Annotated in this window: 145 protein-coding genes, 1 rRNA gene, 2 pseudogenes and 2 other annotated features (2 of these 150 running past the window's edge); of the genes and pseudogenes, 10 read left to right on the top strand and 138 right to left on the bottom strand. The window is 46.3% G+C overall.

Annotation, left to right across the window (positions count from 1 at the left end; translation table 11 throughout):
• From EL268_RS02040 to EL268_RS02020, 5 genes are all read right to left on the bottom strand, one after another.
• Positions 1-731, bottom strand: the 5' portion of a protein-coding gene (locus EL268_RS02040) for a ComF family protein (RefSeq protein ID WP_106656023.1). The gene continues 49 nt to the left of window position 1, outside the view; the window shows 731 of its 780 coding nt (coding positions 1-731); it begins with the start codon at positions 729-731; its stop codon lies beyond the left edge, outside the window.
• Entirely contained in the window at positions 728-1,750 is a 1,023-nt protein-coding gene (locus EL268_RS02035) for a helicase-related protein (RefSeq protein WP_244937566.1), read from the bottom strand. The genes EL268_RS02040 and EL268_RS02035 overlap by 4 nt, the downstream gene beginning before the upstream one ends.
• Positions 1,751-2,234: 484 nt before the next feature.
• Positions 2,235-2,483 carry a hypothetical protein gene (locus tag EL268_RS02030; RefSeq protein WP_106656024.1) on the bottom strand — a complete coding sequence of 83 codons (249 nt, stop codon included), beginning with the start codon at positions 2,481-2,483 and terminating at the stop codon, positions 2,235-2,237.
• A 72-nt stretch (positions 2,484-2,555) separates the two neighbouring features.
• On the bottom strand, positions 2,556-3,626 hold the full coding sequence (locus tag EL268_RS02025; RefSeq protein ID WP_106656025.1) for a hypothetical protein: 1,071 nt from the start codon (positions 3,624-3,626) through the stop codon (positions 2,556-2,558).
• An 82-nt stretch (positions 3,627-3,708) separates the two neighbouring features.
• Entirely contained in the window at positions 3,709-4,284 is a 576-nt protein-coding gene (locus tag EL268_RS02020) for a hypothetical protein (protein ID WP_106656026.1), read from the bottom strand.
• 386 nt (positions 4,285-4,670) lie between these two features.
• On the opposite strand from EL268_RS02020, the gene EL268_RS02015 reads away from it, so the two are divergent.
• From EL268_RS02015 to EL268_RS02010, 3 genes are all read left to right on the top strand, one after another.
• Positions 4,671-5,930: a helix-turn-helix domain-containing protein gene (locus tag EL268_RS02015; protein ID WP_106656027.1), complete on the top strand. Its 1,260-nt coding sequence runs from the start codon at positions 4,671-4,673 to the stop codon at positions 5,928-5,930.
• Positions 5,931-6,107: 177 nt separating this feature from the next.
• Entirely contained in the window at positions 6,108-6,230 is a 123-nt protein-coding gene (locus tag EL268_RS33625; protein WP_269149391.1) for a hypothetical protein, read from the top strand.
• Positions 6,231-6,259: 29 nt separating this feature from the next.
• The gene (locus EL268_RS02010; RefSeq protein ID WP_106656028.1) at positions 6,260-6,688 is read left to right on the top strand and encodes a hypothetical protein; all 429 of its coding nucleotides are present in this window, start codon (positions 6,260-6,262) and stop codon (positions 6,686-6,688) included.
• Between the two features lie 59 nt (positions 6,689-6,747).
• On the opposite strand, the pseudogene EL268_RS02005 reads toward EL268_RS02010, so the two are convergent.
• The 48 genes and pseudogenes from EL268_RS02005 to EL268_RS01770 form a co-directional block, all read right to left on the bottom strand.
• Positions 6,748-7,539: pseudogene (locus EL268_RS02005) on the bottom strand (ATP-dependent DNA ligase); the annotation flags it as partial.
• Between the two features lie 118 nt (positions 7,540-7,657).
• Entirely contained in the window at positions 7,658-8,062 is a 405-nt protein-coding gene (gene arsC / locus EL268_RS02000) for an arsenate reductase (thioredoxin) (protein WP_106656030.1), read from the bottom strand.
• A gap of 19 nt (positions 8,063-8,081) precedes the next feature.
• On the bottom strand, positions 8,082-9,125 hold the full coding sequence (arsB, locus tag EL268_RS01995) for an ACR3 family arsenite efflux transporter (RefSeq protein WP_106656031.1): 1,044 nt from the start codon (positions 9,123-9,125) through the stop codon (positions 8,082-8,084).
• 13 nt (positions 9,126-9,138) lie between these two features.
• Positions 9,139-9,576, bottom strand: a complete 438-nt coding sequence (locus EL268_RS01990; protein ID WP_106656032.1) for an ArsI/CadI family heavy metal resistance metalloenzyme — start codon at positions 9,574-9,576, stop codon at positions 9,139-9,141.
• A gap of 66 nt (positions 9,577-9,642) precedes the next feature.
• Entirely contained in the window at positions 9,643-9,957 is a 315-nt protein-coding gene (gene arsR, locus EL268_RS01985) for an arsenical resistance operon transcriptional regulator ArsR (RefSeq protein ID WP_106656033.1), read from the bottom strand.
• Positions 9,958-10,267: 310 nt separating this feature from the next.
• Positions 10,268-10,630, bottom strand: coding sequence for a YhjD family protein (locus EL268_RS01980; protein WP_106656034.1), 363 nt, complete (start codon positions 10,628-10,630; stop codon positions 10,268-10,270).
• A 3-nt stretch (positions 10,631-10,633) separates the two neighbouring features.
• Complete coding sequence (locus EL268_RS01975; protein ID WP_106656035.1) at positions 10,634-10,906, bottom strand: YolD-like family protein; 273 nt, start codon at positions 10,904-10,906, stop codon at positions 10,634-10,636.
• Positions 10,907-11,142: 236 nt separating this feature from the next.
• Positions 11,143-11,448, bottom strand: coding sequence for a hypothetical protein (locus EL268_RS01965; protein WP_106656037.1), 306 nt, complete (start codon positions 11,446-11,448; stop codon positions 11,143-11,145).
• Positions 11,449-11,569: 121 nt separating this feature from the next.
• On the bottom strand, positions 11,570-11,740 hold the full coding sequence (locus EL268_RS32615) for a hypothetical protein (RefSeq protein ID WP_164724420.1): 171 nt from the start codon (positions 11,738-11,740) through the stop codon (positions 11,570-11,572).
• 242 nt (positions 11,741-11,982) lie between these two features.
• Positions 11,983-12,546 carry a hypothetical protein gene (locus tag EL268_RS01960; protein WP_106656038.1) on the bottom strand — a complete coding sequence of 188 codons (564 nt, stop codon included), beginning with the start codon at positions 12,544-12,546 and terminating at the stop codon, positions 11,983-11,985.
• An 87-nt stretch (positions 12,547-12,633) separates the two neighbouring features.
• The gene (locus EL268_RS01955) at positions 12,634-13,497 is read right to left on the bottom strand and encodes an ATP-binding protein (protein WP_106656039.1); all 864 of its coding nucleotides are present in this window, start codon (positions 13,495-13,497) and stop codon (positions 12,634-12,636) included.
• Between the two features lie 94 nt (positions 13,498-13,591).
• Positions 13,592-13,897 carry a hypothetical protein gene (locus EL268_RS01950; RefSeq protein ID WP_106656040.1) on the bottom strand — a complete coding sequence of 102 codons (306 nt, stop codon included), beginning with the start codon at positions 13,895-13,897 and terminating at the stop codon, positions 13,592-13,594.
• Entirely contained in the window at positions 13,894-14,715 is an 822-nt protein-coding gene (locus EL268_RS01945) for an N-acetylmuramoyl-L-alanine amidase (RefSeq protein WP_106656041.1), read from the bottom strand. Before EL268_RS01945 ends, EL268_RS01950 begins: the two co-directional genes overlap by 4 nt.
• 2 nt (positions 14,716-14,717) lie before the next feature.
• The gene (locus EL268_RS01940; protein ID WP_106656042.1) at positions 14,718-15,176 is read right to left on the bottom strand and encodes a phage holin family protein; all 459 of its coding nucleotides are present in this window, start codon (positions 15,174-15,176) and stop codon (positions 14,718-14,720) included.
• Positions 15,177-15,260: 84 nt separating this feature from the next.
• Entirely contained in the window at positions 15,261-16,433 is a 1,173-nt protein-coding gene (locus EL268_RS01935; RefSeq protein ID WP_106656043.1) for a polysaccharide deacetylase family protein, read from the bottom strand.
• Positions 16,408-16,596: a hypothetical protein gene (locus tag EL268_RS01930; protein ID WP_106656044.1), complete on the bottom strand. Its 189-nt coding sequence runs from the start codon at positions 16,594-16,596 to the stop codon at positions 16,408-16,410. Before EL268_RS01930 ends, EL268_RS01935 begins: the two co-directional genes overlap by 26 nt.
• On the bottom strand, positions 16,593-18,263 hold the full coding sequence (locus EL268_RS01925) for an Ig-like domain-containing protein (protein ID WP_106656045.1): 1,671 nt from the start codon (positions 18,261-18,263) through the stop codon (positions 16,593-16,595). The genes EL268_RS01930 and EL268_RS01925 overlap by 4 nt, the downstream gene beginning before the upstream one ends.
• 16 nt (positions 18,264-18,279) lie before the next feature.
• Positions 18,280-18,834, bottom strand: a complete 555-nt coding sequence (locus EL268_RS01920) for a hypothetical protein (protein WP_106656046.1) — start codon at positions 18,832-18,834, stop codon at positions 18,280-18,282.
• A gap of 1 nt (position 18,835) precedes the next feature.
• A complete protein-coding gene (locus tag EL268_RS01915; protein ID WP_106656047.1) occupies positions 18,836-19,156 on the bottom strand; it encodes a hypothetical protein in 321 nt (106 codons plus the stop codon).
• A gap of 4 nt (positions 19,157-19,160) precedes the next feature.
• Positions 19,161-19,520 carry a hypothetical protein gene (locus tag EL268_RS01910; RefSeq protein WP_106656048.1) on the bottom strand — a complete coding sequence of 120 codons (360 nt, stop codon included), beginning with the start codon at positions 19,518-19,520 and terminating at the stop codon, positions 19,161-19,163.
• Positions 19,521-19,537: 17 nt separating this feature from the next.
• A complete protein-coding gene (locus EL268_RS01905) occupies positions 19,538-20,182 on the bottom strand; it encodes a phage tail protein I (RefSeq protein ID WP_164724419.1) in 645 nt (214 codons plus the stop codon).
• Positions 20,175-21,290, bottom strand: a complete 1,116-nt coding sequence (locus EL268_RS01900; RefSeq protein ID WP_106656050.1) for a baseplate assembly protein — start codon at positions 21,288-21,290, stop codon at positions 20,175-20,177. The genes EL268_RS01905 and EL268_RS01900 overlap by 8 nt, the downstream gene beginning before the upstream one ends.
• A complete protein-coding gene (locus EL268_RS01895; protein WP_106656051.1) occupies positions 21,283-21,594 on the bottom strand; it encodes a hypothetical protein in 312 nt (103 codons plus the stop codon). The genes EL268_RS01900 and EL268_RS01895 overlap by 8 nt, the downstream gene beginning before the upstream one ends.
• A complete protein-coding gene (locus tag EL268_RS01890; protein WP_106656052.1) occupies positions 21,594-22,004 on the bottom strand; it encodes a phage tail protein in 411 nt (136 codons plus the stop codon). The genes EL268_RS01895 and EL268_RS01890 overlap by 1 nt, the downstream gene beginning before the upstream one ends.
• A complete protein-coding gene (locus EL268_RS01885; RefSeq protein ID WP_197724038.1) occupies positions 21,974-22,417 on the bottom strand; it encodes a phage baseplate assembly protein V in 444 nt (147 codons plus the stop codon). The genes EL268_RS01890 and EL268_RS01885 overlap by 31 nt, the downstream gene beginning before the upstream one ends.
• A 5-nt stretch (positions 22,418-22,422) precedes the next feature.
• Positions 22,423-23,439 carry a phage late control D family protein gene (locus EL268_RS01880; protein WP_106657451.1) on the bottom strand — a complete coding sequence of 339 codons (1,017 nt, stop codon included), beginning with the start codon at positions 23,437-23,439 and terminating at the stop codon, positions 22,423-22,425.
• A gap of 6 nt (positions 23,440-23,445) precedes the next feature.
• Positions 23,446-23,661 (bottom strand): tail protein X, encoded by a 216-nt coding sequence (locus EL268_RS01875; protein ID WP_106657452.1) that lies wholly within the window; start codon positions 23,659-23,661, stop codon positions 23,446-23,448.
• Complete coding sequence (locus EL268_RS01870; RefSeq protein WP_106657453.1) at positions 23,661-25,643, bottom strand: hypothetical protein; 1,983 nt, start codon at positions 25,641-25,643, stop codon at positions 23,661-23,663. The genes EL268_RS01875 and EL268_RS01870 overlap by 1 nt, the downstream gene beginning before the upstream one ends.
• Before the next feature lie 135 nt (positions 25,644-25,778).
• On the bottom strand, positions 25,779-26,102 hold the full coding sequence (locus EL268_RS01865) for a phage tail assembly protein (protein WP_106657454.1): 324 nt from the start codon (positions 26,100-26,102) through the stop codon (positions 25,779-25,781).
• Positions 26,103-26,119: 17 nt separating this feature from the next.
• On the bottom strand, positions 26,120-26,644 hold the full coding sequence (locus tag EL268_RS01860) for a phage major tail tube protein (RefSeq protein WP_115984591.1): 525 nt from the start codon (positions 26,642-26,644) through the stop codon (positions 26,120-26,122).
• Between the two features lie 24 nt (positions 26,645-26,668).
• Positions 26,669-28,132: a phage tail sheath family protein gene (locus EL268_RS01855; protein WP_106657747.1), complete on the bottom strand. Its 1,464-nt coding sequence runs from the start codon at positions 28,130-28,132 to the stop codon at positions 26,669-26,671.
• Positions 28,132-28,416, bottom strand: a complete 285-nt coding sequence (locus tag EL268_RS01850) for a hypothetical protein (RefSeq protein ID WP_106657778.1) — start codon at positions 28,414-28,416, stop codon at positions 28,132-28,134. The genes EL268_RS01855 and EL268_RS01850 overlap by 1 nt, the downstream gene beginning before the upstream one ends.
• Entirely contained in the window at positions 28,413-28,907 is a 495-nt protein-coding gene (locus EL268_RS01845) for a hypothetical protein (RefSeq protein ID WP_106657777.1), read from the bottom strand. Before EL268_RS01845 ends, EL268_RS01850 begins: the two co-directional genes overlap by 4 nt.
• Positions 28,900-29,460, bottom strand: coding sequence for a phage tail protein (locus EL268_RS01840; protein ID WP_106657776.1), 561 nt, complete (start codon positions 29,458-29,460; stop codon positions 28,900-28,902). The genes EL268_RS01845 and EL268_RS01840 overlap by 8 nt, the downstream gene beginning before the upstream one ends.
• The gene (locus tag EL268_RS01835) at positions 29,457-29,789 is read right to left on the bottom strand and encodes a sugar transporter (RefSeq protein WP_106657775.1); all 333 of its coding nucleotides are present in this window, start codon (positions 29,787-29,789) and stop codon (positions 29,457-29,459) included. The genes EL268_RS01840 and EL268_RS01835 overlap by 4 nt, the downstream gene beginning before the upstream one ends.
• Positions 29,786-30,085 carry a hypothetical protein gene (locus tag EL268_RS01830; protein ID WP_115984571.1) on the bottom strand — a complete coding sequence of 100 codons (300 nt, stop codon included), beginning with the start codon at positions 30,083-30,085 and terminating at the stop codon, positions 29,786-29,788. Before EL268_RS01830 ends, EL268_RS01835 begins: the two co-directional genes overlap by 4 nt.
• A 12-nt stretch (positions 30,086-30,097) precedes the next feature.
• A complete protein-coding gene (locus EL268_RS01825; RefSeq protein WP_106657762.1) occupies positions 30,098-31,231 on the bottom strand; it encodes a major capsid protein in 1,134 nt (377 codons plus the stop codon).
• A 6-nt stretch (positions 31,232-31,237) separates the two neighbouring features.
• Positions 31,238-31,612, bottom strand: a complete 375-nt coding sequence (locus EL268_RS01820; protein ID WP_106657761.1) for a head decoration protein — start codon at positions 31,610-31,612, stop codon at positions 31,238-31,240.
• 12 nt (positions 31,613-31,624) lie between these two features.
• Entirely contained in the window at positions 31,625-32,698 is a 1,074-nt protein-coding gene (locus EL268_RS01815) for a head maturation protease, ClpP-related (protein ID WP_126435335.1), read from the bottom strand.
• Positions 32,682-34,334 (bottom strand): phage portal protein, encoded by a 1,653-nt coding sequence (locus EL268_RS01810; protein ID WP_106656602.1) that lies wholly within the window; start codon positions 34,332-34,334, stop codon positions 32,682-32,684. The genes EL268_RS01815 and EL268_RS01810 overlap by 17 nt, the downstream gene beginning before the upstream one ends.
• A 16-nt stretch (positions 34,335-34,350) precedes the next feature.
• Complete coding sequence (locus EL268_RS01805; RefSeq protein WP_106656603.1) at positions 34,351-34,626, bottom strand: DUF6148 family protein; 276 nt, start codon at positions 34,624-34,626, stop codon at positions 34,351-34,353.
• Between the two features lie 13 nt (positions 34,627-34,639).
• Positions 34,640-36,478, bottom strand: a complete 1,839-nt coding sequence (locus EL268_RS01800; protein ID WP_106656604.1) for a phage terminase large subunit family protein — start codon at positions 36,476-36,478, stop codon at positions 34,640-34,642.
• Positions 36,459-36,968, bottom strand: a complete 510-nt coding sequence (locus EL268_RS01795; RefSeq protein WP_106656605.1) for a hypothetical protein — start codon at positions 36,966-36,968, stop codon at positions 36,459-36,461. Before EL268_RS01795 ends, EL268_RS01800 begins: the two co-directional genes overlap by 20 nt.
• Positions 36,969-37,204: 236 nt before the next feature.
• On the bottom strand, positions 37,205-37,474 hold the full coding sequence (locus EL268_RS01790; RefSeq protein ID WP_106656606.1) for a hypothetical protein: 270 nt from the start codon (positions 37,472-37,474) through the stop codon (positions 37,205-37,207).
• A 132-nt stretch (positions 37,475-37,606) separates the two neighbouring features.
• Positions 37,607-38,818 carry a site-specific DNA-methyltransferase gene (locus EL268_RS01785; protein ID WP_106656607.1) on the bottom strand — a complete coding sequence of 404 codons (1,212 nt, stop codon included), beginning with the start codon at positions 38,816-38,818 and terminating at the stop codon, positions 37,607-37,609.
• 216 nt (positions 38,819-39,034) lie between these two features.
• Entirely contained in the window at positions 39,035-39,526 is a 492-nt protein-coding gene (locus EL268_RS01780; protein ID WP_232030215.1) for a hypothetical protein, read from the bottom strand.
• 48 nt (positions 39,527-39,574) lie between these two features.
• Positions 39,575-40,177 carry a hypothetical protein gene (locus EL268_RS01775; RefSeq protein ID WP_106656609.1) on the bottom strand — a complete coding sequence of 201 codons (603 nt, stop codon included), beginning with the start codon at positions 40,175-40,177 and terminating at the stop codon, positions 39,575-39,577.
• Positions 40,178-40,420: 243 nt separating this feature from the next.
• Entirely contained in the window at positions 40,421-40,804 is a 384-nt protein-coding gene (locus tag EL268_RS01770) for a hypothetical protein (protein ID WP_106656610.1), read from the bottom strand.
• A 339-nt stretch (positions 40,805-41,143) separates the two neighbouring features.
• Here EL268_RS01770 and EL268_RS01765 point away from each other — a divergent pair, with 339 nt between their 5' ends.
• Positions 41,144-41,863 (top strand): hypothetical protein, encoded by a 720-nt coding sequence (locus EL268_RS01765; protein WP_106656611.1) that lies wholly within the window; start codon positions 41,144-41,146, stop codon positions 41,861-41,863.
• 181 nt (positions 41,864-42,044) lie between these two features.
• Here EL268_RS01765 and EL268_RS01760 read toward each other — a convergent pair whose 3' ends face one another.
• Positions 42,045-42,689 (bottom strand): hypothetical protein, encoded by a 645-nt coding sequence (locus EL268_RS01760; protein WP_106656612.1) that lies wholly within the window; start codon positions 42,687-42,689, stop codon positions 42,045-42,047.
• Between the two features lie 776 nt (positions 42,690-43,465).
• On the opposite strand from EL268_RS01760, the gene EL268_RS33895 reads away from it, so the two are divergent.
• On the top strand, positions 43,466-43,921 hold the full coding sequence (locus EL268_RS33895) for a CBO0543 family protein (protein WP_106656615.1): 456 nt from the start codon (positions 43,466-43,468) through the stop codon (positions 43,919-43,921).
• Positions 43,922-43,996: 75 nt separating this feature from the next.
• On the opposite strand, the gene EL268_RS32610 is transcribed toward EL268_RS33895, so the two are convergent.
• From EL268_RS32610 to EL268_RS01705, 12 genes are all read right to left on the bottom strand, one after another.
• The gene (locus EL268_RS32610; RefSeq protein WP_164724418.1) at positions 43,997-44,161 is read right to left on the bottom strand and encodes a hypothetical protein; all 165 of its coding nucleotides are present in this window, start codon (positions 44,159-44,161) and stop codon (positions 43,997-43,999) included.
• A gap of 15 nt (positions 44,162-44,176) precedes the next feature.
• Positions 44,177-44,902: an ORF6C domain-containing protein gene (locus EL268_RS32605; RefSeq protein ID WP_106656616.1), complete on the bottom strand. Its 726-nt coding sequence runs from the start codon at positions 44,900-44,902 to the stop codon at positions 44,177-44,179.
• Positions 44,899-45,540, bottom strand: a complete 642-nt coding sequence (locus EL268_RS01750; RefSeq protein WP_106656617.1) for a hypothetical protein — start codon at positions 45,538-45,540, stop codon at positions 44,899-44,901. Before EL268_RS01750 ends, EL268_RS32605 begins: the two co-directional genes overlap by 4 nt.
• A 139-nt stretch (positions 45,541-45,679) precedes the next feature.
• Entirely contained in the window at positions 45,680-47,059 is a 1,380-nt protein-coding gene (dnaB, locus tag EL268_RS01745) for a replicative DNA helicase (protein WP_106656618.1), read from the bottom strand.
• Positions 47,052-47,702 carry an ATP-binding protein gene (locus EL268_RS01740; protein ID WP_232030213.1) on the bottom strand — a complete coding sequence of 217 codons (651 nt, stop codon included), beginning with the start codon at positions 47,700-47,702 and terminating at the stop codon, positions 47,052-47,054. The genes dnaB and EL268_RS01740 overlap by 8 nt, the downstream gene beginning before the upstream one ends.
• Positions 47,703-47,811: 109 nt before the next feature.
• Positions 47,812-48,567, bottom strand: a complete 756-nt coding sequence (locus tag EL268_RS01735; protein ID WP_197724046.1) for a conserved phage C-terminal domain-containing protein — start codon at positions 48,565-48,567, stop codon at positions 47,812-47,814.
• Between the two features lie 38 nt (positions 48,568-48,605).
• Positions 48,606-48,851 (bottom strand): hypothetical protein, encoded by a 246-nt coding sequence (locus EL268_RS01730; protein WP_106656555.1) that lies wholly within the window; start codon positions 48,849-48,851, stop codon positions 48,606-48,608.
• The gene (locus tag EL268_RS01725; protein WP_106656556.1) at positions 48,848-49,129 is read right to left on the bottom strand and encodes a hypothetical protein; all 282 of its coding nucleotides are present in this window, start codon (positions 49,127-49,129) and stop codon (positions 48,848-48,850) included. Before EL268_RS01725 ends, EL268_RS01730 begins: the two co-directional genes overlap by 4 nt.
• Positions 49,122-49,406, bottom strand: coding sequence for a hypothetical protein (locus EL268_RS01720; RefSeq protein WP_232030209.1), 285 nt, complete (start codon positions 49,404-49,406; stop codon positions 49,122-49,124). Before EL268_RS01720 ends, EL268_RS01725 begins: the two co-directional genes overlap by 8 nt.
• A 143-nt stretch (positions 49,407-49,549) precedes the next feature.
• A complete protein-coding gene (locus tag EL268_RS01715; RefSeq protein WP_106656558.1) occupies positions 49,550-49,801 on the bottom strand; it encodes a hypothetical protein in 252 nt (83 codons plus the stop codon).
• Between the two features lie 40 nt (positions 49,802-49,841).
• Positions 49,842-50,165: a DUF771 domain-containing protein gene (locus tag EL268_RS01710; RefSeq protein ID WP_106656559.1), complete on the bottom strand. Its 324-nt coding sequence runs from the start codon at positions 50,163-50,165 to the stop codon at positions 49,842-49,844.
• Between the two features lie 49 nt (positions 50,166-50,214).
• Positions 50,215-50,448, bottom strand: a complete 234-nt coding sequence (locus EL268_RS01705) for a helix-turn-helix domain-containing protein (RefSeq protein WP_232030208.1) — start codon at positions 50,446-50,448, stop codon at positions 50,215-50,217.
• Positions 50,449-50,624: 176 nt separating this feature from the next.
• Here EL268_RS01705 and EL268_RS01700 point away from each other — a divergent pair, with 176 nt between their 5' ends.
• The 3 genes from EL268_RS01700 (at position 50,625) to EL268_RS01690 (ending at position 52,672) form a co-directional block, all read left to right on the top strand.
• Complete coding sequence (locus tag EL268_RS01700; protein WP_106656560.1) at positions 50,625-50,957, top strand: helix-turn-helix domain-containing protein; 333 nt, start codon at positions 50,625-50,627, stop codon at positions 50,955-50,957.
• Positions 50,958-50,961: 4 nt separating this feature from the next.
• The gene (locus EL268_RS01695; RefSeq protein ID WP_106656561.1) at positions 50,962-51,423 is read left to right on the top strand and encodes an ImmA/IrrE family metallo-endopeptidase; all 462 of its coding nucleotides are present in this window, start codon (positions 50,962-50,964) and stop codon (positions 51,421-51,423) included.
• 97 nt (positions 51,424-51,520) lie between these two features.
• Entirely contained in the window at positions 51,521-52,672 is a 1,152-nt protein-coding gene (locus tag EL268_RS01690) for a site-specific integrase (RefSeq protein ID WP_106656562.1), read from the top strand.
• Positions 52,673-52,776: 104 nt separating this feature from the next.
• On the opposite strand, the gene rpsI is transcribed toward EL268_RS01690, so the two are convergent.
• From rpsI to rpsJ, 36 genes are all read right to left on the bottom strand, one after another.
• Positions 52,777-53,169, bottom strand: a complete 393-nt coding sequence (gene rpsI, locus EL268_RS01685; protein WP_005828788.1) for a 30S ribosomal protein S9 — start codon at positions 53,167-53,169, stop codon at positions 52,777-52,779.
• Positions 53,170-53,189: 20 nt separating this feature from the next.
• Complete coding sequence (gene rplM, locus EL268_RS01680; protein WP_012684005.1) at positions 53,190-53,627, bottom strand: 50S ribosomal protein L13; 438 nt, start codon at positions 53,625-53,627, stop codon at positions 53,190-53,192.
• Between the two features lie 254 nt (positions 53,628-53,881).
• Complete coding sequence (gene truA / locus EL268_RS01675) at positions 53,882-54,616, bottom strand: tRNA pseudouridine(38-40) synthase TruA (protein WP_106656563.1); 735 nt, start codon at positions 54,614-54,616, stop codon at positions 53,882-53,884.
• Complete coding sequence (locus tag EL268_RS01670) at positions 54,613-55,410, bottom strand: energy-coupling factor transporter transmembrane component T family protein (RefSeq protein WP_012684003.1); 798 nt, start codon at positions 55,408-55,410, stop codon at positions 54,613-54,615. Before EL268_RS01670 ends, truA begins: the two co-directional genes overlap by 4 nt.
• A 2-nt stretch (positions 55,411-55,412) precedes the next feature.
• Positions 55,413-56,285: an energy-coupling factor transporter ATPase gene (locus tag EL268_RS01665; protein WP_106656564.1), complete on the bottom strand. Its 873-nt coding sequence runs from the start codon at positions 56,283-56,285 to the stop codon at positions 55,413-55,415.
• Positions 56,261-57,112, bottom strand: coding sequence for an energy-coupling factor transporter ATPase (locus EL268_RS01660; protein WP_106656565.1), 852 nt, complete (start codon positions 57,110-57,112; stop codon positions 56,261-56,263). The genes EL268_RS01665 and EL268_RS01660 overlap by 25 nt, the downstream gene beginning before the upstream one ends.
• 168 nt (positions 57,113-57,280) lie before the next feature.
• Positions 57,281-57,640 (bottom strand): 50S ribosomal protein L17, encoded by a 360-nt coding sequence (gene rplQ, locus EL268_RS01655; RefSeq protein WP_012684000.1) that lies wholly within the window; start codon positions 57,638-57,640, stop codon positions 57,281-57,283.
• A 56-nt stretch (positions 57,641-57,696) separates the two neighbouring features.
• Entirely contained in the window at positions 57,697-58,641 is a 945-nt protein-coding gene (locus tag EL268_RS01650; RefSeq protein ID WP_005828801.1) for a DNA-directed RNA polymerase subunit alpha, read from the bottom strand.
• A gap of 156 nt (positions 58,642-58,797) precedes the next feature.
• Positions 58,798-59,199 carry a 30S ribosomal protein S11 gene (gene rpsK / locus EL268_RS01645; protein WP_005828803.1) on the bottom strand — a complete coding sequence of 134 codons (402 nt, stop codon included), beginning with the start codon at positions 59,197-59,199 and terminating at the stop codon, positions 58,798-58,800.
• A gap of 16 nt (positions 59,200-59,215) precedes the next feature.
• On the bottom strand, positions 59,216-59,584 hold the full coding sequence (gene rpsM, locus EL268_RS01640; RefSeq protein ID WP_012683999.1) for a 30S ribosomal protein S13: 369 nt from the start codon (positions 59,582-59,584) through the stop codon (positions 59,216-59,218).
• Between the two features lie 21 nt (positions 59,585-59,605).
• Positions 59,606-59,719 (bottom strand): 50S ribosomal protein L36, encoded by a 114-nt coding sequence (rpmJ, locus tag EL268_RS01635; protein WP_003333770.1) that lies wholly within the window; start codon positions 59,717-59,719, stop codon positions 59,606-59,608.
• Between the two features lie 34 nt (positions 59,720-59,753).
• Positions 59,754-59,972, bottom strand: coding sequence for a translation initiation factor IF-1 (gene infA, locus EL268_RS01630; RefSeq protein ID WP_003333772.1), 219 nt, complete (start codon positions 59,970-59,972; stop codon positions 59,754-59,756).
• A 118-nt stretch (positions 59,973-60,090) separates the two neighbouring features.
• Complete coding sequence (gene map / locus EL268_RS01625) at positions 60,091-60,837, bottom strand: type I methionyl aminopeptidase (RefSeq protein ID WP_047074690.1); 747 nt, start codon at positions 60,835-60,837, stop codon at positions 60,091-60,093.
• Positions 60,838-60,843: 6 nt separating this feature from the next.
• Positions 60,844-61,488: an adenylate kinase gene (locus tag EL268_RS01620; protein WP_048035662.1), complete on the bottom strand. Its 645-nt coding sequence runs from the start codon at positions 61,486-61,488 to the stop codon at positions 60,844-60,846.
• 60 nt (positions 61,489-61,548) lie between these two features.
• Complete coding sequence (gene secY / locus EL268_RS01615) at positions 61,549-62,844, bottom strand: preprotein translocase subunit SecY (RefSeq protein ID WP_106656566.1); 1,296 nt, start codon at positions 62,842-62,844, stop codon at positions 61,549-61,551.
• Positions 62,844-63,284, bottom strand: coding sequence for a 50S ribosomal protein L15 (gene rplO / locus EL268_RS01610; protein ID WP_007716272.1), 441 nt, complete (start codon positions 63,282-63,284; stop codon positions 62,844-62,846). The genes secY and rplO overlap by 1 nt, the downstream gene beginning before the upstream one ends.
• Positions 63,285-63,317: 33 nt before the next feature.
• On the bottom strand, positions 63,318-63,503 hold the full coding sequence (gene rpmD / locus EL268_RS01605) for a 50S ribosomal protein L30 (RefSeq protein ID WP_012683995.1): 186 nt from the start codon (positions 63,501-63,503) through the stop codon (positions 63,318-63,320).
• A 16-nt stretch (positions 63,504-63,519) separates the two neighbouring features.
• A complete protein-coding gene (gene rpsE / locus EL268_RS01600; RefSeq protein WP_047074695.1) occupies positions 63,520-64,017 on the bottom strand; it encodes a 30S ribosomal protein S5 in 498 nt (165 codons plus the stop codon).
• Between the two features lie 18 nt (positions 64,018-64,035).
• Positions 64,036-64,398, bottom strand: coding sequence for a 50S ribosomal protein L18 (rplR, locus tag EL268_RS01595; protein ID WP_047074697.1), 363 nt, complete (start codon positions 64,396-64,398; stop codon positions 64,036-64,038).
• 32 nt (positions 64,399-64,430) lie between these two features.
• On the bottom strand, positions 64,431-64,967 hold the full coding sequence (gene rplF / locus EL268_RS01590; protein WP_106656567.1) for a 50S ribosomal protein L6: 537 nt from the start codon (positions 64,965-64,967) through the stop codon (positions 64,431-64,433).
• A 35-nt stretch (positions 64,968-65,002) separates the two neighbouring features.
• Positions 65,003-65,401 carry a 30S ribosomal protein S8 gene (gene rpsH, locus EL268_RS01585; RefSeq protein ID WP_047074701.1) on the bottom strand — a complete coding sequence of 133 codons (399 nt, stop codon included), beginning with the start codon at positions 65,399-65,401 and terminating at the stop codon, positions 65,003-65,005.
• A gap of 27 nt (positions 65,402-65,428) precedes the next feature.
• On the bottom strand, positions 65,429-65,614 hold the full coding sequence (locus EL268_RS01580; RefSeq protein WP_005828830.1) for a type Z 30S ribosomal protein S14: 186 nt from the start codon (positions 65,612-65,614) through the stop codon (positions 65,429-65,431).
• Positions 65,615-65,638: 24 nt separating this feature from the next.
• Positions 65,639-66,181 (bottom strand): 50S ribosomal protein L5, encoded by a 543-nt coding sequence (gene rplE / locus EL268_RS01575; RefSeq protein WP_106656568.1) that lies wholly within the window; start codon positions 66,179-66,181, stop codon positions 65,639-65,641.
• 26 nt (positions 66,182-66,207) lie between these two features.
• Positions 66,208-66,522: a 50S ribosomal protein L24 gene (gene rplX / locus EL268_RS01570; RefSeq protein ID WP_007716253.1), complete on the bottom strand. Its 315-nt coding sequence runs from the start codon at positions 66,520-66,522 to the stop codon at positions 66,208-66,210.
• 49 nt (positions 66,523-66,571) lie between these two features.
• Positions 66,572-66,940, bottom strand: coding sequence for a 50S ribosomal protein L14 (rplN, locus tag EL268_RS01565; protein ID WP_012683990.1), 369 nt, complete (start codon positions 66,938-66,940; stop codon positions 66,572-66,574).
• Between the two features lie 41 nt (positions 66,941-66,981).
• Positions 66,982-67,248 (bottom strand): 30S ribosomal protein S17, encoded by a 267-nt coding sequence (gene rpsQ / locus EL268_RS01560; RefSeq protein ID WP_012683989.1) that lies wholly within the window; start codon positions 67,246-67,248, stop codon positions 66,982-66,984.
• 22 nt (positions 67,249-67,270) lie between these two features.
• On the bottom strand, positions 67,271-67,468 hold the full coding sequence (gene rpmC / locus EL268_RS01555; protein ID WP_012683988.1) for a 50S ribosomal protein L29: 198 nt from the start codon (positions 67,466-67,468) through the stop codon (positions 67,271-67,273).
• On the bottom strand, positions 67,458-67,892 hold the full coding sequence (gene rplP / locus EL268_RS01550; protein WP_007716249.1) for a 50S ribosomal protein L16: 435 nt from the start codon (positions 67,890-67,892) through the stop codon (positions 67,458-67,460). Before rplP ends, rpmC begins: the two co-directional genes overlap by 11 nt.
• A 2-nt stretch (positions 67,893-67,894) precedes the next feature.
• Entirely contained in the window at positions 67,895-68,557 is a 663-nt protein-coding gene (gene rpsC / locus EL268_RS01545) for a 30S ribosomal protein S3 (RefSeq protein ID WP_048035658.1), read from the bottom strand.
• A 13-nt stretch (positions 68,558-68,570) separates the two neighbouring features.
• Positions 68,571-68,903 carry a 50S ribosomal protein L22 gene (gene rplV / locus EL268_RS01540; protein ID WP_047074707.1) on the bottom strand — a complete coding sequence of 111 codons (333 nt, stop codon included), beginning with the start codon at positions 68,901-68,903 and terminating at the stop codon, positions 68,571-68,573.
• A gap of 29 nt (positions 68,904-68,932) precedes the next feature.
• Complete coding sequence (gene rpsS / locus EL268_RS01535; RefSeq protein WP_005828846.1) at positions 68,933-69,214, bottom strand: 30S ribosomal protein S19; 282 nt, start codon at positions 69,212-69,214, stop codon at positions 68,933-68,935.
• A gap of 49 nt (positions 69,215-69,263) precedes the next feature.
• Positions 69,264-70,094 (bottom strand): 50S ribosomal protein L2, encoded by an 831-nt coding sequence (rplB, locus tag EL268_RS01530; RefSeq protein WP_012683985.1) that lies wholly within the window; start codon positions 70,092-70,094, stop codon positions 69,264-69,266.
• 32 nt (positions 70,095-70,126) lie between these two features.
• On the bottom strand, positions 70,127-70,417 hold the full coding sequence (gene rplW, locus EL268_RS01525; protein ID WP_007716243.1) for a 50S ribosomal protein L23: 291 nt from the start codon (positions 70,415-70,417) through the stop codon (positions 70,127-70,129).
• Positions 70,417-71,040, bottom strand: coding sequence for a 50S ribosomal protein L4 (rplD, locus tag EL268_RS01520; RefSeq protein WP_106656569.1), 624 nt, complete (start codon positions 71,038-71,040; stop codon positions 70,417-70,419). The genes rplW and rplD overlap by 1 nt, the downstream gene beginning before the upstream one ends.
• A gap of 20 nt (positions 71,041-71,060) precedes the next feature.
• Positions 71,061-71,690, bottom strand: a complete 630-nt coding sequence (gene rplC, locus EL268_RS01515) for a 50S ribosomal protein L3 (protein WP_106656570.1) — start codon at positions 71,688-71,690, stop codon at positions 71,061-71,063.
• A gap of 149 nt (positions 71,691-71,839) precedes the next feature.
• The gene (gene rpsJ, locus EL268_RS01510; RefSeq protein WP_005828858.1) at positions 71,840-72,148 is read right to left on the bottom strand and encodes a 30S ribosomal protein S10; all 309 of its coding nucleotides are present in this window, start codon (positions 72,146-72,148) and stop codon (positions 71,840-71,842) included.
• Positions 72,149-72,502: 354 nt separating this feature from the next.
• Here rpsJ and EL268_RS01500 point away from each other — a divergent pair, with 354 nt between their 5' ends.
• Positions 72,503-72,889, top strand: a complete 387-nt coding sequence (locus EL268_RS01500; protein WP_106656571.1) for a globin domain-containing protein — start codon at positions 72,503-72,505, stop codon at positions 72,887-72,889.
• Between the two features lie 25 nt (positions 72,890-72,914).
• On the opposite strand, the gene EL268_RS01495 is transcribed toward EL268_RS01500, so the two are convergent.
• The 26 genes and pseudogenes from EL268_RS01495 to EL268_RS01370 form a co-directional block, all read right to left on the bottom strand.
• Positions 72,915-73,856 (bottom strand): DMT family transporter, encoded by a 942-nt coding sequence (locus EL268_RS01495; protein ID WP_106656572.1) that lies wholly within the window; start codon positions 73,854-73,856, stop codon positions 72,915-72,917.
• 153 nt (positions 73,857-74,009) lie between these two features.
• A complete protein-coding gene (tuf, locus tag EL268_RS01490; protein WP_106656573.1) occupies positions 74,010-75,200 on the bottom strand; it encodes an elongation factor Tu in 1,191 nt (396 codons plus the stop codon).
• Positions 75,201-75,320: 120 nt separating this feature from the next.
• The gene (fusA, locus tag EL268_RS01485) at positions 75,321-77,399 is read right to left on the bottom strand and encodes an elongation factor G (RefSeq protein WP_106656574.1); all 2,079 of its coding nucleotides are present in this window, start codon (positions 77,397-77,399) and stop codon (positions 75,321-75,323) included.
• 69 nt (positions 77,400-77,468) lie between these two features.
• Positions 77,469-77,939, bottom strand: a complete 471-nt coding sequence (gene rpsG, locus EL268_RS01480; protein ID WP_007716226.1) for a 30S ribosomal protein S7 — start codon at positions 77,937-77,939, stop codon at positions 77,469-77,471.
• Between the two features lie 57 nt (positions 77,940-77,996).
• Entirely contained in the window at positions 77,997-78,431 is a 435-nt protein-coding gene (rpsL, locus tag EL268_RS01475) for a 30S ribosomal protein S12 (protein WP_012683978.1), read from the bottom strand.
• A gap of 122 nt (positions 78,432-78,553) precedes the next feature.
• Complete coding sequence (locus EL268_RS01470; RefSeq protein ID WP_017247041.1) at positions 78,554-78,808, bottom strand: 50S ribosomal protein L7ae-like protein; 255 nt, start codon at positions 78,806-78,808, stop codon at positions 78,554-78,556.
• A 235-nt stretch (positions 78,809-79,043) separates the two neighbouring features.
• Positions 79,044-82,670, bottom strand: a complete 3,627-nt coding sequence (gene rpoC, locus EL268_RS01465; RefSeq protein WP_106656575.1) for a DNA-directed RNA polymerase subunit beta' — start codon at positions 82,668-82,670, stop codon at positions 79,044-79,046.
• Positions 82,671-82,699: 29 nt separating this feature from the next.
• Entirely contained in the window at positions 82,700-86,239 is a 3,540-nt protein-coding gene (gene rpoB / locus EL268_RS01460) for a DNA-directed RNA polymerase subunit beta (protein ID WP_106656576.1), read from the bottom strand.
• 309 nt (positions 86,240-86,548) lie between these two features.
• A pseudogene (locus EL268_RS01455) lies at positions 86,549-87,144 on the bottom strand (class I SAM-dependent methyltransferase).
• A 102-nt stretch (positions 87,145-87,246) separates the two neighbouring features.
• Complete coding sequence (gene rplL, locus EL268_RS01450; RefSeq protein WP_047074728.1) at positions 87,247-87,609, bottom strand: 50S ribosomal protein L7/L12; 363 nt, start codon at positions 87,607-87,609, stop codon at positions 87,247-87,249.
• Between the two features lie 55 nt (positions 87,610-87,664).
• Entirely contained in the window at positions 87,665-88,180 is a 516-nt protein-coding gene (rplJ, locus tag EL268_RS01445; protein ID WP_012683973.1) for a 50S ribosomal protein L10, read from the bottom strand.
• A 24-nt stretch (positions 88,181-88,204) separates the two neighbouring features.
• Positions 88,205-88,368 (bottom strand) — a sequence feature (ribosomal protein L10 leader region).
• A 42-nt stretch (positions 88,369-88,410) separates the two neighbouring features.
• Positions 88,411-89,094 (bottom strand): 50S ribosomal protein L1, encoded by a 684-nt coding sequence (gene rplA / locus EL268_RS01440; RefSeq protein WP_106656577.1) that lies wholly within the window; start codon positions 89,092-89,094, stop codon positions 88,411-88,413.
• A gap of 90 nt (positions 89,095-89,184) precedes the next feature.
• Positions 89,185-89,610 (bottom strand): 50S ribosomal protein L11, encoded by a 426-nt coding sequence (gene rplK / locus EL268_RS01435; protein ID WP_005828886.1) that lies wholly within the window; start codon positions 89,608-89,610, stop codon positions 89,185-89,187.
• A gap of 186 nt (positions 89,611-89,796) precedes the next feature.
• Positions 89,797-90,333: a transcription termination/antitermination protein NusG gene (gene nusG, locus EL268_RS01430; RefSeq protein ID WP_048035648.1), complete on the bottom strand. Its 537-nt coding sequence runs from the start codon at positions 90,331-90,333 to the stop codon at positions 89,797-89,799.
• Positions 90,334-90,378: 45 nt separating this feature from the next.
• Entirely contained in the window at positions 90,379-90,627 is a 249-nt protein-coding gene (gene secE / locus EL268_RS01425) for a preprotein translocase subunit SecE (protein WP_012683970.1), read from the bottom strand.
• On the bottom strand, positions 90,627-90,776 hold the full coding sequence (rpmG, locus tag EL268_RS01420; RefSeq protein WP_003392018.1) for a 50S ribosomal protein L33: 150 nt from the start codon (positions 90,774-90,776) through the stop codon (positions 90,627-90,629). The genes secE and rpmG overlap by 1 nt, the downstream gene beginning before the upstream one ends.
• A gap of 237 nt (positions 90,777-91,013) precedes the next feature.
• Positions 91,014-91,664, bottom strand: a complete 651-nt coding sequence (gene sigH / locus EL268_RS01415; protein ID WP_005828894.1) for an RNA polymerase sporulation sigma factor SigH — start codon at positions 91,662-91,664, stop codon at positions 91,014-91,016.
• An 83-nt stretch (positions 91,665-91,747) separates the two neighbouring features.
• Positions 91,748-92,272 carry an NYN domain-containing protein gene (locus EL268_RS01410; RefSeq protein WP_106656578.1) on the bottom strand — a complete coding sequence of 175 codons (525 nt, stop codon included), beginning with the start codon at positions 92,270-92,272 and terminating at the stop codon, positions 91,748-91,750.
• A 1-nt stretch (position 92,273) separates the two neighbouring features.
• Positions 92,274-93,029 carry a 23S rRNA (guanosine(2251)-2'-O)-methyltransferase RlmB gene (gene rlmB, locus EL268_RS01405; RefSeq protein WP_106656579.1) on the bottom strand — a complete coding sequence of 252 codons (756 nt, stop codon included), beginning with the start codon at positions 93,027-93,029 and terminating at the stop codon, positions 92,274-92,276.
• 1 nt (position 93,030) lies between these two features.
• Entirely contained in the window at positions 93,031-93,435 is a 405-nt protein-coding gene (locus tag EL268_RS01400; protein ID WP_007716204.1) for a Mini-ribonuclease 3, read from the bottom strand.
• A gap of 17 nt (positions 93,436-93,452) precedes the next feature.
• Positions 93,453-94,859 (bottom strand): cysteine--tRNA ligase, encoded by a 1,407-nt coding sequence (gene cysS, locus EL268_RS01395; protein WP_106656580.1) that lies wholly within the window; start codon positions 94,857-94,859, stop codon positions 93,453-93,455.
• On the bottom strand, positions 94,840-95,505 hold the full coding sequence (gene cysE, locus EL268_RS01390) for a serine O-acetyltransferase (protein ID WP_012683965.1): 666 nt from the start codon (positions 95,503-95,505) through the stop codon (positions 94,840-94,842). Before cysE ends, cysS begins: the two co-directional genes overlap by 20 nt.
• A 100-nt stretch (positions 95,506-95,605) precedes the next feature.
• Positions 95,606-95,868: a binding site (T-box leader), on the bottom strand.
• A 28-nt stretch (positions 95,869-95,896) separates the two neighbouring features.
• Complete coding sequence (gene gltX / locus EL268_RS01385; RefSeq protein WP_106656581.1) at positions 95,897-97,363, bottom strand: glutamate--tRNA ligase; 1,467 nt, start codon at positions 97,361-97,363, stop codon at positions 95,897-95,899.
• 87 nt (positions 97,364-97,450) lie between these two features.
• On the bottom strand, positions 97,451-97,924 hold the full coding sequence (gene ispF / locus EL268_RS01380; RefSeq protein WP_048035642.1) for a 2-C-methyl-D-erythritol 2,4-cyclodiphosphate synthase: 474 nt from the start codon (positions 97,922-97,924) through the stop codon (positions 97,451-97,453).
• A 3-nt stretch (positions 97,925-97,927) separates the two neighbouring features.
• Complete coding sequence (ispD, locus tag EL268_RS01375; RefSeq protein WP_126435329.1) at positions 97,928-98,614, bottom strand: 2-C-methyl-D-erythritol 4-phosphate cytidylyltransferase; 687 nt, start codon at positions 98,612-98,614, stop codon at positions 97,928-97,930.
• A 24-nt stretch (positions 98,615-98,638) separates the two neighbouring features.
• A complete protein-coding gene (locus tag EL268_RS01370; RefSeq protein ID WP_106656582.1) occupies positions 98,639-99,727 on the bottom strand; it encodes a PIN/TRAM domain-containing protein in 1,089 nt (362 codons plus the stop codon).
• A gap of 286 nt (positions 99,728-100,013) precedes the next feature.
• Here EL268_RS01370 and EL268_RS01365 point away from each other — a divergent pair, with 286 nt between their 5' ends.
• A complete protein-coding gene (locus EL268_RS01365; RefSeq protein ID WP_007716195.1) occupies positions 100,014-100,409 on the top strand; it encodes a nucleoside triphosphate pyrophosphohydrolase family protein in 396 nt (131 codons plus the stop codon).
• A gap of 96 nt (positions 100,410-100,505) precedes the next feature.
• Here EL268_RS01365 and pssA read toward each other — a convergent pair whose 3' ends face one another.
• From pssA to EL268_RS01315, 10 genes are all read right to left on the bottom strand, one after another.
• Positions 100,506-101,234: a CDP-diacylglycerol--serine O-phosphatidyltransferase gene (gene pssA / locus EL268_RS01360; RefSeq protein WP_017247027.1), complete on the bottom strand. Its 729-nt coding sequence runs from the start codon at positions 101,232-101,234 to the stop codon at positions 100,506-100,508.
• A gap of 114 nt (positions 101,235-101,348) precedes the next feature.
• A complete protein-coding gene (gene disA / locus EL268_RS01355; RefSeq protein ID WP_106656588.1) occupies positions 101,349-102,425 on the bottom strand; it encodes a DNA integrity scanning diadenylate cyclase DisA in 1,077 nt (358 codons plus the stop codon).
• A gap of 8 nt (positions 102,426-102,433) precedes the next feature.
• The gene (gene radA / locus EL268_RS01350) at positions 102,434-103,801 is read right to left on the bottom strand and encodes a DNA repair protein RadA (protein WP_088910268.1); all 1,368 of its coding nucleotides are present in this window, start codon (positions 103,799-103,801) and stop codon (positions 102,434-102,436) included.
• A gap of 103 nt (positions 103,802-103,904) precedes the next feature.
• Positions 103,905-106,355 (bottom strand): ATP-dependent Clp protease ATP-binding subunit, encoded by a 2,451-nt coding sequence (locus EL268_RS01345; RefSeq protein ID WP_016742864.1) that lies wholly within the window; start codon positions 106,353-106,355, stop codon positions 103,905-103,907.
• 66 nt (positions 106,356-106,421) lie between these two features.
• The gene (locus tag EL268_RS01340) at positions 106,422-107,495 is read right to left on the bottom strand and encodes a protein-arginine kinase McsB (protein WP_106656583.1); all 1,074 of its coding nucleotides are present in this window, start codon (positions 107,493-107,495) and stop codon (positions 106,422-106,424) included.
• A gap of 19 nt (positions 107,496-107,514) precedes the next feature.
• Positions 107,515-108,033: a protein-arginine kinase activator protein McsA gene (locus tag EL268_RS01335; RefSeq protein WP_106656584.1), complete on the bottom strand. Its 519-nt coding sequence runs from the start codon at positions 108,031-108,033 to the stop codon at positions 107,515-107,517.
• 16 nt (positions 108,034-108,049) lie between these two features.
• Positions 108,050-108,514 carry a CtsR family transcriptional regulator gene (locus tag EL268_RS01330; protein ID WP_047074759.1) on the bottom strand — a complete coding sequence of 155 codons (465 nt, stop codon included), beginning with the start codon at positions 108,512-108,514 and terminating at the stop codon, positions 108,050-108,052.
• 188 nt (positions 108,515-108,702) lie between these two features.
• Positions 108,703-109,389: an HAD hydrolase-like protein gene (locus EL268_RS01325; protein WP_106656585.1), complete on the bottom strand. Its 687-nt coding sequence runs from the start codon at positions 109,387-109,389 to the stop codon at positions 108,703-108,705.
• A 29-nt stretch (positions 109,390-109,418) separates the two neighbouring features.
• Positions 109,419-110,540: an MGDG synthase family glycosyltransferase gene (locus EL268_RS01320; RefSeq protein WP_106656586.1), complete on the bottom strand. Its 1,122-nt coding sequence runs from the start codon at positions 110,538-110,540 to the stop codon at positions 109,419-109,421.
• 335 nt (positions 110,541-110,875) lie between these two features.
• Positions 110,876-111,389: ribosomal RNA gene (locus EL268_RS01315) — 23S ribosomal RNA — on the bottom strand; it runs 2,415 nt beyond the window's last position.

The following is a 111,389-nucleotide window of genomic DNA, read 5'->3' as shown; positions in this document are numbered from 1 at the left end:
TCTCTGATTGTCCTCGCGCACGAACGCAGCGTGGCACCAGTTGTATAGATGTCATCGATGAGCAAGACTGTAGAGGCAGACGGTATACTCTGCTCACCCCACGCAAAAGCTTCACGCATGCTTTCTTGTCGGGACACACGCCCCCTCTGTTTGCTTAGCTTCGGGGTGTCCTTCGTTCGACGCAGCAAAGATCTCACGGGAATCTTGATCGCTGCTCCTAAATGGCGAGCCAGCAAGTCAACCTGATTGAAGCCGCGTTCCCGCAATCGTTGTGGATGTAGGGGGACCGTCGTGATACAGGTAAACCCCATAGACCTGTAATAACGCTGAACCGTAACGGCGAGAAGCGTACCGTAGTATGAAGCTAACCTTTCATCACCGCGATATTTGAACAATCCGAGCAAATCCTTCTCTCCCTTTTCATAGCGAAGCAAACTCCGATTTGCCACCAAAATCTGACCATCTTCTCCATGAACACAATCCCTGCATAACCCTTCACTGCCGATACTAGCCTGCCACTTCCTATCACGCCCGCACCGCTGGCAAATATCATGCCCAATCAACGGCAAAGCATCAAGGCAGACTCCACACACCACAATCCCTTTTAACATCCGGTAGATGACCGGATAGCTCATCTGATCCGATAGCTGTCGCGCTTTTTCTCGAGCGACCGTTTCCTTTTGAAGAGCAATGATACGTCCACCACAACGGACACACATCCCACTGCTCATGAAAGGCCTCTTTGTTCCGCGAGCCTTTGAGCCAAGTTGTTCATCTGTGAAATCTGTCTGACAGCCCGCTTTGGAGAAGTAGCGCGTTCTGCTTGCAAGAATAGAACCCTACCCGTCGTATCATCGAGTGACCGCCCCACTCTCCCTGCTATTTGCACCAAAGATGCCTCGTCAAAAACGGGTGCCTCCGCACCTACCACTACTACATCACTCTTCGGTATAGTCACACCCCGCTCCAGAATCGTAGTCGTCACCATGACGGTATAACGTTTTCCTCGAAACGCGAGTACCTTTTCCTCCCGCATAGGGTCTGCCGCATGGACACCGGCCATCTCCCCTGCATGAGCAGGAAGCCACTTTTGAAGAAACGATAGCACTCTGTCAATTTCATCAACTCGCGGGACAAAAACAAAAACTTGTCGGTCTTCATTCAGAGAAGTACTTACCGCTTCTATTAACGATGCCACGATTTGTTTTTTCTGAACGCGCTTATGTAAGCGCTGTACCGTGAGAATCTTGGGGACTGGCAGCGCAGCACCATGATAGCGCCCGGGCAACAGAACATGCGTATCAGAGAAGAGCGGTATCGCGCCAGACGAGCCTAGGGTTGAGCGCCCTTTCCTAACGAGCCTTTTTTGTAAATATCCCGGAGGTGTCGCGCTTAAATAGAGGAGCTTCCCATTCGTTTTCACCGCTCTGGATAGAGCTCGATACAAAATAGGATCATTATGGTAAGGGAACGCGTCGGCCTCGTCGAGAACCACCAGCAAAAAACGCCGATGGTAGCGCATGACCTGATGCGTGGTCGCAATCGTGATGTCACTCTCTTCCCACTTCTCCGCGCTCGAACCGTGGACGGCGATCACTTTAGCCCCTGGAAAGACTCGCTGAATCCGCGGAGCCAGCTCCAGCACGACGTCTTTTCGAGGTGTCGCAATCAAAACGCGACCGCCAGCAGCAAGTGCCTCTGTAACAGAAGGGAATAACAACTCTGTTTTGCCCGCTCCACAAATAGCCAATCATGAATACTAAAATTAGCATAAATATGCCTCGGTCATATAAACCGAGGCATTTACCGTATATTTTACGTTCTTTCATTGTTGGTATCGATCCGTTAAGGTTTCCGCATATTAATAGGAAGATTTACAACTTAGGTTCAGGCTTTTTAAGGATATAAATATGGTCAAAATATGGTCATAACGAGAGTCCTAGAGATTGTGTTCTAGGGCTTTCTTTTTTACTCTACCTTAATCCAACCTTGCCCATTGCTTCGTGTTTCCTAACGCATGAATGACTGACGACTCGCAAAATTTTTCCTAATTCGTGGTTGGTACTTTCTTCTTATGTACTTATTTTGTATACCGTTACCAAAGAATCGACTTTCCCCTGTAGAAATGACAGCAGCAACAGAAACTTTCAAACCGAGATCAATTCCTCATGATATTTTTTACTATTAGATTACCCGGTTCACCAGACATTATTTGATTAAGCTGAGTTGTTCCATTACACATCTTTTTCTATTTGGTACTTATCTTCAATCATCGTTATTATTTCTTTATGGTACCAACTCAACAAATTAGCAGTTACTGTAAGTGATCCACTTAATGCAGCATGAAGTAAAGCAGTATCATCTTCAACTCCACTTTTCTTCGCTCTCGCTAATATGTCAGGCAATTGGTTAACCGTCGTTTCTAACAAACTACTTAATTTTAATTGTAGCTTTTTATCGAAATCCATTTTATCAAAATCCATTACTTCCTCCCTTAATAAAATGAAGATTTCTCCCTATATAAATTAATGTCTTTATCCGCTTTTCTAGCTTTTTTAAAGTGTTTTGTAATACTCAATTACTAATTGAAAAGTGGTTGGGTACGGCTTACCTGATTGTTTTATAGCCATCATGTCTGCTAGCATTTCTCTAGATCTGTTATTAAGTAATATCACAAAATTTCTTCGTTTATTCTGATTTAACATATGCATTGTCTTATCTGGCAAAGTAATGTTGGTAATTTGGGCTTCTTTTAGTTGAATATTACTGTTTGCCAATATAACTTTTCCAGATTCATCAATAATTATCATATCTACCATTGTAGAATAAGGTAATGGAGCTAAAGTAAGCATGCTTGGCTGTGTATTTGATAATAATCTTCCCTCATTTAAAACCAGTTTTATTTTGTTATTAGTATGATCGTACCATTTAGGAACAGGGAAATAACTAATTTCTTTTTTATTCAACAAAGTACTATTAATATTCATCTGGCTATTAACCATACTTTGTGGTATTTCTTCATCATTTTTCAAAACTAAATATCTTAACAATCCTAAATTAGCCCCATTGTAAAAATCAGGGTTTTCATGCTTTAAAGGAAAAATCGTTAACTCTTCTTCTCCTTGAGGACTCCACTTAATTTCAACAGGCAAAACTATTGTGGAATTTTCAGGATAGGTGATGTTTAATGAAGAGTACCACTCAACATCGTTTTCTAAACGTACTAAAGCACTGTTATTCCCTTGCAAAGCAATAAATGTAACCTTATTTGATTTATCAGTGGTATCAATTACGTATTTACCTTTTATTATTGTTGAATTGTCATCATTTATATAATATCTAAAAGATTCGTCATCAGACAAAGAGTATTCTTTTTCCAATTCGCTAACCAACTCAAATGAGTGCGAAGAAGTATATTCGGATGTAGAAAATTCAGATGCGCGAGACAACAAAAAGTGCTGATCTTTATGTACAGTAGCTTCTTCTGGTAGTACAATTCTAGATTTTACATCGCTATTGTACTCCTGATTAATTGCGGATTTCTCAAGAATAATTACACTTGCCATTAATGCTGTGAATAAAAGAAAACCAAAAAACAATAATTTAGCCCTATTCTGGTTGATCATAACTTAAAATCACTCCATACTTGTCATTCTAACGTTTAGGGTGAAATGGTACACCCTAAACGTTAGAAATTCATTACCTGTCTTATCTCACCATCAGTACATCTGAAGTTCTTCTCTCGTATAACGACATTTCATACGCCGCTGTATGGAGTGAAATTCCCCTATACGTCCCCGGATCAGCATTATGTTTGCCAGCAATGGACTTAGCTGTACCGTATCCAACTGCCATATCTTCATCACCCTGATCTATTAATTCGCCTTCTTCCTCCTTGAAAATGTCTTTCCACAGAGATGCTGTTGCTGAGGTTACGACCGTCAACTTTTCACCATAAGTTGAAGCAGTAGTATACACATAGCGACCACCTTCAGTTTTTATAGTTGTATTTCCTTTTGCAATATCAGTAAATCTTAAACCTGTTGCTGACGCTTTATTAGACACCTTGTTAGATTGGGAGAAATCATCTGTGCTAGAAGGTAAATTTGTGGAATAAGTGATCGTAGGAGAATAGCTCTCAAGTAATGCTTGATTTTTCTCGATTGCGTTCTGAATTGCTTCAGTTGCTGAATTTTGTTCACTAGATGCGTATGCAAATTGGTTTGCGCTAAGCCCGATTAATAGAGTAGCACCTAGTAAGAGTTTTGGCATTTTAGTTCCCATTATTTCACTACCTTTTCCATTTATAGTATTTTCAAAACAAGTAGAATATATCACTATTTAGAAAATTTTTCAAATAGATACAGTCCTTTTTGTTTCAAAATGCAGCGGAACTACGTTGTAGTCTTGCAGTACATTTTCAATGGTACGACAATCCCTCGATAACTCTTTGATCATTACATCCCTCTTGTCTTGAATAAAGGAGTGTTTATGTATGAAGCTGCAAGAGAAGTAACTCGGGGAGAGCATCTATTTTAAGGGTGGAATTATATCACAGTATGCAGGATTTTAGTTGCTTACAAATATCGGAAAGGAAACTATTACCATTTGCCCACTCGTGTGTTATCATAAAAAAAAATAAAAACGATAAATTTTTTTAGGGGGCTCCTATGTTCACAGAAATCGGAGAATTACTCCATGCCTACCGACAACGGAAAAATATATCGTGGAGTGAGCTTGCAGAGCGTACAGATATTAGCAAGGCAGCACTTTCCAAGATCGAGTCAGGGGAAACAAAGCGACCAGGGTTTTCCCAATGGAAAAAGATTGCAAGTACTCTCGAAATTCCGTATGTCGATGTAATCACCTCGTATCTAGGCACCACGGAAAGACCTGCGACACTTCAAATACTCCTGAAAGAGGCGATTGAGCTTAATTACCCGCCAGTGGTTCAACAGGTGGCTTTAAAGCTACTGGAAACGCCGAAAATGGACACTTTTCTAGCGCTGGATCACCTTTTACAGGCGACAAACGACGCGAAGGATCGAGCCGTTATACTGGCCTTGCACGAGGTGATTATTGATTACGCGAGGAAGCACGGCGTCCCTTTATATCTCGGAAAGAGCCTCTATGATCGCTACATGCTCGAAAGGGACGACTTTTCGCGGTTTGAGGAAACCTACCGCAGAGGAAAGGAATTGCTGCACTACACCGATCTGCTACTGCCGATTGACCGCATTACCTTTTACTATCGTATAGGGACACACGCGTATATCTTAGGCTACTACGGGGAGAGTATCGAATTTTGCGGGAAAGGGATTCGCGAAGACGGTACGGACAATAAGCCCAAAGCCTCGGCCTTCATTTCAATTGTCAATTCATACTTGAGTCTGGGCGATCTGATCCTAGCCGAGCTGTATCTAAAAGAGTATGAAAAGAGCGAATACGCAGACTATCGAAAGAATCATCTGCGAGCGCTTCTGCACGCGAAACAGGGACAGCACGAGGATGCAATGAGACTCTACGAACAGTGTCTCGCAGAAGCAGGGAAGGACAGCCGCGTGACCATTGTCAGCGATCTTTTAGAAGTCTACTTAGAGAGTGGAAATGATGCCCTAATAAAAGAGCTGATCGACTCTGAAAATCAGTTTTTACCTTCGGACATCCTCGCTCACCCGTACCGGATCAAACAGGCTGCGCGATACTACAAGCGCAAAGGGGTATGTCAGCTCGCAATTGGACACGTTGAGGACGGGTTCGAGAGCCTTCTGCAAAGTATCAGCTACTACCGACAGCTAGGGGCGTCCGACAAAGTTATAGAGGGCGTGGGACTCTTCCTAAAACATCATCGGCTGCAACAAAGGGCTTTTTCTTTCGAAAACATGGAAATAATTGAGAGGTTCTGCCATAATGAGGGCATAAAGGAATAGGAGGTGCTGCTCGTGAAAAAGAAGCTACTCATACTCGCGTTTGCTTTCCTCGTCACAGCAATTCCGTCAATGTCACTAAGTCAACCGGAACACCTAGTCATATGGTATGGGGCCGAACCGGACTGGTAGTTGTCGCAAAACACTGCTTGAATCCATTTAATAGGGGAGGTACAGACTGTGAAAAAATGGTTGTCTGGACTTGCAGCTTTTGTCCTTCTATTCACCTTTGTTAGCGTCCCGCAAAACGCTGAACCAGATTGGAAAAGAGCCATCATTACCACCGCAGACCCCGACTGGTAGAAGCTAAGTTTTAGGGGGAGTGTAATAGTATGAAAAAAATGGCCACGTTTGCCCTCGCGAGTATCGGTGCGCTGCTGCTTATTGGAAATAGCGCGTCGGCTGCGATCACTCGCGCTGAGTCGTATGTCGCCATCAGCAAGTCGAGCGACGAAGAGGCGAAAAAGGAAGCCATAGCCTTCGATAATCTACTCACTCAAAGAGCTAACAAGATCGCTGCCGACATTGGCATAGACTTGTCTGGATACGCGCGAATTGAAAAAGTTGACGTTTGGAACATGGACAAAGACCTATTTAAACAGGTCAAAGAACTGACTAGTAATCTTTCAGTGGGCGATAAAATGCCTCAAATCCATCTGCACGAGTCCGGCAATAGTCTGTATGTACTGAGACAGTACGCGGATGGAACGAACACGGCTGTAGAGTTCGTACTGGAAAACGGCAAGTGGGAAAAGCAGTAGTATAGGTATTAGTAAAGAAACCCGTCCCCTCAAAACAGGGACGGGTTTTTACTAGCTAGCTAAAATAAATCGACGAATACTGGTGAGCGTAGCATGCCGCTCTTTGTCCAGTTCCACATTTTGACGCGTGCTTTTATTTGCGGCTGCACGTAAACGAAATCGCGATCCTCACCAGTGACAATGGACTTTGCAACACCGTAAAACGCCTGCTTGTGAGTAGGTGGCACGCCAAGTTTAATCACGCCTGCTGGTCGACCATTATAGTGTGCAAGCCAGCAGAAGTCTCCCTTACGCCAGCCAGCAATATGGACGTCTGCATAGCAGTAGTTGATGATCTTAATGAAATCGTCTGTCCGTTTATCCGAATGGTATCGTCCATCCTTACGCTTTGCGACTATACCCTCCATGTTTCGAGCAACAATTGCATCCCATAAGTCCTCGCCTTGACCGTCAATGTATGCGATTTTGCTCATGGTTGGGGTATCCAGTATCGCTCGGTCCAGGACGGCTTTGCGCTCCATTAGAGTCAGTCCTCTAAGGTCAGCTCCATCATAATGTAGGATATCGAACACGACGTAAGATATCAGCAACCGCGATTTCTTCGACTGGAATCTCTTCATTGTCTGCTCGAAGTCAGGGATTCCTGTGTCTGGGTCCATGACCGCTAATTCGCCGTCCAGGATGATATCAGGTCCATCTGTTATGAGTTCGGGGTACTTCGATGTTACATCGTTATTGTGACGCGTAAATAGGCGTGTAACTCCGTTACTTCGCGTCAGAATCAATCTATGACCATCAATCTTTGGTTCGAAGACGTATCGTCCGTCCGAAAATGGTTTTTTCGCTGGCTCAGTCCATTGTGCGAACCTTAATGCGAGATCGTTGGCTTACGACTACTACATTGACACGTAGAAAGGGGACTTTTCATGCCTCGAACATTAGATAGTTACATCTCACGTGCGGAGAAAGTTACTCCCCTGTCTCCGCAAATTTCTTTATACGGGCTCCGATTTCATCACGCACTCTTTGAAACTCCGGCCATTCTTTCCCTGCCGGATCGTCAAATCCCCAATGGACGCGTTTTACATGTGGGGGTGTGGTTGGGCAAATGGAATCTGCATGGCTGCATAATGTTACGACGAGATCCGCATTGTTCAATATATCAGGATCAATGACATCAGATGTTTGACTGGAAATGTCTATGCCAACTTCTTTCATCGCTTGAATGGCATTTGGATTGACACCATGTGCTTCAATCCCAGCGGAAAAGACATTCCAAGTCTCGCCTAAGTTCTTCTTTCCCCATGCTTCTGCCATTTGACTACGGCAGGAATTTCCTGTGCATAAAAAGTAGATGGTTTTTTTGTTGATCATGATGCTCTCCTTTTTTGCTTCATTTACATGATGAGTCGGCATAATATTTGCGCTTGAACCATAACGCTACATTTACCAATGCAATCATAACCGGTACTTCAACAAGAGGACCGATGACGGCTGCAAAGGCGGCACCTGAGTGAATTCCAAACACACCGACTGCCACTGCGATCGCTAGTTCAAAATTATTACTGCCTGCCGTAAAAGCGAGGGTCGTAGTAACGGGATAATTTGCACCTATCTTCTTCCCCATGTAGAAAGAAATAAAGAACATGAGGATGAAGTAGATGAGAAGTGGAATCGCGATTCGCACGACATCTAGTGGTACACTTACGATGTTTTGTCCTTGTGTTGAGAACATAACAATAATGGTAAAGAGTAAGGCAATCAGTGTCATAGGACTTATTTTCGGAATGAATACTTTCTCATACCACTGCCGGCCTTTTACTTTTACGAGAGAATAGCGCGTAAGCACCCCTGCAAGAAAAGGAATCCCCAGGTAAATAAACACCGATGTTGCAACTTCCGCCATTGTGATGCTAATGACAGCCCCCTGCATGCCAATCCATTCCGGAATGAGGGTGACAAAAACATAAGCGTATAGCGAAAAGAAGAGCATCTGAAACACAGAATTGAATGCCACAAGGCCAGCAGCGTATTCTGTATCTCCTTTTGCTAGGTCATTCCACACAATGACCATGGCAATACAGCGTGCCAGGCCAATCATAATCAAACCAACCATATACTCTGGCTTATCTGGCAGGAAAACGATGGCCAACAAAAACATCAAAACCGGGCCAATCACCCAGTTTTGAATAAGGGATAACAAAAGAACCTTTCGGTCTTTAAATACACGCCCCATCTCTTCATAACGAACCTTTGCTAAAGGGGGATACATCATCACGATTAAGCCGATCGCGAGAGGTATGGATGTTGTACCAATCTGTAGGCTATTTAAGCCACTTGTAAAAGCTGGAACGTAAGTTCCTACAGTAATCCCAATAACCATGGCAAGGAAGATCCAGAGAGTCAGGAAGCGATCTAAAAATGATAGTTGTTTCATGGTCCTATTCGTCCTAACAGCAAGAGCTGCTTACTTCAGTAGTGGATTCTGTGCAGCAGGATGTGGATTGAATTTTATGAACTTCACTATCGGCCTTTGTGTAAAAGAACTCCCATTCGTTACCGTCGGGATCAGTAACCCAAAATTTGTCCTGAACGGCATAGCAACAAGTCGTATCCATCTCGTCACGTGCGAAAAAGTCTTCCTTTTCTAGCCTTTCCTTGTGAGCTTCGATATCTTCTGTACTTTCAACCTGGAATCCGAAGTGATTCACTTGATTTCCGCTAACGGTGTCCCGAACATTTAATGTAAAGTTAAGCCCTGGGTTCTCCAATAAGAACTTCGCATAATCTGTCTTTACCTTTACCGGCTCTATTCCAAACACTTTTTGATAGAAATCAATCGATTTCTCTAAATTCGTGACGTTAATCCCAACGTGAACATACTTCATTTTCGTGTTCCTCCCTAAATTTTAATAAAGTTAATCAAAAAAAATTGATATAAGGTTTAAAAAAAATTAGCAGCAGCTTCCTTTACCTGTTTTCCTGAAAATACAACAAAGCTCTTCCGATAACAGGTGGTTGACTTCCACATCATTTAGATCGTAGTAACTCCATGTGCCTTTTGTCTCTTTCGTGATTAGGTTGGCCTCTAATAAGATCTTGAGATGATACGATAACTTAGATTGCGGCATATCAAATACTTCCGTTAGATCACAGACACAGGTTTTACCTCTCTGGCAGAGCTCATACATGATTTCTAATCGTTTTTGATCAGCAAGAGCTTTGAATTTTTTCTCATATTGTTCTAGCTGCGGCTTCAAGTCGTTCATCGAAGATAACCTCATTTATCAATTTTTTTTGATGAACTTATTATATGTCCAATTTCCAAGATGATGCAATAGGTAAATCAATTTTTTTTGATTAACAAGAGAAAAAGGGACTCATTTTCTGTGTTTTTAAAAGCACCTGTCATTGCTTAAAAACACAGAAAACGAGTCAAAAACCAAGAATATTCGAGTGGATTGTTGCTCAAAATCCTTTCGGATTTTTGGCTAAGCACTACACTACATTGGGTATATAAAATCCATATAGCATCACCACTATAATTGTATCAATACAACAAGAGACATGCGCTGGTAATTACTTCGTCCGCTGCTTGGCGTCGTACAGATAATTGTTTAGCCGTACCTGGCATTCAGCTTTTAAATGCGAAACATTATAGAGGCATTCTTCTTGTCGACCACGGACAGTCACAACTACAGAGTATAAAAAACCATCAGTTGTCCTTTGGATATGAATTTTGCCACCCATCCTCCCAAACTGGCTCCGATATTCGTGGTGTTTCCGCTCTGCCCACATTGATACTGTATCGAACATTGGGTGGTATGACATTTTGAGCTGATCTTGATTAAGACTTTCTGCATCAAAGGCGATAGCCTTAAAAAGCATGCCATACAATATCGTTTCGTGTAGTATCTCTCGCCATTGGTCAGGCTGAATCATTGTCTAATACACCCGCTCTACCTGTAGCATATTTTCAATGGGCACCCACCACACACCGTCAACCCGAACAAGCTTTATCTTGTTCTTATCCCGGTCGATGTCCTTGACTACGCCCCATTCCCTACGGATATAGTCCTCATGCCAACTAACATTGATTGCATAGTCTTTGCGCACAGAATCATAAACGATGACGTTCATTTCTGCCAAGGCGTCTGAATCAACCGGTGGTAACGGGGTCATGACTTCCTCATAGTGATGTTCATACAGTAACGTCATTTGCAGTCTCCTCCACTAGTCCAGCCTCAATTAAGTCCCGAAGAATGTCAGGAGCGCAACCTGGGCTAACGCCTGTATGGATTTTGCTAATTGTTTTGAGGTGCTTGGAAGTTAAAACCGGAACATCTTGGAGTTGACCTTCAATCACTGCTTGGATTGTCTCCATGTTAATCACCCACCACCGAACGTTTGTTCCTATTTTGTGACGGGCGATGAAAAAAGAAAAGCCCCACTTTTTAGTGGAGCAATGCCGTGCTAGTCTCACCTGGTCCGAATTGTAATGTTTTTTCCCAGCCATCTGGCGGCCCGTGTAATTGCCAACCAGAACCACCGTCGAAGTTCAATCCCCAATTAGGGCCTGTTGTTTTCATCCCCCAACTAGGACCATTATCCAGCTTTACTACTTCCCGTTCAAGACCTGTAGTTGCCATGATGCCGTAACCTGGGCCGTCATCAAACCGCATTGATTCCCATCCACCACCGTCATGCAATCTCATTTCGGACCAATTTGGTGCTGTGCCTCTCAGGATATGATATGCCATCTTCTCACTCTCCTTTTCTTCTACTAATCATACAATTTTCCCAGAAAATGTAAAACGGGTCCATTGGGGGGAACTTACAAATGAAAAAGACCCTTGTCGCAAAGGGTCTAACTAGACCTAACTACTCTTTTACGCTTTCGTCAGTGTCAGTTGCTGCTTTATTTTTCTGCTTTTCAAGATACTGTTGATGTTTTTCCTCAGTAACATCCCAGCAAAAAGCCTTCTTACCTACTTGGTGGGCAAACAATTTTTGCCCGTTTCTCAATGTAATAAATGGTCTGCAAATTTGCATCTCACAACACCCCTGTTTGGTTTTTGGTTAAAAACCTTGCAAGAGGGGCATCCTGATGGTACATTTAACTTAACATTCGCCAAAATGTTGTTAAACGTAGCGACTTCCATCATAGATTAAGTCGTTACTCGACAGTGGGCCCTCTGCAAGGGCTTATTTTTTTTGTCATTGCAAGCCTCACCCTTTCCTTTTGTTTTCAATTTCAAAATTGAAGTGATCCGTTTTTTTAGGGGATACTCCCCCTAGAAAAGACTCCGGTATACATACTGTCTTCCGCCGCCCTCAGAAAGCTGAACTTCCTCTCTACTTACCAATCTCATGTTATAAAGATCTGATAATTGAGTACTGGCAAGGTTTAGTTTCTTGTCCATAGATTCTGAGATTTCACGAGCATTTGTTTCCTTGGCTTCGTATACAAATCCAAGGACGTCCTTCAGGGCTTTTCCCAAGTAACCTAATATCGCAAATGACGAGTTTTCTTTAGCTATGACTGCTACCTTTGCATCCTCTAATGAAATATGGATATTGTAGGCATGGTCATACTCATCTTCAGGACTTAGGTTGTCAAGAAAAAGATACTTGTCGTGATCTTTTGAGTTCTCCTTAAGCCATTTAATTACCTTGGCTATTAGCTCGTCTGTACCTGAACCATTAATGGATTCAATAGGAGAGAGATCATAGTAAAATACACTGCCTTTTGGAGCTTCTTCAATACTAGCCATAATTCTGCTTTTTGTCGCCTGTAATGAAGGTCTGTTTAACCAGTTGTTTTTCTCAACCTCACCCAAAAGCTCGATTGGTTTCATTGAAAATCACCTTCCTAACGATTTCAAAAGTAGTTTTGAAACCTAAATTAAATCTACCAATAGTTTTAGAATATGTCAAATGATATTTTATATACGCAATTCGATATGAAAAAAAGTTCCCCAAAAATATTTACCAGAGTACATTAACTCTAAATTTTCAGGATAAATTTGGTAGGTACTGTCATGCGTCCTTAGATAAAATGCCGCATTGTACGAATTATTGAATGTTGTTCTTTTTACGTCCATTAACCCCCTGCCACGATCACCGTCAATATAACGAGATGCCCTGGTCATTACGGCCTGCCTAATTACCTCGTGCTTTCTTTGGTTTGGCAAATATTCATGTAATGATCGATAAATCCCTATGCCATTATCTCCAATTGTTATCTCAACTGTCCCTCTTGTCGGATAATATTGAATGCTTGCATATGCATTCCATTCGCCATGTTCCACTGCATTGCTAGCTAGCTCAGTAACAATCCTGATGATGTCAGAAATTCTGATCCCTTCGTAAGAACCGTTCCCAAGAATATTCCTTATTGCGATACAAATTTTATCAACTTCATCTGCACTATTTAATTTTTGAATCTCAAGTAATTTGTTAGTGGTATCTTTCCGATTGCGATTGTAGTAATAATGCATATCAATCTTTTTTTCGAAAGAATTCCTCACCTCACTCGGACAATACTTAAAAAAATCCATGCGTTCCATATAACTAATTACGTTAAGTTCTTTGGGAATTGTAACGTCCAAATAAAAGAAGCGTTCTAATGTATCCAATGCCGATAGTAATCCAATGCACCCTAGCGAAGAAATCATAGTTAGTTCACTAAGATCAATTGTCACTGTTTCTGCACTTTCTGTTATGTCATAAACTTCACTGGATAAATCCAACAAGTAGTGCACATTATCTATGTTTTTTAGTCTACCACTATAAGCCAATACGTTCACACGATCACCATCTGGGCTTCTAATTTTCCCATTATGGTAACATTTTTTAACAATTACAAAAACCCCCCCAATTTTTTAGGGGGGCTTCTGAAATTCATTCTTTTATGACGTGCTTACGCAAATACTTATACATTCGTTTAACCAATCCAGTCCACGCGTTTTTTCCACCGATCAAGGCAAAGCCCGCTCTAATCCGTGCTGGCAAACGGTCATAACGATCAATGACGGCCTGTTCTTTCTGCTCAAGGTATTTATAGATGCCAGGGAAGTGACTCTCCACCTCTGCAATATAGCCCATAATCCTTGGGAACAGATCGGCTGACATTAACAACACCACCAGCATAAGTAGAGTGATCAAAGCACCCCACTCCTGCCAGAAAAACATTGCTTGTTCGCTCATGTTGCGACACATCCTTTCGATAGCTTCACGGTATATGATGCTTGATCCCATTCCACTTGTAAGCCAAGCGCAGTAGCAAGCTCACGAGCAGGAGCATAGGCTGAACCGGATACAATCGTCTCGTCTAAGTCCTTGCCGTTTACACGCACATCTTGGGTCGCCGCGATCCACTCCACTTTTCCGCCAGCAACATTTGCTACCGCTCTGACAGGTAGCATGGACACACCATCCTTTAGGAAACCAGTCACCGATAACAACGAACCATTCAGGCTAATAGCAACCGGTACTTGCTGTGGTTTGTCCCGCTTTTCCACAGGCTTCTGTAAATACTGTGAATAATCCGACCGAAACTTCCCCATCGGGAATGCAGGGCAGTTTTTCCACGCATATCCGGGGTACTCCTGGTGACCAAGCACCTGTTTCATTGTTGGTATTTGCACCTGTAGGTGTTGGATTAGACGATTTGCCGCCTCAAGCTGCGCAGGTGTCGGTTTCTGTGTTCGGAAATCCCCCACAAGGCAAATGCCTAGTGCATGACGGTTGCTATTGCCCACGTGGTAGGAAATTGTTTCTGGATCGTTACACCAGTAAATAACGCCGTCCTTTTGAATCACAAAATGATAGGCAATGCCCGGCCATCCGTTAGTGCCCACATGATATCTCGCAAATGCTTCCGGTGATCCGCTTTTTGTAGCTGAATGATGCATGGCTGCCGATCGGATGTCAGTCAGCTTACGCCGTCCATACCTTAGTGTTTTGTGGCGTGGTAAAGAGGCACGTACGTCCATCACGCGCGCGCCTGATATTGTCATATTCATAATTATTTGTACTCCTTTCTCGCAGCTCGTTCTGCTTTCGTTTTAATCTCTGATCCCACCAATTTTTCAACCGACCTTGGCATAGGCCAGCCTGCGCGATGTGCATTGGCTGTCAGGCTTGTCCAAGTGTGGTAGATAAGACCGAATGTGACGCCATAGAACAAAAACCCAGGGGTGCCCATAACACGATCTAAGAGATTGGCTAAGGCTGGTAGAGCAAAGAGGAACATTGTGCGTGGGATTCTAGACAACCCATAATCAGATGAGTAGGATTGGTCTTTTTTGGCTGCGGAAATACCTGTGATCCAATCCAAGACAATCATGAAAAAGAGCACAATCAGGATGTCTTGGCGGTTCGTTCCGTATAGATAGTAAAAAACGGGCGACATGATTGCACCCGCTGTTGTCGCCCAAGCGTTTGCTGGGGTTGCTACGTTTTCTAGGCTTTGAAGAAATTTCATCAACTCATCTTCTCCTAACCCCCACGGGGCAAAAATTAAAGGAGCCGCAGCAGCAGCTCCCCATCAAAAACACTATTTGGTTCCTTACATCCCACAACTGTCCAGCCATTCACTGAACGTCACGGTATCAATGTCAGCTCTCCGAGAATAGGCGTAATCAACAACCTGTTTGAAGAAATCCACATTGTATTCAAGATTGTCCGCGGCTGTTCCGCTCACGATCTTATGAAACAAGAACAGGCAAACACCGCCAAGGTAAGCAGCCTCATCGATAAATCCATTCAGCTTGTCTGGCACGGCCGTATAATCAGCACGCTGAATCTTTACAAGGCGCTTATCTGGAGGTGGTTGAGTAACAGTGTCATCCATGACGATGCGTCCTGCTCTCCTCGATTGCATAGCTAGTAACACCCTGTTGTCATAGGAGCCGAATGGATATGCGACGATGTTTGAGGCTCGCGAAAATCCATTTGCATTGAGCCATGCTTCTCCCAATGAAATCTCTTGCTCGATGAGCATAGGGTTGCCCAAGGTCGCCAAATCAAGATGGTTTTCCGTATGGTTTGCCAAGTCCCAGCCATAACTATAAATTTCCTTAAGCTGCGCCATCGTGACATAGTGAGGGGTTCCCACACGGGTAGGAATGACTGCGATCACGCCAGGCATAGAATACTTACGCATATACTTGAACGCTTCCGTATATTGCGAGTCCCAGCCATCATCGAACATGAAGATGACCTTCCCGCGTTGCGATTCATCACGAATGATCGGATCAAAAGTAACGGATGCCGTTTTGCCCTCATACGCCAGCACGCGGATTTGCATAGACACAATTTCGCGAGTAAGACTCCCCACTCCCCTAACTACGAGCTTATTAACGTCGATAATGTGTTCGTTCCAACCTGCGGACAACCGCCAGAAACGGATTGAATAGGTAAGGTAATCCGTGAATGTTGAGTCATGGGAAAAGTAAAACTGTATGTCATACATATCCGTATGGTTATCGAGATAAAAACGGATTTTTAATGTTTTTGCACCTCTTAGATTGAATAGGCAACCACGGCGGGCGGCGACATCAGTACCTGCCGACATCATACGAAGTTTGCCATCCGGGAATGTTACCGTGCCAGTGCCATATGCTTTATACCATGCTGAACTGTCTGAGCACGGCTCAACAATCTGTCCCTTTTTAAAGGAGCGTTGCAACTTTGCTAGGCTTTCAATATTCTTCCTATTCCTGCTGATTGACCATGCCATGATCACCACCGCCCTTTTGAGCATTTTTCAACTTCTCATTCTCTTCTCGAAGGGCTTCCAGTTCTTTTTGCAGAGCCTCTTCCTGCTGTCGCTCTTCCTCTCCTGCTGGCGTATAAACCCACTCCCCTAACGATCCATCAGGATTACGCTTTCGGTATCTCATGCTTTAATCGCCCCCGATAAACTCGTTGCAGCCGCTGTTGAGTTTGCGTCATTACTGGACAACGTCAATTTCAAATGGAGTTGGGCGTTGCCAGTCGCATACGTTCCAATGAACTCTGTTTCCACGATCCCTGTGATAACAGGGGCAGACGTCTTGGTCATGGCCTTATAGGATTCGGCAGCGCCAGCCGCCACGATAGAAAGAGCTCCGTCCACATTCAAATCTCCTGTTTCATGCTGGAGCCAAGCTAGGACTTCTTTGGCTGTGGTTGATTGAGGAGATAGCTTGTAGCGAGCATGGGAAGTTTTGAGTCGTGTTTTCGTCACCGATCGGGTCAGGGAAAACGTGAGGACTGTCGTTGCTCCCAATGAATCTGCTGCTGTTATGACAAGACTGTTCGATCCATTAACCATCTGCTTTGGTGTGACGGTTATCGTCCACGCGCCACCGCTGATCGATATGGGTACATCTGCACCGCCGTTTAGACGATACTTCATGGATACTGCTTGTCCGTCTGGATCGGAAACCGTGCCGTTTATCGTAATGGGGGAATCATCCGACAAGTTATCATTGTTCGCCACAAATGTGTGTGTAAGAGTTGGCGGGCGATTCAGCATAACGGTAAACGTACGTTCTGCAATGATCGAGGTTCCGCCCTTATTGTCCTCTGACCACACTTCTAGTAAATGGGTTGCTCCCTCATCCAGTAGCCCAGAAACGGCTGTCGTACCATCCTTCAATGCTCCCCCTGTCAATGTCAATGTCTTGTTAAAGGCTAACGGATTTACCCCATCGACTGAGCCTTGGGCAATCCGATAATTCGTCCCTTTGTTTACACGTACATAGACAGAAACGATATCACCAGGATCGGTGTCCAATGTGGTGCCCGTGACCATATAAGTGTTGCCTACAGACAATTTCATTCCGTTTGCTGGAGCAGAGAGTGTCAGCGTCTGACCAAAGTTGTCTTCATAAGTAACAGTTACGGTATATGCATAGTAGTAGGTAAAGTAAGTTTGAGAAGGACCATAGACTGTACCGGAATAGCTTTGTGAGTAATTGTAAACCCGTGTGTCCGGCTTTGAAACCTGTCCAGAATAGTTCCCTGTTGCAGAAGCTGTATACAAATACCTGCCGTCCCCATAGTAATAGCGTTGGCAAGATCCAACAGACGTCCCAGTCCGTTGCAAAACCCCTGAATACCCTTCACCGTCTGAATAAGATACAGAAGCTGGTAGATTCGCTAATGCACCGCTTTGCGCCTGAGAACAATCTACCGCACGTTCATGAGAAGCTGATCGAGTATCAGATGCTGTTTTTTGACCAGGAGGACTACCACTCACGACATAAGAGGTCGAACTTCCTGACTTGGACAATGTTCCGCTATATGTACCATCGTTATAACTGATGGTGGACGAAAAACTGTCTGTACTGCTGGTACGAGTATCTGACACCGTTTTGGATGCGGTACTACTTGAGGTGGTATACCGGGTATACGAGCCGTCGCTGACATTGATCGTCACTTCGTTGCCATTGACGGAGTGTGTAACCTTACCGGTGTTGACCGTAACAGAAACAACACGTTTCAAATTGGGAATGGTTATCTTTTGTGACCGGCTTTGTGATGTAGATTCGGGGAAGTTAACAACGGTTGATTTGCTCGCCATCCAACCGCCTCCTTTCTTACGTTACGGCTATTTTCACACTATACGTATCAATTGACCCTCGTCGCATTCGTTTGGCTGCCGTATCGATCTCAACTGTTGACCGTGCCAGTATGGCGTTTTCGGTATAGGTAGATGTAGGAGCTGTATTTAGCGTAATTACCCGTGTCGACGTGTTGATTGCGGTGATAATTCGTTCTTCTTGATTGGCAACAGACGCTAGGGTAACTTCTTGTCCAACCGTGAAGCCTACAACAGACGCGACAGTAACATTGGTTCCTGATACGGACTGGATCGATGTTTTCGTTTTGTCTAAGGCAATGACCGCATCTTGGATGCCGTCAAACGTATCGACAAAAATCCCATTATTTCCGGCAGTCCTATCTCCCGTCGTGATCTTGGCGTGCAGGTGAAGAATACGATTTTCCATCCTGATGACAATGTCATCGAGTCCCTTGATACCTTCTTCCATGTGATTCATGCGCCTTGCGGTGAAACGGGTGCCATCTTGGATCGTTTCACCTGTTTCTGTATTCACAAGCCTGTCTACCCAAAATTGTCGTTCGTAAGGCATCTCACACACTCCTCACTTCAAAAGGAATCTCGAACAGTAGCAAAGCACCTGTTTCGTGCGAGGAGATACTTGCATCAGAGGAAATCATTGCGGCTCCGCTTGCATCGACCAGTTTCGCCTCTGTAATAGTACCTGCTGCGTCAGTTGCGTCCAAATAAACGTACAGCTCCACAACCGTCTTATTCGCACTTGTCATGTGTTTGGTCTGTGTGATTGGATGAATGACAGACTTCCCATCAACGGTAATGATGGCATTGTTGAGTTTTGCGCTCACCGTATTGCGAATGAATTCGAGGAAAGCTGGCTCCACTTTAATTGCCATTTGATCACCCCTTCCCGTATGCCCGAAACGGAGAAGTTGTTTTTATGGTCACTTGGGTAAAAGGCTCAAATGAATCTTCAAACACTTCGCCTTCTTTGACCGTAAACGTGTAGTTGTTAATCGTAAATGTCAGATCATTCGTTCCGTCATTCTTAATGACAAAGCCATACATAGGCTCGTTGAAAATATGATCTGTGTCAGCGGAGCCGCTAATAGGCTCTTTCGCAGATAAGCCGCGAAGTTGCACAAACATAGCTCCTTTGTTACCCTGAATCTCCTGAAATTCATCCCTTGTGGCATTAAAGTATTGCGGGATTGGTAGCAGTCCACCATCTCGTAATATGTGTTTGGTGCCGATAGGCATGAGACTCCCTCCTTTATTTATTCCGCTGCTGTAAACATGGGCATGCCTGGGGCAACAAAGATTGGTAAGCTCGGGGCATTGACAACGATTTCGGCTGGATAAAACGTATTGCACACGAAATAATCGATGTCAAAATTCTTGGCTGAAATTTCTACACAGATCGTGCTCGCAATAATTTTGAAAACAATATCATCCAGCCAAGAGCTTTTACGTTTTACTCCTTCCACCAGACGGCGGAACTTTGCCAGATCCCCCGGCTCAAAAATCAACTGTTCTGTCTCAATTCGAAAATGATGCGGTTCTCCTCCATATTCGAACCATTCACGGACCGATGAATTTTTGAACACAATAGATGCGACCTGCTCGATTGCCCAGGGCGTGCCCTTATATCGATGCGCTCCAATTGCTGTTTTGACGAGCTCTCTCCGACTTTCAAGGGATAACGTTGAATCATAGAAATCAACGTGCAATTGGTGGGCTAAAATGTCCACAACCTCTGAATCTAGTTCATCGATCCGAGCGAATATCAGGACCAGTTTCATATCAGAGGAAATGTCCTGCATTTCCTTTGTAATCGCTGCGGCCAATGCTCGAATCTGCTTGTCTTCTTTTATGGATGGTGGAAGGATGTCCGAGAGCTTTGCGTTGTAGATATCAACCACTTTCCAACCCTCCATACACCACATTGACCGTGTGTTCTTTGGCTACTTGCGATTCGGTTAGCGTGGTAAAAACTGGACTTGTCACAGATACCCGTTTAGCTCCCGCCTTTTTCATTTGAAAAACCAGCTCGGATGGATCAATGTCACGGCCAAGTTTAGCTCTTTGCCACAGTTGATAATCAGTGACAGCTTGATTCACTTTGGCTTGTATCGCTGTAACAGCACTTTCCTTGTCTGTATCAATCCAGTAAGTGGCCTCAATGTTGTATGTTTTTTGAGTCGGGGCCAAAACAAAAACTTGGTCGGTGAGTGGCCGAATTTTTCTATCATTGCAAACTGTAGCGACTTGATCGAGGATTGTCTGATCAGGTATCTCGCCTGTTTTGAGCAGAGGTCGAATTTCTACTACTCCAGCCCTTGGGCTTGATACATTCACGTCCCCGAGAAGGGTACTGGCGGACTTTGCCCAAAACTCGTAAGCTCCAGATGGTCCAGCTACGGAAAAACTCTCTGGTGCTTGCCGGATTCGTTCTGCATATGAATCGTCGTCCTCTTCATCTGCCCCGCCGCCCGATTCTGTGACATTGGAAACCGATTGGACAAATGGCAAAGGGTCAACCAATTGGGTCAGCTTCCCCACTGGATACCCATTGCCAATCACACCCACGGAAACACATTCCGCTTTGACCTCTACTTTCGTTTCCCCGCTTGAGACTGTGACGTCCACTGTTGTTGCAAAAAATACGTTGTCCCCTGCTGTGACCCGTGTCCCTTTTGGGATCGTCTGAGATACTGGTGTCGATAAGGTAAAACGAACCGTAGTCTTAGCCTTTGTAGCCCGTATTCTTACTACGTTAAGCAAGATACCAATTTGGTCCAGGTACTTACCTCTCGCATATTTAAGCAGGTTCTGTTTGGCAGAGTCATCGATAATGACTCTTTGCTGTATAAAAAAAGGCACGATGCTCTTGATAAAGAGTCGTACCGGATCGGCTGGTGCAAGTGGTTTTTTGTATTCTTGTTCATAGTTTGCGATCAGATCCACTTCGATCTGTTCGGGCGATTTATTGGCGAATGATACATCTGGTAAAAAATCAAACCTAGACACCTTTTATCGCCACCTTTACCACAGGTTTTAACATCCCGTTTTCATCACCTTTATACGTAACTTCCTGGACCTCTGCGCGGGGTTCATATTGTTGGATTTTTTCAATGAGTCGTGCCGAAGTGATTGCCATATAAGCATTCACAGGAGCATCAATGTTTGGGTCCCAACCAAATGATCGGTACATCGGAGATGTATGAATCATGCTCAGCATGATGGTCCTCACGTTTTGGATCACTTCTGTTTCTCCGGTCGCGCCGAAAATAATCTCTTTAAAATCACTGGTAATCGTTACGATTTGAGCCATTAGCTTCCCGCCTTTTTCGGATACTCCTTGAGACGCAGCTCAACATGAACAGATAGTAAACGACCACGACCGTCATAGTTTTTGTGTTGTTCGCTGACCGACTCGGTAATCCATTGGCTGATTGAAACAGGTTTGTTTCCGATGACCAATAAATCCCTTTGGCCCGTATCCCTTTTGATCCGCAATGTTTTCAGTTCCGCTTCTGGATCAACCCCGAGCGAGGCTTTCAACTGAATGGAAAGACTAATTTCTTCAAGCCCCGGACCAACGAATTCCGGAATCGGTTTGTCTCGATGGATGTCATGGGTTACCCACCGGCTCGAACCGTTTCTTGTCAGTTCATCAAAAGTACGAACACGCTGGGAAGATACTTCAAAAATCACTTCTCCAAGACTTCCGATGACCGCCATTCTGGTTCACCTCGCTGTGTCGTTTGGTTGTATGTGATAACGGCGTTATTGAAGACGATTTTCCCGGGATGTAAAAAATCGATGGTCAGCGTATGCGTTTCTCGATCATAGTCGATGAATGTCCCATCACCAAAACGGATGTGGCGTTTATTTTTGTTCTTGATTGGCACCGGGTCCTCTTGATTGTACGTCGATCCGAGGATAATCCCATCCGCATTCCCTGTCGGTAAAAATAGGCACCATACCTGTTCGTTCACATCCGGTAGCCAGTAATCTTTTAACAAAAAAGAACCTCGAGAAAGGATGTCCATGTTGTAGGACACCACATCCTCGCGATCCCCGAAGACGACCCTTGCTGTCGCATCCCTCTCGTCCACGCTCGATACAATGCCGACACGTAATATGTTTTTCATATCCATTACCACCCCAATACCTTTCTGCATGCAAGCGAAGTTTCGTAGCCATTCCCGCTATAAGCATGGACAGCTTGGGTAATGATGTATTTCCCGCTCACAGCCCCAAAATTGTTCAGCATAAACGTCATACCGGCTACCAGGTTTACGTCTCCCATCAAGGTAATGCTTGCCGTGTTCTGCTCCTTATTCGCTTGGCGCAGCGCACTTTTGGCTTTTCGTTCTGCCTGACGTCTATCCTTTACGCGCTCATTGATATACAGCGTACGACCCGTTTTGGGAGCGTTGGGGGGCATAAAGGTGTGGTGGATCTTCTTTTTCCCCTTTGGACTGTGATAGTTCACAACCGCGCGATTATAGAGTCCTGTCGTGGTCACATGTGCCGAAAAGCCTTTGATCTTGGACGTTGCGTAATTGAGCGAAAAAGCTGGAGGTTTCTCCTCGTATTTGGCTTCATCAAATAAACTGATCTGTTTGCCGGTCAGCTTAACAGCAATGCCAGCATCATCGCACAGGCGCATGAGGAAACCAAGATCGGTTTCCTCTGTTTGTTCAATCCGATCATAGTCCTCGTCTTCTGCATCAAAGAGAAGTTTGAGGCCATTCTTGCCTGCAATATCTTTTGCGATCACAGACAAACGCGTTTTCTCCCATGCACGGTATTTTCGTTGTGCCCGGATCGTTGATGCATCTGGCACAGACACGCCTTGGATACTGACCGCATTGGGTGGACTTGTTAGGCTGATCTCATTGATCTCGAAATACCCGCAATCTAAGGCATCCGTTTTCCCGTCATCGATCCAGTTTTCTCGGATGATTTTTGCCTTTAGGCTTGCATACAATTCTGGCATCCATGCTGCCCACCAAAGGCGTTCCCGATCCGCTAGGTTGATAGATAGGGTATCCGCCGTGCCAGAGAGATTGTCGGTGTACTCAAACGAGGTGAGGTACGGCTGGAGGTCATTCGAAATATTCTTGTTGTCATAGTGAAGTTCAAAATGGACTCGTCTTGGCTGTGCCACCTGTCATCAGTCCCTCTTCCAAGGAGGCAGATTTGATGTATCCTGCGTCGTGACATTGCCAATGTCGGGAACAACGAGGACGATTCCAGATGAAAAGATTACCGTCTCACGATGCTTTACATTGGCTTCCATTAACTGTGGCATGAAATACTCACTGCCCATTGTTTTAAATGCGATCCAGTCCCACATGTCGCCTGCATTCGTTGTATATGTTCCAGCCATCAGGAAAACTTCACCGCCCTCTCATTCCTCATGAACCGCTGCATATTCGCCTTGAATTCATGATAGGAGTCTCGGAGCATCGACTCGTTTTCCGCCCGGTTTCCGCCTGAAAGGTTTGGTGAGAACTGAAAAACAAGTGTTTGATTCCCGTTGCGTGACGACAACGCCTGATTCGCTCTCGACCATAGATTGGAGTCGAGATTACGATTCTGTTGGGCAGTCAATACACGTTCCCCTTTATGAAGCTCCGCTCTGTATCCATCGAACGGGACATAAGATAATCCGTTTGCATGGGAACCATTTACCCAATCCCACGCTTTTTCGTACCATGCAGGTTCCAGCCCTGCTGTCATGGTTGCGTTTGGCCCGCCATAAACAGGCGTAGTGGTCGGATCTTGACCAGCAGCCCTCATGCTCTCTATTCGGGCTTCCAGTTTGCTAAAGGGAGTCTCCAGCTTGTTTTCTCCCCACATTCCATCCCAAATGCCTTGAATGATCGATTTGCCGACATCATATCCTACGTCTTGGGCAATTGGAATGAGAGGTAAAGCTGCCGCTTTGATCAACTCACCGAGCTTCGATGCCATTTCATAAGTGACACGTTGCGTGGCTTCACTCCCGCCTGAGCTCCACCATTTGTTGAACGTCTCGTATGCATCCGCTACGATAAACTCGATTTTCCCCCAAACATCCAACTTCTTATATTCAGGATTATTGAAAATCGTCTGTAGCTTAGTAGATACAAACTGGACGGACTTCGTAACAGTTCGTCCCATTTCCGCAAAAGCATCTGACCCTAGCTTCGCCAAATCTTGAAACGCTTCTGTTTTGGTCAAGTTGTCGATTTCTTTTAGCGTTGGTTTCAAAGCGTCTAACGCTTCTACCCCCATTTTCGTCCATGTCAGTTGAAGCTTTTCCACGAGCTGTTCATACATAACAAGACCAGTTGTATCCACATCACTCAACAGCTTGGCATCGATGTTCTGTTTATCTAGCAGCTCATTCATGCCCTTGATAATGCCGTCAATTCCTGATTTGGCAAACTTCTTGATGTCTGACCTTGGCATGTTAAAACGCTCAACGATAGACTGAGTATCGCCAATCAATAACTCGTTGAGAGCGATAGCCGCCCCCTGCATCCCCTGTTGTTTATTGAGCGTCCCTAGCTTCTCGGATATATCTAGTAATGCTTGGACTTGCCGCAGGTCTTTCGTTTTAAACAAAAACGCCTGGCCAGATTCAAAGAAGTCCGTCATCCCGAAACGGGATTCAATGGCACGCTTCTCCATCCAGTTGAACAACTGATCAGCTTTCTTTTGGTCCCGGAGCAATGATTGAATGACTTCGATGTTGTATTCTCGATCAGCCGCTTTGCTCACGCTATCCATCATCAAGTCAAAAGCAGATTTCGCAGTCTTTGCTCCGACAGCAATCCCAGCCAGACCAACCCCAACCGTACCAAGATACCCACCAACAGGTATCAAAGCAGCCCCTGCCAACGCAATTTCCCCTATGGAGACTCCCGCAGCAAGTGCGTTTGCCTCCATGGTTTGAAGTTGGCGAGAATAAGCGTTCAGATTGTTTGATTCACTTCTCATTTCTCGATTGAGCTCTGATACACTCTTCTTAAACTTATCGACCTGTGCGGTCGCTCTTTTTTGGACGCTGGTAAAACGCTGGAGGTCGTTTTGCAGCTTCTGGCTTTCCCGTCTGTACACCTCTTCGCTGATCGCGCCACTTCGGTATTTCCGCTCCAAAGCCGCAAGACCGCTCTTGGTTTTCGCTATCGCGGCCGACATTTTCGAGTGCAAGGTGGTCATGGATTGCAGTTTGCCATTTGCCTTCTCAATAGATGCCTGATATTCGCTGATTTTTTTTCGCATATCCTGCATACGGCGGGAAGCGTTATCGAACGCGCTGGTGAACGATCTGTTCATTTTCCCAGACATCTTGATTGTGAATTCATACAGTTTCCTACCCATCCATTTCGCCTCCCTCCGTCATTTCCATGGCTGCTGATACCCATTCATTTAAATCGTTCAAAGTCATGCCAAGGAAAAACTCCATGGTGGTATGCGTGTTCCTCGCCATATTGAGTACGAGTTTCCGTAACTCTCTTATTCCTCCGTCTTCTCTATCTCCTCCATCTCCTTCAAATCCATACCGAGCAAAAAAGCATGTGCCGCTGTTACTGCTCGAAAAAAATCCCGTGCCCCCAATCTTAATAGATCATGGTAGAGGACTCCGCAAGCTTTTGCGGCAAGCACCGCCCGGAAAGTCGAAGATTGCATGTCATTCGGGGAAAATCCGCTAATCTGGCGGGCCTCATCGGTAGCATTAATAACATCCGCGCCTGTCAGTTTATCGAAATCGAACGTGAGGGAGGTTATCTCCTTATCGTCTACCCTCAATGGTTTTTCTAATGGCAGTGGCAATTTCATTTTTGCAAAACTCCCTTCTATAGTCCAAGCGCCCGACGCGTATCCGCTAACTGATCCTTGCCGTTCACTCGATAGATGTAATTTAATTTGTCGAGCTCCAAGATGTTTTTTCCGTCCAATTCTATTTTGATATACGTAATTTCCATTTCTGTACTGCTATCTGTTGTTGCGTTCTTTTCTAGCTTTCCTAGTTCTCCACTGGTGGTGTGCCCTTGAACGACGATCCGTAGGGCACGGGTAATCAGACGACCAGAGCTACGATCATGTTCTTGTAGAGCTCCACGGCAATCTAGCCGATGAGCACCCAGCTCCAGAAAGTCAAACATTCTATCTGTGATCGAATGCCAATTCAGGGTGATTTTTTGAGAGCCGAAGGACCCGACAGAAGATTCAAAGCTCCCAAATACCCCAGCTCCTTTGACTTCCTCTGTAGCAAAAGAAAAGGATGGCAATTGGATATCTGCCACCCCCACGAGGTCTGTTGTACCGTTTTTGTATATCATGTAATCCTTAAGGCGATCAGGAATTGATTTGTTTGCCATTGTTTATTCACCTGCCTTGTATGATTAGGCTGCAAAGAGATTTTGAAGATAGGCCACATCAAATTCAAGTTTGAACTCGATGTTTTCAGCCGGTACGGGAGCAGCAAGGAACAACCGATAAGAAACTTTTCCGTCCAGCAGCGATGTGACCGGATTATCCGCTGCTCTAAATTCTACACGCCCGCCGAGTATGGAACCTTGCGCTGTCAGTCCATTCAACCAGATGTTTGTTGAGTCCACAACCGTGTCAATCAGCCTTCTGTTTGTTGGATCGTCCACCACTTGCCAATGGGTCAAGATAAGCGTGTTTCCGATCCAGTTGAACATCTGACGGACGGGAATGAATCTGTCCTTCACATCTGTATGGGCTGGATAGACAGACGTGTTATTTCCCCACATCTTCCATCCACCGACGAAATTGATTGCCGTGACAATCCCCTCACCATTAAGATAGGCTGCTTGATCTACGCCGAGGTTGATTTCCGTATCAGCTTCATTTACGACAGCGTTCGCTTGAATGTTTTTGTTGGAAGGCGATACATAGGGAACGTTGCCGTTTTCAGCCATGACTTTGCTATTCAACGCTGCAAATTGCGTAGACAAATGATAAATCTCGTCGCCCAATTTCGCTTTCAAATAGCAGGCCACTAGGTGTGGGTCACTGAAATTGTTGTTGTTTTTCCATGCTGGTGCTTCTGTGTAAACGCCAGCTCCTGTTGAAGATGAATCGATATCGGCAATCGCCATTGCCTTGAACAAACTATTAATGCCTACTGATTTTGCTTTCATGACTGCCGCAACGGCTGGCTTTTTCGAGTGTTTCGGGACGACAATTTGCCCAGGTACAAGTCGATACAACGGAAAAATCTTGTTGATCAACTCTAGTCCTGTCACCTTGCCTGTTCCTGAATCGATTCCACCAATGATTTGTGCTTCTGTTACGGTGGAAGGCGTGAGTTTATCGTAGGATACAGTCAATGAGGTTTGGTTCGCCGGAATATCCCCACCATCCACGCGAGAAATTACAGGATGCCCTAATCCATTGAATACAACTGTATAGTCCTTATTTCGCACCAAAGCATTACCCGCACCAGTGAGTTTTACGATCAGGGTCGACAGTAGCACGCCGTCAACAGCAATTGTGTATTTACCTGATGAGAGAGTAATCGCGCTGTCCGCCACGTTCTCCTTGTGGATGGAAGGATCAAGCACGTTGACAAATACAGCAGGCGCAACGTTAAAAAGCTGAAATTGAGCTTTGATAGCCTCGCATAGTGTATAGTCGTTCCAGTCGGAATGGTATCCAAGGGCCTTTACCGCTTCCTCATAGCTGTAGGCCAGTACCGGCTTATTCACATATGCGGATGGATTGTCTGTCAAATGGATAGGAGCCGTACCGAAATAGACGGGCAATCCGGCTGCAGCTTCAACAGGCGAAAGGACACTCGTACCACTTTCTGAGATAGATACCTGGTGTTTATATGCCACTATTCTTCAACTCTCTTTCCTGCGGCGTAATCAGCGGTCTGCTGGAAAAAGACACTCTCCGGGGTTCCATGATCTCTGATCGCCGCTTCTGCTTGGGACAGCTTTTCTACAGGCACAAACATTTTCTTGATGACTGGACACGCTTCGATGTGCTTGCTTAGATGTTGTGGAATTCCGTCTGTAAATAGTGCGTATCGATGCAGAGTGCCGTCACGTAAACTACTCCCGCAGTAGATGACGTGCATTGGTTCTTTTGCAGTCACCTTTGATTCTGCTTTGCTCATTTATAAAATTCCTCCCAATCAAATTCGGACTGTACTTGTGGTACAAAGACATCGAACGTGATGTATGTCGCCCATTCTGGGAATGGTTGCTCGTCTGGTTGCTCCGTTTCGAAAGATTCGTCATCGATCTGAAAGCGATCGTCAATGATTGGATCTCTTTTTAACCCAATCTTTATCCGATTCGCTACATTCAGGCTATCAATCCAGCCGTTTTGTTCATCTTCGCTGTATGTGATGACGATTACTCGAATTTTAACGATGTTTGCCTGCCTCCCGTCGTTCTCTCTCCGAAAACGAACAACAACGGCGGGCAGCTCCGCTTTGATTTCTTGCGGATCAGCTACAGGTGATTGTTTGCTCTCACTCAGAAACCCGCTAACTACCTGTGGTGCTTTGTGATCGTGGCCATCTATGTTGGTGGGTAGCACAAAATCTTTCACAAGCGTTTCAATACGCTCTTTTAGCTTGTTAACTAGGACAACATTAACCATCTAGCACCCGTCCTATTTCATGCTCGAGACGCTTGTCCAATGTCTCCAGCATTTTATTCTGTATTGATTTTCGTACCTTCTCGTTGTCTAGCATTTGCGGTACAGCAGGCGCATAGAGTCCTTTGATTGGAAACCTCTTCGGTGTCGTTCGTCTGTATACGGAAGCCACATTTCTGACTTTCGCAACAAACGCGCCAGGAATCGGAGATTTCCCGCCAGCTCGTAATACTTGAGCCAAGATGGGTTTTTTCCTACCAGGTTGCGGTGATTTCGGCGTAACACGGAACCGAATCAGTGGCATCACATGACCCTTTGATTCCAGACTGCCATCCAGATCATTCGCGGAAGCTTTTTTGATCTCCATTGTCTCGCTGACGTCTTTTTTTCGGACAAGGTACGTATCCCTCACCCTGGCAGCCGCTTCCGTTTTCCCGCTGGACAGGGCACGGTTCATGGCCCGTGCCTGTACCTTTGGAATCTGTTTCGGAATATGGGCCAGAAGATTTGCTGCTTCATTCAGCCTCTGTTTAATGGAGTTGTCGAAATCAATCATGGGTTTGAATTCCCGCCAAGGCGGATTTCCAAAATACCCTCAAAATCAGCAGGTGGAGCTACGACCACATACGCTTTTTTATTGATTTTTAACGTGTGTCCAACTGCTGGAATGAATGTGAAATCGGCTCGGTTCACATAGAGCATTATTTCTTCCGTGTATTCACGGTCATGGGTCGGGTAGGAATACGATCGATTCCCCTCACCGATTGCGACAGGTTCAATCAATCCGGTAATCTTCTTCCCATCGATGTCGATTTGATCTGCAAATTCACCTGGATTGAGAAAGACAGCAGCATCCGCCTTTAGTTGATCCTTGAATGTGCTCATTTGTCTTTGCCTTTCCCACCTTTAGGCGCACCTACAATCAATTCGTTCGTATCAAGATTCAAATTAAGCTCTTGATTATCGTCAGAATGCTCGTCCTGTTCCATATCCTCGCTCGTTACTTCATCAGATCCTACATCACTATCAGTTTCTCTGTCAGGTTCAGTCTCTTCAAACAGCACTACCACCCCTTCACCGATCAGATGCGCTACATCCTTTTTGTGAGCATTAAAAATGGCGCCCTTCTCATGAAAGACACCATTATGCTTCACTGTTCCAATTTGCACTTGAAATCGCATGATAGTTTCCTCCTACGCGCGCGTTTTGATAACAGACCATGCAGATACGTCAAACGGCTTCGGCAATGGACGGCTCTTCACGATGAGAGATTTCACATCTGTATCACGGTTGACGGTTACCTTTGTCGCGCGTGTCGCTTCGACTGTTACGTAGTTGATGCTATCTTCTGGGATGAAAGTATTCGCACCGTACAACATTTCTCCAATGTTTCTTGGCGCGACAATAATCTTCTCAGGATCGATGTATGGTTTAAGCGTCTGTGTTGTCTCATCAAAATACCAAGCGTCGTATCGGTACAAATCAAGGCCAAGTTCAGTCAATCGACCAATGTACGTGTATCCATTGCCGCTCTCGATACTGAGCTGTGGATTGATTGTTCCAAATTGTGCGTATCGCAGATCCATGAACTTCGTCATAAAATTATCGTCTGCTCGAAGATTAGCCCACGCCTCATCACCAAGAAGCGCGATGGTTGGATTGTATCCAGCCTTACGAGATTTTCTGACCGCTTCCTCCAAGTCTTCGTACTTTTTGGAAGTCGTTTGGTTCCACTGACTACCGCCTGTCAGATTGATGGTGTTTTCAAAGCCATAGTCAATCGTATCTGTCCGCACGATGGTTGCGGCATCATCAATGTAACCGGCCACCGTTACCTTACCGGTTTGCAGCAACTCTGCATCCATCAGTTCTTCTCGACGTGTGATCATGTCGGACAGTTCCAAAAAGTCGCGGTTCATCTGCTGGACAGCACGATCATCCGGTGACATACCGCCGAAAACCGATTCACCAAGCATCCGATTTTGCAGCATACCGATATCAATTGGCGACGAAAGATTGATGTAAGGCGGTGTATAAATCTTCGTCTCAAATCCATCCCGTTTGATATTAATCGGCATGCTGCCTTCTGCAACCAGTGGAGCTACACGCTGGCGATTTTTGTAGAAATCCACTAGGACATGCTTTGTATCGAAAGTCGTCTCTCCAGGGAAGAACATGTCCCGAAGGAACGTTGTAACTGGCATTCTTCGTTGAAACGATGGAAGCATTGTTTGTGGTTCATAGATGCTGATGCTGCCACCTGTAACGGTCGCGGCATTTTGTGGACTCATAAAGCGTCCTGCAATGGCGGATTGTCTAATTTTCACGATTGTTTACCCCCGATCAGTTTTGTAATGAATATTGACAGTGCGAAGCTCATCTTTGTGGTTAGCCACTGAGTCGCCGGCAGCAACTTTCAGGGCATCATACCGGAAAACACCTGTTTTATACGCTACTGCGTTTACATCAGATCCGGTTGTATCCACGTCCTCAGATAAAACCAATGACGCGATCTGACTTCCGTCTGTTGCTGCTTTGTTTACCAACGCATATTTCCCGTTGGCTGTGATCTTGCCGAGTACCGATCCGCGTTTGAGCTTCCCTTGACCAGCAAGTAATGTCACTGCTGTGGTCATTGCGGACACTTCCGTTCCCGCGAAAAAGGACTGATTATCCACCGTGCCAAATGTAGTAGAAATGTTTGCCATGGTTATTCCTCCTTATCTTTGTAGGCGCTGCATTGAATGTGCATGTGCGAGTTGCTGGAAGACTGCATTCACGTCTTTCAAGTTGTTCAAGTCATACTCTTTTTCCGTGTTTTGTTGTTGTGGTTGAGCTGTCACATCAAGAGCTCCAGACGCTTGATTAGCTGCTACTGCCGCATTGAATAAGCCGTTATTAATCATCTTGCCTTCTTGCATAGCCTTAAGCGCCAGATCTGCTGCTGTCATTGGGTTTTCCCCATACTTAGCCTCGTTTACCAAAGCAGGATCAATATTTGCTGCAATAGCGTCAATGGCGCGAAGGCGCTCCCTCTCTTGTGCAGCTGCATCTTGAGTATTTTGTTCCTGATTCGGTGCAGGTGGTTGTGGTGCTGCATTTGATGCTGTCGGTGGTTGTGGATCGATTACTTGAGTTTGATTGGTTACTTGCATAATGCTCGCTCCTTCCGTTTGGAACTTCATAATTTCATTTCGGACACGATCTATCACCTGTTGGGGAATCATTTCGATGCCTGCATGTGCGACAGCACTGAGCTGATTCGAATCGTCGAACATGATTTCATCGATAAACCCTTTTGCCAATGCTTCTTGTGCCGTCATCCACGTTTCGCGGTTCATGAGGGTACTCAATTCCTTCTGAGACAACCCTGTTTTTAGCCGGTATGCATTCGCGATGGACTTATCGACCGCCTGTAGGAAATCCGCTGTGTGCCGATGCTCCCACTTATCTCCCTGAGTCCGAGTCTTTGCGTTGTGAATCATGAATTGTGCCGTTGGTGACATTCTGACCTTCTTTCCACCCATGGACGCGACAGAAGCAGCACTAGCTGCCACACCGACGATTTGGACGTCAACACCAGCTGGATGACTTTTCAGCATGGTATAGATTTCACTGCCCGAATAAACATCACCACCACCTGAGTTGATAATGACCTCAAGATCATCGCCGTTTGCTTCCGCGATCGCTTTCGATATTTTTCCAGGGCTTGTTGCATCCATTTCGAATAAGTCATAAATCCATTGATGGTCATTCGGTATGATTACGCCTCTAACTTCAATCCGTTTTGGCATTTTGTTTGTCACCTCCTTTCATGCCCGGAATATGTGCTTGTGGCAGATCCCGACGCGCTTCCCACTCGCGCGTCAGCACGTCAATATTGCTATCCCAATCCATCCCTGTGAGCTCCGCCGTTTCCCGTTCGTGCGTGCTAAATCCGTTGTTGATTCGTTTCACCGCAGCATCTACTTCTTTCTCAGGGTCGATTTGACCAGGACTTGGTCCAATCCAAATGGCTTGGCTCCAAAGCTTTCGCATGACTGGATCGTTAAAGAATCCAGGTGCCTTAATACGTCCGGTTGCCACGGCTTCAAACAACCATGTCTCGTAGACCGGCTGACAGAAATCATGCGAGAACCAATCACGACGGTCCCGGAAGGATCTCCACGCTTGCAAGAGTGCAGCTCGACTCGCTGAATAGCTACTGTTGAATACAGAAAGCAGCACTTCATATGGCATGTCCAGCGCTGCGCCTGCTAACTGTGCCATGACCTTTGTAAACGAATCAAAGCCAGCATTCGGATGCGTAGGATCGCCAAAGGTCACTTCCTCGCCTTCTGCCAACATGTTGATGGTTCCCGGCCCCAACTCGTAACTAGAGAGCCGTTCCTCTGGCGACAGTTTCAATTGCTCACTTTCAGGAATGGGATTGGTAAATGGTATTTCGTTTTTTGCTCCTTCTTTTCGTGTAATAAAGGCAGCGAAAAAACTATTGATGATCGCCGCTGCAATCTCTGCCTCGGCATAACGGTCCATTTGTTTGACTTGCTCGATGACAGGTGCAAGATACGGTACACCGCGATATTGCTCTGCCCTCTCTGCATCCATTACAAAAAGCACGTTAGGTAATCCGGAAACCGGATTCTGTGCCTCAACGCGCGCCCATTGTGTCATATGCCCTTGTGGAATCGTACTGTTCGGGTGTTTATTGCTTATCCAGTAAGCGATCACCTTACCATTCAGGTCTGTCTCGACTCCATTTCGGATAGCACGGCCATCTGATAGCTCCACATATTCGGAAATCGAGAAGCCCTCAGTAGTAAGGGTTGGGGAATATCCTTGCGTGTGATTCGGATTGTTGAGCCTGTCGCCCTCAATGAGATGAAGCCGCATACGATATGGATTTAGCCGCTCTGCGGCATCTGCATATTTCATAACAGCAAGGGAATCACCGTTCAGCAGCCATCCGGTCAACATGATCCGTTGTGCATCGTAGAAGTCATTCAGCCCGGTGTTATCGATCTTGGATGATGCCCAAAGATTAAATTCAAACTCTGTACGATCTTCCCACTCCTTTGCCTGCTCCGCCGTAATACCAAGTAAACGGTAATTGAGTTGGCATTTGAGTGTGAGTCCTGAGCCCACAACGTTCGACTGATTCTTCTTAATTGCCCCTGTAGCAAGTCCGCCACCCATGTAAAGGTCACGGCTACGTTCCCGAAGCACAGCAAGGTTTTGCCCGATGTCCTCTTGCGGACTTTTACTATCGCTGTTCCAGCCTTTCATTGAGTTTTTTCTCCGACTTGCCCCGCTATTCGAATAACCGCTATTCGTAACCTTCCGAAATGCCGATAGCTTTGTGCGATTCACTTCTCGCTTTAACGCCATAGTTGGTGATATCCATTCAATTGTTTTCTCTATGAACTTCACAAATTACTCACCCCCCTTACAAGTCTCGATAGATGACTCGAAATGCCTTACGCTTTGATGGACTCTCACCTGTTGCAAGTGAGTTTTCCAGTTCGTTTTTCCGGTCTTGCAGTTTCTCAATCTCTTCTTTGATGAGTTTTAAGTCGCCACGCCGCAAATTCCTGGACCCGATACGGTATTCCTGTGCCCCTTTCAAAATGGCTGTTTCAGCCTCGTAGTATTTATTCAGGCGGTCTTTAACAATTTCCAGCTCATCTTGTAGCCTGTTCTGTTGTCTTGGATCATAAGCCATATCCTACACCCCCTCACCAAAGTTTTGAGCGCTTGACTAGCTGCTTTGCTTGCTGGCCTGATATTTGTTTTGCTGCAGCTGTATGTTTTACGGGAGGATCAACTTCTCGCAAGCGCTTTTCGAGTGCTTCAAAGTCTGGTTTCAGCAAACGCAACGCTGCAAGACCATAGACCCGTAAATCCAGCGGCTCATTCCTCTTGTCTTTGGCGACATTTTCCCAAGCCATGACCGTTTGGCCATTCTTTTTTCGAAACACTTGCCGCTCAGAAACAAGACCTTTGAAATAAATCTGATCATATCCACGCTCTTCCTCAATCGGGAAATGAAAATAGTGTGGACCAGGTTCCGCGATATGCAAACGCTGCATGATCGTCGTTTTTCCTGAATCCACACCAAGGAGGATAAGGGGAATCTTGTATTTGTTGTTTTTGGAGACCTTACGGATTAACTCAAGGCCTGATCCACCTTCACCTTTGATGGGGAAGACACGGCTTTGGAGTCTCTGCCCACAGTATTTATAAACTTCATCGGTGTAATGACCGCCTGAGTCAACAAAAGTACACGCTACAATCAGTCCTGCACCATTGGCGAATTTCCAGACTCGTTCCCGCTTATCATCGAGCTCTCTCCATGTTTGCGGATTGTCTGGCTTTCCCCAGATAACTCCTTTTTCGATTCCCCAAGACTCTTCTTCTTTGCCCCAGCCGACAACTTCGTACTCTAATCGGTCATTTTGGGTGTCGACTGCCATTGTAAGGATGAGAACGCCGTTCGGTAGTTCAGCATCGTAGCTTTCTCGACGTTCCAGAAGAATGTTTTCGTCCTGAATATCACCGCGATCCTCCCAAGTCTCGCTCAAAAGCGTATTGACGAAAACCTGCATCTGCTCGGGATTTCCTTTTTTTAACTCGTCCTGTGCGACCAAAAAGGCTTCGATCATTTCTTGCCAACGAGTCCATGGAGACGCTAACGCGTTCATGTGGAATCCCTTTACTTTTCGTTCCGGGAATTCATGTATCCATTCTCCTTTTCCGGCAATCTGCTGTTTCTTCCAGTCGATTTCAGGAGAATCAAAGCCACAATGCAAGCAGCGCATCGATACGGTATCGAATATGATCCGATTCCACTCCAAGGGTTGGAGTGCCTCACACTTCGGACATGGAAGATGCCATTCACCTCTCGAAGAGTTATTGTATAGCTGCTCGATCCGCGAATGGCCCTTAATTGTCGGCGTAGAAGCAACAACAATTTTTCTATTGTGGAAAGTGGCTGTCCGTCTTCTTGCCAAATCCAACGCGTCCCCCTCAGAAGTTGCCTCGAATCGGTCCAACTCATCGACCAGCAATATCCTGATCGGGCGGCTCGCCAGGGAGGCCGGGGAATTACTACCCACAATGGTGATATGACCGCCCGGAAATGATTTGTGCAAGATGGTATTTCCTGAATCTTTGGCTTTCGAATCAGCTACCTTTTTAGTCAAAACTGGCGTATCGCGTATCATTGTGCTAAGTCGATCTTTTGAAAAGCTTTTTCCCATATCTAGTGTGGGGACAACCAACATCATTGGGGACGGGTCTTGATCAATGTAATAACCGATGATGTTTTCTTGGGATAGCGTTTTACCAACCTGTGATCCCATCATAAATACTACTTCTTCTACTTCTGGATCACTAACTGCATCCATCATGCCCTTTTGATATGGCGCCCGATCGCTTCTGTACTTCCCTGCCTCAGCTGCCGATTCAGGAGACAGATATCGGTAGGCATCTGCCCACTGAGTAATTGTCAAATCGGTTGGAGGAGAAACGATTTGGGCGATAGCCTGGTAAAGCTTACGATGTTTCTGGTTCATGCTCTTCACCAGTTGGCTCGACCGTGCCCTTTTCAGCAAAGTTGGTGTAGTGATCTGCCAGTTCTTGCAATGCTTCTTTAATCTCTTTTTGCAATATCCCCACGATTACCGGCATTTCTGTTTCAAATTGGAGCAAAGGAGATACTTTCGATGGAATCGTGAGGCAACGCGCTTTGAATAGACCGACCATCCGCTCCATAATCTTAACTACTTCATCCACCTGAATGAGCGACAATTCTTTTTCTGCCAGATCAAGCTCAGCAATTTTCCGCTTGGCTCTTTCGTGCAGCGCTTTTTCTTCGTTGTAATCGATGTCTGTATTATCACTAAGATGCTGCACGTATTTGATGTACCGCTGAACGTTGTCGGCTAGATCGTATTTTCCTCTGCTAATCTGTTGGAGGACACCATCTCGTGTGAGTGTATTTACCCATTTAGGGGTTTTTCCGATCACATCAGCGAACTGCTGTGTGCCCACAATCATATCCATGAGTTCTCTCCTTTCTTCCGGAAGTAAAAAACAAATCGCTTCCTCTTCTTGTCCCAATGTTGTTCGGGACAGTAGATGAAGCGATTTTTTCAGTAGTAGCAACGATCACTGAATAGGAAGTGACTTTAAAATTTTGAGTCTAGCTGGATTTCGGGGCTCGATCGACCCGCATGGTATCAGGCTGTCTGGAAGGACCCAAGCTATCTGAATTGCGTATGGTTTTAACACAATTCAAATCAACCATTAGTGTCATACATAGTCATTTGGTGCTCCCCACCTGGGCTACGGCCTTGCTTGTCCTTTATTTGCTTGGTATCCGTCGCTATAGTTTTTTGCAACTCTTGTTCCATCTTCATGAGCGAATGCAGATCGCACACAGAGTTTACAATGATCTTGCCGCTCTGAAAATCCTTCACCCATTGGGCAATGATCGCATGAATCACCTTTCTATATTTCTGGTTCGTATCAACAAAGTCGGTCAGCAGTTCTTCTGTTTGCTTTTTCATTGATGCCACCACAGCTTTCCTTTAATATGGAAAATGAGATAGTGGCTTGAAGAATCCGTGGCCACGGTGTTCCACTATCTCTGCTGGGGTGACCCGGCTTGAGTGGGAGAGTGTTTCTGCACTCTCCTTTTCTTATGCCTTCACTGCTATTTCACCAGTGAGTTGTTCCCATCGTTTTACGATCACATCACAATATTTGGGGTCAATCTCCATGAGGTAGGCAACCCTCTCGGTTTGCTCAGCCGCAACAAGTGTGGATCCAGAACCGCCAAAGAAGTCTACCGCGATGTCCCCACGCTTACTGCTGTTCTGTAAAGCTCGAGCAACTAGAGCAATTGGCTTCATCGTGGGATGCTCGCCATTGCGCGTTGGCTTATCAATTTCCCAGACCGTGTCCTGCTTGCGGTCGCCGTACCATCGATGTGCAGCCCCCGGCTTCCATCCGTAGAGAATTGGCTCGTGTCGCCAATGGTAATCCTGTCGGCCAATAGAGAAACTATTTTTTACCCAAACGAGACACTGTTTCAAAAGCCATCCTGATTCTTTCATAGCTGATTTAAAATTTGCGCCCTCCGTAGCCGCATAACATACATAGATAGGGGCTCCCTCTTCGGATACGAGAAAGAGGTTTTGATAGACGGTCACCAGGAATTCCTTGAACTGGCCGTCTGCCATTTTGTCGTTTTCAATCTTAAGAGCATCCTTCGTTTTACCGGTGTAATCCACGTTGTACGGCGGATCGGTGAAAGCCATTGCAGCAAGCTTGCCATCCATAAGCCGTTCGACGTCCGATTGATTGGTTGAATCTCCGCACAAAAGTCGATGTCGCCCGAGAATCCAAAGGTCGCCTGGTCGTGTGACTGGCTCTTCGATTTTAGAGAGCTCGTCTTCAATATCGAAATCATCTTCTTTAACTGGTTCATCTATTTCAATGTTGACGTAATCGTTGATCAAATCTACAACTTCATCCAGATCAAAACCTGTGAGCTCTACGTCCAAATCGCACTCCTGTAGCTCCGTCAACACCTGGGCGAGCATTTCCTCATCCCAATCCCCGCTGATTTTGTTCAGAGCGATGTTGAGTGCCTTCTCCTTAATGTCATCCAAGTCAACGACTGATACGTCTACCTCAGTCCGTCCTAACTCGTTGACGAGTATTTTGAATCGCTGATGCCCTCCGACAAGGTTTCCACTTCGCTCATTCCAAACCAGCGGCTCGACGTAGCCAAACTCTTGAATGGATCGTTTCAATTTCTCGTATTCAGGGTCGCCCGGCTGCAAATCTATTCGCGGGTTATATTCAGCAGCCTTAATCATAAAGACTGGTATTTTCCGTATGTCCATGCTGTTCAGCTCCTTCGTGGCGATAAAGTAAGAATAAAGAATATTACCAACCCTTGAATTGCTCTATGCCTTTACTGTTGGGCTGGTGCCGTGTTTTGTAGGTGTAATCAAACGACTATTATTCCAGCAGAAAAGTATATGTTTTGTTTCACCGCAAAAAATGAGATTGAAGCTTAGAGCCTTATACTTTGGCTGCCTGTTGGCTTCTGGCGACCCCTAGTCCAAATTTGGGTCTTCTCCTGCCTCTGTGATCTCCTGGCTGAATAGGTGCAGGAGCCACGCTTCTGCTGTCTTCCCATTGAGAGAATACAGGGGATTGATGGTTAGTGCTGACCGTCCATCTAAGTCAGTTCGGCGCATTATGTGCAGCTCAATGAATGTCTTCACAATCTTGCGTGCTGTTGGATAGGAACAGTCTGCAATGCGGGCAAGGTCTTTGACGGTAAGTGGTGTCCCCTTTTGCCCGCGCTCATTGTCGCCTTGCAGGAGGTTGGTTCCCTCGCTGGCATAAGGAGCGATCTTCAACAAAAAGCCAGCCTCAGCGAGTGACAGCTTTCTGAGCCGTCGCTTTGCCTTTTGGCTGGCTTTGATCTTCACGAATTTTGAGCTGCGGCCTACTGGACGAAACACTTTTACAATCTCGTCCGACCGGCGCAGCACTTCCTCCGTGTAGTATATTTCTCCTGTCATTGAGTCGACATACCGCACTACATTTCATCCACCTCCACTTATAAAGGGAGAAAGTGCTCCAATTTATTATTTTCGTAAGTATAGTCCATGAGTTGAACAAATTAATTGCACCAATTCTTTTTTTGATTGATCTCCTAAATAAAGCTCGAAAATAAGCCCATTAGAACGTACAATCAATTTGATTTCAGGAAAAATAAAGCATGTATGAATTTTTTCTCTTAAACTTAACCTAGTCAAAAGTTCCATCTTTCTATTCGAGTCAATTTCGAACATTGGTTTTTTTGACGCATTTTCATAAGTTTCGAGCAGGCTATTATGATCATCCACAATGTCTTTTAATCTGTCAATGTCTCGGTCTGATAGATTAGAAGTTGCAATAGCTGAACTAAGAGTCCATAACTGCTGAATAGTTTTAATAAAACGTTGTTCTTCCTGCAAATAGTAGCTATATTTGCTCATTTCTTCTTTGCAATCATCATAAAATATCTCTAATTCATCGCTTAAAGGATATCGCAAAGGCACTGGAAAGCGATCGATAAGAAACCTGTTATCTGAAAGTTCGCTTTCAAAGTCAATGGAAAGTAAATCTTCCTGAAAAGGTTTCAATAACTCATTAATACTATGTACATTTTCCCAAAGTCTCTCTTCAATAATTGTTCTAATTTCCACACTAACACTCCCTCTTTCAATTCTATAGTTTAGTATACCGCATTAAGTAAATTAGGAAAAACGTGCAAAGCCGTGCTCATGCTGTAATTAAACCCTCAATCTAATTTTTTGAAACTCAACAGCAAAATTTCTTGTCCTGGTCCACTTTATCAGGATTGAAAGTATATTCCTTATAACGACGTGAAAAGTCCCCTTATTCAAAAGGGGACTTTTCTACAATCTGCATAATCGGTGTTTTATTGTTTATTTTCCTAATACTACACCATCTTTATCTAAGGAAGCCTTTCTATCGCCGCTCTTCTTTAATTTCCATGCTTTCTTTTCGCCGTTCCATCCAAGATGCCCTGCAGTATCTTTTTCCACAGTCCATTTTCCATTTTTGAATTCGCCAGAAGACTTGGTAAGAGGGGTATTTCCATGTTTATCTTTGAATGAACCGAGATCTACCGTTATATCATCATCCATAATATCATTTGGTAAAGAGTCAGCTACATCTTCGGCAGCCTTCTTTAGTTCCATAAAAAGAATTAGGCTTAAAGCTGAAGCTTTTTGAGCTGGCACAGCATACCCAATCACAAACGTGAGGGCAAATGTTGCAATAAGAAGTTTCATAAAATATTTCTTCATTACTAACAACTCCTATATTTCATTATTTTTACCAAAAATATATTACCTTATTATACCAACGATTGTAAATACACTAAATAAAGTTCATTTATTTTATAAATTCCAATAAATTTCTTTTAGTATTGCACCAGGTAATACTGCACACTTGGGATAGGATCAGCGTATTCGAATACGAGAGATACCGGACAAGGGGCGAAAGGCCGAAGCCGTAGGTCTCACATGTAATCCCCTGTCCGATATATTCCAGCAGAGTAATCGCCCCCATAATTTACAAGTTGATTTTCCTTATGCACTGAATGAAATTAATTAATGTATAGATAATGCTAGGAAGGAATTTTTATGGGTCGAGTTATCATCAGTGAATTCACTCCACAAGAAAAACTTAAATTATCCAAAATTGTCCTGAATTGTGTCAGTAAAGGTGAAGGTGAGACAGAACTTGATGCATTAAAAAAAGCATTTGAAATTGCTAAAGTAGTGCTAAAAAAACCAACTGCTCAAATGTGTCAATACGTTTGGCAAGAACACTTGAGAAATTACTATCGAGCACTCTATGAAAAAGCTTTACAGAAAGGAAGTAAAAACAGATCTATGAGAAAAGTAAGTGAGGAAAATCGTTATCTCGTTTCATTAGTTTGCACAGAAATTTTAAAAGGTCAGGCAATTGGAGAAGCCTTGCGATCCGTTTCAAAAATTGTAAACCTTAAGGAGAGTACCATTAAAACGAAGTGGTATGCACTCATGAGAATCGAAGAATATAAGGCGCAATACGACGAAGCTCTAAAGAATCAATCCGAGTTCCAAGCAGCTACCCCAGAAACCCCTGAGACTTTCCAAAATGCATCTCACGAAAAGCAAAGTGAAGACGGTGAAAGACCTTTACATACTAACGAAGCTGGTTTCCTAGATTCCATCAATAGCTTTATCACTTCCTTCAAAACCCTACAGGAAGAGAATGAGAATCTAAGAAATCAAAATGATATGCTACAAGAAAAGTATGAAAGAGTTGTATCTGAGCTTAAAAAAATGAAAGACTTAATCAATTCCTTGGAATTATGATCGTTAGGAATATCTCCCCACTGAAATATTCGTGGGCAGATTTAACTCCCGAAATATATAAGAGCCGCCCGGTTATTTACCCGAGCGGCTTATTCATCGTGCGTACACTTAGTATAGAGTGATTTTCGATTTGTTTGCAAAAACCGTCAAAAGCGTCAGATGTGTCAGATATGTCAACCTGTCAGGAGCCTAACAATTCCTCGCTGTACAGCTCCCTCGCTAATCGGTTCACGATATCCCGCTTGATCTCGTTTAATCGTTGTCGTGAAACTCCTACGTGTCTGGCAATGCTATTCATACGCATCCCGTCCATCATGCATTCCATGACTGTTCGGTACTTGCTATCACTTAGACCGATAGCGAAATCATTGATTTGCCTCACCTTGTCTTCAAGGCTTTTCATTCTCTCAATCCGTTTTTCGTACCGCTCTTCCGGAATGGTTAAGGTGGAGAGGCGTAATCCTTTTCCGCTCGGCATACCTGCAGCATCGCCATAGGTAGCGACCAATTTTTCCTGTATCAACGGATTCGAAGAAATCGCCTTGTCTATTTCCTTCCTCAGACGCTCAACCTCTTTCACCATCCAATGGTAATCCTTGATTTCTTCCTCTACCTTTTGCACGACTTCAAGAGCTGGCTCAAGATTGATATAGGCAAGCTGCCCGCTCCGATCAAGCAACCCTTGATTCTCTATGATGTAATTGTCCCACTCCGGGCAGGTTTCGATCTTACCAACGTGGAGGTTGTGGACACTACAGATCGATTTCTTGCCCCATTGAGTAGCGGGGCATTTTTCGCAAACATGTTCGATCAGTTTATCGTTCACCTACACCGCCTACCCTTTTCTTGTTAAGTATTGTGTTAACCTCTTTCGACATCCTCACATGCCCATTTGCTCAAACGCCCATACACAATTGCTGATAACCCCATATATTGACTCATAACAGGTGATTAAGGGGTTGTGATAATGACTGAGTTTCTCCAACATTTAAATTCAATTGTTGATATCAACGAATTGGAAATGCTAAGAGAAGGATTGGTTTCGAGAACCCCCTCAGCTGATTTGACTTGGCATGATCGAAATCTAATTTACGAACAAGTACAAGCGATTATCTTACGAATTATGCAATTAGAATTACAATTACACTAACCCTTGCATACAGCTGCAGGGGTATTCTATTATCACGATTACCGTTTTGTTAAACACTTCCATTTTTTTGCTTTAGTGATACAATTTTAAAAAACTGAAATCGCGGGTGATTTTTTGATTACTTTACTCAAAGCCTTTAGGTTTTCATTTGTCATACACTTTCTTTTCTTTTGGGCCTACTTTACATGGGACTTGTATGAACAGAATCAAATGTACCAAGAAATTTTTCAAATTATGCAAAAGGAATTAACTGAGAATTCAGGTTCAGGGTTTTCAATAGCCTATGAGTCTACAAACTCGTATGAAACCTTGTTCTGGTACGGATGCGTAACATTCCCTCTTTTAATGGCTGCCTATGTCTTTTATAAGAAGAAATTTCTAACAAAGTAACTAATGTAATAAATCACTACTGATACTGGCAATACTGGTAACAAAACACATAGAGGTAGAAAATGCTAGTTAATTTCATTGCCGTGTTTCTAATTCCATGGATTCTTGGAGCTTGGCTTTACACAAAAAACGATAAGATTGTATTGACCATTGCTCCAACATTCTCTGTCTTATCCTTCGTAGTAAATCATTTGGGTGTCCAAGCTGGTTATTGGGAGATAGTTCCTGTTCTTGAGAACAAATCGTTCTCAGGCCTGTTTTACGACACTGGAATTTATCCCGTACTGGCAACCCTGCTTGTTTATCTAATTCACAGGAGAAGGCTAAACCCTTTTATCTTGATTGTCTTAATTACTTCTGGAACGACTTTCCTTGAATCAATTGGATATTACTTTGGGAGAGTACTTTATGCTAATGGATGGAATTTCGGTTGGACCTTCGTTTCGTACCTGATTCCATTTTCTTTGACGTATTTGTACTACATTTTTCTGAATAAAAAAGGTTTTTACCAGGAGTGAGTTTTATATAATGAGCTAGAAAAACCGTGTGATAATAGTTGGATTGGCTCCCCAAGAAGGGGAGCCTTTGGCATATTAGTTAATTAATCCGTTTTTCTCTTCCGATTCAATTGCTAGTTCGTCTACATGGCCTGACAAGCATCCCAAGGTACAAAAATGATCGACAGAAGGTTTCTTGCTTACCAATATCCACTCAGGCTTGTCCCCCACGATCTCTTCATCGCAAAATGCACATTTCATGGTATCTTCCTCCCCCTACGAAAACGCCAACTGACTATTGGCATCTTCAATTTCTCGAAGGAGTTTTCCCTGTGGACGCCAATCGTTGATGTATTCCTTCGCCTTTTCCAGATCAAGGACCCGAGTATTTCGGTATGAGTCAACGTTGAAGTATCCCTTGAAATCCCGCCAAATTGACGAGAACACTTTTCCGCGCAAGCTGCTGTCTTGGTAAGCTTGTCCATCTTTTCCGCCAAGGACCTGTACTGCTTGCTGTCTGGCTGCATTTTGAAGCAAGAGCTGCTGACCGTAGTCGATTGTCTTGCTTTCCTCTAGCCTCTCGACACGACTCTCGATTTCTTGTTGCTTCTGATCCAGGAAGAAGATCGCTTTTACTTCGGGACTCAAGCTAGCATATGCGCTAGGATTCTCGATAACGCGATAGTAGTCGTCCACGAGCATTTCGTAGGCTTCCCATGCTTCATCTGTGTTCAGAGACTTCGCGTGCAGCCATGCACCTTTTTCAGTCCAGAGATAAATTACAGGAGCATACTTGAGGTTCCCCGAAACTTTCTGGGAAGCTTTGAACTGCTTTAACTCGTCACCTTTAAGAGCGAAAAAGTGTTTGCCTTCTTTGTACCGTGTAACGTTATTTTGGAAGTTGTCGTTGATGTTGTCGTTATCTGTTCCGTATGACTCAGCCAACTGAGCTGTGGTCAATACCCTTTGGCCCTCGTAGTCAAACACCTGTAAGTTACTCACTTCCCCTTCCCCCTTTTCGGAACCACCAGTTTCAAATGTTTCGGCCGTTTTTCTCGAACTGGTTTTGTTCTTCCTTTGCTATCCATAACGAATTGGTCGCCATCGGGTGTGGTATGGAGCGTATATGTTTGGATTCCGTTTTCGGCAGCCCATTGCTCCATGATCCCCGGCTGTCCTTTCGCTCGTCTCATATCGCTCATTAGGCTCATGAATTCGACAAGAAAAAAAGTTATATCCCAGTTATTGTAGTCCCACAGAAAATCAAATACAGTTTCAGATGTCTCACCAATCGGCTTGTCCCATCCAAGCTCTGCGATTTTATCCACGGTGTAAAAATAATCTTTGGTTCCTCGACGGTTGCCGTCATATTCCTTTGTGATCGGAAAGATGCTCGTAAACCTTCTTGGAGTGACCAAGGAGATATATGCCATGATCGCCTCTGTAATGTGGAAGCGCCGTTCCATATCTTCGAGCGTTGTATGTTCTCCTGCCCGTCCAAAGTACTTTACGCCATAAAAGATGGTACGCTCCAAGGCTTTATCATTATCCATTGCATCTGGCAGAGCGGCGATCAGTGCATTGAGATAAAGATCGAGTTTTTTCGTGTTTTTCTTATCTGGCCTATGCCCTACTTGCATCAAGGTCCCTCCCAGGAATAATTCTTGGAATAATTTGAGTCGATATTGACAAAAGTCATTACAACCAATTCGCCTAAAAGAAGAGAATTTTACAACCAAGCATTCAATGAAATAGGTAACTCATTTCAAAACATCTTTCTCATTGCCGCCACTGCGTGTCCCGCTCCTCTGGTTCATCGTCAATTGTTTGTTGCTTACCAAAACGATGATCGAGACTCACGAACTTATTGAACTCCTTGAGAAAGGCCAGCTCCACCGTTCCAATTGGTCCGTTCCGTTGTTTCGCAATGATGACCTCCAAGATGTTCTTGTTTTCCGTTACCTTATCGTAGTAATCATCACGATAAAGAAAAGCGACCAAATCTGCTTCTTGCTCAATTTGACCTGACTCACGTAAGTCACTCATCATCGGCCGCTTATCCTGCCGCTGTTCTACGCCGCGACTGAGCTGAGAGAGCGCGATCACAGGTACTTCCAACTCACGAGCCATGCTTTTGAGCGTCCGTGCTATCTCAGATACTTCCTGCTCCCTGCTTCGCCCTGGCTTGTCCATTCTTATTTTCGTTAAGTAGTCAATGATGACCAAGCCAAGCCCTTCCTGCTGCTTCATTTTCCGGCATTTTGAGCGAAGCTCTCCAAGAGCAATCTCAGGTGTATCGTCTATATAGATGTTCGTCTTGGAGACGATGCCCAAGGCGTGCGTCAAACGAATCCAGTCATCCCCTTCCAGCCAACCGCTTCGTAGCTTTGATGCGTCAATATTGCCCTCCGCACACACCATTCTCGTAACCAGTTTCCCGGCACTCATTTCCAATGAAAAGATCATGATTGGTTCGCCTATACTCTTTGAAGCGTTTTGAGCGATATTTAGCGCCAGTGCCGTCTTTCCGATTGAAGGCCGAGCCGCCAGAATAATCAAATCTTGCTTATGAAATCCGCTCGTCATTTTGTCCAAATCAGGATATCCGGACGGAACCCCAACCGTCCTTCCGCGCTGCTGAAACGTTCTGTCAATCTCCTCGTATGCTTCCAACGCAACTTCCCTGATCGGTCGTACAGACCGCTTTTTACCACGTTCCCGAATCTCGGCTGCCAGTTTTTCAGACTGAGCAAGCACTTCATCGACATTTTCATTGTTGAGGCTGTCCTTGTACGCTTGGTAGTTGATTTCAATAAGCTTTCTGCGCCGAGCCTTGTGTAAAACGATCCCTGCATAGTAGTCGATGTTCTCTGCTGTCGGTGTATAGCTGACCAATTCCGTAATGTACGGGACTCCCCCCGCATTATCCAGCGCCTTCTTTTCTTGTAAATGACTTGTTATCGTTACCAGGTCAATCGGATCGCCTTTCTCGTACAAGTCAGCCATGCCTTGGTAGAGGATTTGATGTCGTGTCCGGTAGAAATCCATAGCCGTTAGCTCATCGATGACTTTTGCAATAGCAGGGGGCTTACAGAAGATCGCCCCGAGTACCGCTTTCTCCGCTTCTTCGCTGTGGGGCATCTCCTGAATATCAATCATGCTTCATCAATCTCCTGTTTAGTTGCTCCGTGTTTTCAATGTGCAAGTCAAAGCGGCGACTGTCTCCGGTCAACTCTTCCAAAACGCTGGACTCAATAATGCGCTCCATCAAGCGGGTACCCCATCCTTTTTGTCGTTCGTTAAACCTTGCCTCCAGCTCCTTGACCGTAAAGTTTGAACCGTACAATATGGGGCTTCTGTTCTGTCTACCGTTTAACACTGTGAACAATTCCCCCATTTCCCAATCCGCCGGAATCTCTGCGCCCAGCTCGTCGATGATCAAAACATCTGCGGCTCTGTAGGCGTTTAGGTAATCCCATTTGCCGATCGGTTTGCGGGTATGAGCAATCAAGAGTTTGGCTGTCGTATACACGACACTGATACCATGATCTCGCAATTCTTTCGTCGCCGCCGACAGCAGATGGCTCTTTCCGAGTCCGTTTTCTCCAAATAGGTAGATTCCCTTGGCTCCCCACTCCTCGATGCCGCGAGTAAAGTCCTGGATCACTTGAAAGCCACGGATTGTTCCGGGTGCCGTCTCATACTCCGCTAAAGTAGCCATTAGAACCATTTGGTCATCATCGCTATATTCGTGTATTTCACCGTTGCGCTTGGCTCTCTCAAAACGTTTGATGTCGGCCATTTCCCGCTCCGCTTCACACTTGCATACTGGGGTTACCTGAAACTTTCCGATTACCTCGGAAAATAGCTCTATTGGTTTTAAAACCTTTCCGCAATGGGGGCAGTTCCGCTCACTTGATCCCTGCTTTTCGATACAATTCTTCACGACTTGGTGTAAGGGCTGCCGAATTGGTTCCACTTGCTCCGCCTCCTTTGCCAAAAGCCTTTTGATTCAGATATCCTTCAAACTTTGGCGAAAACAATGTCTCAGGTCTGAGGTATTTAGACCATTCAGGATTGTTCAGCCATTCAGTCGTCTTGTTATCAATAACTCGCATAAAGTCATCTAGTCGGAATCCTTCGTTCCATCGAGCAGTAATAAGCTGCTTTGTTTTTTTACTGGTCGCTCGATAGCTTGTCCCTGCTTTTTGGTTTAGGTATTCAATGATTTCAGCAAAAGGGACATTATCTTTATTACTTAGTAAAGATAAATACTTAGTATTATTAATACTTAGTAGTGTCGGATTTTCCACATCTGGAAACTCCACATCTGGTTTTTCCACATCTGGTTTTTCCACATCTGGTTTTTCCACATCTGGTTTTTCCTGTTGTGGTTTTATCTCTTCTGGCAACTCCTCTTGTGGTGTTTCAAAAACATGTGTCTCCCATTTGACGATCTTGCCGTTTTCTTTTACAGGGAAGCGGTGCAGATAACCCAACCGCTTTAATTCCTTTAGCCCCGTTCTTAGACTGTCCTCACCATCAGATGCGTGAGTAGCCAACTCCTCTACGAAGAATGTCCAGTCATCGGGCAGCGACAACATATAGGCGATAATGCCTTTTGCCTTCCAGCTCAAACGATCATCATGCAAGGCTGTTTTGTCCATCACAACGAAATTGTCGTTCTTCCTTACCCTGAAAATGCTCAAATCGCGGCGGCCCCCTCTTGTTGCGGTTGTTTATAAAACGTTACGAACAGTTCATGTACTGCCATAGGACCGTCTTTCTTGTTTGCGTTGCTGATCATACGTAACTGATCGATGGCGAGTTTGTCTTCAAGCACAGCATCGATGATAAATTTAACTGCCCGAGCTGATGGATCGCCTTCCTCAGCTCTACGGCACATGGCATTGTATTGTTCGACGATGTTACGATCCGATTCTATACTCATGCAGATCGCCCGCTTTCTACAGACTCAGGAGATACTTTCCTGATACGTGCGCGTACTGCTCGATGCATGATACCAAGCAAATCGTCCTGCAAGAATTCGTCACCCATCTTCTCATCAAGCTTTGTGAGAATGTTAATGGATGTCCTACTAAATACTGCTTCGAATAAATCTTCTGGAGTGGCGTAGTCCCGCAACCTCAAGCCCAGCTTTTCGCATACTTCATCCATCAAGCCAAGTAGCATAATGGCGTCAACCGACACATTGCCCGGATTATGCATAAAGCTCCACTCCTTTTCCTTGTTCTTGGCGAAGAAGATCACGCTGTTTGATTACTATATTTTTGAGATTAGTCACTAGGTCACTATTGCTTGACCCTTGAGGAGCAGAAACAATGTATTCCTCTAATTCAGACAGCGTCATGCACGACACAACTTCTTCCCACCACTCTATGATTGAAAAGCCTTTGTCTGGAACAATAAACGCTGTAACATCCACTCCAACCCCTTTTGACAATTCAAGGATCGTCGTAGCTGCCTCTTGAAATATCGTTTCCACCCTATACCCTCCCTTTTTGTAGGAGGACAAACTTTTATGTATACATATTTGCAACATTCGCTATAATAATTAATAGCGAGGCTTGTCCTCCGTTGATTCGGTTGTCATTTCCATTTGTCTTGCCGGACCAGGAAATGACGGTGTTACCCCATCTGTTCGTAGCAGGTGGGCTTTTCTTTTTTCACCCAACGACCAAGGATTTTTGCTGCTTGCTCGGACTCCCGAGCTTTTTTTATTTCCGTTACTTTTTCAGCAGTAATTCGCATTTTGAGAGCTACCATGATCATGCCTTGCTGGTCATAGCGTCTGGCTGTTTCCTCAAGAGCAGATACGATCATCGAAAGCTGCTCCTCATCCACCCCATCCAGCTTTTCCTTTACGTTTTCATGCATCATTCCTTATCACCCCCTTTCAGGCTTTTCAGCGTCCCCCGAACTAGGCACTGGTTTTTTGAGAAGCACGCCTATTCAAGTAATGGAAGTGCCGATCTAAGAACGCCTGCATTTCCTTTGCTCGAAACATCCATCGGCCACTTTCACGGCCATTCGATATTTCAGCCATTTCTTCTTTAAATTCTGGATTCAGGAGAATGTTTTCGATAAGCCAGTCGCGTTTTCTGCAAGTTTCCACTTCAAGACGTTTCAGATCCCACCAGCAGCCCATCTCACTATCGTTCAAAACGCTCCTGATTTTCTCTTCTACAAGGTTACGGATGAATTGCTCGTCAATACTTACCGTTATTACCTCTGTTGAGTTCAAACAACTTTCCCCCTCTCTGTCATCTGGCAGATATAAAAAAACAACGTTTCTAATTCGAAACCAACGGACTTAAAAAATACTCATCTGCACTTATCTCATAAGTAGTACAGATGAGACGGACCTCTGAGAGTGAGAAGTCACCACCTGTTCCATTCAGATTTTGATTGAAAGCGGATGTAGATTTACCTAGTAAATTCGCAACTTCTTTTTGATTTATGCCACGTTCATCCAGAAGCGCTTTGAATTTTGTGTAAGGGGTATGACGTCGCTTGATGATTCGCAAGTATTAGCACCTCCTAGTTTCTCATTCGAAACTTAATGAGCTGAGTATAATTGCCAAAAGTTTCGATGTCAATAACATATTAGGTAATAATCTATATTTTTGTTGCGTTTTCGAAACACATGAGATACTATTGGTTTAGACCGATCTAAATTGTTAATTGTTAGGAGAGTCCTGATATGAAGTCGTTTGGAGATAAGGTAAAAGAATTAAGAATTGGACGCAGGTTATCCCAAGATGAATTAGCTGAAAAACTAAATGAACGTTTCGGCAGTGCCATTAACAAGAGCATGATTTCAAAATGGGAGAATAATCTAAGCGAACCAAAATTGGAAACCGCTCGAATGATTGCCTTATTCTTCAATGAGTCCTTGGATGATTTACTAAGTCTTAATAACGACATTCAAACAATCGCGGCTCATCATGATGGAGAAGATTGGACTGATGAAGAATTAAAAGAAATTGAACGGTTTAAAGAATTTGTGAAACTAAAGAGAAAACAGCAGGAGTGACAGAATGACCTACGAGGAACTCTACCAGGAGGCAACCCAACTAGGAATAGACATCTATGAAATGCCTTTAAAGCCAAGAATTAAAGGATTGTATAGCGACAATATTATTGGCATAAATAAATTTATCCCAACAAGCATTGAAAAGCTTTGTGTACTCGCTGAGGAGTTAGGCCATTACTTTACTTCATCTGGAGATATCTTAGATCAATCAAAAATTGTTAATCGGAAACAAGAAAAAAGAGCAAGAAGCTGGGGTTATGAAAAACTTATTCCTCTCAGTGCATTTGTCCAAGCCCATAAACATGGAGTTAGAAATCGATACGAGCTTGCTGATTATCTTGGAGTAACAGAAGATTTTCTTGAATCCGCTTTAAACAGATACATTGAAAAATACGGGACACATGTAATGGTTGGTACTTCTATTGTTACTTTTGAGCCATTGGGTGTAGCAGAACTTTTTGAGTAACTTTGCGCTTTCCAGCCGCAAGGCTGTTTATCATATAAATCAAACCAAACTAACGTTCTCGTTTATGTTTTGATTACCCGGAAAGGAGCATCGCGTTATGGCCAGTTTTCAAAAGTATACGACTAAAGGCGGCATAAGATGGATGTACAAGTATTACTCTACAGTCGATCCGGAAACAGGTAAAAAGAAGCCGTCTACAAAAAGGGGTTTCAAAACAAAGAAAGAGGCGCAACTAGATGCAGCTCGTACAGAACAGCAGCTAGCAGAAGGAACGTTCATTACAGAGGACAAGAGCAGCGTTACCTTTGAACAAGTCTTTAAACAATGGTTTGAGACGATTTCAAGCACCTATAAACCCAGCACTCGAAAAGCTGTACTATCGAAATTCAATAAGCGCATTCTCCCCCACTTTAGAAAATTAAAAATGAAGGACATCAGTAAAGCTTATTGCCAAGATGTGATTAATAAGGTTGCCGAAGAAATTAAATCGGTCGAAAACATGAAAATGTATGCGAATCAAATATTTGAGTATGCGATCACTAAAGAAATCCTTGTAAACAATCCGTTAAAAGGAGTGATCATTCCGAAGAAAGACGAGGAGTTTATTGTAAACGAAGATGAACCCGAACGTAATTACTGGGAGAAACACGAGATTAAAGAATTTTTAGAGTTTGCTAAGCGCGAGTGTACAATGCGGGATTACTTAATGTTCCATCTCCTAATTTACACTGGCGGACGTAAAGGGGAAGTTCTGGCCTTGCGCTGGAGCGACATCGATTTTAAAGCCAAAACCATTCATTTCAACAAAACTTTGTTCTATGAAAAAGGGAAGTATGTATCTCTGACGTCCAAAACAGCCGCTTCTAGACGTTTTATCAGCATGGATGACACAACGGCAGGGTTACTCAAAAAATACCGTACAGGGCAATCTGGAGCTTCGGTTGTACATCTCCATTCAAAAGATAATGAAATGGTTTTTACTCGTGAAGATGGGTCCCCGCTACGACTCGCATATCCAAATGACAAATTAGATGAGATTACTAAATCAAACAATCTTCATCCAATTACAGTCCACGGCTTACGCCACACTCACGCCTCCCTTTTATTTGAAGCTGGTGCCAGCATCAAAGAAGTTCAGGAGCGTCTCGGTCATTCCGATATCAAAATGACGATGAACATCTACACCCACGTTACCCGAATGGTCAAAGAGCAAACTGCATCCCGATTTGAGAAGTTCATGGAGCTATGACCATACAAATATGGTCAAAATATGGTCACAGCTCATTCGGGGGAAAAATTAAAGCCCCTGACCAATGAAGGCCAAGGGCGATAATCCTTGATATAGCAAGCTTCTTAGCGCTTGGAGAATTGAGGTGCGCGACGAGCTGCTTTCAAGCCGTATTTCTTACGTTCTTTCATACGAGGATCGCGAGTCAGGAAGCCAGCGCGTTTCAGAGCGCCGCGCAGTTCCGGATCTGCTTTCAGCAGAGCGCGAGCAACGCCGTGACGGATTGCACCAGCTTGACCAGTGGTTCCGCCGCCGTTTACGTTAACCAATACATCGTAACGACCAAGAGTTTCAGTCAGAACGAGTGGTTGTTTTACGATCAATTTCAGTGTTTCCAAACCAAAGTAAGTATCCATTTCACGCTTGTTGATCACGATGCGACCTTCACCTGGAACCAGGCGAACGCGTGCTACGGAGTGCTTACGACGACCTGTACCGTAGTATTGTACTTGTGCCACGTATATTTCCTCCCTTTACCTTAACCGCGAATTTGCCAAACTTCTGGTTTTTGTGCTGCGTGCGGATGCTCAGTTCCAGCGTATACTTTCAGCTTGGTGAACATTTGACGTCCCAGGCTGTTTTTAGGCAGCATGCCTTTTACCGCCAGTTCGAACATACGATCTGGTCTCTTATTCAGCATTGCGCCAGCAGTGGTTTTTTTCAGACCACCTGGATACAGGGAGTGAGTGTAGTAAATTTTGTCGTTCAGTTTGTTACCAGTCAATTTCACTTTGTCAGCGTTGATTACGATTACGAAATCGCCAGCGTCAACGTGAGGAGTGAATTCTGGTTTCAATTTTCCGCGCAGGATAGAAGCTACTTCGCTCGCCAGACGACCCAGCGTTTGGCCTTCAGCGTCAACGATGTACCATTTGCGCTCAACTTCGAGCGGTTTCGCCATATATGTGGTACGCATTTTTGTCCCTCCTAAATATCTTACCTAACACATATCCATCTACTTATAACCAAAACAACCGAAACTTGCAATGGAAGATAATTGCTGTTACGGGTGAGCAACTCTTCCAGGTGTTCCATGTAATCACGATCTTGTCTTTCAATCCCGGGGCTAGAGTGGGGCTAGGCGGGGTTAAAATACCAAGGAATATCGTACTACATAGACGCCCTATAGTCAAGTGCTGCTCGTTCGTCTAATAGTTGGAAATCAGAGAACTAGTAGACAACTTCCCACATGGTCAGACCCTTGGCTGGTGCTGTCTTACCTGCCTTTTCCCGATCACATGCGGCGAGGATCTCCCTCAGTTCAGCAGGGCTTCTTTTTCCTTGCCCTACTTCAACCAAAGTCCCCACAATAATTCGAACCATGTTATACAAAAAGCCGTTGCCTCGGCATGTTACCCATACCTCGTCTCCGATTTTTTCTACGGTGAGCCCGTACACAGTCCGAACCTTGTCCTCAACGAATGTCTTTGCCGAGCAAAAGGAAGTAAAATCATGTTCACCCACCAAATAATGAGCAGCCTGCTGCATCGCGTCCACATCTAACGGAAACCGGACATGGTCGGCGTAACGATGTCGAAACACATCTGCCACTGGATTGTTGTCGATACAATATCGATATTCTTTAACTTGCACGTCAAAACGCGCATGAAAAGAGGCATCGACCTCTTCGACTGTCCGAATGACAATAGAATCAGGCAACTGATTGTTCAACACAAACCGCCATTTATCCATCGGAATGTTGCTCGACGTATCAAAGTGAATCACTTGACCGCGCGCATGAACACCCGCATCTGTCCGGCCTGAACCGAAGACTTGGATATCCTCTCCGGTAACCCTCTTCAATGCGGCCTCAATTTCACCCTGGACCGTTACTTGATCTGGCTGTACCTGAAAACCGCTGAAGTCAGTCCCGTCATATGCCAATACACATCGCAGTCGCTTCATGTACGCCACCATCCAATCACGATTACCAAGATCACACTCACAACAGCTACGATTCCATCACGCCAAGTGAACGTCAGCTTATTCAGCCGGGTTCTCCCCACTCCCCCGCGATAGCCACGAGCTTCCATCGCCAAAGCCAGCTCTTCCGCACGCCGAAACGCACTCACGAACAATGGGATAGCGATCGGAATCAGGTTCTTGGCTCTGCGTACGAGACTTCCACTGGTGAAATTGGCTCCTCTAGCGGTCTGCGCCTTGATGATTTTATCCGTTTCTTCCATCAGGGTCGGAATGAACCGGAGTGCAATTGACATCATCAGGGCTATATCATGAACCGGTATGCCGATCTTCCCTAGTGGTCCTAGTAAACGCTCCAAACCCTCCGTCAAATCGATTGGAGAGGTGGTCAGTGTCAGCAAGGAACTAATGAGAATCAAAAGTCCCAAGCGCAAAGAAATGAAGATCGCCTGGCGAACTCCCTGTTCTTCTACTGTAAACCATCCCCACTGAAAGTAGACCGTTCCGCCTTTCGTGATAAAAATATGCAAGACGACGGTAAACAAAATCAGGATCCAGACTGGCTTTAAGCTTTTTAATATATAGGACAATGAAAGCCTAGAAAGAAGTGCTGCATACAAGGTAAAACCAATGAGTATGGCGTACGTTACCGTATTGTTAGCCAGAAAAATCAAGGTAGCAAAAAGAATGATGAAGAGAAGCTTGCTTCGCGGATCTGCACGATGTAAAAAAGATTGCCCTGGTACGTATTGACCAATTGCGATATTCTGCAGCATGCCTAGCCCTCCTTTGGTACGGACAGTCGTTCCAGCAGATGGGCAATCAGCTCTTCCTCCCGATAAAGGGAGCTCGGCAGACTAGCCTTGTCCGGCAGCATTTGATTCAATTGCGATACGAGAGCCACCGTTTCCGGTACATCCAAAGACAGCTCTCGGAGACGAACCACTTGCATGAATACTTCCTCCGGCTTCCCCTGCAACGCTACTTGACCTTGTGCCATCACAAGCAAATAGTCTGCATAGCGGGCTGCCTCTTCCATGCTGTGCGTTACCAATAGTGTCGTGAGGTTTTGTTCCCGATGAATCCGGTAGATCCCTTCCAGAATCGTGACTCGTCCCGCAGGATCAAGACCCGCAGTTGGTTCATCCAATACCAGAACCTTCGGCTGCATGGCAAGAACACCAGCCAAAGCAACACGTCGCATTTGCCCGCCACTCAAATGAAACGGCGAGCGATCCTTGATCGTGGCATAATCCAGGCCGACAATTTCAAGGGACTCCTTTACACGCGCTTCCACCATCTCCGTTGGCAAGTCAAAGTTGAGCGGTCCAAAAGCAACATCCTTCGCAACCGTTTCTTCAAACAACTGATGTTCAGGATATTGAAAGACGAGCCCAATATTGCGCCTTTGAGCATGGGGTAACCGCCGCTTTGGAGTAATGACCGCATCACCCAGGGTAATCTGCCCTGTACTAGGCATCAGCAACCCGTTCAAGTGCTGAATCAGCGTTGACTTACCCGAGCCCGTGTGGCCAATAATTCCGACAAACGAACCGGATGGAATCGTCAGCGAAATATTGTGTAAGGCAACTCGTTCGAACGGTGTTCCCTTTGCGTAGATATGGCTTACTTGGTCAAAAGTAATTTGCATACGTGCTCCACCAGCTCCTCTTGATGCAGGACAAACGGTAAATCAATCCCTTTGGAATGAAGTGCGTGTCGCAGTCGAACGGCAAATGGCACATCCAGTCCCACCTGTTTCAAACGATCTACCTCATTAAACACTTCACTCGGTTTGCCTTCCATCAGGACTTCACCCGCATTCATGACGATGACCTTATCCGAATAGATAGCTTCTTCCGGAAAATGGGTAATGTTAATGATCGTGAGTCCCTCGTCACGGTTCAGTTGACGAGCCAGATTCAGCACTTCCATTCTCCCTTGTGGATCAAGCATCGCTGTCGCTTCATCCAAGATGATGACAGAAGGCCGCATCGCCATAATCCCTGCGATCGCCACTCGCTGCTTTTGTCCACCAGACAGACGATGTGGTTGTGCCTGTAAATAAGACTCCATTCCTACAGAAACGAGCGCCTCATCAATACGATCTCGCATCTCTTTGGGGTCCACACCCATGTTTTCTAGGCCAAAGGCGACATCATCTTCCACTGTAGCCCCAACAATCTGATTGTCCGGGTTCTGAAAGACCATGCCAACATGTCGTCGAATTTCCCAAAGCAGCTCCCCATCTTTCGTATCCATTCCACTGATAAGTACTGTGCCGCCTTCTGGAAGCAACAGAGCATTCATCAGCTTTGCCATCGTAGATTTACCGGAACCGTTGTGACCCAGTACGGATACAAAGGAACCTTTTAGAATGGTAAGATCAACACCTTGTAATACCGGAACCCGTTGGCCATCCTCACCATCGTAGGTATAAGAAACATCTCGCAATGCCAGCAGGTTATCTTCATTCATGAGGCATTCACAACCTCCCCAGCCTTCACAGGGAACTGACTAGCAGGATTTCGATAAGAAAGGAAAAAAGGGTTGAATCAGAGTCCAGCCTATGACCAGATCTGCCCCCACCCTTTTCGCGGTAATCTACCAGGCTTGAAACCTGAATAAACGACCAGTTTACATGTATTAAACGAATTCGATGTACGCCATTGGAGCAGCGTCGCCACGGCGAGGGCCGGCTTTCAGGATACGAGTGTATCCACCGTTGCGCTCTTTGAAGCGAGGTGCGATTTCATCGAACAGTTTTTGAACAGCATCGCGGCCTTCAGCATTCGCAACTTCTTTGCGAACGAAAGCAGCAACTTGACGGCGAGCATGCAGATCGCCACGTTTCGCGAGCGTGATCATTTTTTCAGCGATTGGGCGCAGTTCTTTCGCCTTCATCTCTGTAGTTTCGATGCGCTCGTTGATGATCAGGTCTGTTACCAAGTCGCGGAACAGCGCTTTACGAGCTGAGCTACGACGACCCAATTTACGTTGTGCCATGTGGTTTACCTCCCTCTTAATCGAGAGAACAAAAGTTTGCTTCTTGGTTTGCTACTCTAGTCGTCACTGCGCAGGGACAGGCCCAGTTCAGCTAACTTTTCTTGAACTTCTTCAAGAGATTTGCGCCCCAGATTGCGTACTTTCATCATGTCCTCTTCGGTCTTCTGCGTCAGCTCTTGCACGGTATTAATACCGGCACGCTTCAAGCAGTTGTAGGAACGAACAGAAAGATCGAGCTCTTCGATAGTCATCTCCAAGACTTTCTCTTTCTTGTCCTCTTCCTTCTCTACCATGATTTCTGCATCCTTCGCCTCGTCAGTCAGACCGACGAACAGGTTCAGGTGCTCCGTCATGATTTTAGCGCCGAGACTCACGGCTTCTTCCGGACTGATGCTACCGTTAGTCCAAACCTCAAGTGTTAACTTGTCATAGTTGGTCATTTGCCCTACACGGGTATTTTCCACTTGATAGTTAACGCGCTTGATCGGCGTGTAGATCGAATCAATCGGAATCACACCAATAGGTAGATCCTCAGATTTGTTTCCGTCAGATTGAACATAACCACGACCACGTCCAGCTGTCATGCGGATATGCAGACGACCGCCATTGGCCAACGTTGCAATATGAAGATCAGGGTTTAAGACCTCCACATCACTGTCAGCACGGATATCTCCCGCTTTGACAACGCCTTCGCCTTCTGCATCGATCTCGATTACTTTTTCTTCATCGGAATGGATCTTCAGCGCCAAGCCTTTGATGTTCAGGATGATCTCGGTTACATCTTCAACGACGCCTTCAACCGTAGAGAATTCGTGAAGAACCCCATCGATTTGAACAGTACGAACTGCCGCGCCTGGCAAGGACGAAAGAAGAATTCGTCTCAGCGAGTTGCCAAGGGTAGTTCCGTATCCGCGCTCTAGAGGTTCTACAACAAACTTTCCATACGAGTTGTCGTCGCTAACTTCCACAACCTCGATTTTTGGTTTTTCTATTTCTATCATTAAACAAACCCTCCTTCAAAACGTCGAAATCCTTGGGTGGGCCGCATACGTGCCCACTCAGGAATTTCCCCGGCGGTTTACCGTTTGCGTGCATGACAAGCTATAAATCAGAATTTACCATTCTAGTATGGACATGTTCTGAACGATATAAACCAGTTACACGCGGCGACGTTTTGGTGGACGGCAACCGTTGTGCGGAATTGGCGTCACGTCTTTAATCATGTTCACTTCAAGACCAGTTGCTTGCAGGGAACGGATCGCAGCTTCACGACCTGCACCTGGGCCTTTTACTGATACTTCAAGGGAACGCATGCCGTGTTCCATAGCAACGCGTGCAGCCGCTTCAGCAGCCATTTGCGCAGCAAATGGAGTGCTTTTACGGGAGCCTTTGAAGCCGAGGGAACCAGCACTGGACCAAGAGATCGCGTTACCGTGTGGATCCGTGATAGTGACGATCGTGTTGTTGAAAGTAGAACGGATGTGTGCTACGCCGACTTCAACATTCTTACGGTCACGACGACGGGTACGAGTTGCTGTAGCTTGTTTTCTTTTCGCCATGTCAGATTACCCTCCTTTACTTCTTCTTGTTTGCTACTGTACGGCGTGGACCTTTACGCGTACGAGCATTTGTTTTAGAACGTTGACCGCGAACTGGAAGTCCACGACGATGACGGATGCCACGGAAGCAACCGATTTCCATCAGACGCTTGATGTTGAGGGAGATCTCACGACGGAGGTCACCTTCCACCTTCACAGTTTTGTCGATGTACTCACGAAGTTTGTTCACTTCATCTTCTGTCAGATCGCGAACACGAGTGTTCATGTCTACGCCAGTAGCGGACAGAATTTTTTGAGACGTGGGGCGGCCAATACCAAAAATGTAGGTAAGAGCAACTTCAACGCGTTTTTCGCGCGGCAAGTCTACGCCTGCAATACGTGCCATGTGTCAAAAGCACCTCCTTGTTTACCCTTGTTTTTGCTTATGCTTCGGATTTTCACAAATAACCATTACGTTACCTTTGCGACGGATAACCTTGCATTTCTCGCAGATCGGTTTAACCGAAGGTCTCACTTTCATGGTTCTTGCCTCCCTTTTCTAGGGGTTTTGCTTACTATTTATAGCGGTACGTAATACGTCCGCGGGTTAAGTCGTACGGCGACAGTTCAACAGTTACTTTATCCCCCGGCAGGATACGGATAAAGTGCATGCGGATTTTTCCAGAGACGTGAGCGAGGACTTTATGTCCATTCTCTAATTCTACTCGAAACATAGCATTTGGCAAAGGTTCGATTACCGTACCTTCCACCTCAATTACATCATCTTTTGCCATGGTAAACTCTCCTTTCTTCTGCTCTTCAGTCGGACCATGAGTTTTGCGAAATGATCACACAACGAACTTATCGTCGACACGTTGGACGACAATCCCGAACCGTTCGGAACTACCGTTTTTATGTCCGTGTAAAAATCTCATAGCCATCTTCCGTAATCGCGATGGTGTGTTCAAAATGAGCACAAGTTTTCCGATCCACTGTTACTACCGTCCAATTGTCCTCCAATGTGCGGACATAACGTTCGCCGGCATTTACCATTGGCTCAATTGCCAACACCATGCCTGGTTTTAACCGTGGTCCTCGATCAGGAGGGCCGTAGTTAGGAACCTGCGGATCTTCGTGCAAGTTTTGCCCGATCCCATGCCCCACATACTCGCGAACGAGTGTGAAGCCGGCAGCTTCTGCATGAACCTGAATCGCATGAGAGATATCGGATAAGCGTCCACCCGGAACAGCTTTTTCAAGCCCCTTGTACAACGACTCTTCCGTTACTCTGAGCAGCTTCTGGTTTTCTGTTGAAATCTTACCGACCGGATACGTCCAAGCGGAGTCGCCATGGTAACCCTGAAACTGGGCACCGATGTCGATACTAATAATGTCTCCTTCTTGCAACGCCCGTTTACCTGGGATCCCGTGTACGAGTTCTTCATTGACTGAAGCACAGATACTTCCTGGAAAGCCACCATAGCCTTTAAACGATGGAATTGCTCCCATGCTTCGAATAAAGGTCTCGGCAATTTCGTCTAGCTGCTTCGTCGTGACACCAGGCTTGATCGCCTTGGCCAGTTCTTGATGGGTGAGTGCGACGATACGACCAGCTTCGCGCATAACCTCAAGTTCTGCTTTCGACTTTAGGATAATCATTCGCAATTACCCTCGCAACAAAGACTTAATTTCCGCAAACACTACCTGGATATCTTGTTCTCCATCGATATCTCGCAGAAGTTCCTGTGCGGAGTAGTAGTCGATAAGTGGCTGTGTTTGCGCGATATTCACGTCAAGGCGTTGTGTTACCACTTCGATCTTGTCGTCATCACGCTGATACAGCTTACCACCATCTTTATCACATACGCCAGCCTCTTTTGGAGGATTGAACATCGTGTGATAGCTAGCACCGCAAACAGGGCAGATCCAGCGACCGGTCAGACGTTCAATCAATTGCTCGCGTTGAACGTTGATGTTAATTACATGGTCAATTTCACGTCCCAGCTCTTTTACTGTAGCTGTCAACGCTTCCGCCTGAGGTACTGTGCGCGGAAAACCATCTAAGAGGAATCCCTTTGCGCAGTCATCCATCGAAAGGCGCTCCCGCACAATACCAATGACGACCTCGTCTGGGACGAGATGACCTTTATCCATATAGGATTTAGCCTCTAGTCCGAGCGGCGTTTCGTTTTTGACCGCAGCTCGGAACATGTCGCCAGTCGAAATGTGCGGGATGTCAAACTCTTTTACGATACGTTCTGCCTGTGTCCCTTTACCGGCTCCAGGCAGTCCCATCAGAATTATATTCACGTCCATTCCCTCCGTCCCATCAAAAAAGCTACAGAAGCTTTTCTGTAAACATCTAAGTCATTACTTGATAAACCCTTGGTAGTGGCGTTTGATCATTTGACTTTCAATCTGCTTCATTGTATCCAAACATACCCCGACCACGATCAAGAGCGATGTACCGCCGATGAAAATGGATTGCGGCAAGTTTGCAATACTACCGAAGAAGAATGGCAAAATGGCAATTGTCATCAGGAACAAAGCGCCCGCCAATGTTAACCGGTTTAATGTACGAGTAATGAATACCTCAGTGTTTTTACCAGGTCGGATACCAGGAATGTAACCGCCATTTTTTCTCATGTTTTCTGCCATTTGTACAGGGTTGATCTGTACGAATGTGTAGAAGTAGGTGAATCCGAGAATCAAGATAGCGTAAAGCGTCATTCCTAATGGTTTGTTGACTTGGAAGTTCTGATAAATCCAGTTAGCAAATCCTTGTCCAGATGCATCCACCCAGAACTGAGCAATCGTTGACGGGAACATTACCAGCGATACCGCAAAGATAACAGGAATAACACCAGCAGAGTTGATTTTCAGCGGAATGTGGGTAGATTGACCACCGTACATTTTGCGTCCAACCACTCGCTTCGCATATTGCACTGGAATCTTACGAAGACCTTGCTGCATAAAGATAACCCCGACAATAATGGCGAGGACCACCAATAGGATAAGCAGAACTTTGACGATGCTGAAGAAGATGTTTACAGATGGATCACCAAACATCGTGGTGTAGATCGTCGTAGCCGCATTAGGCAGTCCAGCAACGATCCCGGCAACGATCAGGATCGAAATCCCGTTACCGATACCCTTCTCCGTAATCTGTTCCCCCATCCACATCATGAATGCGGTCCCAGCTGTCAATGTCAACGCAATGAGTGCATAGCTGCCAACCGACGTGTCGTTTAACAAACCAGGCGCCATATTGTTGAATCCAATCGTCATCCCTACAGACTGAATCAAACCAAGGATAATTGTAGCGTAACGGGTAACAGTGGCAATCTTGCGACGGCCAACTTCCCCTTCACGAGCCCATTGCGTAAGCTTAGGCACAACATCCATGGACATCAGCTGCATGATAATCGATGCCGTAATGTACGGCATGATACCCATGGCAAAAATCGAGAAGTTTTGCAGTGCTCCACCTGAGAAGGTGTTCAACAAGCCCAGTAGTTGGTTTGTATTCTGCTGAAACAACTCGACATTTACGTTAGGAACTGGCACAAAGCTTCCGATCCGGAAAACAACCAGCATCATGAGCGTAAAAAGGATTTTGCGACGAAGGTCGCTAATTTTAAAAATGTTAGTTAAGGACGCTAACATTAGATCACCTCGGTTGTTCCACCGACTTGTGCGATCTTCTCAGCAGCAGCTCCGGAGAACTTGTGAGCTTTAACAGTCAGCTTCACAGTCAGTTCACCGTTAGCAAGAACCTTAACACCGTCGCGCAGCGCGCTGATAACACCAGTTTCTTTCAACAGCTCAGGTGTTACTACAGTGCCCTCTTCGAAACGGTTCAGCGCGTCCAAGCTAACAATCGCAAATTCTTTGCGGCTGATGTTAGTGAAACCACGCTTAGGCAGACGACGGTACAATGGGTTTTGACCACCCTCGAATCCTGGGCGAACACCTCCGCCGGAACGAGCGTTTTGACCTTTGTGACCTTTACCAGCAGTTTTGCCAGTACCGCTACCGATACCGCGACCGATGCGCTTACGAGTGTGACGGGATCCTTCTGCAGGTTGCAGTTCATGCAATTTCATACGTTGCACCTCCTAACTAATTGAGATGTTCAATTAAGCTTCTACTTCTTTCACTTCTACCAAGTGCTTCACTTTGAAAACCATTCCACGAATTGCAGGATTATCTTCCTTCACTACAGTGGAGTTAATTTTGCGAAGACCCAGAGCTTTAACAGTGTCTTGCTGATCTACTGTACGACCGATCAGGCTGCGTTTGAGGGTGATTTGCAATTTTGCCATGTTCATTCCCTCCTTATTAACCCAACAACTCGTCAACAGTCTTACCGCGCAATTTCGCGACATCTTCCGCTGTTTTCAGACGACCGAGGCCTTCCAGCGTAGCGTTGACCATGTTGATAGGATTGTTGGAACCAAGAGACTTACTCAAAATGTCACCTACACCTGCCAGTTCGAGAACGGCACGAACAGGTCCACCAGCGATAACTCCAGTACCTGGAGCAGCAGGTTTGATCAGAACTTTACCAGCACCGAATTGGCACATTACTTCGTGCGGAACAGTTGTTCCTCTCATCGGTACACGGATCAATTTTTTCTTAGCGTCGTCAATCGCTTTGCGAATGGCGTCTGGAACTTCTTGAGCTTTACCCATACCAGCACCTACGTGGCCGTTACGGTCTCCCACAACAACCAAGGCGCTGAAGCTCATACGACGTCCACCTTTAACCGTTTTTGCTACACGGTTAACTGCGACTACTTTTTCTTCGAGCTCTAATTTGCTAGGGTCGATACGCATTCCTTACCCTCCTTGTTGTTAGAATTGCAGACCAGCTTCACGAGCTGCTTCTGCCAGTGCTTTAATACGTCCATGATAAATGTAACCACCGCGGTCAAAAATCACTTCTGTCGCACCTTTTTCTTGTGCACGCTTAGCGATCAGTGTGCCAACAGCTGTAGCAGCTTCCACGTTAGCGCCATTTTTCAGGCCCAGCTCTTTATCCAAAGAAGATGCAGATACCAGTGTTACGCCAGTTGCATCATCGATCAATTGAGCGTAGATATGCTTAGAAGAACGGAAAACGTTCAGACGCGGGCGAATGGTAGAACCAATCACGCGTTTGCGGATTCGCAGGTGGCGTTTTTTCCGAGCTTTGTTTTTATCAGCTTTCGTAAACATTAAGCGGCCTCCTTTCTCATGAAGCTAGAAGCTTATTTACCTTTTTTACCTTCTTTACGACGAACAACTTCATCGCTGTACTTGATACCTTTACCTTTGTATGGCTCAGGTTTACGCAGAGAACGGATTTCAGCAGCAACTTGGCCTACGCGCTCTTTGTTGATACCTTTTACCACCAAAGTGGTTTGGTTTGGTACATCGATTTCGATACCCTCTTCTGGAGTAACTTCCACTGGGTGGGAGAAACCAAGAGAGAGAGTAACACCGTTGCCAGACTTGGCAGCACGGTAACCTACACCGACCAGTTCCAGGGTACGAGTGAAGCCTTCGGATACGCCAGTTACCATGTTGGATACCAGCGCACGAGTTGTACCATGCAGGGAACGGTGAAGTTTGTTATCGCTTGGACGCTCAACGATTACTTCGTTTTCAGCGATGTTGATTTTGATATCTTCATGGAAGCTACGAACGAGTTGACCCTTAGGGCCCTTTACCGTCAGCTCAGTTCCGTTCAGAGTGAGGGTAACGCCTGCAGGTACCACGATCGGTTTTCTACCGACACGAGACATGTGGTGCACCTCCTGTGCTATTTACAATCTGTTAATTACCAAACGTATGCAAGAACTTCTCCACCAACATGTGCTTGACGAGCTTGTTTGTCAGTCATTACACCAGTGGATGTAGAGATGATCGCGCAACCGAGGCCACCCAAAACCTTTGGTACTTCGTTGTTTTTCGCATATACACGAAGACCTGGTTTGGAGATACGCTTCAGACCTGTGATGACGCGCTCGTTGTTAGCACCGTACTTCAGGAATACGCGGATGATTCCTTGTTTGTTGTCTTCAACAAACTCCGCATCGCGGATGAAGCCTTCTTCTTTAAGAATGCGCGCGATTTCCTTCTTGATGGTAGACGCCGGGATTTCCACTTTCTCGTGGCGAACCATGTTGGCGTTACGGATGCGAGTCAACATATCTGCGATTGGATCAGTCATAACCATGAGAGAAAACCTCCTTCCCGTTTCAAATTACCAGCTTGCTTTTTTCACGCCTGGAATTTGACCTTTATAAGCAAGTTCACGGAAGCAAATACGGCAGAGTTTGAATTTGCGCAATACGGAGTGAGGACGTCCGCAACGCTCGCAACGAGTGTACGCGCGTACTGCAAACTTCGGCTGCCGCTGTTGCTTGATGATCATAGATTTCTTTGCCACATTCTTCCCTCCTTACGAGTGGGTTTATTTACGGAATGGCATACCCATTTGAGTCAGCAACTCACGAGCTTCCTCATCCGTTTTCGCGGAAGTAACAATTACGATGTCCATACCGCGAACTTTATCAATTTTATCGTACTCGATCTCAGGGAAGATCAGTTGTTCCTTCAGACCGAGTGTGTAGTTACCGCGACCGTCAAAAGCCTTGGAAGAAATTCCACGGAAGTCACGAACACGCGGGAGAGATACGTTCATCAATTTGTCGAGGAAGTGGTACATACGCTCGCCGCGCAGAGTAACCTTCGCACCGATCGGCATACCTTCACGCAATTTGAAACCCGCGATGGATTTCTTAGCCTTTGTTACTACAGGCTTTTGACCAGCGATGATTTGCAGGTCTTCAATTGCAGTATCCAAGGACTTAGCGTTAGCTACCGCTTCGCCAACACCCATATTGATGATGATCTTTTCTACTTTCGGCACTTGCATGATGGAAGTGTAGCTGAACTTGCTCATCAAGCTAGGCACGATTTCGCTCGTATACTTTTCTTTCAATCTTGTTGCCATCTAGGATATCCTCCTTTCCAACCTGACTACTTGTCGAGTACTTCGCCAGACTTTTTCGCGTACCGAACTTTCTTGCCGTTATCCAAAACTTTGTAACCGATGCGAGTAGCTTTTCCGGACTTCGGATCGATCAAAGATACGTTGGATACGTGAATAGCTGCTTCTTGAGTCACAATGCCACCTTGCGGGTTAGCTTGGGACGGACGGCTGTGTTTCTTCACGAGGTTGATACCTTCAACCAGAACGCGTTCTTTCTTTGGATAAGCAGCGAGAACGCGACCTTTTTTGCCTTTATCTTTGCCCGCATTTACGATAACAGTGTCGCCTTTTTTAACGTGCATCGCTTGGTGCACCTCCTATCGAACAAACTGCCTGAGTTTTGCCGTTCAATTAGATAACCTCTGGAGCCAGAGAGATGATCTTCATGAAATCCTTGTCACGGAGCTCACGAGCCACAGGTCCAAAGATACGAGTACCACGAGGGGATTGATCGTCTTTGATAACTACAGCTGCGTTCTCATCGAAACGGATGTAAGAACCATCGTTACGACGAACGCCACTTACTGTGCGTACTACTACCGCTTTAACTACTTGACCTTTCTTGACAACGCCGCCGGGTGTAGCGGATTTTACGGAGCACACGATAACATCACCGATGTTCGCCGTTTTACGACCGGAACCACCCAGAACCTTGATGCACATGAGTTCCTTTGCACCGGAGTTGTCAGCAACAGCCAATCTCGTCTGAGTTTGGATCATTTACTGTTCCTCCTTTCGGACTTAATATCCGAAAATCTGACTTATACGATTACTGCCTCTTCGACGATACGTACCAAACGGAAACGTTTGTCTTTCGACAACGGACGAGTTTCCATGATTTCTACGATGTCGCCCACTTTTGCCGTGTTGTTCTCGTCGTGAGCCTTGAACTTTTTCGAGAATTTCATGCGTTTGCCGTACAAAGGATGTGTCTTGTAAGTTTCTACAAGAACAACAATGGTTTTATCCATCTTGTCGGAAACAACGCGACCTACAACTGTTCGACGCATATTGCGATCTGCGGTCATCGTTCAAACCTCCTTCCTATAATTAGCCGATTCCCAATTCTCTCTGGCGCAGGACGGTTTTCGCACGAGCAATATCCTTACGCACTTGTTTGATACGAGATGTGGTTTCGAGTTGACCCGTAGCCAGCTGGAAACGAAGGTTGAACAACTCTTCTTTCAAAGAAGTAACGTTTTGTTCGATCTCGGCAGTGGTCAAATTACGGTACTCATTAGCCTTCATGTGCGTCACCACCCACTTCTTCACGCTTCACGAACTTGCACTTGATTGGCAGTTTGTGCATAGCCAGACGCATAGCTTCGCGAGCGACTTCTTCAGGAACACCAGCAAGTTCGAACATGATCTTGCCTGGTTTCACTACCGCTACCCATTTCTCAGGAGAACCTTTACCGGAACCCATGCGGACTTCGAGCGGTTTTTGTGTTACTGGTTTATCAGGGAAAATTTTAATCCATACTTTACCACCACGTTTGATGTAACGAGTCATCGCGATACGAGCTGCCTCGATCTGACGGTTAGTTACCCAAGATGGCTCCATTGCTTGCAATCCGTATTCACCGAACGCAACAGTAGTACCGCCTTTTGCGTTACCAGCCATTTTCCCGCGGTGTTGTTTACGGTGTTTCACGCGTTTTGGCGTCAACATGATTACTTGCCTCCTTCCTCAGTAGCGACGTTCTTTCTCGCTGGAAGGACTTCTCCACGATAGATCCACACTTTAACACCGATGCGACCATAAGTGGTATGTGCTTCAGCAGTACCGTAGTCGATGTCAGCGCGCAATGTGTGAAGTGGAACAGTACCTTCGCTGTAACCTTCAGAACGTGCGATGTCCGCGCCGCCAAGACGACCGCTTACCAAGGTTTTGATACCTTTAGCACCAGAGCGCAGCGTACGAGTGATCGATTGCTTTTGCGCACGGCGGAAAGAAATGCGGTTTTCCAATTGGCGTGCAATATTTTCAGCTACCAGAGTAGCATCCAGATCCGGACGTTTGATTTCGTTGATATTGATATGAACGCGTTTGCCAGTCAGCTCAGTCAAAGATTTGCGCAGAGTCTCAACCTCAGCTCCACCTTTACCAATTACCATACCAGGCTTAGCGGTGTGAATCGTAACGTTCACGCGATTAGCTGCGCGTTCGATTTCGATCGTGGATACAGCAGCATCTTTCAGACGCCCTTTTACATACTTGCGGATTTTCAAGTCTTCGTGCAACAGAGTTGCGAAGTCCTTGTCAGCGTACCATTTGGACTCCCAGTCACGAATGACACCGATCCGAAGACCTACCGGGCTTACCTTTTGACCCACACGTAATCCCTCCTTATTTCTCGTTTAGTACCACTGTGATGTGGCTCGTGCGTTTATGGATGCGGCTAGCGCGACCCATAGCGCGCGGACGGAAACGCTTCAACGTAGGACCTTGGTCTACGAAGATTTTGCCCACTACGAGGCTGTTTGGATCCATCTCATAGTTGTGCTCAGCGTTTGCAATAGCCGACTTCAGGAGTTTTTCAACAACTGGAGAAGCTGCCTTTGGCGTGTGTTTCAAGATCGCCAAAGCTTCACCTACTTGCTTGCCTCTGATCAAGTCTACCACCAGGCGGACTTTACGAGACGCGATGCGAATATTGCGTGCAACTGCTTTTGCTTCCATCTTTGTACCTCCTCTCTGTCAAGAGAAAATTAGCGCTTCTTGGACTTCTTGTCGTTGTCGACGTGACCCTTGAAGGTACGAGTTGGTGCGAATTCACCCAATTTATGACCAACCATGTCTTCCGATACGTATACTGGTACATGTTTGCGGCCATCGTAAACTGCAAACGTGTGTCCTACGAACTCAGGGAAGATGGTGGAACGGCGAGACCAAGTTTTGATCACGCGTTTCTCGTTCTTTTCATTTTGCTCGTCAACTTTTTTCATCAAGTGGTCATCCACGAAAGGACCCTTTTTTAAGCTACGTCCCATTAGTGAACCTCCCTTCGCCAAAGGCGTTCGGTTATAGTATCAGCCTACCTTACTTCTTGCGGCGGCGGATGATGTATTGGTCGGACTTGTTCTTCTTCTTGCGAGTCTTGAGACCCAGGGTTGGTTTACCCCAAGGAGTAACAGGTGCTTTACGACCGATTGGAGCGCGACCTTCACCACCACCGTGTGGGTGATCGTTCGGGTTCATTACGCTACCGCGAACAGTTGGACGGATACCCAACCAGCGGGAACGTCCTGCTTTACCGATGTTCAGCAGTTCGTGATCCAGGTTACCTACTTGACCGATAGTAGCGCGGCATACGTTGTGAATGCGGCGTGTTTCACCGGAAGACAGGCGAACGATTACGAACTCACCATCACGACCAAGCAATTGAGCGGAAGTACCAGCAGCGCGCACCAATTGGCCGCCTTTACCAGGTTTCAGCTCGATGTTGTGGATGGTAGTACCTACCGGGATTTTCTCCATTGGCAGTGCGTTACCGATTTTGATGTCGGCATCTGCTCCGGATACGATCTGGTCGCCCACTTTCAGGTTGTGTGGAGCGATAATGTAACGCTTTTCACCGTCTGCATAGTTGATCAGCGCGATGTTAGCGGAACGGTTTGGATCGTATTCAATGGTTGCTACGCGACCAATGATACCATCTTTGTTACGTTTGAAGTCGATAATACGGTATTTACGTTTATGACCGCCACCTTGATGACGAACGGTAATTCTACCTTGGTTGTTGCGACCAGCTTTTTTGCTGAGAGGCGCCAACAAGGATTTTTCGGGAGTCGACGTGGTGATCTCCTCGAAAGTAGAAACCGTCATTTGGCGACGACCAGGAGAAGTCGGTTTAAACTTTTTGATACCCATGTTAATACCCTCCTTTTCGGTAGTCGTCGAGGTTATACTCCCTCGTAGAAGGCCAATTCTTTGCTGTCATCAGTCAGCTTAACGATTGCTTTCTTCCACTCGGACGTGTAACCGGAGTATTTTCCGTAGCGTTTTGGTTTCGCAGGTACACGAACTGTGTTAACTGCTTCTACTTTTACGCCAAATACTTTTTCAACAGCTTGTTTGATTTCTGTTTTGTTGGCTTTGAGAGGTACTTCGAAAACGTACTTTTTCTCAGCCATCATATCAGTGGTGCGCTCGGTAATGACAGGGCGTTTAAGGACATCATGAAGGCTCTTCATTATGCGAGCACCTCCTCTACTTTCGCAACCGCTTCTTTCGTCACGATTACTTTGTCATGCGCTACCAGATCAAGAACGTTAATGCCTGCAGCATCTACGATTTTTGCACCTGGGATATTACGGGAAGCGAGCGCTACGTTTTGGTCGTACTCGGAAGTAACGATCAGAACTTTGCGATCTACTTTCAAGCTGCTCAGAACAGCTGTCATTTCCTTAGTTTTAGGAGCTGTGAAGTTCAAAGCTTCCAATACCAGGAGTTCGTTGTTTTGTACTTTCGTGGAAAGTGCAGATTTCAGAGCCAAACGACGAACTTTACGGTTCAGTTTGTAACCGTATTTGCGCGGAGTTGGACCGAATACAACACCGCCACCTTTCCATTGCGGAGAGCGAATGGAACCTTGGCGTGCACGACCTGTACCTTTTTGGCGCCATGGCTTGCGGCCACCACCACGTACTTCAGAACGGTTCTTTACATCATGTGTACCTTGGCGTTGGGATGCTTGTTGCATCACGATCGCATCGTACAGAACTGCGCTGTTAGGCTCAATCCCAAATACGCTGTCTGCCAGATCGATTTCGCCAACTTGAGAACCGGTTTGGTTATAAAGAGCTACTTTCGGCATGTCAGTTCCTCCTTTCCTTACTAGTTCTTCTTGACTGCCGTGGATACCAGTACGCAGCTGTTTTTCGGACCAGGCACGGAGCCTTTTACGAGAACCAGATTGCGTTCTGTATCTACTTTAATTACTTCCAGGTTTTGGATAGTAACGTTGTCGCCACCCATTTGACCTGGCAATGTTTGACCTTTAAATACGCGGTTTGGAGCTACAGCACCCATGGAACCTGGACCGCGGTGGTAACGCGAACCGTGAGCCATAGGACCGCGGGATTGATTGTGACGTTTGATCGCACCTTGGAAACCTTTACCCTTGGATACGCCAGCTACGTCCACCATTTCTCCCTCGGCAAAAATGTCAGCCTTCAACTCTTGACCAACCTCGTAATCAGCGAGGTTAACTCCGCGAATTTCGCGAATGAAGCGCTTAGGAGCAGTGTTAGCTTTCGCTGCATGTCCTTTTTCCGGCTTGTTAGCGCGCTGTTCTTTTTTGTCTTCGAAGCCGATTTGAATCGCTTCATAACCGTCGTTCTCAACGTCTTTCTTCTGAAGAACTACGTTAGAACCAACTTCGATGACCGTTACAGCAGTCGCTGTTCCGTTTGGACCAAAAACTTGAGTCATGCCAAGTTTTTTCCCTAAGATTCCTTTGGTCATTTGTGCCACCTCCTGTGCTTATTTCAGTAAAACGTTTTTATGTTGTATCAAGTCCCCACCGATGCGCAGGGGTGCCATTTTAAGGGTTTGTTGCTTGGTATAACACGCTTATCAAGACAACGTCTGCGCGTGTATCGCTTTTTGGGACCTTACAGTTTAATCTCGATATCCACACCAGATGGCAGATCCAGACGCATCAAAGCATCTACTGTTTGTGGTGTTGGGTTCAAGATGTCGATCAAACGTTTGTGTGTACGCATCTCGAATTGCTCACGAGAATCTTTGTACTTATGAACCGCACGCAGGATCGTGTAAACTGCTTTCTCCGTAGGGAGTGGAATTGGACCGGATACGTTAGCACCGGAACGCTTCGCAGTGTCCACAATTTTTTCTGCGGACTGATCCAGGATTTTGTGATCATACGCCTTCAAACGAATACGAATCTTTTGCTTTGCCATTGAAGTCCCTCCTTTTTCGCCCATTTTTTAAACAGACATTTCTCCGTGGAAATATCCTGCACCCCGGTCATGGCAAAGGGGCCGGGTGTGTCAGCAACCTCCCACATCATCGCAAGTCCATGACCAACATTCAATATTGTACTAAAAAGATTTGGGCAACGCAAGTTTTTTCTTGGGTTTCCGTATATTTTTTTGTACATGGTGTGCCTACTGAATGGCTCACCTTGATCATATTACAGATTTCCGCGAAGGAAGGCAAGCGGGATTACCTGCCAACTCGCTGACTCATCTATCTATAATAGAAGGAAGACGTTATACTTATGGTTGTACGCTATGAAATGGAGGTTATCCTCAATGTCTGATTTGAATCAACCCCCTTATGAAATCATTGGCGGTGCAGATACCTTGGCCCGTCTTGTCGATACCTTTTACGATCTGGTTAAGCAGCATCCCGACATTACTGACCTCTTCCCTGAAGATTTAACCCACGTGAAGGAACGTCAATATCAGTTTTTGACACAGTTTCTCGGTGGTCCAAGCCTGTATTCGGACGCCCATGGTCATCCGATGCTGCGAGCACGACACATGCCGTTCCCTATTGGACCTATACAGGCAGAGGCTTGGCTCTCTTGTATGGATAAAGCCATGGACCTGACTGGACTGGAAGGCGAAATTCGGGAGCAAATCTTTGATCGCTTGCGTTTAACTGCTCATCATATGGTCAATAAGTGGGATCAATAAGAAAAAGCGTAGGACAATTACTGTCCTACGCTTTTGTTGTTATATCAGAGGTTGCTGCCGCTGCCGCACTTGTAGCTTTCGGTCTCACCAAGCTACGCGATCCCAAGTATACACCGCCTACGATCATACACAATGCTAGTAAGTGTACAAGTTGAAGGCTTTCTCCCAGGAATATCGCCGCAAATACCAAACTGGCCATTGGCATTCCATTTAGGAAAACAGCCGTTCGACTCGCTCCCAGCTGGCGTATCCCATAATTCCAACCGATCGAGCCGAGCGCAGTTGATAGCGCACCTGAAGCAAAAATCACAAGCCACTGGAAGGGAGAAACGTCCAAAGAGAGATAATAGGAAGCTGGTTGGACAGTCAATGCGACTCCCCACAAGAAGATGACCCCAAACATTTGCGATAAAGCCGTAATTAAGAGTACCGGTACACCTCTTACGACCAATTTCCGTATGAGTAAACCCCCCGTTACATACATAAGCATGGAGAAAAACATAATAGCATCTCCCCAGCCATTCATATGAAGGCCGCCGTGCTGAGAGATGACGACAATCAACACTCCCGCAAAACCCATTCCAATGCCAAGCCCTTTTTTCAACGACATGCCTTCCCCTAAGAAAAGCATTGCCAAGAGTGCCGTTGCCAACGGATTTAATCCAAGAATAAGCGATGCATTTCCTGCCGTCGTGTATTGAACACCGGCTGCAAGCGTTATTTGATGAAGCGCGATAGAACTAGCACCGACTCCGGCCAACAAGAACCAATCTGTTTTGCTAAATCGCAAACTCTTTCGGTATAAGAAGATGAGTGGCGATAAACATATTCCACCGACAGTCATGCGTATGGCCGCGACATATAATGGAGGAAACGTTGTTAAATACTTGACCATGACGACGTTCAAGCCCCACAGCGTGACAACACCCGCAAGCATAAGAAACAATAATCGCTCATTATTTTTCATCTCTACTATCCCCCATCCAATCCTGATGGTATTGTAGCATATTGCTACGAGAGGCAAATTGAATGATTTTGATGGGAGTTATTTAAAAATTCGATAAAAGAGCATAAAAAAACCCGACAACCAAAGTTGTCGGGTTTTGTATATCCGTATATCTTACGCGTCGATAGAAGCTACAACGCCAGCGCCTACTGTACGGCCACCTTCGCGGATCGCGAAGCGAGTACCTTGTTCCATCGCTACTGGAGCGATCAGTTCTACAGTGAACTCAGTGTTGTCGCCAGGCATGATCATTTCAACGCCTTCTGGCAGTTGGATGATACCTGTTACGTCAGTTGTACGGAAGTAGAATTGTGGACGGTAGTTAGCAAAGAAAGGAGTGTGACGTCCGCCCTCTTCTTTGGACAGAACGTAAACTTCTGCTTTGAACTTAGTGTAAGGCTTAACGGAACCTGGTTTCGCCAAGCATTGTCCACGCTCGATGTCGTTACGGTCTACACCGCGCAGCAGAGCACCGATGTTGTCACCAGCTTGAGCTTGATCCAGCAATTTGCGGAACATCTCAACACCAGTTACAGTTGTAGCTTTTGTTTCTTCAGCCAGACCAATGATTTCTACTTGGTCACCAACTTTAACGATACCGCGCTCTACACGACCAGTAGCAACAGTACCACGACCAGTGATCGTGAACACGTCCTCTACAGGCATCAGGAAAGGCTTGTCAGTTGCACGCTCAGGAGTTGGGATGTAAGTGTCAACAGCATCCATCAGTTCAGCGATTTTCTTAGCCCACTCGCCAGTTGGGTTGTCCAAAGCTTCTTTAGCAGAACCTTTGATTACTGGAGTGTCGTCACCTGGGAACTCATATTGAGACAACAGGTCACGGATTTCCATTTCAACCAGTTCCAACAACTCTTCATCGTCTACCATGTCGCATTTGTTCATGAATACTACGATGTAAGGTACGCCTACTTGCTTGGAGAGCAGGATGTGCTCGCGAGTTTGTGGCATTGGGCCATCAGCTGCGGATACAACCAGGATAGCGCCGTCCATTTGAGCAGCACCAGTAATCATGTTTTTCACGTAGTCAGCGTGACCAGGGCAGTCAACGTGAGCATAGTGACGGTTTTCAGTTTCGTACTCAACGTGAGCAGTGTTGATTGTGATACCACGCTCTTTTTCTTCTGGAGCAGCGTCAATTGCAGCGTAGTTCATAGCTTTTGCTTTACCTTGTTGTGCCAATACAGTTGTAATAGCAGCAGTCAGGGTAGTTTTACCATGGTCAACGTGACCGATAGTACCGATGTTAACGTGTGGTTTATTACGCTCAAACTTTTCTTTTGCCATGAGAGTAAAGCCTCCTTATACATAAGGGTTTTATGGTTTGAAGAAAGGTTTACCTTACGAATGGTTGTCCCTTCAATATTGTAAACCTTTCTGGTTGCAAGATAAAGTCGTAACCTGTAATTATTCGCCTTTAGATTTCTTGATGATCTCTTCAGCGATAAATTTAGGTACTTCTTCGTAGTGGTCGATCACCATGGAGTAAACGCCACGACCTTGAGTACGGGAACGCAGAACTGTGGAATATCCGAACATCTCGGACAGTGGTACCATTGCACGGATTACTTGTGCATTTGCACGAGCTTCCATACCTTCGATACGACCGCGGCGGGAGTTCAGGTCACCCATTACGTCGCCCATGTACTCTTCAGGCATTGTAACTTCTACTTTCATGATTGGCTCGAGCAGTACAGCGCCACATTTTTTCGCAGCTTCCTTCAATGCGAGGGAACCTGCTACTTTAAATGCCATCTCGGAGGAGTCGACATCATGGTAGCTACCGTCTACGATAGTAGCTTTGATATCAACCAGCGGGAAGCCGGCGATAACACCATTTTTCATCGATTCTTCGATACCCGCTTGAACAGCAGGGATGTATTCGCGTGGTACTACACCACCAACGATTTTGTTTTCGAATTGGAAGCCTTGACCCGGCTCGAGAGGAGCGAACTCCACCCAAACGTGACCGTATTGACCACGACCACCGGACTGACGAACGAATTTACCTTCCACTTTAGCTGGGTTACGGAATGTTTCACGGTAAGCAACCTGTGGAGCACCTACGTTCGACTCAACTTTAAATTCGCGTTTCAGACGGTCAACGATGATCTCCAGGTGAAGCTCACCCATACCGGAGATGATTGTTTGACCAGTCTCTTCGTCTGTGCGTGTTCTGAACGTTGGATCCTCTTCAGCCAGCTTGGACAGGCCGATACCCATCTTGTCTTGGTCTGCTTTGGATTTTGGTTCGATCGCAACAGAGATAACTGGCTCTGGGAATTCCATAGACTCGAGGATAACAGGAGCCTTTTCATCACACAGAGTGTCACCAGTTGTTGTATCTTTCAAACCTACTGCAGCAGCAATGTCACCGGAGTAAACCGTTTGGATTTCTTCACGGTGGTTTGCGTGCATTTGCAGGATACGGCCTACACGCTCACGCTTACCTTTAGTAGAGTTGAGCACATAAGAACCGGAGTTCAGTACACCGGAGTATACACGGAAGAATGTCAGACGGCCTACATAAGGGTCAGTCATGATCTTGAACGCAAGAGCAGAGAACGGACCGTTATCATCAGCTGGACGATCTACTTCTTCATCAGTATCTGGCAATGTACCTTTGATTGCAGGGATATCTACCGGGGACGGCAGGTAAGCTACAACGTTGTCCAGCATAGGCTGAACACCTTTGTTACGGTAAGAAGAACCGCACATTACCGGCGTCAGTTTGCACTCGATAGTACCCTTACGCAGAGCAGCACGGATTTCTTCGTTGGTCAGCTCTTCGCCTTCCAAGTACTTCATCATGAGCTCTTCGTCTTGTTCAGCAGCTGCTTCAACCATAGCCATGCGAAGTTCTTCGCAACGTGCCAGAATGTCAGCAGGAATTTCAGCGGAGTCAGAAGTTTTACCCAAGTCATCAGTATATACGATTGCCTTCATTTCAATCAGGTCAACCATACCTTTGAATTGATCTTCTGCACCGATTGGATATTGGATAGCTACTGGATTTGCACCCAGGCGAGATTTGATCTGACCCAAGCACATATCGAAGTTAGCACCCAAGATATCCATTTTGTTGATGTAGCACATGCGCGGTACGCCATAGCGGTCAGCTTGGCGCCATACTGTTTCGGTTTGCGGCTCAACGCCACCTTTTGCGTCAAAAACGGTTACAGCACCGTCAAGAACGCGCAGGGAGCGCTCAACTTCTACAGTGAAGTCTACGTGACCTGGTGTATCAATGATGTTGATACGATGACCAGCCCATTGAGCAGTAGTAGCAGCCGAAGTAATGGTAATACCGCGCTCTTGCTCTTGTTCCATCCAGTCCATTGTAGCTGCACCTTCGTGCACCTCACCAATTTTGTGAACACGACCAGTGTAGAACAGAATACGCTCAGTAGTCGTCGTCTTACCAGCATCGATGTGAGCCATGATACCGATATTACGCGTATTCGGCAAAGAGAACTCGCGAGCCATTAGGTATGCTCCTTCCATACTCGAGTTTGAGAATAAACGGGTATCCAAAACGGACACCCGATTCAATTCCTACCAGCGATAGTGAGCAAACGCTTTGTTCGCTTCAGCCATCTTGTGCGTGTCTTCACGCTTTTTAACTGCTGCACCGGTGTTGTTAGCAGCGTCCATGATCTCGTTAGCCAAGCGTTGTTCCATGGTTTTCTCTCCACGGTTACGGGAGTAGTTAACCATCCAACGCAGACCAAGAGTGGTACGGCGCTCCGGTTTTACTTCGATTGGTACTTGATAGTTAGCACCACCTACACGGCGAGCTTTAACTTCCAGTACTGGCATTACGTTTTTCAGTGCTTCTTCAAACACTTCCATCGGGTTGCGACCTGTGCGCTCCTGGATGATGTCAAATGCGTTGTAGAGAATGTTCTGAGCTACACCGCGCTTACCATCCAACATCAGGCGGTTAATCAAGCGAGTAACCAACTTGCTGTTGTGAATAGGATCAGGCAGCACGTCACGACGGGTTACAGGACCTTTACGAGGCATCGTATTCCCTCCTTCTTTTCGTTATAAATTCACGCCACTTCACAGGCGCTTTTCTTATTACTTCTTCGCTGCTGCTTGACCTGGCTTCGGACGCTTAGTACCGTATTTGGAACGACCTTGTTTACGGTTGTTCACACCAGCAGTGTCAAGAGCACCACGAACGATATGGTAGCGTACCCCTGGCAAGTCTTTTACACGACCGCCGCGCACCAGCACGACGCTATGCTCTTGCAGGTTGTGGCCGATACCACCGATGTAAGCTGTTACCTCGATTCCGTTTGTCAAACGCACACGAGCGTATTTACGCAACGCGGAGTTCGGTTTTTTCGGAGTCATGGTACCTACACGAGTGCAAACACCACGTTTTTGAGGAGAGCTTTGGTTGGTTTGGCTTTTCTTGAAGCTGTTGTACCCCTTTTGAAGAGCTGGGGACTTCGACTTCACAACCTTATCCTCGCGACCTTTACGCACCAATTGGTTAATTGTAGGCATGATGTTACCTCCCTTCTTAATACCCAATCTTCAAGACCACAGATCCAGGTGAGTCATTTTTAGGCCAAATAGAAAGTCCTTGTCCAGTATTACGCAACGTGTAACCACAGACAAAAACATCGTTAACCACTTTTCTTAATCGCAGCGGTTGCCGCTCCCACTTCAATTCCGCACGCTTTGCCTAGACGGCGCATGGAATCTACATGAATGACTGGAACACCCTTCTCTTTGCAAAGGAGCTCGACTTTTTGGGTCAAACGCTTATCTGCATCAACAGCGATATACACCGCTTCTACCTGTTGGCTTTCAACAGCTTTGATCGTCTGCTTAATGCCGATTGTCAAGTCCTTGGCCCGCTCTACTTTTTCATAAGACATGATTCTCATATCCTCCAAAGTACAGATGTCAGGCACACTTGAATATAATATCAGGTGGACTAGTTGTTGTCAACGCCCATTTGATATTTTTATTAACTAAACCTCTATCGAGGCCTATTCATGGCGGAGCGACCGCGTTTTAGCGGAAAGTTTTGATGCGCTCCGGAATTTATTTTATAAATTCCTATACGTTTAGGAAAGCGCCCACCAACGGTGATGGGCGCTTTTCCCGCAATTACTCTACAGAAACTGCTTCTTGCTCAGCTTTCGCTGCTTCCAGCTCTGCTTCGTAATCTACTTGACTAGCAACTTTTACATTGCGGTAACGTGACATACCGGTACCTGCTGGAACCAGCTTCCCGATAATAACGTTCTCTTTCAAACCTAGCAAGCGGTCCACTTTTCCTTTGATCGCTGCATCGGTAAGAACGCGAGTTGTTTCCTGGAAGGATGCTGCCGACAGGAAGGAGTCGGTTTCGAGGGATGCTTTGGTGATCCCCAGAAGAACCGGACGGCCCACTGCTGGATTTCTGCCTTCCATGAGAACTTTTGCGTTCGCTTGCTCAAATTCTGGAACCTCAACATAGGAACCTGGCAAGAGGTCTGTATCTCCGCTGTCGATAACGCGCAGTTTGCGCAGCATCTGACGAATCATAACCTCTACGTGCTTGTCGTTAATTTCTACCCCTTGCATACGGTAAACTTTTTGTACCTCTTGCAAGATGTAGTTGGAAACGCCGCGCATACCGCGAACTTTGAGCATTTCTTTCGGGTCTACGGAACCTTCCGTGAGCTCATCACCGGCATTCAGCTTGACACCAACAGAAACCTTGATGCGCGAGCCATACGGTGCTGCATACACTTTGTTCTCCGCTTCCCCACGTACTTCGATCTCGCGACGATCTTTCCCTTCGCGAATATCAACAACTTCACCATCGATTTCGGAGATGACTGCTTGCCCTTTCGGATTACGCGCTTCGAACAACTCCTGAATACGCGGCAAACCTTGGGTAATATCGTCTCCCGCAACCCCACCGGTATGGAAGGTACGCATGGTCAGCTGGGTACCCGGCTCACCAATGGATTGTGCAGCGATAATACCAACTGCTTCTCCCACTTCCACCTCGGCTCCTGTTGCCAGGTTGCGTCCGTAGCACAGTTTGCAGACACCGTGGCTGGTGCGGCAAGCAAGTACGTTACGGATGTAAACGTCAGTGATTCCTACTTTTTCGATATACTCGGCAACCTCTTCAGAGATTTCCTCATTGCGGTGCACGATGATTTCTTTTGTCTCAGGGTGGCGCAAAGTCTCGAAGCAAGTACGTCCTACCAGACGGTCAGACAGCTTCTCGATTTCTTCTTTACCATCCTTGATCGCTGTTACACGGATACCTTTATCTGTTCCGCAATCGGTTTCGCGTACAATCACGTCTTGGGCAACGTCTACCAGACGACGAGTCAGGTAACCCGAGTCCGCTGTACGCAAGGCTGTATCGGCGAGACCTTTACGCGCACCGTGCGTGGAGATAAAGTACTCCAATACCGTCAGACCTTCACGGAAGTTGGATTTAATCGGCAACTCGATGATTCGACCGGATGGGTTTGCCATCAGACCGCGCATACCAGCCAGCTGAGTGATCTGGGATACGTTACCACGGGCACCGGAGTTCGCCATCATGAAGATCGCATTGAACTTATCCATGGACTTCATCAAAACGTCTGTTACTTCATCCTTCGCTTTGGACCAGATGGAGATTACGCGGTCATAGCGCTCGTCCTCGGTGATCAAACCGCGACGGAACTGCGTCATAACAGTTGCAACCTTCTCGTCTGCTGCGTCGAGGATATCTTTTTTCTTTCCTGGTACCGCAATGTCCGCTACGGCAATCGTGATACCTGCTTTTGTCGAGTACGTGAAGCCCAGTTCCTTGATCTTGTCGAGGATCATGGACGTTTTCATCGTACCGAAACGACGGAAGCACTCGGAAATGATCGTTCCCAAGAAGCCTTTCTTCACCGCACCCGGATCAGGCAGGTTCTTGATGAACTCTGAAACATTTGTACCTTTATCAAAGATAAAGCACTCGTCTGGAACCATAAATTGCAGGTTAGCCTTGGTCGGTGCATTGATGAACGGCAGATCTGCAGGGAAGATCTCGTTGAAGATCACTTTCCCTACTGTCGTTACGAGAAGCGCGTTCTCTTGACGTTCAGTAAAGCTGGTTTTGTTCAGGCGTTTTGCTGGCAGAGCGATGCGCGTATGCAGGCTGATAAAGCCTTGCTGATAAGCGGCAATCGCATCGTGAGGATCACGATAAATTGTACCCTCGCCTTTGTCGCCTTCGCGTTCCAGTGTCAGGTAGTAAGAACCAAGCACCATGTCCTGGGATGGTGTTACTACCGGTTTACCGTCTTTCGGATTCAAGATGTTCTGCGCTGCCAGCATGAGAATACGGGCTTCCGCCTGTGCTTCAGCAGACAACGGAACGTGAACCGCCATTTGGTCACCGTCGAAGTCCGCGTTGTACGCTGTACAAACGAGCGGATGCAGACGGATCGCACGGCCTTCAACCAGAACTGGTTCGAATGCCTGGATACCCAGACGGTGCAAGGTGGGGGCACGGTTCAACAGTACCGGGTGTTCGCGAATAACGTCCTCGAGAACGTCCCATACCTCTGGCTGAACGCGCTCAACCTTGCGCTTTGCGCTCTTGATGTTGTGAGCGAGGCCTTTGGAAACCAGCTCTTTCATCACGAACGGCTTGAAGAGCTCCAGTGCCATTTCTTTAGGCAAACCGCACTGATACATCTTCAGATTAGGTCCTACAACGATAACGGAACGACCGGAGTAGTCAACACGCTTACCGAGCAGGTTTTGACGGAAACGGCCTTGTTTACCTTTCAGCATGTGGCTGAGAGATTTCAAAGGACGGTTACCTGGTCCTGTTACCGGACGTCCACGACGACCGTTGTCGATGAGCGCGTCTACTGCTTCCTGCAGCATGCGTTTCTCGTTTTGTACGATAATGTCAGGAGCACCCAGTTCGAGCAGGCGCTTCAGACGGTTATTACGGTTGATTACACGGCGGTACAGGTCATTCAGGTCGGAAGTAGCAAAACGTCCACCATCCAACTGAACCATTGGACGAAGCTCTGGCGGAATAACCGGCAGTACGTCGAGAACCATCCAATCCGGGTGGTTACCGGAGTTGCGGAATGCCTCGAGCACTTCCAGACGCTTGATCGCACGGTTGCGGCGTTGACCTTGTGCCGTTTTCAAATCTTCTTTTAACGTTTCCACGTCTTTATCCAGATCGATTTCTGCAAGCAGGCGTTTGATCGCTTCTGCTCCCATCATCGCTTGGAAGGAGTGGCCGTATTTCTCACGATAGTTGCGATACTCTTTTTCGGAGAGCAATTGCTTTTTATCGAGAGGAGTGTCACCTGGATCGGTTACTACGTAAGAAGCAAAGTAGATTACTTCCTCCAGGGAACGAGGGGACATGTCGAGCACCAAGCCCATACGGCTTGGAATCCCTTTGAAGTACCAGATGTGAGAAACTGGGGCAGCCAGTTCAATGTGCCCCATACGCTCACGCCGTACTTTGGCGCGGGTCACTTCCACGCCACAACGGTCGCACACTACACCTTTATAACGAACACGCTTGTATTTACCGCAATGGCATTCCCAGTCCTTGGTCGGTCCAAAGATGCGTTCGCAGAACAAGCCGTCTTTTTCCGGTTTCAGTGTGCGGTAGTTGATCGTCTCAGGCTTCTTCACTTCCCCGAAAGACCACGAACGGATCTTATCGGGGGAAGCCAAGCCGATCTTCATATATTCGAAGTTGTTCACGTCAATCACAGGGCGTTACCTCCCTTTGTACCGGAATCTTACTCGTCGTTCAAGCTTCCGCCTTCGAGAACGAGGTTCAGTTTTTCACCGTTGCCTTCATCCTCGTCTTCCATTTCACGCATTTCAATCTCCTGCTCGTCACCGGACAGAATCTTCACGTCCATACCCAAGCTCTGGAGTTCCTTGATCAATACCTTGAAGGACTCTGGAACACCTGGTTCTGGAACGTTTTCGCCCTTAACGATCGCTTCGTACGTTTTCACGCGGCCCACGACGTCATCCGACTTGACAGTGAGGATTTCTTGCAAGGTGTAGGCAGCACCGTATGCTTCCAATGCCCAAACCTCCATCTCCCCGAAACGCTGTCCACCGAATTGAGCTTTACCACCCAATGGCTGCTGCGTAACAAGAGAGTAAGGACCAGTAGAACGAGCATGGATTTTGTCGTCAACCAAGTGAGCCAGTTTCAGCATGTATACGCAACCTACCGTTACACGGCGGTCAAACGGTTCACCTGTACGACCATCAAACAAGATCGTTTTTCCGTCACGATCCAGACCTGCTTCTTCCAACGTTTCGAATACTTCTGCCTGACGTGCACCGTCAAATACCGGCGTTGCTACGTGGATACCCAGAAGCTTCGCTGCCATACCCAAGTGAGTCTCCAATACCTGACCGATGTTCATACGCGAAGGTACGCCCAACGGGTTGAGTACGATCTCTACTGGAGAGCCATCTGGCAGGAACGGCATATCTTCTTCCGCCATGATGCGGGCGATAACCCCTTTGTTACCATGTCGACCGGCCATTTTGTCACCCACGGAGATTTTCCGTTTTTGGGCGATGTAAACGCGAACCAGTTGGTTTACGCCTGGTGGCAATTCGTCGCCATTCTCACGCGTAAATACTTTTACGTCTACGATGATACCGGAACCACCATGCGGTACGCGCAGGGATGTATCACGAACTTCACGAGCTTTTTCACCGAAGATGGCATGCAGGAGACGTTCTTCTGCTGTCAGCTCAGTAACCCCTTTAGGTGTAACCTTACCAACGAGAATGTCGCCGTCCTGAATCTCCGCACCAACACGGATGATACCGCGTTCGTCCAGGTTTTTCAGAGCATCTTCCCCGACGTTTGGAATATCGCGAGTGATTTCCTCTGGACCCAGCTTGGTGTCGCGAGCTTCGGACTCGTATTCTTCAATATGGATAGACGTATACACGTCATCTTTTACAAGTTTTTCACTCAGAAGAATCGCGTCTTCGTAGTTGTATCCTTCCCACGTCATAAACGCAACGATTACGTTACGACCGAGAGCCAATTCACCTTTTTCAGTGGATGGGCCGTCCCCAATGATATCGCCTTTTTCAATCCAGTCTCCAGTGCTTACGATTGGACGCTGGTTGATGCAGGTACCTTGGTTGGAACGGATAAACTTGTGCATTTTGTATTTATCGAGATCGCCAGCAACTTTTCTACCGTCGATTTCTTGGTAACGACGAATCCAAATTTCGCGAGCCGTTACGCGCTCTACTTGACCAGGATGCTTGGCAACGATCGCCACGCCGGAGTCTTGCGCTGCTTTATGCTCCATACCCGTACCGACAAACGGTGCTTGTGGAATCAAAAGCGGAACGGCCTGCCGCTGCATGTTTGAACCCATCAGTGCGCGGTTGGCGTCATCGTTCTCGAGGAACGGAATCAGCGCTGTCGCAACGGATACAACCTGCTTCGGCGATACGTCCATGAAGTCTACCTTGTCGCGCGGTACGCTCAAGATCTCACCTTTACGACGGCAGATTACCATGTCGTTTACGAAACGGCCATCTTCATCAAGTGGCTGATTCGCCTGTGCCACGTTGAACACGTCTTCCTCATCAGCAGTCAAGTAGCTGATATCAGTCAACACGAAGCCTGTTTCCGGATCTACTTTACGACGAGGCGTTTCGATGAATCCGTAGTCGTTAATGCGTGCAAAGGACGACAGGGAGTTGATCAAACCAATGTTTGGTCCCTCTGGCGTCTCAATTGGACACATACGACCGTAGTGGGAGTGGTGAACGTCGCGCACTTCGAAGCCCGCGCGCTCACGCGTCAAACCACCAGGTCCGAGTGCGGACAGACGGCGTTTGTGCGTCAGCTCAGCCAATGGATTTGTTTGATCCATGAACTGGGACAGCTGCGAGCTACCAAAGAACTCCTTCAGTGATGCAATCACTGGACGGATGTTAATGAGAGCTTGCGGTGTAATTTGGTTTTGATCCTGGATGGACATGCGTTCACGAACTACACGCTCCATACGGGACAAACCGATACGGAACTGGTTCTGCAGAAGCTCACCCACGGAACGCAGACGACGGTTACCCAAGTGGTCGATATCGTCTGTGGAACCTACACCGTGCAGGAGGTTCATGAAATAGTTGATCGCCGATACGATATCCGCCGGCGTAATATGTTTGAAGGACTTATCTACATTTCCGTTTCCGATTACTTTGATGATCTTGCCATCCTCGATCGGAGAGAAAATATTGATAGATTGCAAATGAATCGCTTCATCTTCCAATACACCGCCATGCGTGCGAACATCGATAAAGCCGACATTGCCTTCCAGCGCTGGCAAGATGCGATCCAGGACACGACGGTCAATCATTTGACCTGCTTCGGCAAAAATTTCACCTGTTGTCGTATCGATCAGCGTTTCAGCCAAACGTTGGTTGTACAGACGGTTTTTCAAATGAAGCTTTTTGTTCATTTTGTAACGACCAACAGAAGCCAAATCATAGCGCTTAGGGTCGAAGAAACGAGAGATCAAGAGGCTCTTCGCATTTTCGACTGTTGGTGGCTCACCCGGACGAAGACGCTCGTAGATTTCAATGAGCGCTTTTTCCGTAGAATCGGTATTGTCTTTTTCCAGCGTGTTCTTGATGTATTCATCTTCACCCAGCAAGTTGAGAATCTCGATGTCGGAACCAAAGCCCAACGCACGCAAAAGAACCGTTACCGGGATTTTTCGCGTACGGTCGATGCGGACATAAATAACGTCCTTCGCATCGGTCTCCAGCTCCAGCCAAGCACCCCGGTTCGGGATTACTGTAGCTGTAAACGTCTGCTTGCCGTTTTTGTCCACTTTGGTGTTGTAATATACACTGGGGGAACGAACAAGCTGGCTGACAATAACGCGCTCAGCACCATTAATAATGAAGGTTCCCGTTTCGGTCATGAGCGGGAAGTCCCCCATGAATACTTCTTGTTCCTTCACTTCTCCCGTCTCTTTGTTCAACAAACGTACCTTCACACGCAGAGGCGCCGCATAGGTGACGTCACGTTCTTTCGACTCGTCAACATCGTACTTCGGCTCTCCCAAGCTGTAGTCGATAAACTCCAGCACGAGATTACCTGTGAAGTCCTGGATTGGCGAAATGTCTTGGAACATCTCACGGAGCCCCTCATCAAGGAACCACTGGTAGGACTTTTGTTGAATCTCGATGAGATTTGGAAGGCCCAGCACTTCGTTAATACGTGAATACGTACGACGCTGGCGGTGTCGGCCACTTTGAATCACTTTACCTGCCAACTTATTCACCCCTCAGGTTGTGTTTTCACACATAGAAACTCGGCATTCGGCAACTTTTTTCAGTCGCATTCGAATGCCTAAAAATAAAAATGGGTTAAAGCAGCTTCAACCATTTTTAACCCAGAGAAACTCTATTTTAAAAGAATTCCCATGTTTTCACGCAAACATTCCTATCTCAGGAAAAAAGTAGAAACGCTTGACAGACAGGGAATTGCTGAAAAATAGACATTTATCCCATATTGACATTTTATAATGCTACCACATTCAATTATTCGCGTCAAGAAAACTTTTCTAATGATTTCTTCTTGCTTATTTGATTGCCCTGAATATGTGATAGCCTTTTTCCCGATCTACCTCTATTACTTCGCGGTATGTTTCCTGCAGCTTCTTCAATGCGGATGGGGCACCTTGCTTCTTCTGAATGACAACCCACATTTCTCCGCCTTCTACCAACAGGTCGTATCCCTCTACAAAAATGCGATGAACGATTTCCTTCCCCGCACGAATCGGCGGATTGGTCAGGATGACATCAAACTGCTCGCCTTGCACGCCGCTGTAGACATCACTTACTCGAACCTCAACATTTTTGATTCCATTTGCTTCTGCATTACGACGAGCCAGGTTAACCGCACGCTCGTTCACGTCGATCATCGTCACCCGACCATGATCAGCAAGCTTGGCAGCCGTCAATCCCATCGGACCATACCCGCATCCTACATCGAGCACACGCGCATGACTGTCAATTTCCATGTTCTCAATGAGCAATACACTTCCAAAGTCAATCCGGTCTCGGGAAAAACACCAGCGTCCGTTATGAAACGAAGTTCATTGCCTCGGAGTTTGAACGTAAATTGCTGTTCATCATGTGCAGCGCCCGGTTGATTGGTATAGTAATGGTCTGCCACGTGTGATTCACCCTTCCTCATCGTTTAAGAAAACCTCTATCATTAAGAGTTTATAGAAAATCCCCCTGCCGCAGGCAAGGGGATATCCTAAAGGAAGCTAACTTACTTTACTTCTACTTGAGCGCCAGCTTCTTCGAGTTTTGCTTTGAGGGATTCTGCTTCGTCTTTGGAAACGCCCTCTTTGAGTGTTTTTGGAGCGTTGTCTACCAGGTCTTTTGCTTCTTTCAGACCCAAGCCAGTCAGCTCGCGAACAACTTTGATTACGTTGATTTTGGAAGCGCCGCCGCTTACCAGGTTTACAGTGAATTCAGTTTGCTCAGCAGCAGCTTCTGCTCCGCCACCAGCTACTACAGCTACAGGAGCAGCAGCAGTTACGCCGAATTCTTCTTCGATTGCTTTTACCAGATCGTTCAGTTCGAGAACGGACATGCCTTTAATGGCTTCCAAGATTTGCTCTTTAGACATTTGTAAATCCTCCATTCAAGGAATAGTATTTGTAAAACATTAACCGATCAGACGATTAAGCGCCTTGACCTTCTTTTTGTTCTGCCACTGCTTTGACTGCCAGTGCAACGTTGCGCATTGGAGCTTGCAGGACGGAAAGAAGCATGGACAAGAGACCTTCGCGGTTCGGCAGGGAAGCCAGAGCTTTAATTTGCTCAGCATCAACTACTTTACCCTCGATAACGCCACCCTTGATTTCCAGCTTGTCGTTTTTCTTAGCGAATTCAGCGATAACTTTCGCTGGAGCGATGATATCGTCTTTGGAGAACGCCAGAGCGTTTGGTCCAGTCAGATATTGATCCAGTTCAGTCAGGCTTTCCTTCTCAGTAGCCAAACGAGTCAGGGAGTTTTTCAACACCTGGAACTCAACACCTGCTTCACGCAATTGTTTGCGCAGCTCAGTTACTTGTGCTACTGTCAGACCGCGGTAGTCAGCTACCACTGTAGTTTGGCTTTCGCGAAGTTTAGCTGCGATTTCGTTGATCGCTTGTACCTTTTCTTCACGAATAACGGTTGGACGAATTTCTGCCATTGATTACACCTCCCGTGCTCTAATCCTAGAAAATGAAGAATGCCCTCGCAGACTCACGAGGGCATAATGCTATATCGTCAAAGGAAAACAGCGTTTCCTCATTCGTACATTACACGCCTCGGAGGGATATTAAGCGTTACTCTCACAAGCACCGCACCTTCTGTCTACGGCATATTCTTTTCATCAACAGGGACTATCTTAACAACTCCCACAAAGGAAGTCAAGTGTCATTATTTTACAGCTACGCGTACACCAGGGCCCATAGTGGAGCTCAGGGTTACGTTCTTCATGTAAACACCTTTTGCAGCAGCTGGTTTCGCACGGTTCAGTGCTTCAGTCAGAGCAGCCAGGTTTTCTACCAGCTTGTCAGCATCGAAGGATGCTTTTCCGATAGGAGCGTGGATGTTACCCGCTTTGTCTACACGATACTCAATTTTACCTGCTTTGATTTCGTTAACCGCTTTTGTTACATCGAAAGTAACTGTACCGGTCTTAGGGTTTGGCATCAGGCCTTTTGGACCGAGTACACGACCCAATTTACCTACTTCACCCATCATATCAGGAGTAGCTACTACAACGTCAAAGTCGAACCAGCCACCTTGAATTTTTGCGATCATGTCTGCATCGCCTACGAAGTCTGCGCCAGCTGCTTCTGCATCTTTTGCTTTTTCGCCTTTTGCGAATACGAGAACACGTTGTACTTTACCAGTACCATGTGGCAATACAACTGCGCCACGAATTTGTTGGTCAGCACGCTTAGGATCTACGCCCAAACGGAAAGCTGCTTCAACAGTTTCATCGAACTTAGCTGTAGCTGCTTTTTTAACCAGCTCAACGCCTTCAGCTACTTCGTATACTTTGTTTTTATCAACGAGCTTTACAGCCTCTTGATATTTCTTACCTTTTTTCGCCATGATTAAATCTCCCTTCAATGTGGTCGTAGCGGTTGATCCTCCCACAGACAAGGGGGGCACAACGTCTGTGCCCCCTTGCACTCAAGACAATTAGTCTTCGATTACGATACCCATAGAACGAGCTGTACCTTCTACCATGCGCATAGCCGCTTCTACGGATGCAGCATTCAGGTCAGGACGCTTCAGTTCTGCGATTTCACGAACTTTATCACGCTTCAGCGTAGCAACCTTTGTTTTGTTTGGTACGCCAGAACCGGACTCGATACCAGCAGCTTTCTTCAACAGAACTGCAGCTGGAGGAGTTTTTGTGATAAAAGTGAAAGAACGGTCTTCAAACACGGTGATTTCCACCGGAATGATCATACCTACTTCGCTTTCAGTGCGAGCATTGAATTCTTTACAGAATCCCATGATGTTTACACCAGCTTGACCGAGAGCCGGACCTACTGGAGGTGCAGGATTCGCTTTACCTGCTGGGATTTGTAATTTAATTACGCGGATAACCTTCTTAGCCACGTAACACACCTCCTTACTTCACATGTGGTTATTACGGGGGAATGCCCCCTCCCACCGTTTTTTGAAAGTCTCTATGTAAAAGACTTTCGATCTATAGTGAGAGTGCAAGAAACCCCAAATAGTGTTGTGGGATTGTTAAAACAAAATGAAATGTACCACATAGCGCGATACTTTTCAAGTTGAATCCTAATCCAATTTTTGAACTTGTGTAAAGTCTAGCTCTACCGGTGTTTCGCGACCGAAGATGTCCACCAATACGCGAACCTTCTGCCTGTCCGGGTAAATCTCGATAATCTCCCCGGTGCGATTGGAAAACGGACCATCTGTGACGCGCACCATATCGCGGAGAGCAAAATCGACTCTGATCTTGGGAATTTCGATTCCCATTTGCTTGAGAATCGTATCGGCCTCTTCAGGACGCAGCGCTGTCGGTTTAGAGCCAGCACCCGTGGATCCGACAAAGCCGGTAACCCCAGGGGTGTTGCGCACGACATACCAAGAGTCGTCCGTCATCACCATTTCAACAAGGACGTATCCAGGAAACACTTTTTTCGTGACGGTGCGCTTTTTACCATCCTTGGTTTCCACCTCTTCTTCAGTGGGAACAAGAACGCGAAAGATCTTGTCTTCCATGCCCATCGACTCGAGTCGCTTCTCCAGATTGGTTTTCACCTTGTTTTCGTAACCTGAGTACGTATGAAGTACATACCATGCTTTTTCCATATCCAACAGGACGTTAACCGTCCGTCCCTCCTAAGACTTGCATAATTACGTTCCTAGAATCAAATCGATCAAGCGCGAGATACCCAAATCAACGACGAAGAAGAATATTGCAAGGAGCACGACCGTAACGAGTACTACAAGCGTATAGGTTGTCAACTCTTTACGGTTGGGCCAACGGACTTTCTTTAGCTCGGACATTACGTCACTAAAAAAACCACCGGTACGGCGAAAACTGGCTCCGATTCGTGATAAAAAACCCACTTTGCCACCCCCTGACTTCGTCGCATCAACCATTACTTCGTCTCGCGATGAAGGGTTTGCTTCTTGTCACGGGAGCAATACTTTTTCAGTTCAACACGTTCAGTAGTGGTGCGCTTGTTCTTTGTGGAGATATAGTTACGCTCGCCACACTCGGTGCACGCCAACGTGATGTTTACTCGCATTTATTGCCACCTCCATCTCATTTCAAACCTGCTATTAGTTAAAAGTACCCCGATGATAAATAGTACGGGAAAACCGCTACTTTTTCCAGACCATTTCATTCACCTAAGTAACCATAGAACAGAGAGATAAGAGTCTATGGCTACCTAAATAAATTTATCATACCGAAATACCCATGTCAAACAAAATGACTTGACAAGAGTTAGTCCTTTTGCTTCCAAAATAAAAAGAGAGATTCTCTACAGATGAATCTCTCTTCCTTCCAAATAGCGCTCTAGCTTGCGCTTTACTCGCTGCAATGCATTATCAATAGACTTGACGTGACGCTTCAACTCGACAGCAATCTGCTGATAGGATCGCCCATCCAAATAGAGCATGAGAACCTGACGCTCCAAGTCGCTCAAGATTTCACTCATTTTGCCCTCGATGTCATCGAACTCTTCCCGATTGATAAACAATTCCTCTGGATCGGTCACTTTTGTTCCCGAGATCACATCGAGTAGCGTGCGGTCAGAATCTTCATCATAGATAGGCTTGTCCAGTGAGACGTAAGAATTGAGCGGGATGTGCTTTTGGCGTGTCGCCGTCTTGATCGCGGTTATGATCTGACGGGTAATACACAGCTCGGCAAATGCCTTGAACGACGTGAGCTTGTCTCCTCGGAAGTCGCGAATAGACTTGTACAGTCCGATCATCCCTTCCTGCACGATGTCTTCGCGGTCAGCCCCAATAAGAAAATAGGATCTCGCTTTGGCACGAACGAAGTTCTTGTATTTGTTGATCAAATACTCCAAAGCTTCGGCGTCATTATCGCGAACCAGGTCGACTACTTCTTCGTCGGTCATTAGTTCATATTGGGCATGTTTTAACTCCTTGAGGTCAACACTCACAAATGATCCCTCCGCCAACCGGTTTCTCCAATAGATAGCGCTATTATACATGATGCCGTAAAAAAGCGTCAACCGAATCCAAGTTATTCCCTTCTCCATTTTTCGAATATTTTCGCTATTTCATCATTCAGCGTAATCCGCGTGGAGAAGCGGTCTTCTTGCGTTTTTTCGACTTGTTTCTTGATTTCCTTGCCCGCATTTTCCATATCGAGCAACAACTCCCGCGCTGATTTGCGCAAAGCCCCCTGCCCAAATATGACACGTTGAGAGGTATAGTCAGAAGTTGCCACGTAAATTTGTCGATTTTTATTGTGAAATTGGGAGACTAGCTGCTCAATTTTCTCGTCTGCCGTCTCCTTTTTCTTCGTGAAATAAACTTCAACCTGGAAGTCTTCCATTTGACGGCCAATGCCAGGAACGTTGTACGCATCAAAGACAATGATGACCTTCACACCAGTGTAGCTCTGGTACTCAGCCATTTTTGCGATTAATTGATCACGCGCCTCGTCCATCCGCTCTTGATCCTTCAGCAGGCGCAGATCGGGCCAGGCGCCGATGATATTGTATCCATCTACGATCAACAGCTGCTTGGCTTTTCGTTTCGCCATGTCATTTCACCCGCGTTGGAATTGGACTCCTGGAGCGATAGACTTCATACATCAACAAGGCAGCTGCTACAGAAGCATTGAGTGAGGTAACATTGCCCGCCATCGGAAGACTGTAAAGAAAATCACAGTTCTCCCTCACGAGGCGACTCATGCCTTTTCCTTCGCTACCAATGACAATCGCGAGCGGCATCGTATAATCACCCTGACGGAAATCTTGCTTGGCACTCGCGTCTGTTCCTGCGATCCAAACACCGCGTTCTTTGAGCTCTTCCATGGTACGAACCAAATTCGTCACTCGCGCTACCGGCACGTAGTTGATCGCCCCTGCCGAAGCTTTTGCCACTGTTGCTGTAAGACTGACAGAACGTCGTTTTGGAATGATGACACCATGAGCCCCGACTGCATCGGCTGTCCGCATGATCGAACCGAGGTTATGCGGATCTTCCAGCTCGTCCAACAGCAAAATGAACGGCGCCTCGTTTTTTTCCTCTGCCCGCTTCAAAATATCGTCTATTTCTACGTAATCATAAGCGGCAACTGAAGCCACTACACCCTGATGGTTGTCCGTCGACACGAGCTGATCCAGCTTTTTGCGGTTCGCTGTCGTCACAATGACACCCTGTTCTTTCGCCAAGGCAAAGACAGGTCCCATCAGATTTTTATTCGTTCCCTCTGCAATCCAAATCTTATTGATCGTACGGCCTGATCGCAAAGCCTCGATGACGGGGTTTTTCCCCAGAATCCACTCTTCACTCATTTCATGATTCTCCTTCCACTATGGCAAAAGCCTGCTGCACAATTTCAGCGATCCGCTCTTCTTTTCCACTCAAGTACAGGTACCCGATCAATGCTTCAAAAGCCGTTGCATGACGGTAGTCGATAATATCGGCGTTTTTGGCACTGGAGCCGGATTTGGCATTCCGCCCCCGCTTCACTACATTCAATTCTTCCTCCGGCAATGTGGGCATTAACGTCAACAACACATTGGCCTGTGCTTTCGCTGAAACATAGCGGTTGGCCGCCTTGTGGAGCTGGTTTGGTTTAACCAGCCCCTTGGCGATCAAATGATACCTGACACAATGCGAATAGGTGGCATCCCCGAGGAAGGCAAGCACGAGTGGATTTGTCAGATTAGGATCTCGGGTCAGTTCTTCTTTTTGCATCTATTTTCTTCGGCCCCTTATTTTCGACGCCAGCGAACACCTTGTGGCGTGTCCTCCAGCACGATTCCTTTTGCTGCGAGCAGATCGCGGATTTCGTCAGAACGCGCAAAGTTTCTTGCTTTGCGAGCTTCTGTGCGCTCTTCGATCAACGCATCGATCTTACTATCCACCAGCTCCTGCTCTTCTGCAATTTCAAGACCAAGAACCTCCGTCAACTCCACCAACAAATCCATGTATGCACGAACTTCGGTTTCGCCTACATTTTGATGACGCAAATACAGGTTGGCTTCCTTCACGACGTCAAAAATAACGGTAATAGCATTCGCTGTATTGATATCATCATCCATCTCAGTAATGAATCGCTCACGAAGCTCCCCGATGATTCGTGCCTGCTCCTGTGCCTGATCATTCGGCTCTTCTGCGCGCACGGTATCTAGACGATGGGAAAGATTCGTATACGCAGTCTTGATTCTATCCAAACCATTGGCCGCCTGTTCGATCAACTCTTCGCTAAAATTGATCGGGTTGCGATAGTGCCCCTGAAGCATAAAGAATCGAATTAATTGACCGCCGAATTTCTCCGAAAGCTCTCGCGCAAGCAAGAAATTCCCGAGGGATTTGGACATTTTTTCGTTATCGATATTAAGCATGCCGTTGTGTAGCCAATAACGAGCAAACACTTTACCCGTAAAGCACTCCGACTGGGCAATTTCGTTCTCGTGGTGCGGGAACACAAGGTCTGTTCCGCCCGCATGGATATCGATTTCCTCACCCAAAAACTTTAGGGCCATTGCCGAGCACTCAATATGCCATCCCGGTCTTCCTTCGCCCCACGGACTGTCCCAGGTAACTTCTCCGGTCTTGGCCGCTTTCCAAAGTACGAAGTCTAGGGGATGTTCCTTTTTCTCGTTGATTTCTACACGAGCACCTGCCTGCAAATCATCCAACGGTTGATGCGAAAGCTTTCCGTATTCCTGAAAACGTCCCGTGCGGAAATAGACGTCACCTTCACTCTCGTACGCAAAGCCTTTTTCAATCAGCCCTTGCACGAATTCAATGATCTCTGGAATGGTCTGCATCACTCGCGGTTGAATATCTGGTGGCGATACGTTCAGTGATTTCAGATCAGCATTGTACGCATCCGTGTATCGATCCGCCACTTCTTTGACAGTGACACCTTCCTGATTCGCCACACGAATCAATTTGTCATCTACGTCCGTAATATTTTGCACGAATGTCACTTCATAGCCACGATACTTCAAGTAACGGCGCAGTGTATCAAAAACAATGGCAGGGCGCGCATTTCCAATGTGGATGTAGTTGTACACGGTCGGGCCGCACACGTACATTTTTACCTTTCCTGGCTCCAATGTGTGAAACGGTTCCTTTCGCCGCGTCATCGTGTTAGTCAGCTGAATGCCCATCGTTCTTTTTATCCTCCCTCAAAAGCTCCAATTCTTTGCGTAATTGATCAATTTCCTTTTGCATCATACGAATCGTATCCGCTACCGGGTCTGGCATGTTTACATGGTCCAGATCGTTTTTGACCCGCTTGCCATCCTGGATGACGATGCGTCCCTTGATTCCTACAACGGTCGAGTTAGGCGGTACCTCCTGCAAGACAACGGCACCAGCCCCTATCTTTGAATTATCGCCAATTTTGAAGGAGCCCAACACTTTTGCTCCCGTAGCAATAATGACATCGTTGCCGATCGTAGGGTGACGCTTTCCTTTTTCCTTACCTGTTCCCCCGAGTGTAACCCCTTGATAAATCGTTACATTGTCTCCGATTTCGCACGTCTCTCCGATCACAACACCCATGCCATGGTCAATGAACAGGCCGCGGCCAATGGTTGCGCCCGGATGAATCTCAATTCCCGTGAAAAAACGGGATAGTTGAGAGACAATTCGGGCGAGTGTACACAGCTCAGCCTTCCAGAGCCTGTGGGCAATCCGGTGCCCCCATATCGCGTGCAAACCGGAATAGGTCATGACGACTTCCAGTGTACTGCGCGCAGCCGGGTCTCGTTCAAAAACAGCATGAATGTCATCTCTCATCTGTGCTAACATTTTTGGGTGGCACCTCCTGCCTGATTTACCTGCTCAGCGTTTCCCCTCAACGATAGGGTTCAAAAAATAAAAAACGTCCCTATCCCCTCAAACACGAAGGGACAGAGACGGGTTTACCGTGGTTCCACTCTGCTTAGATCGTCATGACTGTCAATAAAAACTCTCAAAACAGTCATGAGCAAATCTCGCTCACATCCCGATAACGGCGGGAAGCCGATGGCGCTTACTGCTATCTTTTAAAAGATAGGTTCAGCTCATTGCTCACAGGGGCATTTCCATACAGGGCACATTAGATGGCTCTCACCTATCCATCCTCTCTGTAGATGTGCAGACTGTTGTACTTCTCCTGATCGTCGCATTCATAATTTATAAAAGAAAACCAGCCAATGCTCTACTGACCGTTTGCAATTACTTGCTCTGCACGTGCAATCACCTTGTCGCGTCCAAGCAGATACAATGTCTCTGCCAGATCACGACCATGCGCCTGGCCAGTTGCTCCTACGCGGACCGGCATAAACAATGCCTTGCCTTTGTGACCCGTTTCCTTTTGCACGTCCTTGAGTACCGCTTTAATAACATCCACATTATATGCATCCTGGGCAGAAAGGTGTTTCACAAAGGAAGCAAGTACTTCCGGCAATTGTGGTTCTTTCAGCACCAGAGTTGCTTCTTCATCGTACACCACTTCGTCGAGGAAGAAAAGAGCTGCCAACGGAACGATTTGCGCACAGTAGGACATTTGCTCTTGGTACAGGCCTACAATACTGCGAACCCATTCGCGCTTCTCAGCAGACAAATTTTCTTCGATGAAACCAGCTTTTTGCAGATGAGGGATACACATGTCTGTAATCATATCCAGCGGTTGGCGCTTCAAATAGAAGTTGTTCATCCAGTTCATCTTCGTTGCATCAAACACAGCTGGCGACTTGTTCACGCGGTCCATCGAGAACAGCTTGATCAGATCTTCCATTAAGAAAATCTCTTCTTCGCCACCTGGAGACCATCCCAAAAGAACAAGGAAGTTCACGATTGCTTCTGGCAAGAAGCCGAGGTCACGGTACTGTTCAATGAACTGAAGAATGCTCTCGTCGCGCTTGGACATCTTTTTGCCATCTTGGTTGAGGATCAATGCCAAGTGAGCAAAGTCAGGCGCTTCCCACCCAAACGCTTCATAAATCATCAACTGACGAGGCGTGTTGGACAGATGCTCTTCTCCACGAATGACGTGGCTAATTTTCATCAAATAGTCGTCTACTACAACGGCGAAATTGTATGTAGGAATCCCGTCCGGACGGCAAATAACGAAATCGCCCATCTCGTTGGAGTTGAAGGTTACCTGTCCACGAATCAGGTCGTTCACAACATACTCGCGATCATCATGAACGAGGAAGTGAATGGATGGCACTCGCCCTTCTGCTTCGTACTGAGCACGCTGCTCGTCCGTTACATGGCGGTGCTTTTCCAGAATGCGTGGTGTTTCTCCACGCGCGATCTGTTCTTCACGCTCTGCATCCAGCTCTTCTTTTGTCGCATAGCAGTAGTACGCTTTGCCTTCTGCCAGCAATTGATCGATATATTTCCGATAAATGTCCAGGCGCTCTGTTTGACGGTACGGTCCATATGGTCCACCAACGTCCGTACCTTCTTCCCATGTTACGCCGAGCCATTTCAGGTTTTTCATTTGCTCTTCGTCCGCATTTTCCTTATTCCGCGTCTGGTCCGTATCCTCAATCCGAACGATGAACGAACCACCGTGATGTTTTGCAAAAAGATAATTGAAGAGCGCTGTTCGCGCACCGCCGATGTGTAAATGCCCCGTAGGACTCGGCGCATAACGAGTGCGAATTTCTTTCGCCATTGGTAGCACCATCCTTATGAATGTAAAAGGCTATAACCTTGACCTAAGTAAAAACGTATCTAAGGCTTTATGTTACACCTTGCCCCTCTACTTGACAAGCAAGCATACTGCCTGTGCAGCGATTCCTTCCCCTCTGCCTGTAAAACCGAGTTTCTCGGAGGTAGTCGCCTTCACATTCACTTGCGAGAGATCGTCTGCTTCCAGAACGCGTGCAATGACTTCACACATTTGCGGGATGTACGGCGCCATCTTCGGTGCTTGGGCAATGATCGTTGCATCCACGTTTCCTAAGCGGTATCCGCGCTCCCGAACCAACTTCCATACATGCTCCAGCAGCTTTACGCTATCCGCATCCTTGAAAGCCGGGTCTGTATCTGGAAAATGACGGCCAATATCCCCTTCACCAATCGCTCCAAGAATTGCGTCACTAATCGCATGAAGGAGAACATCCGCGTCAGAATGCCCTAGCAAGCCTTTTTCATACGGGATGGTGACGCCTCCGATAATGCATGGACGCCCTTCTACTAATTGATGCACGTCAAAACCTTGTCCAATACGCATGAGCTACTCTCCCTTTCGTTTCCGCAATATCTCTTCACCAAACCACAGATCGTCTGGCGTAGTAATCTTAATGTTCTCATAGCTTCCGTTTATAATCGATACCGAATGCCCCAGCCACTCTACCAGCATCGCATCATCCGTACCCAGCTTCCCCGCTGCCTCTGCTGCCTGATGTGCCTCTCGCAATAAAGACATACGAAAAGCTTGTGGGGTTTGAACCGCCCACAAGCTTTCCCGTGCCGGGGTTGACTCTACAAGTCCTGTTGCCCCCACCACTTTAATCGTATCTTTGACAGGTACTGCCATGATCGTTGCCTGATCTTGTTGCACCTGTTTGATCATGTCACTGATCTGTTTGCGAGTGACGAAAGGACGAGCAGCATCGTGAACCAGTACGTAATCGCAATTTGCGGATAGTGAAGCCAAGCCATTTCTCACACTGTCTTGTCGCTCGGCTCCACCCAGAGTAACCACAACTGGCAGCTTTTCAGCCGAGAGCCAGGTCGTTACTTCTGCGTGGTCAGCTTCACTCACCACTAGCACGACTTCATCAATGTCGGGATGAGTAGCAAAAAGACGTACCGTATGAGCCAAGATCGGCTCGCCAGCAAGCGGTAACCACAACTTGTTTCGTTGTCCACCCATTCGTTTACCCGAACCGGCTGCAACGATCACGACACCCGTACTCACTGATTCATCCCTCTCCTGTCTTTTCTATAACGCGCGTTCCAGCAACTTTGGTTTGGCGAAAATCATGCGTCCTGCTGACGTTTGCAGCACACTCGTTACGAGAACATCAACGTCGTTTCCGATGTATTCTCGTCCGCCCTCTACAACAATCATGGTGCCATCGTCCAGATAAGCGACACCCTGACCGTGCTCTTTCCCATCCTTGATGACTTGAACGTTCATTTCTTCTCCAGGTAAAACAACGGGCTTGACTGCATTCGCCAAATCATTGATGTTCAATACCGCAACACCTTGCAGCTCACATACCTTGTTCAGGTTAAAATCGTTTGTTACGACCTTTCCGTTAATGAGCTTGGCGAGCTTGATCAGCTTGCTGTCCACCTCGGACACTTCTTCAAAATCGCCTTCCCAAATCTGAACCTTTACCTTCATTTCTTTTTGAATCTTGTTCAAGATATCCAGACCACGACGACCGCGGTTTCTCTTCAGTACATCGGAGGAATCGGCGATATGCTGCAGCTCCTCTAGCACAAATCCCGGAATGACCAGTACCCCTTCCAGAAAGCCGGTACGGCAAATATCTGCGATGCGTCCGTCAATGATGACGCTGGTATCGAGGATTTTATTTTCCAAGTTAACGGCAGTTGTCGCACTTTCCTTTTTCTTATCCTTACGTCCAATCGAAAATACCGACATAATCTCGTCCCGCTTGCGAAATCCTACCTGGAAGCCCAAATAACCGAGCAACCCGGAAACAATTAACGGCAAAAGATCTCCTACAAATGGAATCGGAATTTTACTGATGGGCAGGAATAATAAGAATGCAACAATAAGACCACTAATCAACCCCATCGCTCCGAACATCACATCGACAACCGGCATTTTGACGAGTGTCTCTTCTCCCCATCGAACGATGCGCAGAACATAATCGACAACCCAATTCGCTAAAAAGAAAAACAAGATGGCACCCAGTACAGCTCCAATATATTGCGATCCGGCTACTACACCAAAGTTTAACAGTGGATCGAGCAGCGAGAACAGTTCGTCGCCAAATCGATACCCCAATCCGCCACCTATCAAAACAAAAATGAATTTTCCTACTCGGCGTAACATGCCTTCACCTCCTTTTACTAATATAGACAGAACCCTAAGAGTAAAACCCTATTTTTTTCCAAATCATTATAATGCTTCATTTTACTTTCCCTCACTATAGCAAAAAAGATTTTGCCATGTCAAATAGCCAAAAATTTTAACATAGTTGTCATTTTCTCGTCAACCCGGGAACACTCGTTTCCTTTGATGATAAATTGACAGGGAGCTGACTCCCTTCTTATAATGTCAGTATCGTAATGAGAGAAAATTATGACGATACCAACAGCCTAAAGCAGAGGTGAACCAGATGGACAATCGAAACATAGACGACTTTCAAACGCAAGTATCCGAGCTTTTGATCAGACATCGTAGCGTACTGGACGTCATGTCCAAAGTTCAGGAAACGGCATCCCGCATTAACCGTTCACTGACGAAAGCCATCACCGAATGCGGCTGTGTCGAAGTGGTTGCCAAAAAACAGACGTACGATTCGAACAAAAATCTGGAGGACAACAAGTCCCATTTGGACACCCACTTTAACGGACCGCTGTGCGAGCATTGTCGCGATGTAGTTACTGCTGAGCTCGGCAAAAACCTCTTTTACCTCACTGCCTTATGCAATATTACTGACATTAAGCTAGAAGATGTGCTTCAGAAAGAATCCAACCGACTGAATACTTTGGGTGTCTTCAATCTGTCTTAAAAGTCCGCTACTCGTATTACGAATGAACCCTAAAAAAAGTTGCATACAAAAAAAGAAAAACCCGCACATGGAAGTGTGGGTTTTTTTATGCCGCAACTATTCAAACGGAACGGATTCTTCCTCTTTGTTTTTACGCTTGCGTAATTTTTTGACAAGAAAGTCAACGTTTTTTTTTATTCCGTAAAGTGCATAAAAAGCAAGTGGCAGGAAGACGATTTTGGGAAATTGCTGCGGATACTTAATCGCTACAACAACCACAATCGCGATGATAATGGGTGTGATCCAGTAAGCAGACTTTGGAATCCCCACTTTTTTAAAGTTAGGATACTTGACCTTTGATACCATCAAAAAGGCCAGCAGCAACATACTTACGGCAAGCAATACCGGAGTGAATACTTGGTGATAGAGTGCGAGCGTAGCCAGTACGCCCCCCGCTGCCGTAATCGGCAAACCGATGAAATACCCCGGAACCCCGGCCTGTACGTTAAAACGCGCCAAACGCAGCGCACCACAGATCGGAAAAATGGCTGTAATGAGAATCCCAAGCAAATCAAAGTGTTGCAAGACGACAACATACATGATGAACGCTGGCGCAATCCCAAATGTAATGACGTCAGAAAGTGAATCCAATTCCTTCCCGAACTCGCTTTGGGCATTCAACATACGAGCTACACGTCCATCCAGCCCGTCTGCCAGCATACCAATGATCACTGTGATCGCTGCATATTCGACGTATTGATCGCCTCGAAACGCAAGAATAATTGCTAAAACTCCCAGAAACAAATTGCTTACGGTTAGTATGTTCGGTAACGATTTAACGAACATAGACTACCTCCTGATTTCTTTTGCGTAAGGAGCAGGTTATCCTGTTGACCTTGTTTTTATCCAAGTCCCCTAGGCAAATGCTGAATACAAATAATGCCTTTATCCTATTCTACTTTAAATGTGTCTGTCAATGAACACTTGTTCTTGAATCCGTTTCAGCCCCTCTTTAATCGCTCTCGCTCGGACCTCGCCAATGCCTTCCACTTCGTCTAATTCCTGAATCGTTGCCATCATAATTCGGGGCAAATGATGAAAATGCTCTACCAGATTCGAGATGATCGTAACAGGCAGACGCCTGATCTTGTACAGGATCCGATAACCTCTAGGAGAAACGGATTCATCCAGCATACTGGTATTGGAGGAATACCCCAGCGTTCGCAAAAAAGAAGTAAGCTCCAGCATTTCCTCTGAGTTCAATTTTTTCATGTCCCGCAGCACAAAATCAGGTGAATAGGATGGATCTCGGGAGTAATCCCGAATAAGCATATGGGCCTCTTCCTCAATGTTTGAAACCAGTTCCTCCAACTGCATACTGACGAGCCTTCCTTCTGTCCCTAGCTCACATATGTACTTGGAGACCTCTGTCTTAATACGTAACACCATCTCAATCCGTTGCAAAACCGAAGCAACTTCGTGTAAAGTAACGAGCTCCTCAAATTCTAACGCACCGAGATTCGTCAAAGCTTGATCCAACACGGCCTTGTATTTCTCAAGCGTAGATACAGCCTGATTCGCCTTGGCCAAAATGACACTGATTTCACTTAAGACATACCGGAAATTCCCCTGGTACAGCGTGATCACATTGCGACGCTGAGAGATAGCAATGACCAGATGATTCGTTTGAATAGCCGTCCGTTGCGCTGTACGATGACGTGTTCCCGTCTCGCTCGTGGGGATTGAGGAGGGGGGGAAGATTTGCGTATTCGCGTACAGGATACGTTTTGCGTCTTCACTTACTATAATCGCCCCATCCATCTTCGCTAATTCATACAAATGGGCAGGAGAAAAATCACAATTGATGGAAAAACCGCCATCGACAATCGACTTCATCTCCGGACCGCACCCAATGACGATCAAGCCCCCGGTTTTAGCCCGTAAAACATTTTCCAACCCTTCACGAAGCTGTGTGCCGGGTGCCACGAGACGAAGCACATCACCGAATTGCGGAGTTCTTTTGATGTTCCCCTGCATGCCCACTCCTACCTCCTTATCACCTCGTTCAATGCATCGGCAATATTGCTCACACCAATTACTTGAATATCTGCTGGTGCATCCAGACCGCGGATGTTTTTCTCCGGTATGATAACACGCTTAAAGCCTAATTTATGTGCTTCTCGTACTCGCTGCTCAATACGAGAGACACCCCGCACCTCACCAGTCAGGCCAATTTCTCCAATAACGACATCATGCGGATTGGTAGCGTGGTCACGGAAACTGCTTGCAATGCTTACGGCAATTGCCAAATCAACGGCCGGCTCATCCAATCTGACCCCGCCTGCTACGTTTACATATGCATCCTGATTTTGCAGCATCATGCCCATGCGCTTTTCCAATACTGCCATGATCATCGCCACACGCTGATGATCGACCCCTGTTGCCGTTCTCCGTGGGGTTACAAAGCTGGTCGGGGCAACGAGAGCTTGCAGCTCAACCAAGACGGGACGTGTGCCCTCCATACTGGCTACGACTGTCGAACCCGCAACACCAAATGGACGCTCTGCCAAAAATATCTCAGATGGATTCGCCACTTCCTCCAAACCACGATCCTTCATCTCGAAAATACCGATTTCGTTTGTCGAACCAAAGCGGTTTTTGACGGCGCGCAAAATTCGAAACGTATTGTGGCGCTCCCCTTCAAAATAAAGAACAGCATCCACCATATGCTCAAGCATACGCGGACCGGCGATGGAGCCTTCCTTGGTAACGTGACCGACAATGAAGGTACCGATGCCTTTCCCTTTTGCAATCCGCATCAATTGGGCAGTAGCCTCCCGCACTTGTGCGACACTTCCAGCAGCCGATTGGATCGTTGGGTGAAACACGGTCTGGATCGAGTCAATAATTAGCACATCCGGGTCTACTTGATTAATATGCTGTTCGATCAAATCCAAATCATTTTCTGCCAATACAAACATCGGCGGCGTTTGCAAATGGAGTCGATCCGCGCGAATTTTGATTTGCTTTGCCGATTCCTCTCCAGATACATAGAGAACTTTCGCCCCTTGATGAGCCAAGGCAAAAGATGTCTGCAAAAGCAATGTCGATTTTCCGATTCCGGGGTCTCCCCCAACCAAAATGAGTGAACCTGGAACAAGTCCTCCACCAAGAACACGATTCAATTCTCCGATCGTCGTATCCATGCGTGGCTCTTCTTCACTGGCTACCTGAGTCAATGGAATCGCAGATTGACGCTGGCCACCGCTCAGCCCTTCGTGACGATGTGCATTTTTTACGGTCACTTCCTCTACCAAAGTGTTCCAGCTGCTGCATCCCGGGCATTTTCCCATCCATTTTGGCGATTCATAGCCACATTCTTGACACGCGTATTTCGTTTTATACTTGGACATAATCGCACCCTCACTTGGTTTCTTTCTCTACTTTTATCATAATTACGCACCCAAAAAAAGAATACCTCCCGAATCAGGAGGCATTCTATTACGTTTCAACAGTTTACGATTTCGTTTTTTCGAGGCGTTTGACAACCAGCTTGCCTTCTTCGGCTTCGATATTAACGGTATCGCCTTTACTGATCGTGCCCTTGAGCAATTCCTCGGACAAATTATCCTCGATGTGGCGCTGGATAGCACGACGCAGAGGACGCGCACCATAAGCCGGATCGAAGCCTTCTTTTGCCAATACTTTCTTGGCTTCTTCGGTCAATTGGAAATCAATGTCTTGCTCTTTCAAACGTTTACGCAGCTCTTCTGTCATGAGAGATACGATTTGCTCGATGTGCTCTTGCTCCAAAGAGTGGAACACGATGACTTCGTCGATACGGTTCAAGAACTCAGGACGGAAGCTCTTCTTCAGCTCATCCATGACTTTGTCCTTCATATCCTGATACTTTCTTTCCGAATCGTTGGTCGTGAAGCCGAGTGTCGTATTTTTCTTGATCATGCTGGCTCCGACGTTGGAAGTCATGATGACAACCGTATTGCGGAAATCAACGGTACGTCCCTTGGAGTCTGTCAGACGACCATCATCCAATACTTGCAAGAGGATGTTGAATACGTCTGGGTGAGCTTTCTCGATTTCGTCCAGCAAAATGACGGAGTAAGGCTTGCGACGCACTTTTTCGGTCAGCTGACCGCCTTCGTCAAAGCCTACGTAGCCAGGAGGGGCCCCTACCAGACGAGCGGTGGAATGCTTCTCCATGTACTCGGACATATCTACACGAATCATGGCATCCTCGTCACCGAAAAGCGTCTCTGCCACAGCACGAGCCAATTCTGTTTTACCCACACCGGTAGGTCCCAGGAAGATAAACGAGCCGATCGGGCGTTTTGGGTCTTTCAGACCAGCACGGGCACGGCGAATCGCACGCGAGATGGATTTGACTGCTTCATCTTGACCAATGACGCGATCGTGCAGAATCTCTTCCATCTTCAACAAGCGCTCTGTTTCTTCTTCCTTCAGCTTCAACACAGGAATACCCGTCCAGCTCGCCACTACTTGTGCGATGTCTTCCGGCGTAACCTCCATGTTCAACTGGCCTTGGCGCTCTTTCCAGTCTTTTTTCGTTTTATCCAGTTCTTCACGCAGTTTTTGCTCCTGATCACGAAGGGCTGCTGCTTCCTCGAACTCTTGTGATTGTACGGCAGCGTCTTTTTCCTTGCGCACCTCTTCCAGACGTCCCTCCAGCTCTTTGAGGTTTGGTGGAACCGTAAAGGATTGCAAGCGTACCTTGGATGCCGCCTCGTCGACCAGGTCGATAGCCTTGTCAGGCAGGAAGCGTTCCGTAATATAGCGGTCAGACAGTTTTACTGCCTGCTCGATTGCTTCATCGGTAATTTTGACACGATGGTGGGCTTCGTAACGATCACGAAGGCCATGCAGGATACGAATAGCATCCTCCGCTGTCGGTTCATCAACCTGAATCGGTTGGAAACGACGTTCCAATGCCGCGTCTTTTTCGATGTACTTGCGATATTCATCCAGCGTAGTGGCCCCTACGCACTGCAGCTCGCCACGTGCCAGAGCTGGCTTCAAAATGTTGGAGGCATCAATAGCGCCTTCTGCTCCACCGGCACCAATCAAGGTGTGCAGCTCATCAATAAACAGGATGATGTTTCCTGCTTGGCGAATTTCGTCCATGATTTTTTTCAGACGATCTTCGAACTCACCGCGATACTTGGTTCCCGCAACAACGGTTCCCATATCGAGGGTCATGACGCGCTTATCACGAAGGGTCTCCGGAATTTCGTTGTTCACGATTTTTTGGGCAAGACCTTCTGCGATAGCTGTTTTTCCGACGCCAGGCTCCCCAATCAAAACAGGGTTGTTCTTGGTACGTCTGCTAAGTACTTGAATCACACGCTCAATTTCTTTTTGGCGACCGATGACCGGGTCCAGCCCGCCATCACGAGCGATTGCAGTCAGATCCCGAGCCAAACCATCAAGTGTCGGCGTATTCGCCGCTGGATTCCCTCCAGACGGTTGATGAGATGCCATCATTTCCGAGCTGCCAAGAAGCTGGAGCACCTGTTGGCGTGCCTTGTTCAGGCTAACGCCCAGATTGTTCATGATTCTCGCAGCAATGCCTTCTCCTTCACGGATCAAGCCAAGCAGAATATGTTCAGTCCCCACATAGGTATGACCCAGCTTGCGGGCTTCGTCCATCGACAGTTCAATGACCTTTTTGGCGCGAGGTGTATAGTTTGGTGTGTAATTACTACCGGACTGCTCTGTTCCTCGCCCGATTAACGACTCCACTTCACTCTGGATTTTATCGAGGCCAAGCCCAAGTGATTGCAGTGCCTTCGCCGCAATCCCTTCGCCTTCTCGAATGAGTCCCAGCAGCACATGCTCTGTCCCAATATCTTTGTGTCCAAGACGAACCGCCTCTTCCAGGGCAAGCGCCAGTACTTTTTGTGCTCGTTCTGTAAAACGTCCAAACATCATATCGTACACCTCCGTATAACCGTGTTTATTCTCTATATGGTTAACAATTGCGTGATACCATTACGATTACTCTTGTGATTCTACTACGCGCAGACGTTCGCGGATCAGCCTTGCCCTTCTTTCGTCGCGTTGGTCCGGAGTGAGCTTTTGCCCAGCATGGTGTTGTAAAAAACCTGGCTGTGTCGTGACCAACAGTTCGTTTAGGACCAGCGGAGATACATTTGGAATGATGCCTAGATCAATCCCCAGACGCACATCGGACAGGCGCTGAGCCGCTTCCTTGGACTCTACCGTGCGAGCGTACATCAGGATGCCATACGACCGAAAAATCCGATCCTCCAAAGAAACCCGCGTATGCTCCAGCAAATAAGTACGTGCCACACGCTCTTGCTCAATAATCTGTCTGGCTACACCGTAGAGATTGGAAAGGATATCCGACTCAGACATCCCCAGTGTGACCTGATTGGATAACTGAAAAAGATTCCCTAGAGCTTCGCTGCCTTCTCCGTAAATTCCTCTAACGACTAGACCAACTTGATTAATTGCCTGTAAAATTCTGCTGATCTGCTGCGTCATCACCAAAGCCGGCAAGTGCAGCATCACAGATGCACGAATTCCCGTACCCACATTGGTTGGGCAGCTTGTAAGATAACCTCGTGTTTCGTCGAAAGCGTAGTTCAAGTTTTTCTCAAATATGTCGTCTATCTTCGTACCTATTTCCCATGCCTCGTTCAAACGAAACCCGGGTAATAGTACCTGTATTCGAATGTGGTCTTCTTCATTAACCATGATGCTGACGGACTCATCTTCACGAAGTAATACGGCACCTTTGCGAGATTCCTCTGCCAGATGAGGGCTAATCAGATGCTTTTCAACGAGCACGCGTTTTTCTAACGGGTTAATTTGGTCCATATGGATGATCTGAAGCTGATGCCTTTTGTGCATGGCCTCCGAATCGCTTACTTCCGTTACCTTTCTGACGACTTCCTCGCCCTGCGAGTCCGTTGCCAATAACGGAAAGGGGTGCTGGCGCAGGTTACGGGCGATACGCAGCCGTGTACTTATGACAATGTCGGAATCAGGACCTTCTCCTTTCATCCAATTGCTCCACGGGTTTTGCATAAACTGCTTCTGGGACATAACCAGCTAACCTCCCTTGCTACGATTGGGCCATTTTTTGTTCCAGCGCTCGAATTCGATCACGCATCTCTGCTGCCTTCTCGAACTCTTCACTGGCGACATGACTTTGCAGCGCTTGCTTCAGTTGCTCCAGCTCTTTGCGGATCTTCAGTTTGCCACCGGTTCGCTCTGGTACTTTTCCAATATGCTGTGTGTTTCCATGAATCCGGCGGAAAAGTGGGTCCAGTCGATCACCCAAAAAGGTGTAGCAATCACTACAGCCAAATCGGCCGCTTTTACTGAATTGAGCATATGTGAGTCCACATGTTTCGCATTGAAGCGGCTTATTCGTTGCCGTTTCGCGTCCATTCTTTTGCATGGGATCAAATTTTAAAAGTCCTGACAGGAGATTGTTGATGCTGAAGTTGTGAAAGCCGGTAAAGACGTCCCCTTTTTCATGAGCACACTGCTCGCAAATATGGTATTCGGTTTTTTCGCCATTGACGATTTTCGTCAAATGAAGTGTCGCCGGTCGTTTTCCGCATTCCTCACAGTTCATAACATCTTACCTCCTTTTACTTCAACAAGATTGCTGCGATCATCTGCTTTAAAATATTTGCCCGCAAACGATCCCGCAATTCAGCTTCTAGGGTCAATACGTTTCGCGAGGTAGCGATTTTCATCAAGGTGGCTTCTCTGATGTTGACTAAACCTTCCTCCAATAGTCTTTCTACGATCGCATTTCCTACGCTCTGACTGATGCTCTCACCAATCAGTTCTTCTGTTAACAATTCCTGCAAGCGTGCTTTGCTGACAATCTGCACCTTGCGTATGCGAATATACCCGCCGCCCCCGCGCTTACTCTCTACGATGTAACCTTTTTGAACGGTAAAGCGCGTATTGATGACGTAATTGATCTGAGACGGCACACATTGAAAATGGTCGGCAAGCTCACTACGCTGAATCTCGATCGATCCATTGGGACTGTTTGTAATGATGCTTTTCAAATGATGTTCAATGATGTCCGAGATATTACGCAAGTCATCGCCTCCTATTCCTCTGTGTTTGTTCTTATGAGGTTACCTATTGACTTTGACTATCTTTGACGTTAATTATAATGGGTTTAGTGCGTGCCCGCAAGTGTCCCTTACACATTCTAGTGTGGGCAAAAGAGGGTCGCTTGAAACTTGGGCATGATCAACAAAAAAACCACTCCCTGAGGAATGGTTTATGTTTGTTCTTGTGTATTGGTGTCGATTGCTGGCAAATGATTCAGTAGCTGAGAGAAGCTGGTGATGATGACATCTGCCCCATCAAGCTCGCCCGGTTTGGCAAAACCAAAGTCGCATCCAATGGTAAATAAACCGTTTGTCTTACCTGCTTCCACGTCGGAGTGACGATCTCCTACCATGATGGCCTGCCCGATTTTGTAATCAGACAACAATTTGGCAACCAGGTCATTTTTGGAATGCGTACGGAAACGGCCAGCTGAGTACAGATCAGTCATCAGCGGCTTTAACTCGTATTCCTGACAAATGGCATCGATGTACTCTTCCTGCCCATTGCTTGCTACAAATAAAGCAAATCCTTTTTCATGCAGCTTTTCTAAGGTTGATATTACATCCGGATATAGCTCGGTCACTCGTTCTTTGAGTAACTGGATTTCATTGTCTAGCAAGAAGTCGTCTGCTGAGCGAATGGCTTCCTCACTCGCGCCCGGCAACAATTTGTCCCAGATCTGCTCGATTGTCATTCCCAGTACATTGACCAGTTCACGTTCGTCAGGGGTTTCCCCTTGCCATAGCCCTTTTTGACGAAGCTGGTCAAACGTTCGAATAAATGCAGGGGTCGACAGCTTTTCTGTTTGCAGCAACGTGCCATCCATATCAAATAATATGGCGAATGGTACAGTCATAGGTTCCTCCATTTTGTCTGGCTAGGCAGCTATTCTACTTCTCCTGGCAACATATTCATATCATCCAAGATAAATTCGGTAATTCGTTGTGCAGCATCCGGCTTCGAGATTTTCTGTCCCATTCTACGCATATATTCCACCTTGGACGGGCTATGCAATAGTTCATCGATAAAGTAAATCAACTGCTCCGATAGATTCGCGTGTACTGCACATCCATTATTGAGCAAAAAATGGCTATTCCTCTCTTCCTGACCAGGCAGAGGGTTGTAAATAATCATGGGTACCCGTTTACTCATTACTTCAGCTGATGTGAGTCCGCCTGATTTGGTGACAATTAAATCTGCCGTTTCCAAGTATTCGTGGAAGTTATTGATGAATTTTAGCGGAACGACTTCATGGCGATACGTACGATTTACAACTTTATTGTACAGCTTGTCGTTTGTCCCTGTTAACACAAAGGTTTTCAAAGGAATGTTAATCTCTTCTAGCCCATCTAATACCTTTTCCATCGAGCCTAGACCCAATCCGCCCCCTGACAGAATAATGCTCTTTTGTTCAGGAGCGAGGCCAAGCTTTTGCCGAATCAAATCGGGTTCCAATGGCAAACTGAATTTTTTCATAATGGGAATGCCCATCGGAATGAATTTTTGATGGTCCTGTCGATAAACGTCCAACAGATAATACAGTTGTTCATGGCCGATGAAGTAATAATTGATATGGTGATTTATCCATGAAGGATGGATGGTATAGTCGGTAATGATCGTATAGATTGGTTCCTTCCAATCATTTCTTCCTTTCAGTACGGAGAGCATACAGCTTGCAAACGGATGCGTAGCAATAAAGGCATCAGGCTGTACGCTGTTGATCAGCTTTTTCAGTTTGTTTGCCAATAACTTATTCATCAGCACATTCATATCGAAGAAACGGGTTTTTTCTGTATTATGATAAATTCTGCCCCACATCTTGGGCGACAGCCTTAACAGATTCATATAGCTTTCCAGCAAAATCTTGTGAAAGGTGGGGCTAATATATTCCAACGTATCGATGATCATTGATGTACAACCACTCTCAGCCAAGCTTTCTTGCATGGCCCGCGCTGCCTGGTTGTGTCCGTTACCGATGGAAGCGGAAAAGATTAGAATTTTTTTCATGAACGATTCTCCTTCATAACCTCGCCTACTCCAACGCCTGGATCAGGTACCTTCTCATGTTAGTCTACCCCAAGACCCGTCTGCAAGAGGGAACTTGTCGGTCATTCGGCCTAACTTATCGACAAAATAATCGCGAGTTTGACTTTTTCTATAAGAAAACCTCTATCGAGGCCTGTTCAACGAGGAGCGACCGCGTTTTAGCGGAAAGTTTTCATGCGCTCCGGAATTTATAAAAAAATTCCTATACGTTAAAAACAAAAAACCTCCTTACCCATTCTGGGGTAAAGAGGTTGGTTTCATTCCCTGAAAACTGAATACGCATGATTGCTAAGTGTGTGGATAAGTCCTCGACCGATTAGTATTCGTCAGCTCCACGCGTTACCGCGCTTCCACACCGAACCTATCAACCTCATCGTCTATGAGGGGTCTTACCAGCTTGCGCTGTGGGAAGTCTCATCTTGGAGGGGGCTTCACGCTTAGATGCTTTCAGCGCTTATCCCGTCCGCACATAGCTACCCAGCTGTGCCACTGGCGTGACAACTGGTGCACCAGCGGTGCGTCCATCCCGGTCCTCTCGTACTAAGGACAGCTCTCCTCAAACTTCCTACGCCCGCGACAGATAGGGACCGAACTGTCTCACGACGTTCTGAACCCAGCTCGCGTACCGCTTTAATGGGCGAACAGCCCAACCCTTGGGACCTACTTCAGCCCCAGGATGCGATGAGCCGACATCGAGGTGCCAAACCTCCCCGTCGATGTGGACTCTTGGGGGAGATAAGCCTGTTATCCCCAGGGTAGCTTTTATCCGTTGAGCGATGGCCCTTCCATGCGGAACCACCGGATCACTAA

The organism is Brevibacillus brevis (genome assembly GCF_900637055.1).
GTDB classification, from domain to species: Bacteria; Bacillota; Bacilli; order Brevibacillales; family Brevibacillaceae; genus Brevibacillus; species Brevibacillus brevis.
This window is presented reverse-complemented; position numbering and strand designations above follow the sequence as displayed.

Coding starts and splice junctions, on each gene's coding strand:
- rlmB (WP_106656579.1), bottom strand. CDS start 93,029: ATGAGTGAAGAGTGGATTCTGGGGAAAAACCCCGTCATCGAGGCTTTG.
- EL268_RS01835 (WP_106657775.1), bottom strand. CDS start 29,789: ATGAGCACATTCAAGGATCAACTAAAGGCGGATGCTGCTGTCTTTCTC.
- EL268_RS01765 (WP_106656611.1), top strand. CDS start 41,144: ATGGGTCGAGTTATCATCAGTGAATTCACTCCACAAGAAAAACTTAAA.
- EL268_RS01365 (WP_007716195.1), top strand. CDS start 100,014: ATGGACAATCGAAACATAGACGACTTTCAAACGCAAGTATCCGAGCTT.
- EL268_RS02020 (WP_106656026.1), bottom strand. CDS start 4,284: ATGGGAACTAAAATGCCAAAACTCTTACTAGGTGCTACTCTATTAATC.
- EL268_RS01790 (WP_106656606.1), bottom strand. CDS start 37,474: ATGAAAAAGCAAACAGAAGAACTGCTGACCGACTTTGTTGATACGAAC.
- EL268_RS01800 (WP_106656604.1), bottom strand. CDS start 36,478: ATGAACCAGAAACATCGTAAGCTTTACCAGGCTATCGCCCAAATCGTT.
- EL268_RS02010 (WP_106656028.1), top strand. CDS start 6,260: ATGAAAAAAATGGCCACGTTTGCCCTCGCGAGTATCGGTGCGCTGCTG.
- gltX (WP_106656581.1), bottom strand. CDS start 97,363: ATGGCGAAAGAAATTCGCACTCGTTATGCGCCGAGTCCTACGGGGCAT.
- rpsS (WP_005828846.1), bottom strand. CDS start 69,214: ATGGGACGTAGCTTAAAAAAGGGTCCTTTCGTGGATGACCACTTGATG.
- EL268_RS01945 (WP_106656041.1), bottom strand. CDS start 14,715: ATGAATATGACAATATCAGGCGCGCGCGTGATGGACGTACGTGCCTCT.
- EL268_RS01975 (WP_106656035.1), bottom strand. CDS start 10,906: ATGACGTTACTGTATGAACATCACTATGAGGAAGTCATGACCCCGTTA.
- nusG (WP_048035648.1), bottom strand. CDS start 90,333: ATGGAAAAAGCATGGTATGTACTTCATACGTACTCAGGTTACGAAAAC.
- EL268_RS01875 (WP_106657452.1), bottom strand. CDS start 23,661: ATGGCTGGAACATATACAACGAATGCAGGCGACATGTGGGACTGGATC.
- rplD (WP_106656569.1), bottom strand. CDS start 71,040: ATGCCGAAAGTAGCTCTTTATAACCAAACCGGTTCTCAAGTTGGCGAA.
- rplP (WP_007716249.1), bottom strand. CDS start 67,892: ATGTTGACGCCAAAACGCGTGAAACACCGTAAACAACACCGCGGGAAA.
- rplQ (WP_012684000.1), bottom strand. CDS start 57,640: ATGGCACAACGTAAATTGGGTCGTCGTAGCTCAGCTCGTAAAGCGCTG.
- dnaB (WP_106656618.1), bottom strand. CDS start 47,059: ATGATTGATATTCAGGAGATGCCCCACAGCGAAGAAGCGGAGAAAGCG.
- EL268_RS33895 (WP_106656615.1), top strand. CDS start 43,466: ATGCTAGTTAATTTCATTGCCGTGTTTCTAATTCCATGGATTCTTGGA.
- EL268_RS02025 (WP_106656025.1), bottom strand. CDS start 3,626: ATGATCAACCAGAATAGGGCTAAATTATTGTTTTTTGGTTTTCTTTTA.
- rpsJ (WP_005828858.1), bottom strand. CDS start 72,148: ATGGCAAAGCAAAAGATTCGTATTCGTTTGAAGGCGTATGATCACAAA.
- EL268_RS01895 (WP_106656051.1), bottom strand. CDS start 21,594: ATGGCTCAAATCGTAACGATTACCAGTGATTTTAAAGAGATTATTTTC.
- EL268_RS01400 (WP_007716204.1), bottom strand. CDS start 93,435: ATGCAAAAAGAAGAACTGACCCGAGATCCTAATCTGACAAATCCACTC.
- rplV (WP_047074707.1), bottom strand. CDS start 68,903: ATGGAAGCAAAAGCAGTTGCACGCAATATTCGCATCGCGTCTCGTAAA.
- EL268_RS01740 (WP_232030213.1), bottom strand. CDS start 47,702: ATGGCCGACATCAAACGTTTTGAGAGAGCCAAGCGCAACGGTGAAATA.
- ispF (WP_048035642.1), bottom strand. CDS start 97,924: ATGCGTATTGGACAAGGTTTTGACGTGCATCAATTAGTAGAAGGGCGT.
- rplE (WP_106656568.1), bottom strand. CDS start 66,181: ATGGCAACAAGATTGAAAGAAAAGTATACGAGCGAAATCGTGCCTAGC.
- EL268_RS01345 (WP_016742864.1), bottom strand. CDS start 106,355: ATGATGTTTGGACGTTTTACAGAACGAGCACAAAAAGTACTGGCGCTT.
- EL268_RS01690 (WP_106656562.1), top strand. CDS start 51,521: ATGGCCAGTTTTCAAAAGTATACGACTAAAGGCGGCATAAGATGGATG.
- cysE (WP_012683965.1), bottom strand. CDS start 95,505: ATGTTAGCACAGATGAGAGATGACATTCATGCTGTTTTTGAACGAGAC.
- secE (WP_012683970.1), bottom strand. CDS start 90,627: ATGGTTGATGCGACGAAGTCAGGGGGTGGCAAAGTGGGTTTTTTATCA.
- EL268_RS01860 (WP_115984591.1), bottom strand. CDS start 26,644: ATGGCAAACAAATCAATTCCTGATCGCCTTAAGGATTACATGATATAC.
- EL268_RS01340 (WP_106656583.1), bottom strand. CDS start 107,495: ATGTCCCAGAAGCAGTTTATGCAAAACCCGTGGAGCAATTGGATGAAA.
- disA (WP_106656588.1), bottom strand. CDS start 102,425: ATGCAGGGGAACATCAAAAGAACTCCGCAATTCGGTGATGTGCTTCGT.
- pssA (WP_017247027.1), bottom strand. CDS start 101,234: ATGTTCGTTAAATCGTTACCGAACATACTAACCGTAAGCAATTTGTTT.
- rplJ (WP_012683973.1), bottom strand. CDS start 88,180: ATGGCAGAAATTCGTCCAACCGTTATTCGTGAAGAAAAGGTACAAGCG.
- EL268_RS01980 (WP_106656034.1), bottom strand. CDS start 10,630: ATGATTCAGCCTGACCAATGGCGAGAGATACTACACGAAACGATATTG.
- EL268_RS01695 (WP_106656561.1), top strand. CDS start 50,962: ATGACCTACGAGGAACTCTACCAGGAGGCAACCCAACTAGGAATAGAC.
- EL268_RS01410 (WP_106656578.1), bottom strand. CDS start 92,272: ATGGCGAAACGAAAAGCCAAGCAGCTGTTGATCGTAGATGGATACAAT.
- cysS (WP_106656580.1), bottom strand. CDS start 94,859: ATGGGCATTCAGCTGACTAACACGATGACGCGGCGAAAGGAACCGTTT.
- EL268_RS01920 (WP_106656046.1), bottom strand. CDS start 18,834: ATGCCTTACGAACGACAATTTTGGGTAGACAGGCTTGTGAATACAGAA.
- EL268_RS01500 (WP_106656571.1), top strand. CDS start 72,503: ATGTCTGATTTGAATCAACCCCCTTATGAAATCATTGGCGGTGCAGAT.
- rpsK (WP_005828803.1), bottom strand. CDS start 59,199: ATGGCGAAAAGAAAACAAGCTACAGCAACTCGTACCCGTCGTCGTGAC.
- rplA (WP_106656577.1), bottom strand. CDS start 89,094: ATGGCGAAAAAAGGTAAGAAATATCAAGAGGCTGTAAAGCTCGTTGAT.
- EL268_RS01830 (WP_115984571.1), bottom strand. CDS start 30,085: ATGCGATTTCAAGTGCAAATTGGAACAGTGAAGCATAATGGTGTCTTT.
- truA (WP_106656563.1), bottom strand. CDS start 54,616: ATGAAGCGACTGCGATGTGTATTGGCATATGACGGGACTGACTTCAGC.
- rpsG (WP_007716226.1), bottom strand. CDS start 77,939: ATGCCTCGTAAAGGTCCTGTAACCCGTCGTGACGTGCTGCCTGATCCT.
- arsC (WP_106656030.1), bottom strand. CDS start 8,062: ATGATCAACAAAAAAACCATCTACTTTTTATGCACAGGAAATTCCTGC.
- rplM (WP_012684005.1), bottom strand. CDS start 53,627: ATGCGTACCACATATATGGCGAAACCGCTCGAAGTTGAGCGCAAATGG.
- EL268_RS01940 (WP_106656042.1), bottom strand. CDS start 15,176: ATGAAATTTCTTCAAAGCCTAGAAAACGTAGCAACCCCAGCAAACGCT.
- rplR (WP_047074697.1), bottom strand. CDS start 64,398: ATGTTTACGAAAGCTGATAAAAACAAAGCTCGGAAAAAACGCCACCTG.
- EL268_RS01950 (WP_106656040.1), bottom strand. CDS start 13,897: ATGAGCGAACAAGCAATGTTTTTCTGGCAGGAGTGGGGTGCTTTGATC.
- EL268_RS01915 (WP_106656047.1), bottom strand. CDS start 19,156: ATGGCAATTAAAGTGGAGCCAGCTTTCCTCGAATTCATTCGCAATACG.
- rplN (WP_012683990.1), bottom strand. CDS start 66,940: ATGATCCAAACTCAGACGAGATTGGCTGTTGCTGACAACTCCGGTGCA.
- EL268_RS01840 (WP_106657776.1), bottom strand. CDS start 29,460: ATGATTGATTTCGACAACTCCATTAAACAGAGGCTGAATGAAGCAGCA.
- arsB (WP_106656031.1), bottom strand. CDS start 9,125: ATGAAACAACTATCATTTTTAGATCGCTTCCTGACTCTCTGGATCTTC.
- EL268_RS01785 (WP_106656607.1), bottom strand. CDS start 38,818: ATGGACATACGGAAAATACCAGTCTTTATGATTAAGGCTGCTGAATAT.
- arsR (WP_106656033.1), bottom strand. CDS start 9,957: ATGAACGACTTGAAGCCGCAGCTAGAACAATATGAGAAAAAATTCAAA.
- EL268_RS01725 (WP_106656556.1), bottom strand. CDS start 49,129: ATGCATAATCCGGGCAATGTGTCGGTTGACGCCATTATGCTACTTGGC.
- EL268_RS01335 (WP_106656584.1), bottom strand. CDS start 108,033: ATGAACTGTGAGGAATGCGGAAAACGACCGGCGACACTTCATTTGACG.
- rplF (WP_106656567.1), bottom strand. CDS start 64,967: ATGTCTCGTGTCGGTAGAAAACCGATCGTGGTACCTGCAGGCGTTACC.
- radA (WP_088910268.1), bottom strand. CDS start 103,801: ATGTCCAAGTATAAAACGAAATACGCGTGTCAAGAATGTGGCTATGAA.
- EL268_RS02015 (WP_106656027.1), top strand. CDS start 4,671: ATGTTCACAGAAATCGGAGAATTACTCCATGCCTACCGACAACGGAAA.
- EL268_RS01670 (WP_012684003.1), bottom strand. CDS start 55,410: ATGCTGCAGAATATCGCAATTGGTCAATACGTACCAGGGCAATCTTTT.
- EL268_RS01770 (WP_106656610.1), bottom strand. CDS start 40,804: ATGAAGAAATATTTTATGAAACTTCTTATTGCAACATTTGCCCTCACG.
- rpsH (WP_047074701.1), bottom strand. CDS start 65,401: ATGGTTATGACTGATCCAATCGCAGATATGTTGACTCGCATCCGTAAC.
- EL268_RS32615 (WP_164724420.1), bottom strand. CDS start 11,740: ATGCAAATTTGCAGACCATTTATTACATTGAGAAACGGGCAAAAATTG.
- EL268_RS01850 (WP_106657778.1), bottom strand. CDS start 28,416: ATGAGCAAAGCAGAATCAAAGGTGACTGCAAAAGAACCAATGCACGTC.
- EL268_RS01805 (WP_106656603.1), bottom strand. CDS start 34,626: ATGGCTTATGATCCAAGACAACAGAACAGGCTACAAGATGAGCTGGAA.
- rpmC (WP_012683988.1), bottom strand. CDS start 67,468: ATGAAGGCTAATGAGTACCGTAATTTGACCACTGCCGAGATCGAACAA.
- rplW (WP_007716243.1), bottom strand. CDS start 70,417: ATGAAGAGCCTTCATGATGTCCTTAAACGCCCTGTCATTACCGAGCGC.
- EL268_RS01925 (WP_106656045.1), bottom strand. CDS start 18,263: ATGGCGAGCAAATCAACCGTTGTTAACTTCCCCGAATCTACATCACAA.
- EL268_RS01660 (WP_106656565.1), bottom strand. CDS start 57,112: ATGAATGAAGATAACCTGCTGGCATTGCGAGATGTTTCTTATACCTAC.
- EL268_RS01320 (WP_106656586.1), bottom strand. CDS start 110,540: ATGAAAAAAATTCTAATCTTTTCCGCTTCCATCGGTAACGGACACAAC.
- EL268_RS01730 (WP_106656555.1), bottom strand. CDS start 48,851: ATGAGTATAGAATCGGATCGTAACATCGTCGAACAATACAATGCCATG.
- secY (WP_106656566.1), bottom strand. CDS start 62,844: ATGTTAGCGTCCTTAACTAACATTTTTAAAATTAGCGACCTTCGTCGC.
- rplC (WP_106656570.1), bottom strand. CDS start 71,690: ATGACCAAAGGAATCTTAGGGAAAAAACTTGGCATGACTCAAGTTTTT.
- EL268_RS01650 (WP_005828801.1), bottom strand. CDS start 58,641: ATGATAGAAATAGAAAAACCAAAAATCGAGGTTGTGGAAGTTAGCGAC.
- EL268_RS01930 (WP_106656044.1), bottom strand. CDS start 16,596: ATGAGATACCGAAAGCGTAATCCTGATGGATCGTTAGGGGAGTGGGTT.
- tuf (WP_106656573.1), bottom strand. CDS start 75,200: ATGGCAAAAGAAAAGTTTGAGCGTAATAAACCACACGTTAACATCGGT.
- EL268_RS01845 (WP_106657777.1), bottom strand. CDS start 28,907: ATGGTTAATGTTGTCCTAGTTAACAAGCTAAAAGAGCGTATTGAAACG.
- rplO (WP_007716272.1), bottom strand. CDS start 63,284: ATGAAATTGCATGAACTGCAACCTGCAGAAGGATCCCGTCACACTCGT.
- EL268_RS01965 (WP_106656037.1), bottom strand. CDS start 11,448: ATGGCATATCATATCCTGAGAGGCACAGCACCAAATTGGTCCGAAATG.
- rplL (WP_047074728.1), bottom strand. CDS start 87,609: ATGTCTAAAGAGCAAATCTTGGAAGCCATTAAAGGCATGTCCGTTCTC.
- EL268_RS01700 (WP_106656560.1), top strand. CDS start 50,625: ATGAAGTCGTTTGGAGATAAGGTAAAAGAATTAAGAATTGGACGCAGG.
- EL268_RS32610 (WP_164724418.1), bottom strand. CDS start 44,161: ATGAAATGTGCATTTTGCGATGAAGAGATCGTGGGGGACAAGCCTGAG.
- EL268_RS01665 (WP_106656564.1), bottom strand. CDS start 56,285: ATGCAAATTACTTTTGACCAAGTAAGCCATATCTACGCAAAGGGAACA.
- EL268_RS01935 (WP_106656043.1), bottom strand. CDS start 16,433: ATGGCATGGTCAATCAGCAGGAATAGGAAGAATATTGAAAGCCTAGCA.
- EL268_RS01795 (WP_106656605.1), bottom strand. CDS start 36,968: ATGGATATGATTGTGGGCACACAGCAGTTCGCTGATGTGATCGGAAAA.
- EL268_RS01750 (WP_106656617.1), bottom strand. CDS start 45,540: ATGCAAGTAGGGCATAGGCCAGATAAGAAAAACACGAAAAAACTCGAT.
- EL268_RS01990 (WP_106656032.1), bottom strand. CDS start 9,576: ATGAAGTATGTTCACGTTGGGATTAACGTCACGAATTTAGAGAAATCG.
- rpmJ (WP_003333770.1), bottom strand. CDS start 59,719: ATGAAAGTGAGACCTTCGGTTAAACCGATCTGCGAGAAATGCAAGGTT.
- EL268_RS01815 (WP_126435335.1), bottom strand. CDS start 32,698: ATGCCAAAACGGATTGAAGTTAGAGGCGTAATCATACCGAATGACCAT.
- EL268_RS01885 (WP_197724038.1), bottom strand. CDS start 22,417: ATGAAAAACATATTACGTGTCGGCATTGTATCGAGCGTGGACGAGAGG.
- rpmD (WP_012683995.1), bottom strand. CDS start 63,503: ATGGCAAAATTGCAAATCACCCTCAAACGCAGCCTGATCGGTCGTACA.
- rpmG (WP_003392018.1), bottom strand. CDS start 90,776: ATGCGAGTAAACATCACGTTGGCGTGCACCGAGTGTGGCGAGCGTAAC.
- rpsE (WP_047074695.1), bottom strand. CDS start 64,017: ATGCGTATCGACCCTAGCAAATTAGAGCTCGAAGAAAAAGTAGTCGCA.
- rplB (WP_012683985.1), bottom strand. CDS start 70,094: ATGGGTATCAAAAAGTTTAAACCGACTTCTCCTGGTCGTCGCCAAATG.
- rpsQ (WP_012683989.1), bottom strand. CDS start 67,248: ATGACCGCAGATCGCAATATGCGTCGAACAGTTGTAGGTCGCGTTGTT.
- EL268_RS01735 (WP_197724046.1), bottom strand. CDS start 48,567: ATGGACAAAACAGCCTTGCATGATGATCGTTTGAGCTGGAAGGCAAAA.
- EL268_RS01960 (WP_106656038.1), bottom strand. CDS start 12,546: ATGAAACCAATCGAGCTTTTGGGTGAGGTTGAGAAAAACAACTGGTTA.
- EL268_RS01325 (WP_106656585.1), bottom strand. CDS start 109,389: ATGACTGTACCATTCGCCATATTATTTGATATGGATGGCACGTTGCTG.
- map (WP_047074690.1), bottom strand. CDS start 60,837: ATGATTATCCTAAAGTCGAAAGCAGAACTTGAGGTTATGCGCGAAGCT.
- infA (WP_003333772.1), bottom strand. CDS start 59,972: ATGGCAAAAGATGATGTAATTGAGGTGGAAGGTACGGTAATCGAACCT.
- rpsM (WP_012683999.1), bottom strand. CDS start 59,584: ATGGCACGTATTGCAGGCGTAGACTTGCCGCGCGAAAAACGCGTTGAA.
- EL268_RS01910 (WP_106656048.1), bottom strand. CDS start 19,520: ATGCCTATCGGCACCAAACACATATTACGAGATGGTGGACTGCTACCA.
- EL268_RS01715 (WP_106656558.1), bottom strand. CDS start 49,801: ATGATGCATGAAAACGTAAAGGAAAAGCTGGATGGGGTGGATGAGGAG.
- EL268_RS01865 (WP_106657454.1), bottom strand. CDS start 26,102: ATGAAATTGCCACTGCCATTAGAAAAACCATTGAGGGTAGACGATAAG.
- rpsL (WP_012683978.1), bottom strand. CDS start 78,431: ATGCCTACAATTAACCAATTGGTGCGTAAAGGTCGCGAGGATAAGGTT.
- EL268_RS01495 (WP_106656572.1), bottom strand. CDS start 73,856: ATGAAAAATAATGAGCGATTATTGTTTCTTATGCTTGCGGGTGTTGTC.
- EL268_RS01890 (WP_106656052.1), bottom strand. CDS start 22,004: ATGGCGGTCATCGGAAGTCTTGGAGAAGTGATTTTTGAAGTATCTTCC.
- EL268_RS01370 (WP_106656582.1), bottom strand. CDS start 99,727: ATGTTACGCCGAGTAGGAAAATTCATTTTTGTTTTGATAGGTGGCGGA.
- EL268_RS01870 (WP_106657453.1), bottom strand. CDS start 25,643: ATGGGTAGGAAACTGTATGAATTCACAATCAAGATGTCTGGGAAAATG.
- fusA (WP_106656574.1), bottom strand. CDS start 77,399: ATGGCTCGCGAGTTCTCTTTGCCGAATACGCGTAATATCGGTATCATG.
- EL268_RS01470 (WP_017247041.1), bottom strand. CDS start 78,808: ATGTCTTATGAAAAAGTAGAGCGGGCCAAGGACTTGACAATCGGCATT.
- rplX (WP_007716253.1), bottom strand. CDS start 66,522: ATGCACGTTAAAAAAGGCGACACTGTTATCGTAAATGCGGGCAAAGAT.
- EL268_RS02030 (WP_106656024.1), bottom strand. CDS start 2,483: ATGGATTTTGATAAAATGGATTTCGATAAAAAGCTACAATTAAAATTA.
- EL268_RS01820 (WP_106657761.1), bottom strand. CDS start 31,612: ATGGCAAACATTTCTACTACATTTGGCACGGTGGATAATCAGTCCTTT.